We start from the raw sequence: 115343 nt of genomic DNA, 5'->3' as shown, positions 1-115343 counted from the left end.
CCATCGTTTCCGCACAGTTTGCCATTATCGCCGTTGGCGCATGTTTGCTAATGATCGCTGGCGAGTTTGACTTGTCTGTCGGGTCGATGATTGGTTTTGCAGGCATGTTGATCGCCATTATGTCGATAACGCTGCAATTGCCGGTGTGGATCGCCATATTGGTCACATTTATTGTCTGTGTCGCTATTGGCGCGCTCAGTGGTTACATTGTTGTGCGAACGGGCTTGCCCAGTTTTATTGTTACATTGGCGTTTTTGTTTATTTTGCGCGGGTTCACGATTTTTCTGCCGCAATTGATTGAACGTAAAACAATTATTGGTGGTATCCGCGATGCAGCTGAAGGCGACTGGTTAGCCTCTGTCTTTGGCGGGAAAATATTCCAAGGGCTGTTTACTTGGCTTGGTGAAAACGGGCTGATCTCAACGTTCGAGCGCGGAACTAAAGCCGGGCAGCCTGTGGTTGATGGTATTCCCATGTTGATTGTTTGGGCGTTGGTCTTGATCGTTTTTGGCCACATCCTTTTGACCAAAACACGCTTTGGTAACTGGATTTTTGCCGCAGGCGGCGATGCGCAAGCTGCTAGCTATGTAGGTGTTCCGGTCAATCGCGTGAAAATTTTGATGTTCATGTTCACCGCGTTTTGCGCGACCGTATTTGCAACCTGTCAGGTGATGGAGTTTGGATCTGCTGGTGCCGATCGTGGTTTGCTGAAAGAATTTGAGGCGATTATTGCGGTGGTTATTGGCGGCGCACTTCTTACAGGCGGGTATGGCTCTATCATCGGTGCAGCTTTGGGCGCATTGATTTTCGGTGTCGTTCAGCAAGGCTTGTTCTTCGCTGGTGTTGAAAGTTCATTGTTCCGCGTGTTCTTGGGTCTCATATTGCTCTTTGCGGTGATCCTAAACACTTATATTCGTCGCATGATCACAGGAGAACGATGAGATGAGTACTCCACTTATTGAATTACGCGGTATTGAAAAACACTTTGGTTCCGTTATCGCACTTGCAGGCGTTTCCCTATCTGTGATGCCTGGAGAATGTCATTGTCTTCTTGGCGACAATGGTGCGGGAAAATCGACTTTCATCAAAACCATGTCGGGTGTTCATCAACCGACAAAAGGTGAGATCTTGGTTGATGGACAAAAGGTTGAGTTTGGGAACGCCCGCTCGGCCATCGAAGCCGGAATTGCGACTGTTTACCAAGACCTGGCAATGATCCCGCTTATGTCCGTTACGCGAAATTTCTGGATGGGGCGTGAGCCCCAAAAGAAAGTTGGCCCGTTCAATTTTATCGATTTTGAACACGCCAATGAAGTTGCAATGACCGAAATGGCCAAGATGGGCATTCGTTTGCGTGAGCCGACCCAAGCCGTTGGTACATTGTCTGGCGGAGAGCGCCAAACTGTTGCTATTGCTCGTGCTGTTCACTTTGGCGCCAAGGTGCTGATTTTGGATGAGCCGACCTCGGCGCTTGGCGTTCGCCAAACGTCCAATGTGCTGGCAACCATCGATAAGGTGCGCAAAAAGGGCATCGGTGTTGTGTTTATTTCGCACAATGTTCGCCATGCTATGGCTGTGGGCGATCGCTTTACTGTTCTTAACCGTGGTAAAACGTTGGGAACAGCGATGCGCGATGAAATTTCGCCAGAAGAATTGCAAGACATGATGGCCGGTGGTCAGGAACTGGCTAAACTTGAAGGTTCTTTGGGCGGTACAGTCTAAAGCGTCTGGACGTTTTTGAATACTAATGTCGCGATGGCTAAAACCGTTGCGGCATTTTTTTGTTCATCTTGGGGATTGGAATTGGGCTGCCGTATTTCTCCCGAGAAAGACGCGTCATCGGTTGGCTGAACTTGGGCGAGGGGCAGGGGCATTGTCATTGTGGTAAACTATGACGTCTTCAAGACAGTATTAAATCTTGCTGAGTTGATTAGAGTTAGGTCTTAAAACACAGTTGATACCAACCATGAAAACGGCTTGTACATGTCTAGGTTTTGAATATATGGGGGAAGTTTTGGCACCGCGCGACGTCAATTTTGAATTGAGGGGGTGCTGCGTTTTGTAGGTTCGTCTTATAAAAGACCAAGGCCGCCCTACGAATAGGGCGACCCTGATAAATAATTAGTCTGCCAACTGAAGATTAGTAGCAGAAACTTTGCCGTCACGACCGCTTTCAAGTTCATAAGAAACTTTTTGGCCGTCGGCTAGACCTGAAAGGCCAGCTCTTTCAACTGCAGAAATGTGCACGAATGCATCTTTGCCGCCATCGTCAGGAGTAATAAAGCCGAAGCCTTTAGTAGAGTTGAAGAATTTTACTGTGCCGTTTGTCATGGCTGATACCTTATAAATATGCCCGAAGCCGTAGGCCGTAAGAGCGATTTTTCCGCGTGCAACATGCACACGGTTTGGAACGTTCGCTAAATCAGGGGAAGCCAAGCAAACCGGCAAGCCGGCAGATCAGTTAGCCAATGATGGCTGTAACGTATTTCGACTGTATGAATGTTTCTGGCGAAAAAATCAAGTGTAATGCGAAAAAACGCGCACAATTTTTCATTGTTCGGCATTCACAAGGATCGGCGTCTTACTTTTCATGTTGTTCTCTGGGCTTTCCTGGGGCTTTTCAATCGAAAGCGCATGATCACCCCGCCCCCACAAACACTGGTCAATTGTGCCGCAATTGGTTTAAACTCGTTTTGGCGCAGCGTTTTTATTTGGGCTAGCGTTCATTTTAATAAATCGAGCGGGCAATGAGTGACAAAATAATTATTGCTGATGATCATCCTTTGTTTCGAGAAGGGCTTAGACGCATCGTGCAGCGGGTGATGGTTGGCGTCGTGGTCGAAGTGTCTGACACAAAAAGTCTGATTCTTGAGGCGCAAAGGCAGCCGGAACCCATTTTGATGTTGCTCGACTTGGTGTTTCCCGGCTTTAATGGTGCGGCTTCAATTCGTGAACTGCGCAAGGCTTATCCGCAAACAGCGCTTGTTGTTGTATCCATGACAGATGATGCTCAAGTGGCTGAACAAATGATGGCTGCTGGCGCGAACGGATTTATTTCAAAATCAATCCCTCCCGATCAAATGGTGCAAGCCATTAGCCAAATTGTTGAGGGCGAAGTTGTTGTCTGTTTAGACAGTGCATCTGATGAAGCAATTGATGCGCTTAATCCTATGGATGGGCTTCCTCAACGCCATATTGACGTGCTGATACGGTTGGGACAGGGCAAAACCAATAAAGAGATCGCGCGCGAATTAGCAATTTCGCCATTCACCGTTAGGGCGCATATTTCAGCGCTGTTCAAATCCCTTGGGGTGAATACACGCTCTGCTGCGTCAGCATTGGCGGCATTGCATGGGCTAATCTAAGTAAAATCGTCCGTTCGAGTGACGGTTTCAGCGCTTTTGGTTGTCATTGCCAACAACATCGATCTCAATTGAAGTGCTGAAACAGGTTTGTGAAGTGTCAAAAAGCCAGCATCTTTGGCACTTTGCTCAATTTCATCGTTTATGGTGCCGCTGATAATTGCTGTTGGTATAGGCGTGGAATGCTTTTGGGCAATATCTTTGGCCAACTGGATGCCATTTATTGGGCCATTTAGATGGAAATCCATCAGGATAACGTCTGGCACAGTTTTAATTTCTTGATCGGGTGAGCACGCGCTTACGACGTATCCCCATTTTTTCAATAGGGCTGCCATGCCGAACAACACTTCTGGATTGTCGTCCACAATAAGAATGCGCGCCCCAATGGATGGAAGCGGATCTGCGTTGGGAATTGCTGAGGCGAGTTGATGTTTATCATATGCGCGGGTCAATCCCATTATGCACACATGGGTGCCGATGTTTTCTTTGGAGCTGAATTTTACATCAAGGTTTAGCAATTTGGCGGTGCGCGCGACGATTGAAAGTCCTAGCCCTAAACCGTCAGTACGTCCGGGGCCGTGTGGATTACCACGCACAAATTCTTCAAAAATCTTGGACGTCAGATGATCTGGAACGCCAGACCCTTGATCCAAAACATGAACTGCGATTTTGTTTCCACTTACACGCGCACCGACCAATATTTTGGCATTGGGTGCGTATTTCACCGCGTTGAAGACCAAATTTTGAAGTATTGAAGTAAGCAAAGCCTTATCTGTTTTAACCCAATAAGATGTGGGAACAATTCTAAGTTCGCATCCGCGTTCATCCGCTTCCGGTTGTGCCTGGCGCACAGTTTGCCGCAAAACTTCATCAAGTGAAAAACTGGACATTTCAGGATGAAGACCACCTGCGTCGAGGGACGTGATGTTTAGCAAGGACTTGAACAGCTTTGATAAATTGTCGACGGACGTGTCGATTGTGTTGAGTATTTCAGTGCCTTCTTTATCCAAGGGTTGGTCTCTTAGGCATTCGCTCAGGAGGGCGATGGCGTGGATTGGCTGACGTAGATCGTGGTTTGCTTGTGCCAAAAATTGGGTTTTTGCCGAATTGGCGCGATCGGCATCAGTTGCAGCGGCACGATATTTTTCAGCAAGGTCAAGGTTTTCTAACTTGGTGGCTAAATAGTCAGACAATTCTTCGCTCGTATCGTTGGCTAAACCACACATCATGATCATAAAAATGACGACCAGCACGCCCAATAGAATGAAATCGCCGCCCATAAAAAAAATTCTGATCGCCAATAGTCCAGTAAACGGTATTTCGTAGAAGAAAAATGAAAACTTAAAGATACCTAGTGAGCGAGCCGCTGCGGCGGAGGCGCCCGCGACGATAGCCATTTGCATGGAGAAATGCGCGGGGTTCTGAACGTCCAAACCAAAGAATGTGAAGGTGCCCCAACTTAGTCCAACCAGGGCAAAAAGGGCATGTAGCCGATTTTGCCACAGATTGTGATTGAGATTGGTCTCCTCAGCGTTTTCAGCTTGTTTGCCCAGAACATAAAGCAAAGTCGGGGTGAGCAAAATCTCATGTGCAGCCCAGAGCAAAATCCAGTGTAGGGCCAAAACGTCCCAGGCCAAATAGATCAACACACAAGCCGATGCGATGTGGCCAAAGAAGATTTTGGCAGGCGCACGGGCGAACAGCCGGGCGCGGTCAGCTTGAAAATCAACAGTTGTGGAAAATGCAGATTTCATTTTTAGGGCCCCAGCACAAAGCAGAAGCCTAGCGGCAAAAACAACCGCTTGCACTAGTACATCTGTCCTAATTGACGGTGTTTGGTTTCAAGTATCTACTTTTGGGATCAGATTAGAAAATTGGATTGGAACTGAAAATGGCTTTGAAACAACGAGTTGTGGGTATTGTAGCTTTGCTCGCCGGTGCCACTTTATTCGTGGCCCCCAGCACTAGTTTCGCTGGCACGAGTGCGCCGTTTTATTTTGTCGATCAAAATGGAAATGAACAAGCACTCTATACTGACGAGGCTTGTAACGGTGTGATGGGCAGTTGTGTTGGCTTCGGCCATTATTGTGGCACTGGGTTTTATTCTTCTTCCTATACGCTTGAGCAAGGAAGAAAAGATTGGGACTACCGCGGCTATATTGGAATACGACAAAACTCAGGAAATTATGGGGTTGTCTGCAAATTAGAGAAGTAGAATTGTGACACATTGTTCCACAACTTTGAACTTTGCTACGTTCAATCTAGGAAAGACATTGACGTGATCAGTGTATCTCTTTTGAAGTTTTATCAACCTAATCAAATAGGGCAAATAATGTCTCAAGTCATCAAGCTACGCTTTTTGTCGGCCATAGCCACAATGATTATTTCAGCATGGTCAGCGCCCTCATATGCGTCGACGGACTATTATTACTGCTTGTTTGAAACGGGGACTGATTTTGGCGAGAATATTGAATTCGGCTATGATCTGAGCAGAAACATTATCCTGCTTCAGCAACATCAAAATGGCGTCTATCAAACCAATTTCACGTTCGCTGGGGCAACTCAAGAAGGTGGGATGCTGCAATTTGTCCTGGAGCATTGGATCGACGGGTCTGTTGCCATGCGTGAAAGCCATAGTTTGAACTTTGAGAACATGATCTTAGATTCAAGTCAGGACTTTTATGATGAGGATGGTGGCTTGGCCGGGCATGGCCAAACGGCGATTGCTAGCTGTCTGGCTGTGAGCAGCAAAGACGAAGCCGGAGCCGCTGAAAACCCCAAGCCTCTTGCTGAAACGAAGCGTCCTGCTGAAGCCTTAGGTACGTCTGAGAAGGCGGCCGAGGTGACTTGTCATACCCAGCAATTTGGAGCTGAGGGCGCGAAGTCGGGGACTTGGTGTGTGGTGAGTATGCTACCGGGGCAAAAAGAATATTCTTACGGACCCGAGAACCTAATTGGTGAGGGTGCTTGGTGTGAAGGCGAAATAGGTTATGGCGTTGGAGTAGGCGTTGAAGTTTCATTTCAGCCTTTTTCCGAAGGTGGAACACCCCCAGTATTCGATCGTCTGATGATCGCGAATGGCTATGACAAGACAACCAAAACCTTCATCGAAAATTCGCGGGTCAAACAAATTGAAATCAAGACTGACACCGGACAAACTTGGGTGCGCACGCTGAGGGATGAGACGGGAACACAAGAAGTGCTCTTGGGTGAAAAGATCAGTCCCAACGGCATATTGATCACCATTTTGGATGTCTATAAGGGCCAAAAATATGACGATACATGTCTAAGCTTTGTGATGGCTGACTTTGGGTTTTAGTATTTTGATGTGCAAATTGGTTTTGGGAAGAGCTGGAATATGAAATATCTCACTCAGTTGGCAATAATCTTTGCAGTTCTAACCGGTGGTTCGAACATCGCACAGGCGGAGGAATGGCGCGTTTCTTCAGGTAAGAATCCGGCGGGGCAGAATTATGTTGCCATGAGGACGAAGATGCATGAATTCGCGCTGGAATTTCAGTGTGACGAGCATGATTGGCAAGACAATCGGCTTGGCGTGAAATTTATTGGCCCCGCATTGCCTCGACTTTATGGCGAAGACGATGAGACGGCCAAACTCTCCCTATTGTTCACCATGCGCGGTGGGGTGCTTTACCGGGAAAGCTGGGATGCCTATTACTTTGACGGCGGCTTAGGGGATCAAGCATGGCTTGGTTCGATTAACGCAGGCAAGTCGGAATTGGATGCTTTGGCGCGTGCAACAAAGTTAGAAATTCTAAATCCAGACAGCGAAGTTGTTTATCGTTTTGGCACCAAGGGTACTTCGGCTGGCGTGGCCAAAATCCGCGAAGTTTGTAAGCTAGGTTTAGAGTGACCCAAACAGTTCGACTTCGATTGTCCACCAAACCAATATGTTGAATTCGCCGTTTCTAAGCAAAATATTCGGCTACTGATTTAACCAAATGATCCATATCGCTTTGGCTGTTATATGCGGCGACCGACAATCTAACAATCGTACGCCCTTGCCAATCAAATACGGGCATTTCAATGTTGCATTCGTTCAGCAGATAGTCCTTCAACGCTCGGTAATCCGTTTTAGGCATTGGCATGGCGATCATCTGCGGCGCGCAAAATTCAGGTGAACTTAGGGGGGCCAGTCCTGTGATTTTTGAAATGCGCTGGGCGGTTTCTTGTGCGAGCAAATTGCAAGCTCTGCTGACTTGATCCCAATTATGTGTTTTTCGAAACTCAATCGCTGCCGGGACTGTCAGCCATGCTGAAGGGTCTTGAGTACCTTGAATTTCGAAACTGTCCAAAAAGGATGTTCGGTCTTTTTTGCGTTCTTTGACGCCCCACCCATGGCTGATGACCAACGGCTCTAGCTTTTGTTGCCAACTAGGATGCGCCCATAAAAACCCAGCGCCCTTAGGTGCTAGCAACCATTTATGACAGTTCCCGACATAAAAATCTGCTCCAAGAGCATCAAGATCAAGTTTAATAAGGCCGGGGGCATGCGCGCCGTCTATTACGGTAATGATGCCGCGTTTTCGCGCTTCATCGATCACCTGTTTGATCGGAAAATGAAGTGCTGTGGGTGACGTGATATGGCTGAGCAGCAGGATTTTAGTGCGCTCATTCATGTGGGATACGAGGTCGTCGAAAAACTGTTCTTTGGACACAAGTGGTAATGTAACTTGAGCCCGTACAATTTTTGCACCAGCTTTGCGCACCAAAAATTCCCAAGTGTTTTCAACTGCAGCATATTCGTGGTCTGTGGTCAGAATTTCGTCGCCGTCTGCCAATGGGATGGAGCGCGCAATGGCGTTCAACCCTGTTGTCGCATTGGTCACGCGCACCAGGTTTTGAGGTGACGTCTTAAACAACTCGCCAAGCGCTTGGCGTGGCTTGGACAGATTGTCGATTAGATCACGGTGCTGATCTAAGAAGGCGACAGGTTGTTCTTCTAAACGCAGTTGCCAATTCTGGTAGGTTTGAAAAACTGGCTTTGGACAAGAACCAAATGACCCATGGTTGAGGAACGTTAGGCCCTTTTTGAGTAAGAAATATTCGGCAAAATTCGTCGTCATTTATCGACCCTTGATCGTTGGATCGATAGCGTTGCGTCGCTCATCGCCAAACATTTTTTACAACCAAAACTATTATCTTCAATGAGCAAATGGGAACAAGGCTAAATACCGACGCCCAAGAAGTTCAAAAATGCTTCTAGCATCATTGCGAAAGGAATAGCCAAGACAAAACTAGCAAATTTTGAAGAGATTGAGTTGGTAACAACATGCCGCGTCAAGCTGAACCAATCGCAACCACCAAGTGATCGGAGCAGCGCGGACGAACTTCTTGCCTTGGAAGGCCTGTCATTGCACATTTGCGACGCTGTGGGGCTCGCTTTTGTGATACTTGCTATTTACGCCGAAGTCGTATTTTCATATTTAAAAGAGTAATTGTAATTTTTGGTGGTTATCTTGGACAACTCAGAAAAGTATAAAGCCCCCGCGCTCGATAAGGGGCTAGATATTGTTGAAATACTTGCAACAGAGGGAACAAGTTTAACCCAAGGCGAGATCGCGAAGCGCTTAGATCGCTCGGTCAGTGAGATATTTAGGATGCTTGTCGTTTTGCGGCGACGGGGGCTAATTGCGCTGGATGAGCAAAGTGATCGGTATTATTTGACTACCCAACTTTTTGAGTTGGCCCACCGTATTCCGGTTGTGAAACGGTTGACTGTGACTGCGGCCCCAGTGATGCGGCAATTGGCGAAGGATTGCAATCAATCTTGTCATCTTGCTGTTCGGTCTGAGGATAGTGTTGTGATTGTCGGGCAGGTTGATAATCCGGGAAACAATGTTTTGAGCGTCCGCATGGGCGCGCGGATTGAACTTTGGCGCACGTCGTCGGGGCGGGTCATTTTAGCCAATAGTGAACCATCTGAAATTGACGGTACCTTCGTCAACGTTCCACACCCTGATGGTGTCACAACTCAACAGTTGCGCAAGGAATTGACAGAAATTGCGGCCAAAGGGCATGAGCAAATGGAGAGTTTTGTCGTTAAGGGCGTTGAGAATATCAGCGCTCCAATTCTTGGGTTTGATGGATTTGCCGCAGCGGCGCTGACCATCCCCTATATGGGACGTTTTCGCGGCGGGGTCCCAATTGAGGATTGCCTCATGTTTTTGTTGGATGCAGCAGACGCAATTTCGGTACAACTAGGTGGCCCCTCGCGAGCGGCCAGCTAGTTTATGGCTTATACGGTGGGTAGTTTATGTGATGGGAGATCACTTGCTTCAAAGCAAGCTTCCACCAACGCCATTGTGTCGATGCAGTCTTCAACTGAGGTGACGAGCTTTTGATCTTCACCAATGTGAAAACGCTGCATGTTGCTCATCACCCCAACAAATGCATCAACGAACCAAGAGCCGTCTAGTGCGATTTGTTGCCAATCTTGATCGTTGGTCGCCAACCATAACTCGTCTGGTTCGCCTTCGGGGTAGTTTAAGTTCACCCCGATTTGTGTCATTAACGCACCTTTGGTGCCCTCAAAACGGAACTTGCAGTCCTGAAACTTACTGCCGAAATTATGGTTATGATTGATCGATAAAACGCACCGCAACTCATCCCCATAGTCTAACATCGCTGTAGTGCGTGTTTGCGCCATATCCGGGGATCGCGGGTCGCCCATTGTCCGCGCAAAAACGCCTTTGGGTTTTCCGACCAAAGACCGGATTAGGTCGAGATAATGTATGGAGTGGACAGCAATTTCCACGCGATCCATTGCTTTGAGAAACGGAAACAGCTCCCAGGGTGTGTTAACGTTTAGATGAACTTCAATTTCCAATAAGTCACCGAGCGTGCCTTGTTCAATTGCGTCGCGAACGGCGAGCATTTGAGGGCTAAAGCGCAGTTGGAAATTGATCGCGGCATTCAAGTTGCGCGCCCGACTGACGGCCAATATTTCTTTCGCTTGCTCGAAATTCTCGCCCATCGGTTTTTGGATTAACACCGTTGCGCCCACTGGGATGTGGTTCAAAACGCTTGCGATGGCAGAGGGTGGCAGCGCCAAATCATAAATGACATCAGTTCCATAGACCATTGCATCATCCAAGGTTTTGAATGCCTCGCCAATGTTCCATTCCTCTGCGACTTCTTGGGCGCGCGATTGGTCAAGGTCAAATATGCCTTTGACGGGAAACCCGGCTTGGCGATATGCGGGCAGATGTGCATCCGATACAATTCCACCTGCGCCAATAATGATGATTGGTGTTGCTTTGCTGGGCGCAGCCCAGATCTGTTTCAAATCCATCATTCATTTCCTTGTTTTTGAACCAACAGAATATGTTCGCAAAACAAAACTGTCTCGTCTTTTTGGTTTTTAACCCAACAACTTTCGACGACTTGGCCAAACTTTGGGCGCTTGGGGTCATCCGACATACGTGTGATTTCAATCTCGGTGTGAATAGTATCCCCAATAAAGACAGGCGTCGGAAAACGTAATCTCTCATAGCCATACGTGAAGGCCTTAGAGTTTATTGCTGTGGCGGTCAGGCCAATCCCGATGGCAAAAGTCATGGTGCCATGGGCAATGCGCTGTCCAAAAGCTTCACCTTTGCTGAACTCTTCATCCATGTGGTGCGGGAAAAAGTCGCCGGTATGGCCCGCATGAACGACGATGTCTGTCTCGGTAATGGTGCGGCCGATCGTGCTGCGTTTTTCACCCAATTCATATTCTTCAAGATATCTGTCTTCGTACATGATCTGGTTCCTGTGTTGTACTTTTGTATATGAAATTAGATTTGACATATAAAATAGTCAAGCATAAGATGAAGGCAATTAGGGAGCGAACGATCAATGGCGATTGAAATTGGAACGCATAAGCGGCCGCCTGAAGACATGCCCGAGGCGCATGGTGAAATTCCTGTTTGGAATGCGGAGAATTGGTTCTACGAAGATTTCACCGTGGGTGACAAAATTCGTAGTTTGCGCCGGACCATTTCTGAAGGCGAGGCGATGCAGTTCAACATGATGGTGATGGATTTGCACCCTTACGTTGCAGACGAGCATTTTGCAAAGAACGAGGGCGTATTTGGTCGTCGTCTTGTCGCCGGAGCCCAGGTCTTTTCTTATGGGCTTGGCCTTGCCGCCACCAATTGCTTGAATTCGTTTTCTTATGGATATGATCGACTTCGGTTCATCAAGCCGGTCTTTATTGGCGACACGATTTACACCATTAGAGAGAACCTTTCCAAGGAACCTAAGTATGACGATATGGGTCTCGTTCGGGTGAGCTACAGCGTTTTCAAAGAGGACGGTGTGCTGGCGCTTTATTGCGAGCATCTGATGACGGTGAAGTATCAAGACCCTAGTGCACAACAAAGCAGCGCAAACAGGCAGGCAGGATCTAGCGAAAAATGATTGAGCCGCTCGTTACGATTAAAGGTATGACCTGGGACCATGTGCGTGGCTTTGACCCAATGGTGGTCACATCTGAGATGTTTTGCGATGCCCGCCATCCCCATGTTCAAATTGTATGGGAAAAGCGCTCATTGCAGGCTTTTGCAGATCGCCCGATCCAGGAGATGGCTGACGAATATGATCTTATGGTCATCGACCATCCACATGTTGGCGATATTGCTTCATCAGGCATTTTGGCTGCATTTGATGGGCGGGGCCGAGATGATGAATTGAACGTTTTAGCGAACCAATCAGTTGGCGTGTCACATCAATCCTACAATTTTGAAGGGCGGCAATGGGGATTGGCAATCGATGCTGCATCACCAATATCTGCACGGCGTCCTGACTTACTTAAAGATACACCGAAGACTTGGGATGATGTTGTTGAGCTAGCTAAAGACAATCAAGTTGTTTGGCCACTCATCCCTATTAATGCCTTGATGAGTTTTTACAACGTCCTATCGAACATAGGTCATGATTTCGGGCGTTCCGAGATCGGCATCGATCCAGACATTGGCGTTTTTGCACTTGAGCAAATGAAGCGGGTCAGCGAGCACCTCGATGCAGCGAGCTTTTCAATGGACCCGATTGCTGCTTTTGAGTGGTTGTCTTGTCGGAATTCGCACAGCTATTGTCCATATCTTTATGGTTATTCCAATTATTCTCGTCGCGGGTTTCGGCCTCATTTAATCGAGGTTGGGAACGTCCCAAGTCATGCCGACAATGGACCGATCGGATCACCAATTGGTGGGACCGGAATTGCCATTTCGTCACGGACAAAATATTTGGATATTGCACTTGAATATTCATTCTGGATTGCTTCGGCTGAATGTCAAAAAGGAGCGTTCTTCGATGCAGGTGGGCAGCCGGCCAATATGGAAGCTTGGACGGATGCGAGGTGCAATGAGCACAGTGCCAACTTCTTTACCAACACGCTAGAGACACTTGAGCAATCCTACCTGCGTCCTCGGCACCACGGTTATATGTCATTCCAAGATAATGCTGGCGATATCGTGCGGGATTGCCTCTTGGGCAAGCGATCAAACCCTGATGCGGTGGAAGCCATCAATGCTCTTTATCAGGAGAGTGTCCGATGAAAACCAGTTTAAACGACGATGCACTTCTAGATGGTTTGCTGGTTGTAGATTTTTCCCAGTTTTTGGCGGGCCCATTGGCGGGATTGAAGCTTGCGGATTTTGGCGCGCGGGTCGTCAAAATTGAACGGCCCGTAGTCGGTGACTTATGTCGCTATCTTTATTTGTCAGAAGTTGAAGTCCATGGGGCGAATACGCTGTTTCATGCCATCAATCGAAATAAGGAAAGCTATTCCGCAAATCTTAAAGACAAAATAGATCTGGAAAAAGTGCGCAAACTCTGCGCGAAGGCCGATGTGATCATCCAAAACTTTCGACCGGGTGTGATGGAAAAACTCGGTCTAGGTTACGAGCAGGTCAAAAAGCTGAATGCCGGTGTCGTTTACGCATCCGTTTCTGGATATGGGGAGGAAGGCGACTGGAAGGAACTTCCAGGTCAAGACCTTCTTGCTCAAGCCCGCTCCGGTCTGTTGTGGCTTTCTGGCGATGACGGACAGGCACCCACAGCAATGGGGTTGGCCGTAGCTGATCAGTTAGCGGGCAACATTGCTGTTCAAGGAATTCTGGCTGCACTCATTAGGCGCGGTATGTCAGGGCGAGGCGCCCATGTGCAAACAAGTTTGCTGGAAGCGCTGGTTGATTTTCAATTTGAGGTGTTGACCACTCATTTGAATGATCAGCAAAACCGCTTGCCAAAGCGCAGTTCCTTTAACAACGCGCACGCATATCTGTCCGCCCCTTATGGGGTTTACCCCACCAAAGACGGTTATGTCGCGATTGCCATGACCCCGGTGGACAAACTTGGCGGCATTATTGGCTGTGACGCGCTCACAAAATTCGACGATGAAAAGCTGTGGTTTGAACAGCGCGATGAAATCAAGCTTGTGTTGGCTGATCACTTGAAAGCGCAAACCACAGACCATTGGATGGGGCTGTTTGTATCTCATGATATTTGGGCGTCAGAAGTTCTTCAATGGCCAGACCTATTCAAGTCATCGAGCTTTGAAGCTCTTGATTTTTTCCAAGATTTGAACTTGGGCAATGGCCACTCAATGAAAGCAATTCGCTCACCGGTGCGCGTGGATGGGGCAACACTTAAGAGCCCAAAACCTGCGCCATCGATCGGCGAGCACAACGCGCTAATTGAGCGTGAATTCGATCTAACGGACTGAATAATTTTTTATCACTAGGGAGGAAATAATGAAATTCTTGAACAAACTATCGACCGTGATGCTGGCAGGTGCCACAGCGGTCACCATGTTCGCTGGTGCTGCAAGCGCCGGCGATTTTGACGGATACACATTACGCGTAAAGCTTATTGGTGGCGCACAGTATGAGCCGCTATATACGCGCATTCCTGAGTGGGAAGCTGCAACTGGCGCGAAAGTGGAAATTCTTTCGCGTAAAAACCACTTTGAACTCGATCGTGAGATCAAACAAGATATCGCATCTGGTTCTATTAACTGGTGTGTTGGTTCAAACCACACAAGCTTTGCGCCCCAGTATGGTTCACTCTATGTCGACTTGAACGCCATTTTGGCGGAAGATGTTGTGGGTGCTATTTCTCAGAACGTTTTGAATGCCAGCATGGTTGATGGCCGGTTGGTTCAATTGGCACGTCACTCTGATGTTTCAAATCTATACTACATCAAGTCTTTGTTCACAGACGAGAAAAACCAAGCCGACTTTAAAGCTGAATATGGCTACGACTTGATGCCGCCTGAGACCTGGGCACAAGTTAAAGATCAAGCGATGTTCTTTGCTGATCCACCAAACTTCTACGGCACTCAATATGTGGGCAAAGATGAAGGTATTTCTGGTCGTTTCTATGAGATGTTGGTTGCTGAGGGTGGAAGCTTCTTTGGCAAAGATGGCAAAGTGGCATTCAACTCGCCAGAAGGTGTTCGTGCGCTAGATTGGTTTGTGGACCTATATGAAGCCAAAGCGGTTCCGGTTGGTGTGCCAAACTATCTTTGGGATGAAACTGGTCTAGGCTTTGCATCAGGTACTGTTGCTTTAAGCCTTGATTGGGGCGGTTGGGCATCGTTCTTTAATAGCGATGACAGCAAAATTAAAGGTGATGTTGGTCTGATCCGTGCGCCGAAAGGCTCTAGCGGCAAACGCACTGGTTGGTCTGGTTCTCACTCGTTCTCCATCACTGAGGCATGTGACAACAAAGCAGCAGCGGCTTCCTTTGTGTCGTTCCTAACTGATTTTGATAGTCAAATGACAGAAGCACGCACTGGCTTGTTGCCAACACGTCCTGATGCAATTGAAGCAATTATTGCAGAATCAAAAGCGAGCGGAAACGACTGGTTGGTTGAGGTGTTTGAAACATTCGGCGCTTCCATGGCTGAAGATGCATTCGCAGTTCCATCCACACCATTATGGATCCCGATTTCGAATGAGTTGTTCCCTGAACTTCAAGCTGCAATTGTTGGAGAGAAAACTCCACAGCAAGCTTTGGACGACGCGGCTTCTGCGGCAAATCAACTGATCGAAGACGAAGGTTAAACTTCAAAGTCGAATAGTAAAAAACAGAGTGGGGTCACGACCCCACTCACTTGTCTCTAAATGACAAGCATCCGTTGGAGAAAACATGTCAGTTTTGACAAAACTCAAAAGAAAAATGTTCTCAGAACAGGCGACACCTTACGTGTTGTTGATGCCAGCGATTATCATGATTTTGATTGTTGTTTTGGTGCCCATTCTGTTCTCGCTATGGACCAGTTTTACACCTTATAAATTGACCCGGCCGGATACACTTTTTAAATTTGTGGGCCTGAGAAATTACCAGCGCATATTTTCTGACTGGGACTTTTGGGCCGCGTTTTTCCGAACTGTCGGATTTCTGGCCGTCGTGATCAACCTAGAGTTCTTGTTCGGTCTGGGCATTGCCTTGCTGATCAACAAGATCACCTGGGGCCAGCGCACAATGCGCACGATCATGATGTTCCCTATGATGTTTTCACCCATATTGGTTGGGTTTCAGTTCAAGTTCATTTTCAACGACAATGTTGGTATTTTGAACAACGCGTTGCAAGGATTGGGCATCACCGATCAAGCCATACCTTGGCTGGTTGACGGTTGGCTTGCCATGGGCGCGATCGCCTTTGCAGAAATTTGGATGAGCACAAGTATTTTTGCCATCCTGTTACTCGCGGGTTTGTTCGCCATGCCAAAGGATCCGCTGGAGGCCGCTCAAGTTGATGGCTGTAATGCCTGGCAAACCTTTAGACACATTACATTGCCGTTTTTAATGCCGTTCGCTTATATCGCGATGACCATTCGATCTCTGGATGTGGCGCGTGCCTATGACGTGGTGGACACAATGACCGGTGGTGGTCCGGCTGGACGCACCGAGTTGCTTTGGACATTAATTGCGCGCACCGGGTATGACAGCGCAAACATGGGCATGGCCAATGCGATGGCCTATGTCTCCATCCTGCTTTCCATTGTCTTTACGTACTATTTCTTTTCAAAACTCGTCGCAGCTCGGCGCTATATGGGGGGCGCACAATAATGAGTACGCAAACAAAAGCCACAATCAGCTGGATCGTTACGTTCATTGTGATGTTGATCATCACGATGCCAGGGCTCTGGGTGGTTTTGTCCGGTTTCAGACCGTTGCAAGAAATATTGGCGAAGCCTGCCATTTGGATTCCCAAACGGCTTACACTTGACAATTTTTATGCAATTTTTGGTATTGGTGAAACTCAAATTGCCATTCCGGTGCTTGCCTATTTCAGAAACTCTCTCGTCATTGCGCTGACCAGCACGGCCATTGCGATCATTGTGGGTATTTCGGGCGGTTACGCATTTGCGCGCTACAGGTTCAAGTTTAAAGACACATTGTTTTTGGGCTTGATGCTGTCGCGGACAGTGCCGGGCATTGCGCTAAGTCTGCCGGTCTTCATTATCTGGGCACGGCTTGGATGGATAGACACGCAGTTTGGGCTAATTTTGGTGTATGTGGCGCTCAATGTTCCCTTTACGATTTGGCTGATCGATGGGTTCTTCCGTCAAATACCCAAAGAATTGGCTGAAGCCGCTGAAGTAGATGGATGTACGAGGTGGCAAGCGTTTTGGAAGATTGAGTTTCCATTGGCAAAGTCCGGCATTGCGTCTGCAGGCATATTCGCCTTTTTGACAAGCTGGAATGAATTTGCCCTGGCCAGCAATCTTACGCGCTCGACCAATAGTAAGACGCTACCTGTTGGCCTTACAGACTTTATCGCGCAGTTCACAACGGACTGGGCCGGGATGTGCGCAATGGCGTTCATCATTATTGTCCCAGCGTTAATTCTAACATTCCTTGTCCAAAAACACCTCATTGCTGGCCTGACATTTGGCGGCGTAAAGGGATAGATATGACCGAAGTTTCACTTCAAAAAATCACGAAAAACTATGGCCAACTTGAGGTCGTACATGGAATTGACCTCGAAATTAGCCACTCGGAATTTGTTGTTCTTGTGGGTCCGTCTGGTTGCGGTAAATCAACGACATTGCGCATGATTGCGGGGCTGGAAGAGATATCTGGGGGCACAATTAAAATTGGCGATAAGGTCGTCAATAACTTGCCGCCAAGGGATCGAAACATCTCGATGGTGTTCCAGAATTACGCCCTATATCCACACATGTCAGTGCGGGACAATTTGGGGTTTGGCCTAAAGATTGCGAAGCACCCTGAGGCCGAAATTGTCAAACGTGTTGAAAACGCGGCGGAGATTTTGGGCCTTGGCATGTTGATGGATCGTTTGCCTGCAGCGCTTTCGGGGGGGCAACGCCAACGTGTTGCAATGGGCCGGGCAATTGTTCGTAACCCCGATGTTTTCTTGTTTGATGAACCACTTTCCAATTTGGACGCGAAGCTGCGGGTCCAAATGCGGACTGAAATCAAAAAACTCCATAAGCGGGTCAACAACACCATTGTTTACGTTACTCACGATCAAGTGGAAGCGATGACGCTAGCTGACCGCATCGTGATTATGCGCGACGGCCATATCGAACAAGTTGGCACGCCTCTGCACGTATTCGAAAACCCCGTAAATACGTTTGTTGGCTCCTTTATCGGTAGTCCGCCGATGAACCAGCTTGATGGTAAGGTTTTGAGCGACGGCAAATCGGGCCTGCAAATTGCACTTGCAGATAACATTGTGATACCTGTACCGACCCGCGCGCGTAATCATGTTAGCGAAGGTCAAGATATCATTGTCGGTATTCGACCAGACGATATGACGCCTATAGGTCATGGCATGCGGGATGATGGTGAGACGGTTAGTTTTGACCTAATGGTTTCGATATCGGAGCCGTTGGGCACAGAGACAATATTGTTCTCAACGATTGGCGCGAAAGATGTGCAGGGTAAAATGTTAAACCCGCGGCCCATAGTTGGTGATGAGCGTTTGACATTCAACCTATCACTGGACCGCATTCACCTGTTTGACGCTGGCACCGGCAACAACGTGCTTGGTGGCCTAGATGACTGAGATTGAACGTGTCGAGATTTTGATGGTTGATTTGCCGCCAAAAGTTAAGCGTACTGACGCCATTCAGAGTTTTGAAAGCCAAGAAACGCCAATCGTTAAAATCACCGATAGTGATGGTGCGATTGGTATTGGTTATTCCTACACAATTGGTACTGGTGGTCGATCTATCATGTCACTTTTGGAACATACTCTTGTTCCTTGCTTGATCGGCCGCGACCCTATGCAGATCGAGCAAATTTGGCGCGATTTGCTGTTCAAAACCCACGCCACAAGTGTGGGGGCGATTACGTCATTATCATTGGCGGCAATCGACATCGCGTTGTGGGATCTCAAGTGCAAGAAGCTCAATCAGCCCTTGTGGAAAATGGCTGGTGGCGCGAAGGATAGGATCCCTCTTTACTCGACTGAGGGAGGGTGGTTGCATCTTTCCCCAGAAGAATTGGTGGAAGATGCGACGGCCAGACAAGCCGAGGGCTTCAAAGGCGCTAAAATCAAAATCGGGCACGAGATTGCTGCTGATGATGAAGCAAGATTGCGTGGGGTGCGCGAGGCCGTCGGTGAACAGTTTGAAATTATGACTGACGGGAACCAAAGCTTTTCATTGTCGGAGGCGCGGCGACGTGCTCAGCTTTTGGAAGCTTACAATATTGCTTGGTTTGAAGAGCCCTTACGTGCTGACGATGTGGGTAGTCATGAGAATTTGGCACGCTCGACCTCTGTCCCCATTGCGGTGGGTGAAAGCATGTATTCGCTTTCTCAGTTCAATGAGTATCTTCGCCGAGATGCGGCATCAATTGTGCAAGTTGATGTTGCCCGCATCGGTGGTATTACGCCATGGCTAAAAGTTGCCCATATGGCAGAAGCGTTTAACGTATCGGTATGTCCGCACTTTCTCATGGAGCTACATGTTTCGCTTTGTTGTGCTGTTCCAAATTCGAGATGGCTGGAATACATCCCGCAACTTGACCGGCTCACGAACACTTCGATGAAAATTGCTGATGGTTTTGGCATGCCTTCGAACGAGGCTGGTTTGGGCATAGATTGGGACTTTAGCGCGGTTGAAAAACTGAGTGTTGAAGGTTCTCACAAGGTTCTAACCTGAGGAGTTTATGATGGAACGCATGGGCATGGTTATCGGTATTCGACCAGAATTCATTCAGAAGTATAAAGAGCTCCACGCTGATGTCTGGCCTGAAATTTTGCAAAGCTTGAGCGATTGCAACGTCACCAAATATTCGATCTTTTTGCGTGAACCTGAGAACTTACTTTTTGGTTATTGGGAATATGTTGGCGACGATTTTGAGGCTGATATGAAGCGCATGGCCGATCTGTCGGTTACCAAAGAATGGTGGGACGTTTGTATTCCATGTCAAAAAGCACTTGAAACCCGCGCAGACGGCGAGTGGTGGGCGATGATGGAAGAAGTGTTTTATCATGCCTGATTTTGAAGTTCTTACGGCAGAACTGGGCAAATGCTATACGGGTGTTGTGCACGACGTCATGCGCAAAATGGGATTGCGCAACTTCACCTTGCCGCATCAGTTGACGCCACTATTGCCGGATGATGTTTTGTGTGGACCCGTTTTTACCATTGAAGGTCGGGTGGATGAAACCGCCGATGGGCATCAAACGCTTTTGGAATGGACAGGTTTACTTTCAAAGGCAAAGTCCGGACATATTTGGGTTTCACAGCCCCATGACCGTACGATCGCCCACATGGGAGAGCTCTCTTCGGAGACCTTGAAAAGCAAGGGTGTACTTGGTTGTGTTATCGACGGCGGCATTCGCGATACGCATTTTTTGAAAGCGCAAGGCTTTCAGGCGTGGCGTCGGTTCCACACGCCCCGGGATGTTGTGGGACATTGGCTGCCAACAGGATTTGATGTTGATATTATCATTGGCGACGTGTTGATCCAGCCTGGCGATTTTTTGCTTGGTGACCTAGATGGTCTCGTGCGCGTGCCCAGGGCACAAGTAGAGCACGTCACAACAGCCTCGATTGAGGCAATGCAAACAGAAAACAAGGTCCGTACCGCCATTTTGGCGGGCACTGACCCTCAAGAGGCTTATCTAAAGTATGGGAAATTCTGATGCAGTTTGATGCGGTGTTTCTTCGTCGCAGTCACCCAATTGAGAAGGTGTAGTTTTATGAACGATGGTGCAGATCAAGGCCAGAAGAATGCACTGGATAAGCGACTATTGCTGTTGGATGCTGCAGACAATGTTCTTGGCGTTGCGCGCCCAATTCGGGCAGGTGATGCCGTTTTGATCGAGGGTGTTGAGGCGACGCTAGACCGCAATGCGGGGATTGGATTTAAGCTGGCTCGCCGCTCGATCCACAAAGGTGAGCATGTTGTTAAATATGGTGCGGTTATCGGCTTGGCGAGTGCTGACATAGAAGTCGGGCAACTTGTCCATGTCCATAATACACAGAGCCAATATATGGCGAATACCGTTACGACCGGCGCGCCAAGAGAGACCCAATCATGAATGGTTATTTGAGATCTGATGGCCGCAAAGGCATCAGAAACATCACTTTGGTCGTCTATCTTGTGGAGTGTGCTCACCATGTGGCGCGCAATGTTGCACAACAGTTTGCGCCGCAAAAAGTGCAGGTTGTCGGCTTTCCCGGATGTTACCCAAATGAATATGCGCAATCGATGATGGAGCGTTTATGTACCCATCCAAATGTCGGGGCAGTTTTGCTGGTTTCACTGGGCTGTGAAGGGTTTAACAAGCTGCGCCTACAAGACGTTGTGGCACAAAGCGGACGTGACGTCAGCGTTTTAACGATCCAGGGTGAAGGTGGCACGCGGTCCACAATAGAAAAGGGCGTGAGCTGGATCAAAGATATCGGCGAAAAACTTGATCATATGCCCACTGTGCCGATGGACATGTCCGAGCTTGTTGTTGGAACGATCTGCGGTGGATCTGATGGCACCAGCGGCTTAACAGCAAATCCGGGGATTGGTCGCGCGTTTGATCAGTTGGTTGAAAAGGGTGCCGCTTGCATCTTTGAGGAAACAGGCGAGCTTATCGGTTGTGAACACCATATGGCTGAACGGGCGGTGACACCTGAATTGGCTACTGAACTGATCAACTCGGTGAACAAAGCGGCAAACTATTATGAAGTTCTGGGCTACCCAAGTTTCGCGCCGGGAAATGCTGATGGCGGTCTTTCAACCATCGAAGAAAAATCCATGGGCGCATATGCCAAAAGCGGGCGTTCCCAGATTTCTGGCCTGATCAAACCCGGTGATATACCGCCGGCAGGTGGGCTCTACCTGTTGGATGTTGTGCCGGATGGCGAAGTGCGTTTTGGGTTTCCCAACATCGTCGACAACGCGGAAATTGTTGAGCTGATTGCCTGCGGTGCGCATGTGATTTTGTTTGCGACCGGGCGGGGGTCGGTTGTAGGCTCCGCCATTTCGCCAGTAATTAAAGTTTGCGCCAATCCGCTAACATATTCGTGTCTGTCCGAAGATATGGATGTTAATGCTGGGCGAATTTTGGATGGCGAGGCCTCACTTGAAGAGGTCGGAAACGAGATTTTTCAGCTCGTAAGAAATGTCGGGCAGGGCGATATGACCTGCTCGGAGGCACTTGGCCACACGGAATTTATCCTCACTTATAAAAGTTTTGAACCCATTGGTCCGGCATGTTTGCCGGGCGCTTGAGATAAAGAGAATATGATGAAAACATTAGAAGGAAAACTTTGCCTTGTTACGGCTGCCGCGCAAGGTATTGGTCGGGCGAGCGTCGTCCATTTGGTCAAAGAAGGTGCCAATGTTATTGCCACCGACATAGATGAAGCCGGGCTGCAATCTTTGGCCGACGAGGTCGGATGCACAATCAAAACGCTCAATGTTTTGGACCATGATGCGGTTGAGCAAATGGCCAATGAAGTTGGCACGCTTGATGTGTTGTTCAACTGCGCTGGGTTTGTTGCAAACGGTTCATTGCTTGAATGTGCTGAAAAGGACTGGGATTTCTCTTTCGCTTTGAACGTCACCGCGATGTACAAAATGATCAAAGCGTTTTTGCCTAAAATGCTTGAAAATGGCGGCGGATCGATCATCAATATGGCGTCAGTCGCTTCATCAGTTACGGGGGTGCCAAACCGATTTGCTTATGGTGCGTCAAAGGCTGCTGTTATTGGTCTTACTAAGTCTGTTGCTGCCGATTACGTTACCCAAGGCATTCGCTGCAATGCGATTTGCCCGGGCACCGTACACTCGCCGTCTTTGGAAGACCGGCTTTCAGCAGGGGGCAACTACGAAGAAGCTAAGGCTCAATTCATTGCGCGCCAGCCAATGGGGCGCATTGGCCAACCTGAAGAAATTGCCGCGCTTGTCGCCTATCTGGCGAGTGATTTGGCAGCATATACAACTGGACAAACCCACGTCATCGACGGCGGTTGGACCATTTAAAGGAATATCGGAATGAAACTTTTACGTGTTGGTCCTGTGGGGCACGAAAAACCAGCAATCCTTGGGCCGAACGGATCATACCGTGATTTATCTGCCCACATCGATGACATCAATGGTGCGAACATTGATGATGAAACTCTGCAGCGCTTGCGTGGATTAGATATCGCCACATTGCCGGAGCTGCCCAAGGACCAAAGAATTGGCGCATGTGTTTCGGGCGTTGGCAAGTTTATCTGCATTGGTTTGAACTATGCAGATCACGCGGCCGAATCTGGACTTGATGTGCCGTCAGAACCCGTAATGTTCATGAAGGCAACGTCGGCAATTGTCGGTCCAGATGATGATGTAGAGATCCCGCGTGGATCGCAAAAATCAGATTGGGAAGTCGAGCTTGGTGTGGTCATTGGCCGTGATGCAAAATATGTCGATGAAAAAGACGCTTTGGACTATGTGGCTGGTTATTGCGTTATCAATGACCTTTCAGAGCGCGAATTCCAACTTGAGCGCGAAGGCCAGTGGGTCAAAGGAAAGTCTGCTGACACGTTTGGCCCGATTGGCCCATATCTTGTCACCCGCGACGAAATTGAAGATCCACAAAACTTGGCCATGCATTTAGATGTAAACGGCAAGCGCATGCAAACCGGGAACAGCAAAACCATGGTCTATGGGGTTGCGCATTTGGTCTCGTACGTTTCTCAATTCATGAGTTTGCAGTCGGGCGACATTATCTCGACCGGCACACCTCCGGGTGTTGGATTGGGCATGAAACCACCGACCTATTTAAAGCCGGGCGATGTGATGGAGCTTGAAATCGAAGGGCTTGGTCAACAACGTCAGAACGTAATCCAAGGATAGGAGTGACCCCATGATACCGCTTATAGATACACACCAACATCTCATGTATCCGACACGATTTTCTTATGAGTGGGCGGGCGGTATCCCGGTTCTGAATAACACGGCATATGATGTGCCTGCTTACCAAAATTTGGTGCCGCGCGACAATGTTGCGGGTACCATATTTATGGAAACAGCTGTTGATCCGCAATATTATCGTGCTGAAACCGAATTCGCGTTGGCGTTTGCAGCTGACCCAAGCAGCAGGATGCTTGGTGTTATTGCGGCCGCCTATCCCGAGGACAGTGCGGATTTTGATGAATGGCTGGAAGCGACATCTGATAACCCGCTTGTGGTTGGCTATCGCCGGATTTTGCATGTCGTAGATGATGAAATGTCTCGACAGCCCTTATTTCGTGAGAATGTCAGAAAAATCGGTGCTGCAGGTAAGACCTTTGATATGTGCTTTTTGGAAAGCCAGTTGGATGTTGCCATCGAGTTGGCTAGGGCCTGTGACAATACTCAGTTTATCCTCAACCATTGTGGCGTGCCAAATGTAGCAGGTGGTGACCTAACCGTTTGGCGTGAGAAAATGACCGCGCTTGCCAAATTGGAAAATGTTGCCTGTAAGATTTCCGGCGTTGTTGCTTATTGCGGACCTGATCAGGATCACACCGCGGCGGTGCGACCCTACATTGAACATGTCGTAGAACAGTTTGGTGCTGACAGGTGTGTTTGGGGGGGTGATTGGCCCGTTGTTAAACTGGCCATGGACCTGCCAAGCTGGATCACCATCACCCGCGATATATTGTCGAGCGAAACTGATCAAAATCAGACAAAGATTTTTAATCAGAACACGCAACGCATTTATGGTGTCAAACTCTAGCTTTAGAGGTCAACTTCAACCGTTCCGCCAGGCTTTGCTGCGCGGGATTGGCATAAGATTATCGCGTCTTTTTGCTGCTTTTTTGACAGCACAAAGTCGCGGTGCTCGACATCTCCTTCAACTAGCCCGCATTTGCACACGCCGCAAATGCCGTCAGAGCATTTGACGTCAATATGGATGCCGTTTTCGGTCAAAACGTCCGTCGCTGACTTGTCAGCAGGAATGTCGAACTCGCGACCACTCTGAGCAAGCTTTAGTTTAAACGGATGGTTCTCATATTCAGGCAGTTCAGGCACATTGAAATATTCAATATGTCGTTCGTCGTCGTCAAAACCTTGTCGTTCTGCCGCTTCCATCACAGATTGCATGTATGGTTCTGGGCCGCAGGTATAAACGTGCGCGCCAGTTTGGTAACTGGCCAACACTTCATCCAAATCCGCACGTGTTCCTTCGTCGGAGAAGTGAAGGTGAATTTTGTCACGCCATGGCATTTTCTCGAGGTCATTTAAGAACCCGGCATTGGCGCGTAAAGAACAGGAGTAATGCATCACAAAATCAGCGTTGATCGCATGGAGCCGGTGCGCCATCGCGATCATCGGGGTAATACCGATGCCGCCGCCCATCAGATATGTCTTCTTTGCCGCTTCTTCCAAGGGGAAGTGATTGATCGGCTTAGAGATGAAGATTTTGCGCCCTTCGGTAAATATTCGATGCAACAATTGCGAGCCGCCTCGACCCTTGTCCTCACGCAGCACGCCGATTTGGTATTTGGTTCGGTCAGCTGGGTCACCCGACATGGAATATTGGCGCAAGAATTCTGGTGCAACAACGATATCTAGGTGCGCTCCAGCTTGCCATTCTGGGAACAATGAGCCGTCCAAAGTCGAGAACTCATATTTCGTCACGCCGCTGGTCATTTCTTCGGCTTTTGTGACTTCAACCCGAATTACAGGCGCGTCGCCTTCAATCCGATATTCATGGGCGAGGTCTTTTGTATCGCCCTTTGCTAGGCGAGCTTTATATTGCTTGGCCGTGATCATCGCTTGATAGGCTTCTATGCCTTTTTCTCGATCCATCGGGAACGGGAACGGCCATGGGTGCGGGGCAAGACTGGCGGGATAAACAGCTAAGGTTTGATCCTCATACTTCAGGTTCAGATCCTTTTGCAGATCGCGGGCATGAGGTTTAGTTTTGGTCGGGCGATAGGCACCGTCATCTTGGATTTCGAGATCCCACCACCATTTTTTGACAAGGTTTCTTTCGCCGTTGCCAACCACGTCGTCCAATTTCGCCAGCAAGGGTGCGGCTTTGGGCACATTCATTGCGACCCAGCGAAATGGCGCTTCAGCAAAAATGCCTTCAAGGTTCCACGGGCATGTTTTCATGCACCTGCCGCACATCGCGCCACCTTCGTTGGTGATGCGGTATGTGGTGCATTTTTGGCTGTCGGATTTCCAAATTTCATAGCCATTGAACATTAGCTTTGGTCCGGCGGTAATTGCGCCAGATGGACATTCGCGTGCGCATTTATTGCAGCTCTCACAAAAGTCCTGCAAACCGAAAGAAATTGGTTTGTCATGGGCCATAGGCATGTCGGTGGTCACGACACCAGATTTTAGCCGTGGACCCAAGAATGGATTTAGGATGACTTCGCCAATCCGACTGACCTCGCCAAGGCCTGAAAGCAGAAGGAGTGGGGGCTGCAATACCTCGCCGTCCATAACGGTATGGGCTTTTGCTTTGTAGCCAAGACGACGAATTTGCTTGGCGACAATGCTACCCAAAATGGAAAATCGAAGATAGGCGCGCATGGATTGGGATACAGCAATCCAATCATCGCCGGATGCGCCTTCCATGGTTTCGTAGCCCTGATCGATGACCATTGAAATGGCTTGATTATGGGGCGGCACAATTGGTTCGCCAGTTGCATCGTGTGAGTACCAAGTCCATTCGGGGCAACGCGAAATGCCAGTGGCATCTGCACCTAAAAAGTAAGACATCGCCTTGAGGTTGTCCGCGTTGCGCTCAGTGTCGCTTGCCTCTGCGGAAATGGACGAATTGTGTTCGCCATCTTGGAGTAAAACAAATGCGCCCAATGCCCGTCGTTGGGCCATTGATGGCGCGGATTTTCTGACATATTGGCCATTGCGTGATGCTTGTTGGTTGCGTTTTCCCATATCGCCGAACAAAGAACGGGCAAACATATCCGTACGTTTTGGCACGCGGGGCACGCGATCTTCGTCAATATATGTTGTGGGGCTATCAACCCTCTTAAGCGTTTCGAATGGATGCGCACCATCAACGAAACGACGTTTCGCGTAGGGGTCAAGATTTTGTGCGCTTTTTGCTGTGCCCACGCCCAATTGCCATGCAATGCCATGGGTTTTGGATTTGGGTTGATCCTTTAGGGGAACAAGTGGCAGATCGTGGCTGAAGTCCAGTTCGGTCGTTACGGCGGCGATGGAGAAGCCTTTGCCCAAATATGGATTGACCAGCTCGCCATCTTCAATTGTCGCCAAGCCAGATGCTGTAGCGAGGTGAAAAAGATCAACGTCTGAAGTTGTGTGGCTATGGGCGCGCGCGTCGTAACCGAGCAGTCGAATATATTGCGCTAGCACTGCAGAAGCTTCCATGGCGCGTAAAGCTGATCTCGCCGGACCCGCGCCTTTCAGCCAAGTGTTACCCGGTTCATCATCACGCACCTCGCGCGGATGTTCTACGACAAATATCAGCGCGTGTTTGTGGCTATCCATGTCTTTTGGCGGCGCGTTCATCGCATCGCGCAAGTCGGCCATGATCACATCCACACCGGAGGCCAGAGACTTGGTTTGATCGGTGCGTAGTTTTTGCGCCAGTTGGTCAATGTCGGGATTTCGAAATGGCTCATCAAGCATCATTTCTGGTGTGAATGCGCAAGTGGCGGCCATGGCCACGTCGGAAAAATAGCCAAATGCCTTGAGATGATTTTGGCGTTCCGTCAAATCGTGAGGCACACTTGCTTGCGCTTTGTTGATCAATCCGTCGCGGATTGCGTCGAGCATGGCTTGCGCTTCAATCATAGAATTGACGATGTTTTGAGGGTTTTCTTTATCCTCAAAGTGCATCTGAGTGAACTTTGGCAGCCTGTCTAAATTGGCGATTTTGTCCGTGCGTGAAAGACGTTCAAGCGGGTAAGGGCCAAGATGCACTGGGCGGTTTTTGTCGGAAAAATACTTCAACTCTAATTTCCTTAGACTGGCAAAGCTGTTTTGGATGATTTTTTTAGGATGTCAACGATGATGTCAGCGGCTTTGGTACATGCGTCACGATCAACATCCAAATGGGTGACAATGCGAATAGTGTTTGAGCCGAGTGCATTGATGAGAACATTTGAGCGTTTGGCTGCTTGGACAAGATCGTGCGCACTAATATGTTCGGCGTGGATTTCAAATACAACGATGTTTGTTTCAATGGTTTCAGGATCAATAGTTACCATTTGAGACGCAGCGAGAACCTGGGCAAATTGCTTTGCATTCGCATGGTCATCAACAAGTCGGTCCATGTTGTGTTTTATGGCGTACCGTCCGGCTGCCGCATAATACCCGGTTTGGCGCATAGCGCCGCCAAACATGCGGCGGTAGCGCGTTGCGGATTCAATGAACTCTTTGCTTCCTGCTAAGATCGAACCGCCGGGTGCGCCAAGGCCTTTGGAAAGGGAAACCATAACGGCGTCAAACGGTGCGGCTAAAGTAGCGGGTTTTTCGTCAAGTACATGGGATGCATTCCACAGCCGCGCGCCATCTAGATGAGAGAAAATGCCAGCCTGTTTTGCGTAGGCGCAGATTTGGTCCATCTGTTTTTTGGCCATTACACGTCCACCGCAGCGATTGTGGGTGTTTTCGATTTGAACCATGGTTGTTGGTGGATAGATGTGGTGATTGCGAGGTTTAACAGCGGCCAAAAATTGGTCAGCAGAAAAATGACCATTTTCGCCGATATCCGTTAGCTGAACACCAGAGTTGGCGGCGCTTCCGCCTGTTTCGTGCCACACTGCATGGCATTGGGTAGAAACAATGACGTCGTCGCCCGGTCGTGTTGCGACGCGCAACGCAACTTGATTTGCCATTGTGCCAGAGGGAAGCCATAGGGCGTTTTGTTTCCCTAAAAGCTGGGCAACTTCATCCTGCAATAAATTGGTTTCACGATCGTCTTGATATTGATCATCACCAATTTCAGCCTTTATCATGGCTGAAAGCATGGCGTCACATGGTTTGGTGACGGTATCAGACCGCAGATCAATCGGCTTTTCTGTTGCGCTCAAGTTTCCCCCAAACCTCATCCGCTTAAAGACGCATCAGTTTTACATCTTCGTCTTCGGTCATTTTATCAATTGCATCCATCAGGATGTCATATGTTTTTGTGTCCAGCTTACTTGCAAAACGCTCGTTCAATTCCCGCACTAATACGTGGCAAACTTTCATTTTTTCTTCGCCAAGCTCGGTCAGCACTACTTCTGTAAATCGCTTGTCATTGTAGATGCCACTGCGCTCAACATAACCTCGATTTTCCATCGCCTTCAGCAAACGCGATATGGCTGGCCGTGCGATGCAAATGTACTCGGCGAGGCCAGAAGGGGTGTTCACATCTTCCATGCCAACACCGCGCAACACACACCACATCAGACGGGTTACACCATGTTCGGAAAGTTGTTTTTCAAGTCCCGCTTCCATAATTCTTGCCAGCCGAGTGACCTTAAAGCCAACCCGGTTGTGCAGCGTAAATTCTTCAGCCAATGCAGTCTCCGACAAATCAGTTGACTTGCAGTATAGCATACTCTTTTATGTAGTTAACATGGATAACTATCACTGTTAAGTAAAATATATCAATCCTGGAGGGGGAAAAATATGAGGCAGGAAACTGGATATTTGCGACGTTTTGCGGTCGCAGCCATTTCAACAGCGAGTATTATTGTAGGCACCACATTGGCAGGCGCTGCAGAGCTAAAAATTGCTCACTTTATGCCATCTACACATCCAATGGATAAAGGCGTGATGACGCCTTTGGCCGAACAATTATCTGCGGCAACCAATGGCGAGTTGACCATTCGGATTTATCCGGCTGGTGAGTTGGGCAAGGGCCCGGTTCAACAATATAAGCGGGTCGTAACTGGCGTTGCTGACATTGTTTTTGGCATTCCTGAATATACACCGAAACAGTTCAGCAAAACCGCCATGGTTCATTTGCCCGGCCTGTTCCCAGGTGGGGAAGCTGCAACTAACGCTCTATGGGACAATATCGGACTTATTGAGGACGAATACTCGCAAACCAAATTATTGGGCCTGTGGGCCAACAACCCGTCAGTGCTTATCACGCGAGATAAAGCGGTTCGCAGCGTTGCGGATATGCAGGGCATGAAAATTCGTACGCCAAATCCGGTGATGGCCGAGTTGGTCAAAGCATGGGGCGGTATTCCTGTGTCGATGCCAACAACGGATACCTATAACGCGATGAACACTGGTGTTATTGATGCGGTGATGATTGGGCCATCAGGCATTCGTTCTTATAAACTCAATGAAACCGCAAAATATGTCACCACCAACATTCCCTCAGCGCTCGATAGTTTTTATCTATTGATGAATAAATCCAGCTGGGAGAATTTAAGCGACGAGCACAAGGCCGCACTTGATGGGCTTGTTGGTCGCCACTTGAGTTTGCGCGGCGCACAAGCGTTTTATGAAGCGGGTAAATCTGGCCTTGATCTCGCCAAAGAAACGGGTGTTGAGCTGATCGAAATCGACGCTGATGCCGATAGTGAATTTAGGTCACAAATGCGGGGCGCGTTGAACGCTTTTATCGACAAAATCGGTAAAGAAAAGAACATTGATGCCCACGCGTTGGTCGATGCATTGGCTGGCAACTAATTCAATGTCACATGAAAAAATAAGCGCAACCGGACATACATTGTCCGGTTGGCGCAGTTGGGTTGAAGTGCCGCTGGTCATCAGCGGTGCTTTGATCGTTTTCGCGTTGATGGGACTATCGGTCAGTGATGCGTTGCTTCGTTCATTCCTCAACAAGCCGATTTTTGGTGCCAACGACTATTCGCAAATCCTTTTGTCGTTTTTGGTTTCAATCAGTTTGCCATTGTGTGTTTTGGCGGGTCGATTAATCGCGATCGACACGTTGTTGCTGATGCTACCCGCCGGTGTCCAGAAGGTGTTGGGGTGGGCAATTAGCATTTGCGGTTTTGTCATGCTCAGCTATTTGGCTTGGCGCGCATTCTCAAATGCGCTGGAGGCTGAGTTGTTTGGCGAAGCAACGCTGTTGATGCAGTTGCCGTTTGGTCCTTCTTATTATGCTGTTGCGGTTGGCTGTGCCATTGCCGCCTTGATGCTTTTGCTGGAAAGGGTATTGCCATGAGCCCCGAAATGTATGGTGTTCTGGGGTTTGCCGCCTTGTTTGGGTTTTTGGCCTCGGGCATGCCCGTTGCTGTTGCCTTGCTCATCGTTGGCTTTGTGGGCACGATCCTGTTGTCAGGTTTTCAAGCTGCGGCTTTTACCCTTAGCGGGCAGGCCTTCGCCACCGTCACCGTTTATGAACTCACCATTATCCCGCTGTTTATCTTGATGGGAAATCTAGCTTCTACAGCAGGTCTCAGCCGGGATTTGTTTGAGGCTGCCCATAAAATTGTCGGTCATTTACGCGGTGGATTGGCGGCAGCGACCATTGTTGGTTGTGCCGGATTTGCAGCATTATCTGGATCATCAATTGCCTCGGCAATCACGATGGGCAAAGTGGCATATCCGGAAATGCGTCGGTACAATTATGGTGCGCGACTTGCCACCGGTTCAATCGCAGCGGGGGGAACGCTTGGTATTCTCATTCCGCCATCAACGGGCTTCGTCATCTACGCTGTGCTCACCGAGGAATCAATTGGTCGATTGTTTATGGCGGGGGTTTTGCCCGGTATCTTGCTGACCACAATGTTCTTGATTGCCATAGCAATTGTAACATTTTTTTGGCCGGAAGAGGGACCACGGGGCCCCAAGTTCACAACAAAAGAAAAGCTTACCAGTCTGTTGCGTGCGACAGGTATCGGCACGATCATCTTGATCACAATTGGTGGTATTTATACAGGGTTCTTTACCCCAGTAGAGGCGGCCGGTGTGGGTGCATTTTTTGCCCTCATTATGCTGATCGTTCGCGGGCAATGCACAATCAAGAACCTTTATGATGTAAGCGCTGAAACGCTTAAAACGACGGGGATGGCGTTTTTCATTTTGATAGGGGCGAATGTTTTCGCGCCATTTGTTGCGCTTTCTCATCTACCGACGACAATTGCGGGTGCTGTTACCGGATTGGCCTTGGGGACATATGGCACATTGGCAATAATTCTTTTTGGCTATGTGATTTTGGGCATGTTCATCGAGGGCTTATCGCTTTTGGTCATCACGTTACCCATCGTTTTTCCGTTGGTTGTTGGCATGGGATTTGACCCGATATGGCTGGGTGTTGTGATGGTAATTGTTTTGGAAATGGGCCTTATTTCACCGCCGGTGGGGGTGAATGTGTTCATTGTGAAAAGTGTCGTGGCGGACGTGAAAATCGAAACCATATTTGCGGGTATTATGCCGTTTTGGTTGGCGATGATTGTTACGTTGGCGTTGATCGTAATCTTCCCCCAGATCGCACTTTTATTGCCAAACGCGATGTTTAACTAGCTTGGCTTAGCGGAATTGGTGCAGCCATTTGGCTGCGCCAATTCCCGCGGCTCTACCCGTGGCAAAACATGCGCTGAGCAGATAGCCACCAGTCGGCGCTTCCCAATCTATCATCTCGCCTGCAACGAATGTGCCGGGCTGCTTTTTGAGCATGTAGTTTTCGTTGAGTTCTGACCATTCAATGCCACCAGCCGTGGAGATCGCTTCTTCAATTGGCCGTGGCGCGACCACAGCTAAGTTGAGTGCTTTGATCTTTATTGCAAGTTGTTCTGGGTTCGCTTTGGCGGCTTCAGGAAACAACTCCCGCACGAGCGCGGCTTTTGCGCCCGTTAGTCGTGCGCCTTTGCGTAAACGATTGGAAAGGCTTTGTTTTGGGTTTTGCCTCTCAAGCGCGAGTTGGAGTTTTTCCACCACTCTATTTGGTGCAAGATCGATTGTTAGTGATGCTTCACCTTTGGTCTCTAGTTGGTCACGTAAGGGCGCTGCATGGGTGTAAATCAAACTACCTTCAATGCCAGATTTTCTTATGACAAATTCACCCTCAATCGCCGCTGCGTTCGTTAAAACCGTCACGTTTTTGACGGGGGTACCGGCAAATTTTTCTTGAAAATGGGTGCTCCAATTTACGTCAAACCCGCAGTTTGACGGGCGGAAAGTCGCAATCTTAATGTCGCGCCTTTCTAGCCATTGGACCCATTTGGCGTTCGACCCCAATTTTGGATAGGATGCGCCCCCCAATGCGAGAATGGTCACGTCAGCAGCAACACTCAACTCGCCGGATGGCGTTTCAAATCTGAGTTGCTCACCATCATATCCAAGCCATTTGTGCTTTGTTTTAAGCACCACACCTGCTTGATCCAGTCGTTTCAGCCAATTGCGCAAAAGCGGTGAGGCCTTCATCGCTTTGGGGAATACTCTACCGGATGACCCAACGAATGTTTCAGCGCCCAGCTCATCCGCCCACGTCTGAAGATCTGTTGGTGTGAAGGCGGTTAGGGCTGGCAGTAGATTTATAGATGCATTGCCAAACCTGTTTTTGAATTTTTCAAATGGCTCGGCATGGGTCAAATTAAGGCCCGACTTTCCAGCCCAAAGAAGCTTTCGAGCAGGGGAAGGCATCGCATCATAAATTGTGACCACGCAATCGCAGTCGATCAGCGCTTCTGCCGCCGCTAATCCAGCGGGGCCCGCTCCAATAATGGCGACATGTTTCTTGTTCGTCATAATGTTCATTTCGCTAAGGAGCGTGAGGAGTTTTCTGAAGTCGACTGATCAGGTGAATTTTCTGAAGAACCGCGTTTTGTCAAACATCACTTCGAGTTCTTCCATGCGGGCGCGGGTTTCGGGCCATGTGCGTTGTTGAACGTCAGCGATAATTGTTTCCATCAGCAACAATGTCGTCACCGAACTATCCCATGCGGATGGAACAACGATTTTGAGGCTAAATGTATGGTCAGCCAGTTTTGCGATGGGTGAAAGCCATTGGTCTGTAAACAGGACGATTTTTGCACCAGCTTCGGCAGCCATTTCAGCGAGCTTTAATGTAGAGGTTTCGTAACGACGAACATCGAATATCACCACCACATCATCTTTTTTTATGTCGAGCAAATAATGCGGCCACGCATTTGAAATGGCTTGGATATGGGTTACGTCTTTGCGCAAAACTTGCATGTGGAGAAAAAAATAGTCGGCAAGGGATCTGGTAATTCGACCGCCCACGATGAATAGCGGCTTGTCGGTATCGGCCAGCAGTTCGCAGGCGCTTTCGAACGTCTCAATATCCAGTTGGCCCAATGAGTGGCGCACATTTTCAAGCACGGCATCTGCAAATTTATTGACGATATGCTCGCCTGGTGCTTGATCTACCCAAGTGTCGTGCTTGGCAATCGGGTCGGAAATTGTTGCTTCAACTTCTTTGCGCAAAGCGGCTTGAAAACTGGGAAACCCTTTAAAACCAAGTTTTTGCACCAGCCGTGCAACCGTGGGGGTGGAAACACCCGCGTCTTTTGCAACCGCCGTGATGGAGCCTAGACCGGAGACAGGATAGTTTTCCATGAGAGAATGTGAGAGTTGACGCTCGGCTCTTGTCAAATGATCAAACTTACTCTGCAGCAGTTCTGCGACGGTGCTGGTACTTTCGGTCACTGTTAAATCTCCATTTCTCCCCGTTTATCAACAATTTGCTCAAATATGAAGAGAAGATTTCAGAATTGATATTGACAACTTAGATAGTTTTGAAGAAAAATATACAAACAGGGAGTGATTGTGAATTTTTCTACAGAATGGGCTGGTATGCGAGAAGAAACGTTCGATGCAGTTGAGTTGGTCAATGTGGCCGGACGTTCGTCTGTTCTTTTGATCTGTGAACACGCCGCCAACAATTTCCCTCGCCAATTTGCTGATCTTGGGCTTTCTGAAGAACTCAAAAAGTCTCATATCGCATGGGATCCGGGTGCCCGTGAGGTTAGCGTATACATGGGGGAACTGCTCGATGCACAAGTCATTCTAGGTAAAGTGTCCCGACTGATTTATGATTGCAATCGACCTCCAGAAGCGGTCGATGCGGTGCCAACGCATAGCGAGATTTTTGATGTGCCGGGAAATTTTGATCTATCCAGTGCAGACTATCAAGACCGTGTTGAGCGATGTTTTGTGCCGTTTTCTGACTTGGTGGCTAAGACCATCCGTTGGCATAAAGGCGACGCCGTCATTGTTACCATTCATAGTTTTACCCCTGTCTATAAAGGGGAAAACCGTGGCACTGAAATCGGTATCCTTTGTGACAGCGATGATCGGTTGGCCCGGAAAATGATGGAACTCTCATCGCAATACGCCGATTTCAAGTTTGCGTTAAATGAACCTTATGGACCAAAAGACGGTGTGACCTTTACGCTGAAAAAACACGGGGTCGAGAACGGTTTGCACAACGTGATGATAGAAGTGCGCAATGACTTGATTTCAACTGCTGACCAGCAACGCAGAATGGCAACAATACTCGCTGATCTTGTTACACGTTCATTGGCGCGACTTGATGCTGATGACGAAGTGGAGGGAAGTTGATGCTTTCATTCATGCGCAAATACATCAAGGTTGTTGATGCGGTGAATTATCGAATGGGCCGCATCATGATGTATTTCATATTCGTCATGGTCGCTATTCTGTTGTGGTCCTCTATTTCAAAGACGTTTTTTTTACCCTCTTTGTGGACGCTGGAAGTGGCGCAGTTTGCAATGGTTGCCTATTACGTTTTGGGCGGGCCTTACTCCATGCAGCAAGGTTCACATGTGCGTATGGACCTATTTTACGGTGCGTGGTCGGATAAAAAGAAAGCACAGATCGACGCGATCACGGTGCTGTTCCTAATCTTCTATCTCGGCGTGATGCTTTATGGCGCTTACGACAGCACCAGCTATTCATTTCAATACGGCGAGCGCAGTCCAACGGCCTGGCGTCCCTACATGTGGCCAGTCAAAGTCATCATGTGTTTCGGCATCTTTATGATGCTCTTGCAATCGATCTCTGAGTTGTTCAAGGACATTGCTACACTCAAAGGGGTGGAACTCTAATGTCCTATGAAATGATAGCGATATTCATGTTCGCATCGATGATGCTGATGATGTTCACCGGGCAACGTGTCTTTGCCGCAATCGGTGCGGTTGCTGCGATCGCTGCCATCTTCCTTTGGGGAACAGGCGGTTCGGATATTCCATTTTCGTCCGCGATGAAATTGATGAAATGGTATCCGCTTCTGACTTTGCCGATGTTCATTTTCATGGGCTACATCCTATCCGAAAGCAAGATCGCTGACGATTTGTACAAGATGTTCCATGTGTGGATGGGGCCTGTTCACGGTGGACTAGCAATCGGCACAATCGGCTTGATGGTACTGGTTTCTGCCATGAACGGTTTGTCGGTGGCTGGTATGGCCATTGGTGCCACGATCGCGCTGCCAGAATTGCTGCGCCGTGGCTACGATAAACGCATGGTCACGGGGGTTGTTCAGGCAGGTTCTTCACTTGGAATCTTAGTTCCGCCTTCGGTAGTGTTGGTGCTTTATGCAATGATTGCGCGCCAACCTGTGGGGCAACTGTGGCTTGCTGGTGTGTTCCCCGGATTACTAATGGCCGCGCTTTTCATTTTGTACATCTATATCCGGTGCAGAATTCAACCTGAGCTTGGCCCCGTTTTGCCAAAAGAAGAACGAGATGTTTCGACGGGCGAAAAATTCCGGCTGCTTGGTGCAGGACTTTTGCCGATTACAATCTTTGCAGCGATGATGGTGCCGTTCATCAATGGTTGGACGAGCCTTGTGGAAAGTTCTGCTATTGGCGCGATGACTGCCTTTCTAGCGGCAATCCTAAAAGGACGAATGAACCGCAAGGTGTTTGAAGTCTCGGTTCGCCAGACACTTTTGATCTCGTGCATGTTCATGTGGATTATTCTCGCTGCACTTGGATTTGGCGCTGTGTTCGACGGCCTTGGTGCTGTGCGTGCCATCGACAATTTGTTTACCGAGCAATTAGGCCTTAACCCTTGGGTCATTTTGATTTTGATGCAACTTTCATTTTTGATCATGGGTACGTTCCTTGATGACACCGCGATGCTGGTGATTGTGGCGCCGCTATACGTGCCTCTTGTGAAGGTGCTTGGTTTTGATCTTATTTGGTATGGCGTTTTGTATACGATCACGACGCAAATCGCCTACATGACGCCGCCATTTGGCTACAATCTGTTTTTGATGCGCGCGATGGCACCGCCGGAGATTACCCTTAAGGATATTTACGGCTCGATACTGCCGTTCGTATTGGTGATGCTTTTCGCGCTCACACTCATAATTCTATTCCCCCAGATCGCGCTCTGGTTACCCAATGCGGTCTACGGAAAATAACGACATAAAAGACCCAAGCAAATTGGGCTGGAAATGCAAAAACGAGGAGAATGAGATGACAACTAGACGTAAGTTTTTAACCGGCGCCGCACTTGCAGCCCCGGCCGCCGCTTTGGCCACTCCGGCGATAGCGCAATCTAAAATCCGATGGCGGATGCAAACATATGCTGGCTCAGCTTTGGGCGAACATGTGGTTAAACCTGCCATTGATGCATTCAATAAAGTTGCTGGCGATGAGATGGAAATCGAATTGTTCTACGCAGATCAGCTGGTGCCAACGGGCGAATTGTTCCGGGCCATGCAAAAGGGCACAATCGACGCTGTGCAGTCAGACGACGATTCAATGGCGTCGCCGACAGAAGTTACAGTATTTGGCGGCTATTTTCCGTTTGCTAGTCGCTATTCGCTCGATGTACCTGTGCTGTTCAACCAATATGGTTTGAACGAGATTTGGGACGAAGAATATTCAAAAGTTGGTGTGAAACATTTGTCAGCTGGTGCATGGGACCCATGTCACTTTGCAACTAAAGACCCAATCCGTAGTCTCGCCGATCTAAGAGGTAAGCGCGTGTTTACGTTCCCAACAGCTGGTCGTTTCTTGAGCCAGTTTGGGGTGGTTCCTGTAACACTGCCTTGGGAAGATATCGAGGTTGCTGTACAAACCGGCGAGCTCGACGGTATTGCTTGGTCTGGCATCACAGAGGATTACACTGTCGGCTGGGCAGATGTGACGAATTACTTCCTCACCAACAATATTTCTGGCGCATGGGCCGGTTCGTTCTTTGCGAATATGGATCGCTACAACGAATTGCCTGATCACTTGAAGCAGTTGCTGCAACTGGCAATGGACAGTTCTCACTACTATCGTCAATGGTGGTATTGGGGTGGTGAAGCATCGCTTCGGGTTAATGGTCCTAAGATGGAATTGACTTCAATTCCAGATGAAGAATGGGCAACCGTTGAAAGTGCTGCACTTAAGTTCTGGGATGAGATTGCTGCAGAGTCTCCTACCAAAGCTAAAGTTGTTGAAATTTTCAAAAAATACAATGCGGATATGACCAAAGCTGGCCGTCCGTATCGTTACAGCTAATTCTACCGTCTCGGGGCTGCATCGTTGTGGTTCCGGGACATTTTCCTTTACAGTTCATTCCGAAATGAACTCGATCTAATTGGACGTGAGTATGCCGGGAAATCTATCTTTTGAAAAACTAAAGAGCCAAGTTGCGAGCGGTGAAATTGACACTGTGATTGTTGCTTTTCCCGACATGCAGGGCCGGTTGATGGGCAAGCGTTTTCATGCCGCTCATTTTGTTGATAGCGCGTGGGAAGAAACCCATTGCTGCAACTATTTGCTGGCGACGGATTTGGAAATGTTTACCGTTGAGGGCTATGCGGCTACCAGCTGGCAGTCAGGCTATGGCGATTATGTGATGAAGCCAGATTTGTCCACATTGCGGCCTGTGCCTTGGCTTGATGGAACGGCGATGGTTTTGTGTGATGTGCTTGATCATCATACCCATGAAGAGATTTCCCATTCGCCACGGGCGATGCTGAAGAAACAAATTGCCCGATTGGAAGCGTTGGGCCTATCCGCGATGATGGCGACGGAGCTTGAGTTCTTTTTGTTCGAAAACAGCTTTGACGACGTACGCAAATCCGGTTTTCGAGATTTGAAGCCGATCAGTGGTTACAACGAAGATTATCATATTTTACAAACGACCAAGGAAGAGGTGGTGATGCGTCCATTGCGCAACCATCTTTATGCGGCGGGTATCCCCATTGAGAACTCCAAGGGCGAAGCAGAAGCGGGCCAGGAAGAACTCAACATTCGCTACGGTGCGGCGTTAGATTGTGCGGATCATCACACAATAGCTAAACATGCGACCAAGGAAATTGCTTGGCAGCAGGGGCACGCGGCGACGTTTTTACCCAAATGGCATCGTGACCGGGTGGGCAGTTCTTCCCACGTTCATCAATCACTTTGGAAGGACGGGGCCAATGTGTTCTTCGATCCGGATGCTGAGTTGGGTATGTCTGAATTGATGCGTCACTATATGGCGGGTTTGATCAGATACGCGCCTGAATATACCTATTTCTTGGCGCCCTATATCAACAGCTATAAACGGTTCCAAAAAGGCACTTTTGCGCCGACCAAAACAGTGTGGTCGGTTGATAATCGCACGGCTGGTTTCCGACTATGTGGCGATGGTACAAAAGCGGTGCGTGTGGAATGCCGGATCGGTGGATCTGACCTGAACCCTTATCTGGCGTTGGCCGTACAATTGGCTGCGGGACTTAAGGGGATTGAAGAAAAACTCGAACTCGCACCACCATCAACGGGCGACATTTATGCGGACAAAGACGCTGGAGAAATTCCACAAACATTGCGCGATGCAGCCGTCACCCTAAAGGGGTCAAAGATGCTGCGTGATGCGTTTGGTGATGAGGTTGTTGCCCATTATGTGCGGGCAGCTGAGTGGGAACAGGAAGAATTTGACCAGGTGGTGACGGATTATGAAATCGCCCGGGGATTTGAAAGAGCCTAAAATGACGAACAGAGTTAAATGTATTTCTCCCATTGATGGGTCGGTTTATGCTGAGCGTACCTTGCTGAGTGAGAGCGAAGCGAGCGCTGCGGTTCATGCCGCCTCGGCTGCACAAAAGGCTTGGGCTGCGCGTCCACTGGATGAACGAATTGCACTTGTCCAAGCTGGCGTAAAAAAAGTCGGCGAGATGAACGACCAAGTTGTTGAAGAACTTGCATGGCAAATGGGACGTCCTGTGCGTTATGGAGGTGAATTTGGCGGCTTTAACGAGCGTGCTTCTCACATGGCAAAAATCGCGCCTGACGCTTTAGCCCCGATTGAAGTTGAAGATAGTGACAGTTTCAACCGCTATATTGAGCGTGTGCCCCATGGTGTGGTGCTGGTTGTGGCCCCCTGGAACTATCCCTATATGACCGCCATCAATTCGGTGGCGCCGGCCTTGATCTCAGGGAACGCGGTGATGCTTAAGCATGCGTCGCAAACATTGTTGGTGGGCGAACGAATGGCACAAGCTTTTCATGCTGTTGGCATCCCCAAAGATGTCTTCCAGAACGTATTTTTAAGCCACGACACAACATCCTCGTTGATCGCAGCGAAGTCATTTGGCTTTGTGAACTTTACGGGCTCTGTTGGTGGCGGACAGGCGATGGAACGTGCTGCTGCAGGCACCTTCACGGGTGTCGGTACAGAACTTGGCGGCAAAGACCCCGGCTATGTGATGGACGATGCGGACCTAGATGCAGCGGTTGAGACGCTGATTGATGGCGCAATGTTCAACTCTGGGCAATGTTGCTGCGGCATTGAACGCATCTATGTGGTTGAGAGTTTGTTCGATGAGTTTGTCGCCAAGGCCGTGAAGATTGTTTCTGGTTATAAGTTGGGCAATCCGCTTGATCAGGAAACAACCCTTGGTCCGATGGCCCATGTGCGATTTGCCAACGAGGTCAGGGCGCAAACAAATGAGGCTATTGCTGCAGGCGCAAAGCCTTTGATCGATCCAGCATTGTTCCCAGAAGATGATGGTGGCGCTTATCTGATGCCCCAAATTCTGGTGGATGTGGATCATTCGATGCGGGTCATGCGGGACGAAAGCTTTGGCCCAGTTGTTGGCATTATGAAAGTCAAAGATGACGCAGAGGCGATCCAATTGATGAACGACAGTGAGTTTGGGCTTACCGCTTCATTGTGGACCAGAGATGTTGAACGCGCTCGACAGGTCGGGTCCGAAATCGAAACCGGCACAGTGTTTATGAACCGTGCTGACTATCTTGATCCGGCCCTTTGTTGGACCGGTTGCAAAAACACCGGACGCGGCGGGGGTCTCTCAGTGATCGGGTATCACAATCTAACGCGTCCAAAATCATACCATCTAAAGAAGGCGTAACGCGTAATGTTGTTGCAAGGAAACTGGAATTACCCAACCCCCATCCGTTTTGGTGCGGGCCGCATCTCAGAAATTGCTGACGCGTGCGCCGCCGTTGGCATCAAGAAACCTTTGCTGGTGAGTGACAAAGGATTGGCTAACTTGCCGATTACCACCAACACGCTGGACTTGTTGGAAGCGGCTGGCCTTGGCCGGGCCATGTTCTCTAAAGTTGATCCGAACCCCAACGAATTGAACGCCGAAGCAGGGCTCAAGCAATATCGTGAGGGTGGCCACGACGGGGTGATTGCGTTCGGCGGTGGTTCAGCTTTGGACTTGGGCAAAGTCATTGCCTTTATGTCCGGTCAAACGCGCCCGCTTTGGGATTTCGAAGATGTTGGCGATTGGTGGACACGCGCCGATGTTGATGGCATTGCGCCAATCGTTGCGGTGCCAACAACGGCAGGCACGGGTTCTGAGGTCGGTCGCGCGTCGATCATCACCAATTCGGAGACGCATGAAAAAAAGATCATCTTCCACCCGAAAATTCTGCCCTCAGTGGTGATCTGCGATCCAGAACTTTCTATTGGCATGCCAGGCTTCATAACGGCAGGCACAGGCATGGACGCGTTTGCGCACTGTTTGGAGGCGTTCTGTTCTCCCCACTATCACCCGATGAGCCAAGGTATTGCGCTTGAGGGTATGCGGTTGGTGAAAGAGTATTTACCTCGTGCTTATGCAAACGGGTCTGACATTGAAGCGCGGGCGCACATGATGTCTGCTGCAGCGATGGGCTCAACCGCCTTCCAAAAAGGCCTTGGGGCCATTCATGCGCTATCTCACCCGATCGGCGCAGTACACAACACCCACCATGGCACGACCAACGCTGTTGTGATGCAGCCCGTGCTAACGTTCAACCGCTCTGCGGTCGAAGGCCGACTTACAACTGCGGCGAACTATCTTGGCATTAATGGCGGGTATGAGGGCTTTTATGCCTATGTCGGTGAGCTGAATGACAGCCTTGGTATTCCCAAGAACCTCACAGAACTTGGTGTTATTAATCCAGACCTAGAAAAACTCACAAAATCCGCCCTGCAAGACCCGAGCACCGGCGGAAATCCTGTTGAAATGAACGACGACAACACGCTTGAACTATTGAAAGCCTGTTTCTAATCCCTAGGGCTAGACCCAAGCCGTTTCTTATGCGGTTTAACTTGAGCTGGCCCCTTGGGGTCAGCTTTTTTTGTGCCGAAACCTTTTCAATTTGATTTGTAGATTGCCTGGCTTTGCCGAAATGCTGCCAGCGTGCCAATATCCTTGGGAACATTTTGGGAGGATAATATGGAAAAGCAATATTCAGAACATCAAATTGATCACTTCTTATATCTCGTTAATGAAGTTGAAAACGCCCATGAACTGGTATGCCACTTGGCTTTGGATCAGCCAAAAGGCGAGTTGGAAATAGCTGAAAAGCTGATTGCGGTGCGAGATCAAACAGGCGCTATTTGGTCCATGGAGCAGATTGAAACACTGCTTTCAGAAAGTCCAATATTTTATAATGCGGCAATACGTGAGGCGCGGCATCCATTTTTGATTTCTGCCCCGTCCGCCATTTCACTCATGACCAGTTTGCCTGTCGTTTTTACAACCGGCGTCTTCTTCAAAATTGATTGGGGTGCATGGCCCAAAGGGTGGGGTGATGTTAAGTCGCATTTTGCGATTGAAGTTTTCTTTAAACAACGTGAACTGCAAGATCGCCTCGATCGGGCGGAACGTCAGGTGAAACTGGCGCAAGCTCACCTAGATAAGGCTATGAAAGATCATCCCAACGATCCAGAGCACCGAGATGTGTGGGATGCCAAAGTTGCCATTGACGGAGCAAAAAAACGCAAAAAAGAGCTCAAACGAGAAATTGAACAGCTTAAAAATGCAATGGGCAAAGGCGATCACAAGAAAGCTTGGAAGATTGTGAAAGCCAATATTACAGACAAGCTTGTTAAATTGCGGCGTGAACTAAAAGGCATAACTGGAGATACGGATAAAGACAAAGCTGAGCGGGCAAAGCTCAACAAAGACATTGCGCGGCATGAGGGTGAAATTTACGACGCGGAAACCGAAGTTGAAAAATTGAAGTAGAGCTCAAATAGGGCCGGCCAAGTTGGTCAGCCCCGTTTTTGGAACAGTAACGACGCCAGTCCAATCAGGGCTGAGACCACAATCAACAATAGCGAAACCGCGTTGAGCACTGGAGTGGAACCCTGCTTCAACCGGTCAAACATGGTGATGGTCAATGGCGCATCTGAGCCGACCAACATCAATGTCGTATTGAAGTTTTCAAAGCTCATCAGCACGGCAACAACTCCAGCACCGGCAATAGCTGGCATCAAAAAGGGCAGGGTGATCTGGCGCACTGCGCCCCATTTACTCGCACCCAAATTCAACGCTGCTTCTTCAAGTGATCGATCAAATTTTTCAAGGCGTGCTGAGATTACCAATGTTGCGAAAGTCGCAATGAAACTGAATTGACCAAGGATCACCATTGGCAAGCCTGGCCGTAATCCGTCGAACCATAAGCCCGTAGCACTTTCCAAATTGTTTGCGACGGTATTTGAAAACACCAAAATCGAAATGCCCAAAATAATGCCCGGAATGATGAGCGGCAACAGCATCAAGATATAGAGGAGTTCTTTGAACTTGAAGCTATAGCGAACGAACAGAAACGCGTTTGTGGTGCCCACTGCAATTGACATCAACGACACCCAGAAGGCGACGAACAATGACGTGCCGATGGAGCGGATAATCGGACGTTCGTTAAAGACGCCAATATAGGGTGCTTCATTGCCAAAAAACCATGCCCAAGTGAACCCATCCCATGGAAGGGATGGGAACACGCTGTCGTTGAAAGCAAACGCGCACACCACCGTTAGTGGCAATGCCAGATAGATGAAAAACAAAATGATGTAAGCGCGGTATGTCCACGCAAATGCTTTTGATTGTGGGATTGTTGCGATCATCTTATTGCCCCACAGTGTCGGTTAGAGATTGGCGAGAGAGCTTAAGCCCAACCCAAACAATCGTTGATGACAAAGCCAACAATAGGAACCCGAATGCGGAACCTAACTCCCAATTGAAGCGGGTGATGAATTGACTATAGATCAGTCCGGTGAACCACAGGCTGTCTTTGCCGCCCAAAAGAATTGGCGTGAGGTAATTGCCCAGCGAAAGCATGAACACCACAATGCAGCCCGAAACGATGCCGGGCATGGCGTGGGGGATGATGATCTCGCGTAAAATGGAAATGCCATTTCCACCCAAATCATATCCAGCTTCGATCAAGCTGTCATCCAAACTATCAAGCGTTGTGACGAGCGGTACGACCATGAACAACATGGACGTGTAGACCAACCCGATCATAATCGCTGCATCATTGTACAAGAACTCAACCGGCCCAGATACGATGCCTAAATATTGTAGGAGACTGGAAAATATACCTGTTTCGCGCAGCAAAATCATCCAGCCAAATGTGCGCACCAACTCGGAAACCCAAAAGGGAATGAGGCACATCAAAAATAGAGTTGTCTTTGTCCGGCCGCGGGTCAATTTTGCAATGTAATAGGCAACGGGGAACCCAATGATGAGGGTTAGGAACGTCGCAGATATCGACATAAAGGCCGTGCGCGCGAAAGTGTTCCAATAAAGCGGCTCGGTGAAAAACACCATATAGTTGCCAAGGCCCGTGACATATTGCCGGACACCGGTTTTTACGCTGATCGACACCAAAAACATGCCGATATGGGGAATGATGATGAGCATCAGCAGCCACAACATCAATGGTGCCATCAAAAGGTATAGACCAAGTTTGGATTGCGTGTTTGTCATATCACGCACCCACTGCGTAACATCTGGTTTGCGATGCTTCCCAGCCAATGTGAACCTTGTCACCCTTATTGAGGTCGCGGAACTCGCCAGTTTGTGGAATGGCGACGTTCATCTCGCCACCGGATTTTTCTTCACGCAAAATGATGTGGCTGTTCGCGCCATTGAATAAGATGTTTTCAACAATGCCAGTGTTCAGGTTTTCAATGCCACCAAATTTGCCTGCATCCACTGAAAGCCGCACTGCTTCTGGTCGCACAAACACTTCCGCTTTGTCGCCTTTGGAAAGCGATGATGTCGGGCTGATGCCTTTAAGCTCCATCCCGTCTGCTGTCACCAACGTTACCGCGTCACCAAATGCTGCGTCGACGGTGGCGCTATATTTATTGGCCTCACCAACAAATCCAGCCACAAAGGCGGTATTGGGTTTGTGATAGAGTTCACGAGCGGTGCCGACCTGTTCAAACTCGCCTTGGTTCATCACCGCAATTTGGTCGCTCATCACAAGCGCCTCAGATTGGTCGTGGGTGATATAGACAAATGTTGTGCCGAATTCGGATTGAAGCGTTTTAAGCTCGATTTTCATGTGCTCGCGCAGCTTTAAATCAAGCGCTCCAAGCGGTTCGTCCAGCAACAGAACATCGGGTTCGAGCACCATGCAGCGGGCGATAGCGACGCGTTGTTTTTGCCCGCCAGAAAGTTGATTGATTTGCCGTGTGCCGACGCCGGGCAATCCGACGCGCTCCAATACGGTTGCAACACGTTTGGCGATGTCTTCGCGGGGCACGCCGCGCTGCCGTAGTCCAAAGCCGACATTTGCTTCAATGTTCATCATTGGGAACAGAGCAAGATGTTGAAAAACCATGGAAACCGGGCGCTTGTTCGGTGCAACCCCGATCATTGATTTGCCCTTGATCAGCAAGTCGCCGCTTGTGGCTTCTTGGAAGCCGGCTATCATGCGCAAGAGGGTTGTTTTGCCACAGCCCGAAGGGCCAAGAATTGAAAAGAAGGTGCCAGTTGGAACGTTGAAGCTGACATCCTTTACTGCTCGAAAATCATCAAAGCTTTTGTTGATTTCTTTGCACTCAAGGTCGAATTGCGAATTGGCTTCAAACTGGTTCATATATGCTCCGGCGATAGAAGAAGAGGCGCGAATTCGCGCCTCTTCAAACATTTAGACTTATTGGGCAGATTACTTAGCCGCGTTTACGCGATCAAGAACTGCACCTTCAAGTGTTTCAAGGTTAGCAGGAACCGTTGGGTACCACTTGATGTTGTCGATTTCTTCTTGGTGATAGCTTGCCTGATAGCGCGCTTTCAAAGCATCATCAACACCAGCATCGCCACCTTGAGACGCTGTAAAGTTGCCAGCTGCAGTTGTGATCATCGCTGCAACCTCTGGGCGCATAACGAAGTTGATCCACGCATAGGCGGCCTCATCAGCACGACCACGTTTTGGCATTGCGAATGTATCGATCCAGCCTAGTGCGCCAGATGTTGGTGCAACAAAGGTGATGTCTGGATTGTCAGCATTCAAAGACCAACCGCCTGTATCCCAAGCCATTGCCGCAACAACTTCGCCTGAACGAAGGAGGTTTTTGATCTCGTCGCCGCCACCCCAGTAGGTTTTTACGTTTGACTTACATTCGATCAATTTGGCTTCAACTTGAGCCAATATGTCTTTGTATGCTGCTTCGTCATTATAAGCTGCGAATGGATCAAGACCCATTGAGAATGCGAAACCAATTAGTGTTGGGCGTTTTAGGCGGTAAGAAACTTTGCCTGCAACTGAAGGATCACATAGGTCAGTGTAATCTTTAACCTGACCAGCCATTGCAGTATTTACGACAAGACCTGATGTGCCCCAAACGTGCGGTAGACCGTAAACATCACCATCGATCATGGTGTTGCCTTTGGTGGCTGCCAACATTGATGGAATGAATTGGCTTGTGTCGATTTTTGATAGATCGATTGGCTTGTAGATTTCAAATTCTGCCTGCGCACCTGCGATCCGGTCTTGGCTTGGCTGTGCCAAATCAAAGCCACCGCCATTTGTGGCGCGCAATTTGGCAACCATTTCTTCGTTGTTTGATTTGGTCACTTCAACGGTGTGGCCGGTTTCTTTTTCAAACATTTCGACGACATTTTCCGGTGCATAGCCGCCCCATGTCAACAAACGTAGGGTTTCAGCTTGTGCTGCAGACATCGAAATTGCACCCGCTGCGAGCAGCGCGATGCCTGATGATAGAATCTTGTTCATGATTTCTCTCCACTTGAAGAAGCCGTTAGATACCAGCATTGTTGCGGTCTTGGCCTTTATTATCGTTGCGTCAACAAAATAACGCCGCGCAGAGACATAATCTGCCTGCATAGCACTTTTGTGACGGTCTGAAGATGTTCCTTCATGTGGCATGCCGCTGTCAAGATTTTGTCATAGAATAATTTTCAGCTCGATCCTTTCTGAACGGTTTTGTTCAGTTCGGGTGGACGCCAATGTTGGCGGGACAATTTAGTCAGATGTTATGATTGCAAGTAGAATTGAAGAATTATCCCCGTGCTTGACGGGGATAAACATGTGAAACTGTTCTGATTAGTCTGGTTTTATTCCGGTTTAGTTCCGCAACAGTACGATACCGATCCAGGCGAACCAGCCAATAAATCCAAGACCAAAAACGGCCCCTGTTATTGGTGCGAGTGTGGGTATTAGCGTGCTTAGCCCTGAAATGCCGATGAGAATGCCGAAGTAATTGAGTGGTTTGGAAAATAGGTTTGCGCGCAGTGCGCCCCAACTCAATATGAGAACCCAAAGGCCGCCAGCAAGCTCGTTTCCACCGCCTAAGCCTTCTTCCACCAATGATAAGCTGCGTAGCAATGTGCCAGCTTGGTCTGGTTGGGTTAGATACAGTTGCGAAACTGCGCCCAGCGAGATGTTTGCAAGCATGCCGCTGGCCAGTATTAGGCCTGCCCAAATCAAAGCAAATGAAGTTGCGACTTGACTAAATGCCGGCGATTTTTCCTTTAGTTTGTCGTGTGTGGCGAGTGCGAGCACCACAAGAACAATGGCGTTCAATATCCAAATTACCAAGTTCCAAACGTACATCGTCAATTGGTTTTCAGCCATAAACTTGGCTTGGGTAACAATGTCGCCAGTGCCATATCCTGCTGGTTCTAGCACCGATAGTAAAAGCACAAAGCCAAATAGATATGTTCCAGCGGCAATCAGCCCTGCAATGCCGCCAAATTTGTGAAAGTCCGTCATAAATAGCTCCTATCTTGTTGGCTATGAGCTAAAATCTGTGTGTAATTCTGTAAATGGCTGCAGGGATCATTGTATTGACCTGAGGTGACAGGTTTGGTTTTTGGATGGTAGGGCAAATGAAGAATTTTACCGTTTCGGCTGGTTACGCAAAAGGTGTGCTGGACTATGCCGCGCTGCGCGGTGCGAACAAACAGGCGCTGTTGGCGTTGGCTCAAATTGATGAAAACCTGTTTGATGACGCAGACAACCGCATTCCGATGGAGCGCTATCGAGCGTTGATTTTGGGCGCGAAAGAACAGTGTGCTGCGCCAGCGTTTGCCCTAGAGTTTTGTGACCACATGAAATTTGAAGACTTGTCTGTGGTCGGGCTAATTTGCCAATCCGCACCCACCATGGGTGAAGTGCTTGAGCAGCTAAGTCGATATAGTAAATTGGTGGCTGAGGTGGACCTTGGTCTGGATGGGGACCGGTTTAGCGTTGAACCCAATGAGGCTGGTTTGTGGATTGTTGATAATAGGATCGGGCCTGCGGATTTTCCTGAACTTGCTGAAATGACATTTGCGAGCTTTATTTGTGAGTTTCGACGCCATTTTGGTAACACGCCGTTTGCTCTTCGATTGCAGGTTTGTCATGCAGCACCCAGCTATGCGGCGGACTATCAACGTATATTGAATGTTCCAGTGGAATTCGGCGCGGTGCGCAATGCAATGCAAATCGACCCCAATTGGCTAAGCGTGAAAGTTGAGCCAGCAAATCCATATCTGTTTAGTGTGCTGGTTGAGCGTGGCGAGGCTCTTTTGAGCGAATTGGACAATAGCAACAAACTGACGACAAAGATCGAAAAGTTGATTTTGCCGATTTTACATACGGGTGAAATCAACATGGAGCATGTTGCCAAACAAATGGGCCAAAGCCGGCAGACGCTTTATCGTAAACTTAAAGTTGAAGGAACAACCTTTGAAGCGTTGCTTGATCATATACGACACAAAATGGCCTTACATTATTTGGACGGTAAGAAGGTCTCGGTAAACGAGGTCGCGTTTCTAGTCGGGTTTTCCGATCCTAGTTCTTTTTCACGCGCATTCAAGCGGTGGACCGGCGACAGTCCGGGGCGTGTGCGGGCGTTAGAGTTTCGTGAGACAATAAAGCCCAACACTACTTAGCTCCCTATCACGCATAGTTTTTAGCTCCGCATCATACGACCTTCACCAATTTGTGCCAGTTCGGCAGTGCTGGCAGCAGTTGTTTTTCGGATTTGGTCTGCAAAATTTGAGAAGTCTTTAGCTCGCTCAAAATCAGCATCTATTTTTGTTTTTGCATTTGGTACAGAAGACAGTAAAAGTTTTGAATATGCATGTTTGGGATCGCGGACAATTTTGTCTGATGGACCATACTCAACAATTCGCCCGCCAAACATCACCGCTGTATTTTCAGTTAGATAGTGTGCCGTAGCGAGATCGTGGGTGATGTATAAAAAGGTTATGCCACGCTCGGTTTTTAGGCGCTTCATTAAGTTCAAAATTGAGCGACGGATAGAAACGTCAAGCATTGAAGTTGGTTCATCTGCGATGATAAGTTCTGCACCCACTGCGAGCGCACGTGCAAGGTTGATACGCTGGCGCTGCCCTCCGGATAGCTCGTGAGGAAATTTATCGAGTGTTGCAGCTGGGTCCAATTCTACGTCGCTTAGTGTGCGATGTAGCTCGTCTTCAAGTGATTTACCCGCTGGCACTCTGTTGTGAAGTTTTAAAGGACGTTCGAGGTGATGACGAACGGTGTGTGTTGGGTTCAGCGAAGCAAATGGATCTTGAAAGACCATTTGAACTTTACGGGCAGTATCACGTTTTTCTTTTGATGTGTGTGCTGTGCGAATTGCTTTGCCGTCAACTTTGATTTCACCGCTATCAATTTGAAACATTCCGGCGATTGCTCGTCCGCATGTGGATTTACCAGATCCACTTTCTCCCACCAGAGCCAGCGCTTCACCTTTGCGGAGTGAAAACGAAATGTCTTGCAACGCGTTCACCGTTTTTGTGGGACCAAACATGGTTTTGATGGTGTAAATTTTATGGACCTTATCCAAAGTCAAAAATGTTGAGTTTTGTGTCGACATTTAATTCACTCCCGAATCGTTTTGTGAACTACCCGCATCGTCAAAGCTTGGCATCGCATTCCATAGTTTTTTGGTGTAGTCGTGTTGAGGGTTTTCAACAATTTGGTGAGTGGCATCCACTTCTACGATTTCGCCTTCCAACATGATTGCAATACGGTCTGCGAATTGTGCCATCAGAGCTAGATCGTGGGTGATGAACAGAATCGAAAACCCAAATTTCTCCTGCAACCCTGCAATTTCTTGCAGAATTTCGCGTTGAACAACAACGTCGAGCGCCGTTGTAGGTTCATCCATTATGATCAATTGTGGCTCAAGAATAAGAGCATTTGCCAAAACCACCCGTTGGCGCATTCCGCCAGATAATTGATGTGGATAGTCGTCCAAGCGTATGGGATCGATACCGACCAATGCCATCAATTCCTCTGCCCGTTGGCGTGCCTCAGCCTTCGATTTTCCGGTGTGCCGATGATAGACATCGCGGAATTGCTCAAAAATAGTAAGGACAGGGTTTAAGGCATTCATGGCACTTTGAAATACCAGTGAGACTTTGCTCCAACGCCATTTGGATAATGTCTCTTCGTCAAATGCCAACACATCTTCGCCATCTACATGTATCGACCCGCCAGAGATAAAGGCCGGAGGACGATGTAAACGCATAAGGGCATAAGCAATGGTTGACTTGCCGCAACCGCTCTCACCGGCAAGTCCGAGCACTTCGCCACGGTTAATGTGCAGGTCTACAGTTTTGACTGCACGAAACGGCCCATCAATTGTCATGTAGTCGACTTCTAGCCCTTTGACATCTAGGAAGCGATCTTGGTTCATGATGAAGCTCCCTTCGCGCCTTTGTAGTTTTGGTCGAACTTCTTTTGCGCCTTAACAGCCTTGTTGATAGCACCTAAAGTGCGAAGGCGTGGGTTCGACATTTCATCAATGCCAAAATTCAACAAAGATAATCCAATGCCAATAATGACAATGGCCATGCATGGGGCGAAAACTTCCCACCATGCACCAACGGCTATGGCTGATGAGGTCTGCGCGTTATAGAGCATGGTGCCCCACGAAACGGCAAGCGGATCGCCTAACCCCAAAAATTCCAAAGTTGCTTCGGTGATGATGGTGTATACAACCGAGCCAATGAAGTTGAAGCCGATGATGGATAAAAGGTTGGGCATAAGTTCGACACATATGATACGCCAGCTGGGTTCGCCAATTTGCTCCGATGCCTCAATGAAATCACGCCGCCTCAACGTAAGAGTTTGCGCGCGCGTTACCCGCGCTCCCCATGCCCAGGACGTTAAGCCGATTATTAAAGCGATCATAAAGGGATCTGACTGGCCGATGAATGCGGCCAACACTAACAGAAGCGGCAATTGGGGTATGACTAACGCAATGTTGGTGATGAAATTCAAAGTTTCATCAATCCAGCCGCCGAAGTACCCGGCGGTGACTCCGATAAGGGTGCCGATAACGGTGACGATCAACCCGGCGGAAAAGCCTACGATTAGAGAGGTTCGTGTGCCCCAGATGAACTGGGTGTATACGTCTCGCCCCATGCGTGTTGAACCCATAGAGTGTTCTATGCTGGGCTCTTGGTGTGGACGCGTTACACGCTTGAGTGGATCATGGCTTGTTATTAAGGGCGCCGCGAGTGCAATGCCAATATAGGTTAGCACAATCAACATGCCAGCAGCGGCCTTTTTGTTGCGCAATATTATTGTTAGAAATTTGAACATAATGGTTACGCCTTCCGCAGCCGAGGATCGAGGAAGATATAGGCAAAATCTATCGCTAGATTTGCGGTCAACATCGCCAATGTCATAATGATCAACTGGCCCTGAATGAGCGGATAATCGCGGGCGATGATGCCTTGAAAAAGGATATTGCCAAGCCCGGGATAGTTGAAAACGATCTCGATGATTAATGACCCACCCATGACGGAGCCAAGGCTTAGTGCGAAGGCTGTCATTGAGGGTAGAAGCGCATTTCGGGCAGCATAATTATATCGAACACGGGCGTCTGAAAGACCTTTAGCGTGCCCCATTACAACATGCTCTTCGCCTAGTTGGCTTATCATATTGTTGCGCATAGTAATTAGATATCCGCCGATAGATACAAAGGCGAGCGTGGAGACTGGCATCAGTGCGTGATGCCCGACTGAGGAGAGATACTCCCAATTCCAGCCTGGATCCAAAGAAGGATTATAGGCATAACTGGTCGGCAACCATTCCAGCATTATTCCAAAAATATAAAGAGTTGTGATGCCGATAACCAAGGGTGGAACGGACTGCACTGCAAGTGCTGACGGCGAAATGAAGCTGTCAAACATGCTGCCACGTCTCCATGCGGCATAGATACCCAAAATAGAACCGATGCAGAATGAGATTATAACTGATGTGCCAGCCAGGAAAAGTGTCCAAGGAAGTGCTTGCATCAGCACTTCAAGCACCGTTTGGGGGTATTTTTTAATGGAGACACCAAAGTCCCATGAAAAAACGGATTTTAAATAGATGAAATATTCTTCGTGTAGCGGGCGGTCTACCAGTCCAAATGTTTCTGCAAGCGCCTTTTTTGCTTCAGGGGGTAAGCTGTTGCTGGCGTTAGCAAACATGATGTCTATGGGATTTCCCGGCATCAGGCGAGGCAGTAAAAAATTGATAGTAGCTGCAACCAAAAAGGCGACGATATAAAATAGAATTCTTCTGAAGATGAAGGACATGATGGGTATCCGCTGGGTTTGGGCGAAGGGCGATACAAAACGTACCGCCCTTCAACTCATACTTTCAATCGGGGAGCGATTAGCTTTTTGGTTTGATTGAAAGCAGATGCAGAATGCGCTCGGGATTGCCGTCATGCACAGTTGGCACAGCTTGGTCATTATCAGCTGAGAAGAAGCCTTCAAAGCGAGCTGTGTTGTACTGGTACCAGTATGGATTGTTGAATACTGGTATGTGCGGCATATCTTTAGACAAAATCATCTGAACTTTGTCCATGATTTCGCGCTGCTCGGCTTCGTTGCTGGTTTTAAAGAAACCATCCAACAAGCCATCCAATTCGCCATTGGTATAGCCCGTTGCAGAAAAACGACTTGCGCCAGCTTTTGAAGAGTGGAACGTATCGAATGCCATGTGCGGGGTTACACCAACAACAAGTGCGTTGATTGCAGCTTGGTATGAGCCGTCAAGCAATTGTTGGGTCCAAGAGGCCGCTTCTGGGGTTGAAACACGTGCGTTTATACCTGCCTCGTGTAGACCCTCAACTGCTAGTTGAACTGTATTCACCCAGTCAGTCCAGCCATTGGGCACAATTAGATCAAACGCCACTGGTTTACCGGAAGGTGTTTCAACAAAGCCGTCGCCATCCGTGTCCTTGTAGCCCTCTTCTGCAAGAAGCGCTGCTGCACCTTTGACGTTATATTCAGTGAACTTGCCAAATTGTGCGTCTGCCTCAGGGTTGTTCCAAGCGTGATATCCACGGCCCAAGCCAGACGGATACTGATTGATAGTCGGGTATCCATAACCGGCAATATCAACCATGGCTTGTCGGTCCATCGCCATTGAGAATGCGCGACGGAAATTGACATCGCTAAACGCTTCTTTGTTGCCTTCCTCTGAAGAATTGATGTTCAGATTGAAAATAACAAGTGATCCGCCTGGGAACCAATACTTGTGGTTCTCCGGATCTTTTGCAACGTAGGTTTTTTCGATATCGGGTAAGAATGAACCGAACCAATCCAACTCGCCTTTGGCGGCAGCAGTCAAGGTTTGATCATTGTTTGCGATTTGTGGGAAACGCATGCAGTCGATGGCTAGATCGTCCGCTTGGAAATAGTGCGGATTGCGACACTGGATATATTCTTGTGGTGTAAATCGACGAATTTCTGTCAAAGGACCAGAACCGACAGGATTAAGGTTGGTGAAGCTTACAGGGTCTTCAACCGACGACCAGATGTGTTCTGGAACAGTGTGTATGCGCGCCACATCATAGATGAGACCCGTGCTTGGTTCTTTATAGGTCACTTTTACATGATGGTCGTCTAACATTTCAACACCGGCTATTTTCTCCCAAATCGCCCGGGTATCAAGTGCTGGATGTTCTTTGATTAGATTGAAGGTAAAAACGACATCGTTTGCGTCAAGCGTTTCGCCGTCAGACCATTTTACGCCATCGCGGATTTTGAAAGTCACAGAAGTCAAATCATCGGAATACTCAAAGCTTTCAGCCAATCGATATTCTGCTTTTCCGCCTTGGATACGATTAAATACAACCAATTGCTCGAACATAAAGTCGCGCACTGAGCGTACATCGCCTGTTTGGTTGAATGGGTTGTAGATTTCGGCGAATGCTGTTGTTTGGTGCGGCACGGCCGTTAAAATTACTTCTGCTTTCGCACCTGCTGCTGTCATTAAAAATGCTGACGCGAGCGCAGGCAAAATCAAGCTAGAACGCATGGGAATTCCTCCTAAATATAAACCTCCAATTCGCATGCAAAGTTTGTTGCTTGCGAATCCCTCGTTCCGTAAACGACGAAATGGAACTTGACCTAACCTCGTTTACCGGAAATCTTATTGGAAACCAATTCAATACCAAGAGTCACTTGGCTGGCCCTGCAAAATCCGCTGTAAAATCGTAAAAACTGTAAATTGACGTGTTGTTTGAGTTCTTGGCATTGCAATAATTTGATAGAAGCCGAACAGAGATAGGGGCCATCGTGATATTAGGTGGCGGGAGGAAAAACGTGAAATTTCTGCGCTCAATTTCGTTTGCGCCAAAAGGATTACATGCACGCCTATTGCTAGCGTTTGCAGGTATTTCCCTCATCCCATTGCTGATTGTCAGTGCGACTTTTTTCTATGTGCTTATCCGAAATGTAGAAGGGGAAAATTTTGCAAAATTAGAGTTTGTGAATGAAGCCAAAAGAAGTGAGATTTTGCAATATTTGCAATTTGCAACGCGGCAGGCTGATACGCTGAGCCAGACCAATATTGTAAGATATTCCATCGGCGAATTTTACGGATTTAGCTACGCATTTCGAGAAATCTCTAGCGAACCTGAGTCGGCGGCGCGTATTCTGCGTGCTGCTTTTGGTGTCGGGGCAGGTGGCGCCGAAGCCGACCGCAACGATCTGATTAGCTCTGCGCTGATCTATGATAATATGCACAGCCAATTTCATTCTGAATATGAGACGTTTCTAGCTTCATCAGAATATGACAATCTGTATCTAATAAATAATCGTGGGCGTATTGTTTATTCTGTTCTGAAGGACAACTATCTCGCTGCCGAAATTGACGGCGCAGTTGCCCGATCGCCTGTTGCTGATGTAGCGCGTGCCCTACTTTCGTCACCGCCCGAACAAAATATTGCATTTGGCGATTTTGACCAAGATCCGGTAACCGGTGAGTTCGCCGCCTATGTAGGGGTTAAAATTGACTTTTATTCCCGTCCGAGTGGAATGCTGGTACTAAGACTTCCCACAGACGGAATTGAAAATATTGTTCAATCTGAAACAAATGGTGCAGGGAAGATATACTTACTTTCCTCGCGTCAACAAGTCCTCAGCCAACCAGCTGACGGCAACTATGTGATTGGGGAAAGACCTCCCGGTTCTCAAGGCTTGGCGTCAATTTCTGGCACCGCCATTGTCGATCAAGGGCTTTCAAATCGTGCCGCATTAGCTGCATTTGGTGATTTGCAGGTATTCGATAAATATTGGAAAGTTATTAGTGAAGTGCCTGCATCGGAAGCCTATTCGTCTGCAGATACTTTGATTAAGACAGTTGTTACTTTGGCGCTTCTTGCCATTCCTATTTTGTTCTGGGTTGCAGCTCAATTGGCACGCAGCGCAACTAGTCCCATTCTGCGGATCACCAGCACGGCGGAGGCCATTGCTGCGGGGGACTTAAACCGTTCCATGCCAACGATTGATAAACCAATCGAACTTAAGCGACTGACTGACAGCTTTGGGCGTATGCGCGACGCGGTGCGTGAGCAGCTTTCACAGATCAACGTCAATGTCGCCGCAATCAAAGAAAAAAATGCACAATTGGAAGAAGCAGATAGGATAAAAGATACTTTCTTGGCCAATACGTCTCATGAGTTGCGTACACCATTAAATGGTATTGTCGGTATTTCAGAAACCCTATCCGCTGGGGCGGCAGGTGATCTAAGTGAGCGACAGCGCTCGCAGTTGCAATTGATAACTTTTAGCGCCCGAAAACTATCGCGTCTTGTTGATGATCTGTTAGACCTGTATCGCATTCGACAAGGGCGGATGCGGCTTGATATGCATCCAGTGGATGTGGCGACCAGTGTTCGAAATGTTTTGCAGCTTTCTGAACCATTATTGCGTGGTGAGCCGGTAACGCTGCGTGTGGACATCGCAAACGATACACCGCTTGTTATGGCTGATCCTGTGCGAATGGAGCAAATACTGCATAATCTAGTCGGTAATGCGATCAAATATACAGAAGCTGGCTCCATCCGTATTTATGCTGAAGCAAATTTGGATTGGGTTAGTATTTCAATCCTTGATACTGGAGTTGGCATTTCGGCGGAAGACTTAGGTCGGATGTTTCAACCGCTGGAACAGGCTGATGGTGTAGACACCGCACGGAAAACGGGCGGTACTGGACTTGGACTAACGATTGCGCGGCAATTAGCGACCTTGCTAGGCGGTGAGTTGGTGGCTTCAAGTGCAATTGGTGAGGGGTCAAGTTTCACTTTGAAGCTGCGACCAGCAACGCCAGCAGACTTTGAGCTTGAAGGTTTGCCAGCCATAGCTGGAATTGCCGATGGCTATCATGAGACACTTAACAGTTCAGACAATTTGGAACTCGCTTATGAAGCTCCAAAACGACATGGCGCACCAGACATTCTCGTGGTGGATGATGAGCCTATCAATTTGCAAGTGCTTCGTAATGTTTTGCTTCCGCAGGGGTTTGGAGTCCGCACAGCCGATAATGGTATGAGTGCGCTGAAAATGGTTGAGGATGCGAAGCCCAACTTGATCATTTTGGATGTTATGATGCCAGATTTGAGCGGGCTAGAGGTCGCAAGGCGTCTTCGTGAGAGATATGATCGACTTGATTTACCCATCATTATGGTCACTGCGCGCAGTAGAACGCGGGACATAATTGCAGGATTGGAAGCGGGCGCGAACGATTATGTAGTTAAGCCGTTTGTAAAAGATGAATTGCTCGCTCGAATTAGCACCATGCTTGAAGCGCAAAAGGCGCGTGAAGCTACGCACGAAAATGCCTTGTTGCATCAAGAAATGCACCGACGCATCCAAGTTGAAGATGCATTGCGGCTTTCGCAAAGCCGTATGGCCAGCCTTTTGGATACATTGAATATTGGTTTGGTTTGCGCGGACGAATTGGGGCGGGTGACTTATGCGAACCAATATGCGCGGGGCTGGCTCAATTTGGAGGACGAGCAAGCGAACGTGGGCCAATTGTTGCCTGAGGGTGTTTTCCAGCAGCTTTACGTCAAATGTACCGAAAACGGTGCTTCGGATAAAATTTTTAGCACTTGGAAAAATGTTAAAGGTGAATTTGAAATTTCTGCTTTTGAGATGGTTCAGGAAGCAGGCGGTGGGATTAGTATGATTTTACTGCCGCACAAAAATACGCGCTCGGTTGGGGAGTTACCAAATATTGGGGTGGTGCAAAAAGCCCTCGAAGCTATTGATATGCCCAAAAGCAATGCATTGGTCACAGACGAAAGTACTCCTAGCGCACCCAAATCAAAATTTGAACATGATGATTATCGGCACACAACGGTGGCATTGATGAACGCATCATTTGCGCTTTGGCAGGAAATTCGAAAGAGCAACAAGTTTGAGTTGGCAGAAGAAAGTGGGGTTTGGCGCGTACATTTAGACCGTTCATCGTTGCAAACACGAACGCTCGACAAGTACTTTAATATCGAAACTTTACCGAAAAATCCGCGTTGGCGGGATGTGATGCGCACCGCTGACTTTGTTTTGGATGCCTGCGCAAATTCGGAGAAAAAGTCAGAGTTGAATGACTTGATGGAGTTGCGGGATACGTTTGTCCAACTTGTTCGTGACGGTGCTGCGAAATGGAATGAGAAGACTTAAGCTTTTGACTTGGGATTAGGTAATTATGTCGAACATTGAGCATCGCCCCCTTGACCTTCCATTCACTGTAATCTTTATATAGAGTATCAAATTCAACATTTGATGGTGGAAGTTCGGTGAGTGACGCGGTGACAGACAAAAAAATGGCAGAAAAACCATGTGGTTGTGGGCATGATCATGGCCATGCTGGCTCAACGGTGGATAGCGCGGTTGATCCTGTATGTGGGATGAATGTGAAGCTTGGGGTTGGTAAGCCGCAACTTGTGCATGATGGTCAGGACTACCATTTTTGCAATCCAAAGTGCCATGACAAGTTTGAGGCTGATCCGTATTTTTATCTGTCTGGTGCCAATAAACGCAAGGCAAAAGCTGCGCCAAAGAATGCTATGTATACTTGTCCCATGGACCCTGAAATCGTCCAAGAGGGACCGGGAACTTGTCCGGTTTGTGGTATGGCGCTTGAGCCGATGGATGGTGTGCCGGAAGGCGAAAACCATGAGCTGATTGATTTTACCCGCCGACTTTGGGTGAGCATTGGGGCGGCCATTCCATTATTGATTTTGACAATGGGGCCAATGGTTGGCCTGCCTATTCGCGCGTGGATTGGCGAAAATACTGCTGTTTGGCTAGAGCTGTTGCTCGCCACCCCCGTTGTTTTATGGGCTGCGTTTCCGTTTTTCGAACGCGGCTGGATGTCGATCAAAACTGGCAATTACAATATGTGGACGCTGATTATGCTTGGCGTCACTGCGGCCTATGGTTTCAGTTTGTTGGCTACAATTGTGCCGCAAATATTCCCGCCCGAGATTTTGGTGGGCGGACACGCGCCGGTTTATTTTGAAGCGGCGGTGGTGATTATTGCTTTGGTATTTGTTGGTCAAGTGCTCGAATTGCGCGCGAGGGAGCGCACGGGTGACGCTATTCGCGCATTGCTTGACCTTGCGCCGAAAAAAGCACGCCGGATCAATGAAGACGGCACCGAATATGATGCGCCGTTGGAAAACATACTAGGCGGAGACAAGCTACGTGTTCGGCCTGGCGAAAGCGTGCCGGTTGATGGCGTTGTTGTTGAGGGCAAGACCAATATTGATGAAAGCTTGATCACAGGGGAACCTGTGCCGGTGGAAAAAACGGTGGGTGCCAATGTTACGGGGGGGACCTTAAACAAGAACGGCTCCATCGTGATCGAGGCCCAAAAAGTTGGCGATGAAACCATGTTGTCCAAGATTGTGGCGATGGTTGCATCCGCGCAGCGTTCGCGTGCGCCGATCCAGAGTTTGGCAGACAAAGTCGCTGGCTACTTTGTGCCCACGGTTGTTGCTGCTGCAATTATTGCCTTTGTGGTTTGGTTGCTTGTGGGGCCTGAACCATCGATTGTGTTCGCAACCGTCGCCGGTGTATCGGTTTTGATTATCGCTTGCCCATGTGCGCTTGGCTTGGCGACACCAATGTCCGTGATGACGGCAACCGGACGTGGAGCCCAAGTTGGTGTTTTGGTGCGTGAGGCGGAAGCGTTAGAACGTATGGCGGAAGTGGACGTGGTTATTGTTGATAAGACCGGCACGCTGACCCAAGGACGTCCGCAGCTTACTGACGTATTGCCTGAAGAGGGAATTGAGGTTGGTGAACTGACTTCGCTCGTCGGTTCGCTGGAGAGCCATTCAGAGCACCCACTGGGCGAAGCAATTTATGAAGCAGCAAAGGCGCAAGGCGCAAGAATGCGTCCAGTTGAAGACTTTGAAGCGATCACCGGCAAGGGTATTGGCGGAAAAATTGAGGACAAGCACGTCTTGCTTGGCAATCGTGCTTTGATGAATGACGCCAAAATTGACCTGCCTGCATCGGTTGTCGTTGCGGACAAAATGCAGTCTGAGGGCAAAACGGTGATGTTTGTTGCCGTTGAGGGCGCATATGCAGGGATGATTGCTGTTGCGGACCCGATTAAGCCAACAACAAAAGAAGCGATTGATGAATTGCATCGCCGCGGACTTAAAGTGGTTATGGCAACGGGCGACAACGCGATCACTGCAAAAGCGGTTGGTGACCAGTTGGGCATTGATGAAGTGCATGCAGAAGTTTTGCCACAAGATAAAAAATCATTGGTGCAGGCGTTTCAGGCTAAAGGGCTAAAGGTTGCGGTTGCTGGCGATGGCGTCAATGATGCACCGGCGCTTGCTGCTGCTGATGTGGGCTTGGCCATGGGCACTGGGGCCGATGTGGCTGTCGAGAGCGCTGGCATAACCTTGTTGAAAGGCGACTTGGTTGGCATTGTGCGAGCACACAAATTGTCCAAATCGACGATTAGCAATATCAAGCAAAACCTGTTTTTCGCGTTTGCTTATAACTCGCTTGGAGTGCCGATTGCTGCTGGCATTCTTTATCCACTCACGGGCGCATTGTTGTCGCCAATGTTGGCAGCAGCGGCCATGAGCTTGTCGTCCGTATCTGTTATTTCTAACGCTTTAAGACTACGTGGGTTGAAATTGTAGCCCTTGTGCAAATTGAAAGGAAACAAGATGTGTCCTGTTGAACAAAAAGAGTTCGATCGTATGATCAAGTTGGCCGAAAAAATTGGTTTCAACGAAGAAGAACTTGCCGAGCTTATGGTGACCTATGGTTGCCGGGACCGGGCTGGGCGATGAACATTGGAGCCGCAGCAACGCGTTCTGGGTTGCCGGCCAAAACGATAAGGTATTACGAGGAAATCGAACTCGTAAAACCTGCCCGCTCGGATAATGGCTATCGTGACTACTGCGACGAAGATATTCATCGGCTTTGTTTTTTGCAGCGTTCGCGCAGTCTGGGTTTTACCATAGACGAATGCCGAACATTGCTGTCACTTTACAATGATGAAGATCGCGCCAGCTCTGACGTAAAACACATTGCGAAGAAGAAAATTGCGCTGATTGAGCAAAAGGTGAAAGAGCTGAATTCGCTAAAATCCACCTTGTCTGTTCTGATCAAAAATTGCCATGGGGATGATCGACCCGATTGCCCGATTTTGGATGACTTAGCCGGACGGCATGTCGCCGAAGGGTAAATTTAGCGTCCGACCATTTTGCGTCCAATGGCAAATGCACCATGGGTAAGGGTTGCTCCAGCTTCATAATAAAGGCTGGATAGGCTTGTCATTTGTTCACGATATTGCTTCAACGGCGCGACGGGCAAATGCGATTTGTCGCCTGTGCTAATGGATCGCGCCAATGCGGTGCCAAAAACAGTGCCGGGGCCAATGCCGCGACCTGAATATCCAAAAACACTGTACGCATTTGGTCCAAATTCGACAATCTTTGGCAAGTGATCCTTGGTCATGGCGATGCGGCCGTGCCACGCATAATCTAGCTTTTTACCGGCGAGCTGTGGGTAAAGAGCCGCCAATTTCTTTTGCGCCCAAAACTTGTGGGCACTAGATGCTGCATGGTTCAGTGACCCGACCGAGCCGAGCAAAAACCGACCGTCTCGATCAAACCGGAACGAAGACATGACCATGGCTGTGTCCCAGCATCCCTCAAGCGCGGGCAATATGTTTTGCCGTTCTGTTTGAGTGAGCGGTTCGGTTGCGAGTTGGAAATAGTGAACCAGTGAGAATTGCGGTTGCTGTTCGGGAACCTCACCGTTCGTGTACGCGTTCGTGGCGACAATGATGTTGGGTGCTGTTGCTGTGCCACGTTCTGTTTTGACCAACCATTTTTGGTTTTCACGAACAATTTGGGTCACTGGGCTTTTTTCGAAAAGCTGCGCGGTTTTTCCTATTGCGGCTGTTGCAAGTCCGAGGCAGTAACTAAGCGGTTGAATGGTGCCTGCACGTGGATCGAAAAGCGCGCCGTGAAAGGCGTTGCTTCCAGTGCGCAATTTGGTATCTGATTGGCTCAGGAGATCAACCGGCGCATTGCGTTCTGTTTGTTGGTCAAACCGAGATTGAAGATCAACCAGACCGGATTTAGAGTGGGCGCAATGTAAAGTGCCGTTGCGGGTTGCGTCGCAATCAATCTGGTATTTGTCGATTAGTGAGAAAACCAGATCAGGAGCTGCGGCGAGTGTCGTGTTGAGTTTTTCCCCTGCGTCTTTTCCCAGAACATCTTCGACTTCGTTTGGCGGCGTCCAAAGGCCGGCGTTGACCAGCCCAACATTGCGGCCTGAGCCACCAAATCCGATGGTTTCCGCTTCCAACAAAACGACACTAAGGCCGTTTTTTGATGCTTCCAACGCGGCAGAGCAGCCGGTAAAACCGCCGCCGACGATGATCAAATCAGCTTTTATATCTCCTTCCAATGGAGGGAGAGGATTTACTGGATTTGCGGTTTTCGCCCAAAGATTGTTGTTAAATTTCGTTTTGATCATCGATGGCCCCAAATTAGGAGCCGTAATAGCTTTTGAACCCGTCAACAATGCGGGTAATGCCATCATCATTAATGTCCAAATGGATGGCGATCCGGATATATTCACCGCCTGCCAAGTTGATGCCGCGTTTGCCCAAATGCTGGCGCAACGGTTCTATGTCTTTTTGGGCAGGTTCGATGAAGACCATGTTGGTTTGATTGTCTTGGTAGGTTACTTTTAGCGTGTCGAGCGCGATCAGTTCATTTGCCAATGTGGCTGTGCGGTCATGATCGTCTTTAAGACGCGCAATATGATTGTCTAAAGCGTAAATGCCTGCCGCCGCCAAAATGCCGGCTTGTCGCATACCGCCACCCAACATTTTGCGCCAACGCAATGCAGCTGCAATTGTCGATTTTGCACCCACCAGCACGGCACCAACGGGCGCACCAAGTCCTTTGGAAAGGCAAATATTGACGCTGTCAAAACGTGCCGCCAATTCAACTGGGGTGATGCCAAGTTTGGTGGTGGCGTTAAACAAACGCGCGCCATCTAAGTGTTTGCTCAGTCCATGTTTGTCCGCAACATCAAGTGCTGCATGGATGCGTTCAAGCGAAATTGCCTGACCCGAATGGGTGTTTTCTAAGCTCAATATGCTTGAAACGGGAAAGTGCGGGTCGTCTGGTTTTATCGCGGCTTCAATGTCGGCAGGTTTAAGACCGCCATCAGCGGCTATCTCCAACGGGTAGGGGAATGTGCCCCCAACAACCGAAGTGCCTCCGGCCTCATATTTAAAGATATGGTAGGGGCGACCAACGATAATTTCTTCGCCGCGTTTTGTGTGCGCCAGCATCGCGGCAAGGTTAGACATGGTGCTTGAAGGCAAAAACAATCCCGCCTCTTTGCCCAGCGTCTTGGCTGCTTTTTCTTCCAACGCGTTGATGGTCGGGTCTTCGCCGTAAACATCGTCACCGGTTTTTGCGTCCATCATAATGGCACGCATTTCAGCGGTGGGTTGTGTCACCGTATCTGAACGTAAATCCAGAACAGACAAGTCGGTTTGCGCAACCAGGTTGCTCATATTTTGGTACATGATGAAATACGCCTTGGAGAGCAGAAGGGAAGTTAGCTTTTGGCCGAGATTGGCATAATCCCCCAATGTCGCCAAGCACTAAGTTGTTCGAAATTTCGCTCTTTCATCTTGCGATGATGGCCAAGGCTGCGTATTATTTTGATGCTTTCCCCGTTGAGTCTCTTTTTTTAGAGATTTGCCTATCGTCCCACAAATGTTCGGCACAAGCGGGTAATCGGTTCGAACAAATATGTGGTGATAATTATGACAGATTTCGCATTGTGGCGAAAAACAATCCTCTCGCTGTTTATTGGCAGTGTTGGTGCTGTTTTGGCATTTGCCATTCAACTACCTGCACCCGCGCTTACGGGTCCATCTATCGCGGTTACGTTGGCTGGCCTTTTGGGGGTCAAGCTGGCGTTCGAGCCTCGCGTGCGAGACATTTCCTTTTTGGTGATTGGTCTATCGATGGGGACCAGCGTTACCCCTGAGGTCTATCAAAGCGCAAAACAATGGCCGTTTAGTCTTGCGACCATCGTTATAACAGTAACGGCCGCGTTTTTTCTCAGCCAATGGGTGTTGAAGAAATATTGGAAATATGACGCAAAAACCGCAGTGTTGGGCGCTTCGCCGGGGCATTTGAGTTTTGTCATCGGGCTGGGCATGGACACGGGGGCCGATATCCGTTTGGTGTCCATCGTACAAAGCATCCGTGTTTTGGCACTGACTTTGGTGGTGCCCATGGTTGTCGTTTGGTCTGGGTTGGCGGCGAATGGCTTTTCTCGTCCCACAAGCTTTATGGCCCTTTCTTGGGTTGCGGCCAGTTTGGCCGTTGCCGCGTTGTTAGGACTTGGTTTTAAAAAGTTTAAAGTCCCTGCAGCCTTCGTTCTATCGGGCATGTTTATTTCGCTCACTAGTCACCTAACAGGTATCGTTTCAGGGCATATGCCTGAATGGTTGACCCTGCCAGCCCTTACAATTTTGGGCAGCATGATCGGCACGCGGTTTTCCGGCGTGAGCTATGTTGAACTGAAAAAGGCCTTTTCAGCAGGCATGGCGATTACGTTTGTGGGTATGTTTGCAGCTGTTCTATTTGCATTTTTATTGTCGCTCTTTGTTGACTTACCAATCGCCCAACTGGTGGTAGCGTTCGCGCCCGGTGGGGTGGAAGTTATGGCAGCGATGGCGTTTGCCCTAGATCTTGATCCAACATTTGTCGCTACTCACCATATAGCGCGGTTGTTCTATCTGAGTTTCTTTGTGCCCCTGGCGTTGATGTGGTGGGGTAAAGACTGACCGTTTGCAATTAAATGGGTCAACTGATTTGGTAGGACTGGCAAGTCGTTATGTGCCGTTCGAACTTTGAGGTGTTTTATGCATATTTTTATTTCGGTCGATATTGAAGGTGTAGCTGGGGTGTCAGACGGTATTCAAGGCCAAACTGGCAATCCTGAATATGAAGTTGCTCGTCGTCTGATGACACAAGAAGCAAATGCTGCAATTCGAGGTGCATTTGCGGGCGGCGCAACTGAAGTCACTGTGGCAGATTCACACGGCAAAATGCGCAACATGATTGCCGAAGATCTAGACCCGCGCGCAAGGGTGGTGGCGGGCATTATGCGGCCGCTCTCGATGATTGAGGGCATAGAACCACATCATGCGGGTGTCATTCTGATTGGTTATCATGCAGCAGCTTCTAACTTTGGAGTATTGGCGCACACGATCAGCGGGTTGGCGTTTCAACGCATTGAAATAAACGGCCAAATGGTTGGGGAACCAACCCTGTTTGGTGGGTATGCCGCCCAAATTGGTGTGCCCTTGCTCGCGGTAAGCGGCGATCAACATCTTGCGGCCGAAATTGCCAACCAATTCCCGAACGCAAAATCTATCGTTGTGAAAAACACGATTGGCGCTGCATCAACCAATTCGCTTTCGCCGCAAAAAGCGCGGGAACTTATCGAAGCAGATGTCACAAAAGTTGTACGCAACGCATCTGGCGCAAAAGTTGATCAGTTAATTGTGCCGCCGCTCAACGTTGAAATCGCCTTCACCAAGCAAGCCTTTGCGGACGGTGCCGTTTTACTGCCATTTGTGCAACGAAAAGATGCGCTCCGGGTCACGTTTGTTGCTGACAATTATCAAGACGTCATTGGCTCAATCATGGCGATGGCGCTCATCTCGAGTGGAATGCTTTAAAGCCTTTAAGTTGGAGTGAGTTTTGCGCGATCCCGAATTTGAAAACCTGACAAGTGGTTGGTGGCGTTTGCCGACGGGACCAACAAACATGATCAGCGATGTTGCTGGCGTGCGCGTCGGCCATTGCACGAAAAATGATGGTTCGGCTCGTACCGGCGTGACTGCGGTTTTGCCGCATTCTGGCAATATGTTTTCTCAAAAATTGGAAGCAGGTGTAGCGGTGCTTAATGGCTTTGGTAAAAGCGTTGGGCTGGTGCAGGTGAAGGAATTGGGGCAAATTGAAACACCAATTTTATTGAGCAATACGTTTGCCATGCCGACCTGTTCAACCGTTCTGACCAAACGCGCAATAGCGCAAAATCCCGAAATTGGTCGCAAACTGCCAACCGTCAATCCTCTTGCGTTTGAGTGTAACGATGGACTGCTTAACGATATTCAAGCGCTGCATGTCAGTGAAGATATGGCCCAAGCAGCGCTGGATAGCGCAGCAGCTGAATTTGAGCTGGGGTCTGTCGGTGCGGGCACCGGCATGAAGAGCTTTGGTTTTGCTGGTGGGGTCGGCAGTGCATCACGTTTGGTGCAAATTGGCGATGACCTTCAATATACGATTGGCGCGCTGGTACTTTCGAACTTTGGCAAACAAAGCGAGTTTCGGTTTTGTGGTAAGCGACTTTTAGAAACGAACGGCGAAAATGAGACACCAGATCGGGGGTCAATCATCATCCTTTTGGCCACCAATGCGCCCCTATGTTCTCGGCAACTAAAACGCGTCGCGAGCCGTTCGAGTGCAGCGCTGGGGCGAATGGGTAGTTTTCTGGGTCATGGCAGCGGCGATATCGCATTGGCGTTTTCAACTGCCAATCAGGCTCAAACCAACGTTGGAAAAGCCACAGTTCAGTTTGAGCGTTTGAATGAATCGCTGCTGGATCAGATGTTCCTGGGAGCTGTTGAGGCGGTCGAGGAGGCCGTTTTAACGGCCATGTGGCACGGAAAAAGCCGTGAAGGATATGATGGAATAGCATTTCCTGAACTGCGTAATTCCATGTTAAACGATAAAGAGTAAAACGATGAAGCTTTATGGATTGAAAAATTGCGACACCTGCCGCAAGGCAAAAAAGATGTTGGAAGCGAAGGGCCATGAGGTGACGTTTGTCGATGTGCGCCAGTCTCCTTTAGAAGAGAAACAGCTTTCTCAATTCCTGAAAGCGTTCGGCGAAGATAAACTGATCAACAAAAAATCCACAACGTGGCGACAACTCAGTGAAGCTGATCGCACCAAACCTGCCCTTGAACTGCTGGTTGAAAACCCCTCGTTGATGAAACGCCCCGTCATTGAGCTTAAGGATACATTGCATCTTGGTTGGACTAAGGATGTGCAAGAAGCTCTGTCGATGTGAGTGGCGGTGCTATTTTCGTTTTATCGCTTCAACTTGTGAATTTCTGACCAGCTAGAAAACCGCGTCGATTTCGAGGTTTGCCGATAGAACGAGGATGCCTACCCCTCTGCCGAAGTCCATGCCACTTAGAGCAATAACCAAAAGCCCTCAGATTGCAGTGGCTTTGTCTGAGCACCCACAAGCTGTAGTTGTCTTGATTGCTGGAAATTTTGACAAACGAAGTGAGATGACAACTGGCGCAATGATTGAAGTGTCTTCTGAAATGATGGCGGTCGCCAATGAAGATAAAATTGGAACTGCCGCAGCCTATCAAATCGGTCCGGTCAACATCGTGAACACTCTTGTTACAGAACGAGGAACAGATCAATCCCACCTCAAAGCGATTTCCAATAGCGGTATTTCCATTGAACTGGTTTGAAGACAACTAGCAGATCAATAGGCTGTTTGATGGGCAAAGGATATTTGTATCTCAATTGCCGAAAATGTTTAATAAATTTCAATTTGCGGTAATCCACTCGACGTTTCCATGCGTAACGCTTATAGATTTGGGAGACTGCAACATGCGATTGGCATTAAAACTTGTGAGTGATATAGACCATAAGTCGGCAACCGAATTGGCGAGCGAACACCGCAGGCTCATTGCTATGGTGGGTGAACGCCAAGACCGGCAAGCATTTCAGACTCTCTTCGAATATTTTGCGCCCCGAATTAAAGCTATGATGCTTAAAGGCGGGACCAATATTATGCAGGCTGAGGATTTAATGCAGGATGTAATGATGACTGTTTGGCGAAAGTCATCGCAATTTTCGCCAGACCGAGGCACGGTAAGTTCGTGGATATTTACGATTGCGCGTAATGCGCGGATAGATTTGTTCCGTAAGGCTTCATCTCGTCCTTATGAGGACGTTTATGAAATGGAAATTGCAACCGACGATAAAGCTAGTGACGAACAGGTTTTGCAATTTGAACGTGAAACCTGTGTCAGTGCGGCTTTAGATGAACTGCCGAGCGATCAACGGGATGTAATTCGATTGGCATTCATTGCCGATCTTAGCCAAAGCGAAATTGCCAAAAAGCTTTCACTGCCCATTGGAACGGTGAAATCTAGAATGCGGCTGGCATATGGTAAATTAAAAAACAAATTGGAGGCGGTGCGATGAAAACGATCCATCACCTAGATGACGCTACCCTAATTCGTTACGCAAGTGGCGACCTTGATGGTGCTTTTTCAGTCATAGTGGCTTCGCATATTGCTATGTGTGATACCTGCCGTCTTGCAGCACGCGATGCAGAGCAATTAGGCGGAACATTGCTTGAACGCGAAGTTGGGGATGCAGTTGATCAAGATGCGTTTTTGAAATTGATGGCAGCAATCGACACGCAAGATGAAGAGCATGTTGATGGCGAGCTGGCCACTAATATCCACCAGTTCCCCAAAGCTCGCGTGAAGTTAACGGGCGATGTGCCATTGCCGTTGCAGCGCTTTATCGGTTCGCAAACATCTGACATTAAATGGAAGAAAGTTGCGCCTGGAATTTCCAAGCACGATATTGATTTGGGAAAAGATGTTCCATCTTCGCTCTATCTGCTCAACATTGAGTCTGGACAGGCTGTGCCTGAACATGGGCATGGCGGTGTGGAAATGACGCTCATTCTTTCTGGTGCCTATACAGATCGCTTTGGTCGCTTTGGACCAGGGGACATCGCAGACTTGGATGAGCATGTTGATCATCAGCCAATTGTAGAAGCTGGTGCTAGCTGCATATGCTTGGTGGCGACAGAGAAGCCTACCCAGTTCAAGGGCTTTGTTGAACGTTTACTGCAACCAATTTTTAAGATTTGACAATGGACAATCAAAATAAAAATCGTCGTCATGTTTGGATTACTGGAGCGAGTTCAGGCATTGGTTATGCCCTTGCTGAGCGCATGGCGAAATCAGGCGATAAGGTTGCCATTTCTGCCCGATCTAAAGATAAGTTGGCTGAATTGGTCAATAAAGCCTCAAATATTGATGCCTTTCCACTTGATGTGACCCGCCAAGAAGATGTCGGCGAAACAATTGGTGCAATTGAACAAAGTGGCCCCATCGATTTGGCGGTGCTCAATGCTGGCGCTTGGTCTTTGATGGACGCCGTCGACATGGATGTTAAGAAAGTTCGTCAGGGTGTGGAAGTGAACTATATGGGCGTGATTTATGCGCTCAGAAAACTTCTGCCATTGATGAAAGCTCGAGGACAGGGGCATATTGCTATTGTCGCGTCAGTCGCTGGGTATCGCGGCCTACCGCGCTCTGTTGCCTACGGCCCAACCAAAGCGGCTCTCATAAATTTGGCCGAGACGTTGAAGCCTGAACTCGAGCAATACGGGATTACAGTTTCAGTGATCAATCCTGGGTTTGTGGATACCGACATGACGCGCGATAATCCCTTTCCGATGCCAGATCTGATTACGCCAGACAAAGCAGCAATTGAGATTGAAAAAGGCCTGAATGCAGGGAGGTTTGAAATCAGGTTCCCTTGGCGCTTCACAACAATGATGAAGTTGATGCGGATTTTGCCTAACGGGGTTTTCTTCTGGGCAATGAAGCGTATTATGGCTTAATAATCGTGTTGACTATTCCGCGGGATTTGTTTTCTTCTTTACGATTTCGATTGAACGCTTTGGTGCCTCTGGGCGTGGTTTGATTTTCATGCCTTTGAACCACAATTTGAGCGCCTCAATATGAATTCCTGCCATCACCTTAACCGTCATCCATCCTGTGCCGATTATTGCCTTAATCAATTGGCCATCTGAAAAGGGTTGACGGTGGCCGGCAAAAAAGGCGTTTAGAATTGGCCCATCGTTATCGCGAAGAGCAACTCCCACCGTGAGTTTTTCGGCAATTGGTGTGACATGGAAAGTGTAATTGCCGCTCACATCGTTAAATGGGGAAACATAAAACTGTTTTTCGCAATTTTGCCAGATCATGCCATCTGGGCGTTGTTCAGCAGGAATTACATAAGTATGTCGTTGGCCGAATGTGTTGTTGACCTCATAGACCATCAGCCGGATTTTGCCGTCATCATCCAATCCAAAATATACGGTTAGTGGATTGAAGGCGTAACCAAAAACTCTGGGGTAGGCTAGCATCTTAAATGAGGCGATCGACGTTTCTGGAACCGCGCTTTTCGCTAACTCCCGCAAGTAAGCGCCGAGCTGTTTGCTGTCGCCATGGTCTTTATCGTAAATGCTGACCAAATTCGGTTTATTATGCGAGAAGAACTTTAGTTTTCCGGCCAGATCGTCAATTTCATCGCAATCCAATAATAAGTTAAACACACCATAGCTTAGCCCGTGTTTAACCGGGCGTAGACGCTTGTGGGTAACCGTTCCTTTATAAATTGCGTTGGGCGTATTGGTCATTCAGCGGCTACTTTTTCGCTTGGCGAATGAACGTGTATGCGCCCAGACTCATTCTCAACGTTCCATGGTCGTCTTACATTGCCCAATGTTTCAGCTACAGCTAGCCCAGACTGAATTCCATCCTCGTGAAAGCCGTAACCGAAATATGCGCCGCAGAACCAAGTGCGGTTTTGCCCCTGTAATTCCCAAAGGGATTTTTGTGCTTGAATCGCTGTTGCGTTAAATACGGGGTGTTGATAGTCAAACTCTGAATAGATTAGGTCTTCATCGATCTGCCCCGTTGGGTTCAGTGTGACAAAAAGATCCTGATCTGTGTGCAACTCCTGCAATTCGTTCATCCAATAGGTGACGCACAATTGATCTTCATCGCTGGCGCTATCTTTTAAATAGTTCCAACACGACCAAAGCCTTTTGCGTTTTGGCATCCAACTGGTATCGCTGTGTAGCACCGCCTTATTCAACTGATAAGGGAATTGGCCTAAAAGGTTTGATTCAGACGCATCAGGTTGATTTAACAATGCCAAAGTTGTATCCGCGTGCGTCGCCATGACAACATGATCGAATTTTTCGATTTTCCCGCTTTCACTGACTATTTCAACGCAGTCGGTGTGTCGGATAACAGACTTAACCGGATTATTTAGAACGGTTTTAAAGTTACCGTCTTCCAACAAACGGTTAATATACCTGCGGCCACCCCCGATCACGGAACGCCAATCTGGTTTTTGCTTAATTTTCAACAATGCATGGTTGGCATAAAAATCGATAAATGTTTTTGCTGGATATGACATCATTCGGGCCACGTCGGTCGACCAAATAGCTGCGCCCATGGGAATTACGTGGTTGTTGATGAAAAACGGGGAGAATTTTTCGGCCAGAAGATATTCTCCAAGACTAATATTGTCGTTGTAGGCTGCAATCCGCGTCGGCGCTGTTTTGAAAAACCTCATCATGTCATTAAGTTGTTGCCAATGATCAATATTGACGAAGTTCCTGCGTTGGCCGAAAAAACCATTGGCGCCGGAACCTGAATATTCGTACCGTCCTCGGTCCACCGAAAAGGCAAAACTCATATCTGTGTGATGGGTCGCAATATCCAAGTAGTTAAATAACGCCGTGAGGTTTGGATAATTTGGCTCGTTGTAAACAATAAAACCGGTGTCTACCGGGATGGTGCCATTTTTTGTTTCGACATCAACAGTGTTGGTGTGGCCGCCCAAGTAGCTACCAGCTTCAAAAATCGTAACATTGTGGGATTTGGATAAAAGCCAAGCTGAACTTAACCCTGAGATTCCTGAACCAATAATCGCGATGTTCAACTTTTGCATCGAATGCCCCACACTTTAAAAACTATTATAGTTCAAACGGTTCATGGTGCTAGATGGATCACAAAATAAATGAGTGAACCAAATTCAGTTCTCGTTCGTTTAGATAGGCAACAAGGGGATTTGAAAATGACTCAGTATTTCGTCGCATATATAGCAACTTTGATTGTTTTTCTGGGTATAGATTTTGTTTGGCTCAGCTTTGTTGCACGTAAATTCTATTTCGACCGCTTGGGCCCATTGTTGCTTGAGCAACCAAACTTGCTTGCTGCATCTATTTTTTACCTATTCTATGTAATGGGTATTGTGCACCTAGCGATAATTCCAGCGCTTAAGGATGGATCAACTTCAACCGCCATTGTAAACGCAGCGGTGTTTGGTCTGTTGGCGTATGCGACCTATGATATTACCAATGTGGCAACGCTCAAAGGCTGGTCTTGGGACGTCGTGGTAGTGGATATTGTTTGGGGTGGTGTTTTATCTGCCGTTTCTGCATATGCGGGCTATACAATCACCAAAGCTGTACTTGGATGAAACTAATTTTGGGCGATCTAACATCGCCCAAAATTTAATCTGATTTATTTCCAAGGATTGATGCCGTACAATCGTCTTATAGTTGTTTGATACCCAAGGGGATCAGCAATTGGGCGCTTGTTTGGAACAGATATTGGCTGAAAATCTATCACCATCCGAAACTTCGCCAGAGGCGTTGGCAAAGCTTGCGGCCAATGGTGATCGGCAGGCGTTTGCTGACCTTATTGACCTCCAATATGATTTCATTTTTCGTGTGGCTTATAAATGGCTTGGCGATCAGGGCGACGCTGAGGATATCACGCAAACTGTCGTGATTAAGTTGGCCAAAGCTGTCCGTCAATTTGATGGTAGATCGAAGTTTTCAAGCTGGCTTTACCGTGTGACCCTTAATGTCGTGCGCGATCACCAGCGCCAGTCGATGCGGCGTGGGCGCAATGTTGAGGCGTTGAGCTTGGTCGGTGTTTCGCATACCCCCTCAACGCAAGAAGACCAAACCGCAGCAAATGAAATTTGGACAGCGGTGCGACAGCTCCCTGAAAAACAGCGTGATGCCATGTTGATGATTTATGCTGAAGAAATGAGCCATGCCGAATGTGCGGCGATCATGGGCTGCAAAGAGAAAACTGTATCTTGGTATGTGCATGAAGCGAAGAAAACATTGAAGGGGCTTTTGTAATCCGATGACTGAAATTGATAAAAAACTTGAGCACCTGAAATCAGTTGAAACACCGCCTTCTTCGTCTGACGCGAAGCGCCGTGCGATGGCGCTTGCTATGGAAGCGTTTGATGAAACTGAAAATAATTCAGAAAGTTTCCAAGGAACCTCGTGGCCGACGCGTCTTATGTCCATCTTTAGCCCATTAAGAAGGATTAATTTGATGGATATGCGAATTCCTGTAACCGCTGCAATTACGGCTTTGTTAGTGGTGCCCCTAAGCTGGCAGTTGATGAACAACACCTCATTTACACCGCCGCGTTTGGACAACAATATTACTTTGCCATCCAGCGAAACCAAATCCGCTGCTGACAAGTCTAACGTTGACAAATCTGATGTTGAATTGAGTAAGGGTGCAGATGGTCTGCCGTCGGTTTTAACGGCAACGAAGGACGAAACGGCTCAACTAAGCGACGAGACCAACATGCCGTTGCCTGAGCCAACTGTTCTGGCTGAAGTTGAGCAAGAAATGGCGATGGAAGAAACGGCTCCGGTGGTTTCCGGTCAGGTACGCGCGCCCCAAGCCGTGAGCAAATTGGCAACTCAGGGCGCTAGCGCTCCACCAGCCTTGAACAATCAACCCGTTGATGCACGTGGCGGCGATCAGTTCGAGGCGTTTGAGGACAGGTCGATTAAGCTGACCATCGACCAGCCTGTATCGACATTTTCAATCGACGTGGACACGGCGTCTTATGCTTATGTTCGCAATTCTATCGAAAGCGGATATTTACCGCAAAAAGATGCAGTGCGTACTGAAGAACTGATCAATTACTTCACTTATGATTATGCGGCCCCTGCAAGTGCCGAAAAACCATTTGCGCCAAAAATCACGGTGTTCCCCGCGCCCTGGAATGTCGAACACAAGCTTATGCATGTGGCGATTAGGGGCTATATGCCGCAAAACGTTTTGGAACAGCCAACCAATTTGGTGTTCTTGATCGATACGTCTGGTTCTATGCAGGATGCGGATAAACTGCCTTTGCTTAAGCGTGCGTTTAAACTGCTTGTTGATCAAATGGACGATGAGGACACTGTGTCCATCGTGACATATGCTGGGGCAGCGGGTGTCGTGCTTGAGCCAACAAAGGGTTCTCAAAAGCGCAAAATTGTTGAGGCGCTGGATCGGTTGCAACCCGGCGGTTCCACTGCTGGTGCGGCAGGCATTGAGGCGGCCTATCGGTTGGCAGATGAAGCGAAAAATAATGATGGTGTGAACCGGGTCATTCTGGCGACAGACGGTGATTTCAACGTTGGTATTTCAGACCCTGACGCGCTCAAGAACTTCATCAAACAAAGAAGCGACAAAGGGATCTCCCTTTCGGTGCTTGGGTTTGGCAAGGGCAACTATAATGATGCTTTGATGCAGGCGCTTGCGCAAAATGGTGATGGCAATGCCAGCTATATTGATAGTTTTACCGAAGCGCGCAAAGTGCTGGTGAACGAAGTCGGATCTACCCTGCAAACGATTGCGCGGGATGTAAAGATACAGATGGAGTTCAATCCTGCAAAAATTTCGGCTTATCGTTTGATTGGTTATGAAACCCGCGCATTGAACCGCGAAGATTTCAACAATGATAAGATTGATGCCGGGGACGTTGGTGCTAGCCATTCTGTGACGGCAATTTATGAGCTTACACCTGCTGATGGTGCTCAACCTGTGGACCCATTGCGTTATGGTCAAGACGCGTCGTCGTCCACGTCATCTGATGCCAATGCAAATTCCGACGAATATGGCTATTTCAAAATGCGCTATAAATTGCCAAACGCGGACCAGAGCACATTGATTGAATTGCCTGTCAATCAATCCAATGTTGCTGAAAACTTATCTGACGATATTCAGTTCGGCACCGCAGTGGCTGCATTTGGGCAAAAGCTGCGCGATAATGGCTATATTGAAGGTTTCAGTTTTGATGAGATCGCTGCGTTGGCTCAATCAAGCCGTGGTGCTGATCGCTTTGGTTACCGAGCTGAATTTATCCGAATTGTTGAAGCGGCTAAGTCTCTTAATCAGAATTAACAACGTTTCATGCGGCGGTGGTTGTGCCGCCGCCGCATGTCTTTATGGTATCGGCATAATCCAGCCGCGAGTCGCCCCATGACAAATTATGTTTTCCTTGATCAGTCCCAATTGGATCTTTTGTTGGAAGATCAAAAACCGCTCATTGAAGTGGAAATTGACGGTTTGGAGTTTGATCCGGATCAACTCGAAGAATTGGTGGCCCAGCGGGTGAAGTTTAAAAACTGTCGTTGGATTGATTGCGATTTAAGCGGAGCGCGTTTTTCTGATTGTCAGTTTTCTGGATGCTCATTTTCACGGTCTAAGTTAGGTGATGCGGCGTTTGATCATTGTGGATTTTTTGACTCGCAACGGGGTGAGGGAACTGATTTCTCCTATGCCGAAATGCGCGAAGCCCAGTTTTCAAATTGTAACCTGTCTTCAGCCCGTTTTGTTGGCGCAGATTTGTTCGACATTTCGATTAAAGATAGCAAAGCAAACGGCGCAGATTTTGGCGAGGCAACGTTCACCCGCACTTATGGACGCGCTCAGCGCGTTACGAGGGCCAATTTAATTGCCACCATTTTTGACGATGCCAATATGCCCAGTATTGATTTTGGCGATTGCAATTTAAGCAGGTCAAGTTTTTGCCATGCTGATTTAAGCTCTTGCATATTTTTGAACGCGGATATGAGTGGGTGTGATCTTACTAGCGCACAACTACGCCGTTCCAATTTTGACCGAGCTGACTTGCGCGGTGCGCGGCTGGAAGGGTTTATGTTGGGCGAGCTTTCCGGCTATGATGGCATTAAAATCAGCGAAGACCAGCAGGCAACAGTTTTGGCCCATTTGGGCGTGCAAGTGTTCCCTTAGTCGTCCAATTGGATTTGTGTTGCTTCTGGTGTGCTCGTGCTGGTAATCGGCACAATATCTCGACCGCTAACGATTTTCTTATCGCTCAGCATAATCCGTTGGATACCTGTGATCGCTAAAATACTGGCGACAACAATATACATCATGAACATGCCATCCGCGCCGATATTATCCAGCGCAAGGGAGCCCACAATTGGCCCCAAAACCATGCCAGCGGCAAACACCAACACTAATGTGCTAGATGCCGCAACCATTTGGCTTTGTTTGATGTGGTCATTCATGTGCGCCATACATATGGAGTAAATGGGCAGCGTGAACCCACCGAGCAGTAAGAACCCGCCGAACAGCGTATACGTATTCGACTGGGCGTTGGGTGCTACGAGCATAAACACGCACACAAAAAACGTGATGAACGCTGAGCCCGTAATGACCATACGTCTATCAATTTTGTCAGAAAGAGTGCCCAGTGGGAATTGCATGAGCAATCCACCAAAGGTCGAAATGGCGAGCAGGTAACCCGTCGCGCTAACGCTCAAACCAACATTTCTGGCGTAAAGTGCTGTCACAAAAACCAACCCACCATTGGCGATGCCGGTCGCGAAGCCACCAATCATTGCCATAGGTGACAGTTTGAATAGCTCGCTTATGGTGACCCGTTGTGGATCTTCGATGGATGGTTGTGTTGTTGCGGTGACAAGGATCGGCACCAGCGCGAACGATAGGATTACCGACGTGAAGATGAGCAAGCTGATGTCGCCGGGTTGCGATAGGCCAAGCATGAGCTGACCGATCATATAGCCAGCGGTTTGAATGACGAAATAGGCGGACAGCAGCGAGCCCCGGTTCTTGTTGTCAGAAACGGAATTGAGCCAACTTTCGGCAACGATGTAAATGCCAGAAAAGCAAAACCCCGAGAGAACCCGCATCGCGCCCCAGCTATAGGGATCATAGGTAATCAGGTGAATTAGCGCGGACGTGCTGGCGATGGAAACCAGCGCAGCGAACACCCTTACATGCCCAGCGCTTGAGATGAGGCGTGGGGTGATGAAGCAGGAAAAGATGAACCCGATGGGATAGCCAGATTGCACAAAGCCGATCACGGATTCGGAAAAGCCGATTTCTTGTCCACGAATAGTCAAAATTGTCGAAAGAAGGCCATTGCTGACCATCAGCAAAATCATGCCGATAAACAGTGGCCAAGCTGAGCGGATAGCGATCCACATCTGGTTTCTCCCAACAACGCGAATTGCGCAAACTAAGTCATTTGGTTGGACCCTTACAGAGTGGACCGAACAAAATCAACCAGCATTAATACCGACTTCAACGCGCGGTGAATCTTGACAATTTAAATGCAGACAAATCGAGGTCAGAATGGTTGTTTAACATCTGTTGGGCCACCGCTTCACCAATTGCAGCGGAGTGCTTAAATCCGTGTCCTGAGCAGGCGGAAATGATCATCATATTGTCGTGGTCAGGGTGGGTGTCGATAACGAAAACGCTGTCCGGCGTTACTGTGTAAATGCAGGTAACAGATTTTTCCGCTTTAGCTTCAATGCCTGCCAGTCGACCCTTTACATGCGTTTCAAACATTTCGTCCTGTTCTTCGCGCGTGACATTCCTGTCAATTGCATCTGGGTCTGCTGCATCGCCATATGACGCAGCTGCAACCTTGATCAAGTTCGGATCGGCGAGGGAAGGCAGGCCATAATAGCCGTCGCCTTCACCATGCAACCAAATGAACACGGGGTGGTCGGTCCAAGCCTCTTTAGCACTGTTACCAATTGGGTACCAATGCAGCACCTGGCGGGAAGGGGTGAGAATGTCCGAATAGGGCGCACCAAGTAGCTTATTGACCCAAGGGCCAGCGCTGACCACTAGCTTTTTTGCGCTAATGGTTTCGCCATCGGTTTCAATCTCAAACTGATCGCCATCGGAATTGATGTTGAGAACCTTTGTGTCGAACACGGTTTTGGCGCCAAGTTCGATCGCCCGATCAAGTTGGGCTTGCACGCACTCTTCAACCTTAAGGTAGCCAGCACCTGGTTCAAAATAAGCTTGGTCGTCGGCGCCTGCGTCAAAGCCGGGGAAGCGCGTGCGAATTTGTTGCCCGGTCAGTAGTTCATGTTCAATGTTGAATTTTTTGGCCGCAGCAATTGTGGTGTCCAAAAAGTTGGCGCTGCCATGCACACTGCCGTGGCTATTGCCGGTCGAGATCATCAGGCCACCAACTTCAAACAGCAATTGCTCACCCGTTTCGCTAGCAAGTTCTTTCCAGATTTCATGCGAGCGTAGCGCAAGGGGGGTGTACTGGATACCTTCCCCAATCGCGCAGCGGGTGACACGGGTTTCGCCATGGGTCGAGCCATGGGTATGGGGCGGTGTGAATTGGTCGATGCCAATGACGTTGGTATTTTGTTTGGCGAGTTGATAAAGCGTCGCGCTGCCCATGGCCCCTAAGCCAATCACGGCGACGTCATGTATTTTACGATTGGGCATTGGGCACCTTTGAAACAATTATTGGCGTTAAAACTCAGATGGTTTGGTCATCAATGAGTTTGCTTGGTTTTGCAAATTTGGACAATTCATCAATATCGGTAATGTTGATTTTATGCCCTGTTACTTTTACGCCATAAGGTTTGAGCGTGTTAAAGGCGCGCGAAAGATTTTCGGGGGTCATGCCCAAATTTGAAGCCAGTATTTTCTTGTCGTACGGCAGAGTGATTATATCGCTGTCCTGTTTTTGCCTGTAGCGCAGCAAGCGGTTTGCTAAGCGTTCTACGGACGTTCTCAGTTTTAGGTTCTTGTGGTCTTTCACAACGGCGCGATAGCAATTTGAAAGCTCTATAACCATTGCTTTGGAAAAAGCAGGGTCACGGTCGAAAACGCCCCGAACGTTGACCGCAGGCATCATCAGAATACGTGATTTTTTGCTGGTGCGCGCAGACATCAGATAGACAGCGTCTTTCAAAATGGCAGCAAGAATGAATGAGCTCACCGGATAAACCATGGACATGGTGCTTTCACGTCCATTTAAATTGGCAAACAATTCCACACATCCTTCAACGACGATATGCAAAAAGTCCGAAGGCTCACCTTCGGCTATTAATTCCATATTGGCCGGGAACGTTTGTAAATAGGAAGCGCGCATTAGCTCGTCAAAACTCTCTTGGGAAATCCCCTTGAAGATGTTGAGTTCGCGAATCTGTTCTTGTTCTATTTGGCGCATAGCAAATTCTTATTATTGACAATTATCAAGATATGATTTGATCATTTTTGTGTCGTGCTTGCAACCATAAAGTTGTCGACCCAACAAATGCTCTAGGTAAACCGCACCTTTGCGGTCACTGTTCTTGTTTTGCCGCCAATTCTTAACATTTTGATCTGGATCAACAATTTGGCCCCCCATTAGCGAGCTTATGCCCAAACAGAACTCGTGGACGACGAATTAAAGCGAGTTCAGCTTTATCGGTTGTACATTAAGGGGGACATACCCACATGGAGCTGCAAAATAGGGCAACAAGCCTTTGGGGTAATTTTTTTAAGATCTCAATGGTGCAAATCAGAACTTTCCACATGACGTGGTTTTCGTTCTTTCTTTGTTTTTTCGCGTGGTTTGGTATCGCGCCTTTGATGCTGATTGTTCGTGATGAACTCAGCCTGACAAAAGACCAAATCGGCTGGACCATTATCGCGTCCGTTTCAGTAACAATCTTTGCGCGTTTGCTCATTGGTTGGCTCTGTGATCGGATCGGGCCAAGATTGACATATACTGGGCTTCTTACGCTCGGCGCATTCCCAGTAATGGGCATTGGTTTGGCGCAGGACTTCGAGTCGTTCTTGATGTTCCGTCTAGCCATTGGTGCCATTGGTGCGGCGTTTGTTATTACTCAATATCACACCACAGTAATGTTCGCGCCAAACGTTGTTGGTCAAGCCAACGCAACGTCTGCTGGATGGGGTAATCTTGGTGGTGGTGTCACGCAGTTTGTGATGCCAATGATCTTCTCTGTTTTTGTGATTGGCTTTGGTTTCTCTGAGGCCGCAGGCTGGCGTCTTTCAATGGTGGTGGTTGGTTTAGCAATTTTTGCGACCGGCATCGCTTACTATTTCTGGACAAAAGATGCGCCCGACGGAAACTATGCTGAGCTTCGTGCCAAAGGCATGATGCCGCAGAAAAAGACCGTAACCGCCAATTATTTCGAAGCTCTAAAAGACAGTCGCGTTTGGGTGTTGTTCCTTATTTATGGCGCCTGTTTTGGCATCGAGTTGACCGTGAACAACGTGGCCGCACTTTACTTTGCCGACTATTTTGACCTTGGTTTGGTGGCCGCTGGCTTGGTTGCTGCATCTTTTGGTTTGATGAATATTTTTGCCCGCACATTGGGTGGCATATTCGGCGATAACTATGGCGCACTGTGGGGTCTTAAAGGCCGCGCGTTCTGGCTGTTCATCTGCTTGTTCTGTGAGGGCTTGGCTTTGATGCTATTCTCACAAATGCAGGTCTTGTTCCTTGCCATTCCAACATTGATCCTGTTCTCGCTGTTCACTCAAATGGCTGAAGGCGCAACGTACTCGGTTGTTCCGTTCATCAACAAAAAATCACTCGGCGCGGTTGCCGGTGTTGTTGGCGCTGGTGGTAACGCTGGTGCGGTGGCTGCAGGCTTCTTGTTCAAGGGCACTTTGGACTGGTCACAAGCGTTTTTGATCATCGGTATCGTTGTGACAATCGCATCGTTCCTCGCATTCTTTGTTCGCTTTTCAACGCGGCAAGAAGATGAAGAGCGGGCCAACTTTGCTGCGGCGAACATTCAAACAATAAAAGCGAAAGCTGACAAAGCGAATGCTGAACTGGAAGCCGCCATCAATGCGGTGGCTGCCAAACGGGCAGAAGCTGAAGGCGAACCCGCAAAGTAATTCAACAATGCGGACTGGCCATTTAGCCGGTCCGCTCAAGAAACACTCTTGGGGGGTGTTTTCAACTTAAGGAGAAATATCGTGGGTAAAGACCTTCGCGATTGGAACCCGGACGATGAAGCCCAGTGGCAATCCACTGGTAAGGCCATCGCTACGCGTAACTTATGGATATCAATCCCGTCTCTACTATGTGGGTTTGCTGTCTGGTTGTATTGGGGCATCATCACTGTTCAGATGGTAAACCTAGATTTCGGATTTGCTAGTTCTGAATTGTTCACGTTGGGCGCGATTGCTGGTCTAACCGGTGCAACGCTTCGTATTCCCTCAACCTTCTTTATCCGTATTGCGGGTGGACGAAACACCATCGTGTTTACAACTGCTCTGTTGATGATCCCGGCGATTGGCGCTGGATTTGCGCTTCAGGATCCAGGCACACCGCTTTGGTACTTCCAAATGCTCGCGTTCTTGTCCGGCATCGGTGGCGGTAACTTTTCGTCTTCCATGTCCAACATCTCTTTCTTCTATCCGAAGAAAATTCAGGGCTATGCGCTGGGGATGAACGCTGGATTGGGCAACTTTGGTGTGACCACCATGCAAATCCTTATTCCGTTGGCCATGACAATGGGATTGTTCGGTGGCGCGAGCCGTACGTTGGTGAACACATCGGGTACACTGATCGGCAAGATCCCTGCAGGGACTGAAACATACATTCAGAATGCCGGTCTAATCTGGCTGGTCTTCTTGGTGCCGCTCGCAGTGCTTGGTTGGTTCTTCATGAACAACATTCGTGATGAGCATGTTTCGCCAAAGATCCCGAACTTCTTTGGTTCGGCAGGCATCATTCTTGGCATGTTAGCGATCGGTCTTTTGACATCAGCACTTGGTGTTTGGTTGCTGTTGCCGTCTGTTGAAGGTGGGATGCCAACATCGGGCATTGGCCTATCCAAATGGATCGTACTCCCTATCGTCATCGTGTTGACCGTCTTGGGGCTCAAATTGATCCCTGGCGCAGTGGGGCAAAACTTGAACCGTCAATACAAGATCTTTGGCAACAAGCACACCTGGGCCATGACCGTGATCTATACCATGACATTTGGTTCGTTTATCGGCTTCTCAGCTGCCTTACCGTTGACCATCAAGGTCGTGTTCGGCTTCAGCCATGTTGAAGTTGATGGTGTTATGACCCACGATTTGGCCAACCCAAATGGTCCTTCTGCTCTAATGTTTGCATGGATGGGCGCATTTATTGGCGCGCTTATCCGTCCGATTGGCGGCATGTGGGCTGATAAAATGGGCGGTGCGAAAGTAACGCAAATCATCTCAGTTGTGATGGTTGCGAGTGCGCTGGGCGTGGCTTACTTCATTCAGCAAGCATACTCATCTGCTACTCCAGAAATCTACTTCTGGCCATTCCTTGGACTATTCTTGATCTTGTTTGCCGCTACCGGTATTGGCAACGGCTCGACCTTCCGTACCATCGCGATGGTGTTTGATAAGGAACAAACCGGCCCAGCATTGGGTTGGACTGCTGCTGTCGCCGCGTACGGCGCTTTCATTATCCCGAAAGTGTTCGGCGAGCAGTTGGGTGCAGGACATCCTGAATACGCCCTTTATGGCTTCGCGATCTTTTACGCGGTCTGCATCGTGATCAACTACTGGTTCTACCTTCGCCCGAACGCATACGTTCAAAATCCTTGAAGATTGAGCGCGATCATTGTCGGGGTGCCGTTAGGGCACCCCGATCAATCCTAATATTAGGGGAATTAATATGAGCAATTTACTGGATCGTCTCAACTTCTTGGCGCCAAAGGAAACCTTTTCGAACGGCCATGGGGTTACGACCAATGAGAGCCGCGGTTGGGAGGATGCCTACCGCAAACGCTGGCAGCACGACAAAATTGTGCGCTCAACACACGGGGTGAACTGCACGGGTTCATGCTCTTGGAAAATTTATGTGAAGGGTGGCATTGTCACTTGGGAAACCCAGCAAACGGATTACCCACGCACACGGCCCGACCTTCCAAACCACGAACCGCGCGGTTGCGCGCGGGGCGCGAGCTATAGCTGGTACATGTACTCAGCAAACCGCGTTAAGCACCCGCTTATTCGTTCACGCTTGGTGAAACTGTGGCGCGAAGCCCGCGTAATGCGCGAGCCAGTCGCGGCCTGGGAACATATCCAGCAGGACGAAGAGGCACGACGCTCTTATCAAGAAGTACGCGGTCATGGCGGTATGGTGCGTTCAACTTGGGACGAAGTGAACGAAATCATCGCAGCGGCAAATGCTTATACGGCAAAAACGTATGGTCCTGATCGGATTATTGGCTTTTCGCCAATTCCCGCCATGTCCATGGTTTCCTATGCTGCTGGATCACGATATTTGAGCCTGATGGGCGGCACATGCATGTCGTTCTATGATTGGTATTGCGATTTGCCACCTGCATCGCCAATGACATGGGGCGAGCAAACTGACGTGCCAGAAAGTGCTGACTGGTACAATTCTGGGTTCTTGATGCTTTGGGGTTCAAACGTGCCGCAGACACGTACACCCGATGCTCACTTCTATACAGAAGCGCGGTATAAAGGCGCGAAGTCTGTTGTGGTTTGCCCTGATTATTCGGAAGCCTCAAAATTTGCTGACCTTTGGTTGCACCCCAAACAAGGGACCGATGCGGCGCTCGCCATGGCAATGGGGCACGTTATTTTGCGTGAGTTCCACCTTGACCGTCAGGCTGAGTATTTTGAAGATTATTGTCGTCGTTATACCGACATGCCAAACCTTGTTCGGTTGGTTCAAAAAGACGGCAATCTGATCCCTGAACGTTTGCTGCGCGCATCCGACTTTAAAGACAGTCTTGGCGAGGATAAAAACGCTGAATGGAAAACTGTCGCGGTTGACGGCAAAACCAAAAAGATTGTTGTACCGCAGGGTTCTGCCGGCTTCCGTTGGGACGATAGCAAACAATGGAATTTGGAAAGCAAAGACGCCGGTGGTGCTGACGTCGAGCTGGACATGAGCTTTGTGCTAGATGGAGAGCATGACCAAGTTGCAGATGTGGCCTTCCCATACTTTGGCAACAAGGAACATGATCACTTCCAAGGCACGGATCATGAAAGCATTCTGGTTCGCTCCGTTCCTGCGAAAAAGGTCCAACTTGCCGACGGCGAAGCGCTCGTCGCTACAGTATTTGATCTGTTCGTCGCGAACTACGGACTTGACCGTGGTTTGGGCGGCGAGAACGTTGCCAGCAGTTATGATGATGAAACGCCTTATACACCAGCATGGGCTGAAAAAATTACCGGTGTTCCCAAGGAACACATCATCACCGTTGCGCGTGAATTTGCGGACAATGCAGAAAAAACCAATGGCCGTTCAATGGTTATTTTGGGCGCTGGTCTGAACCATTGGTACCATATGGACATGAACTATCGCGGCATCATCAACATGTTGGTGATGTGCGGTTGTATTGGTCAATCTGGTGGTGGCTGGAGCCACTATGTGGGGCAAGAAAAATTGCGTCCGCAAACTGGTTGGCAGCCATTGGCCTTCGGTCTGGATTGGAGCCGTCCACCACGGCACATGAACTCCACCAGTTTCTTTTATGCGCACACAGACCAGTGGCGTTATGAAACGGTGAAGGTTGATGAGATCCTGTCACCAACGGCACCTGATGGCCCTTGGGATGGCACAATGATCGACTATAACATCCGTGCAGAACGGATGGGTTGGCTGCCTTCTGCGCCACAGCTTAAAACAAATCCACTCACTATTGCCGCAGCGGCAAAAGAAGAGGGCAAAGACCCTAAAGACTATGTGGTTGAAAAGCTCAAGTCTGGCGAGTTGGAAATGTCATGCGACGATCCTGACGATCCAGCAAACTGGCCGCGCAACATGTTTGTTTGGCGTTCCAACTTGCTTGGCTCATCCGGTAAGGGGCATGAATATTTCCTCAAACATCTTCTAGGTACCTCACACGGTGTGATGGGCAAAGATTTGGGTGAGGAAGGTCGTGCGCGATCAACCGAAGCGAAATGGCATGATAAAGCGCCTGAGGGTAAACTTGACCTGCTGGTAACGATCGATTTCCGGATGTCTACAACATGCGTTTATTCAGACATCGTTTTGCCGACCGCTACTTGGTACGAGAAAGACGATCTGAATACGTCTGACATGCACCCCTTTATCCATCCGCTTTCAACGGCGGCGGACCCTGCTTGGGAAGCAAGATCTGATTGGGCAATCTTTAAAGGCTTGGCCAAGAAGTTTTCTGAAATCGCACCTGAGGTTTTGGGCGTAGAAACAGACATCGTTACGTTGCCAATTTTGCACGACACGCCTGGTGAAATGGGCCAAGCACTTGACGTTCAAGACTGGAAGAAGGGCGAAATCGACGCCATTCCAAACAAAACGATGCCAAACATCATTGCGGTAGAGCGTGACTATCCGAACTTGTACAAGAAGTTCTCTTCGCTCGGCCCGCTCATGGACAAAGCTGGCAATGGCGGTAAAGGCATCGCTTGGGATACCAAGCACGAAGTGCAACTGCTCAAAGAACTTAACGGCGTTGTTTTGGAAGAGGGCGTTTCAAAAGGCCTTGCCAAAATTGATAGTGCAATTGACGCTTGTGAAGTGATTTTGAGCCTTGCGCCTGAAACCAACGGTGAAGTCGCGGTAAAAGCTTGGAAAGCGTTAGAAGAAAAAACCGGGCGTGAGCACGCGCACCTTGCGCTGCCAAAAGAGGATGAAAAGATCAGGTTCCGCGATGTTGTTGCGCAACCGCGTAAGATCATTTCGTCGCCCACATGGTCCGGTATTGAAAGCGAGAAGGTTTGCTACAATGCGGGTTGGACCAACGTACATGAGTTGATCCCGTGGCGAACATTGTCTGGTCGCCAACAGCTTTATCAAGATCATTTGTGGATGCGTGCGTTTGGCGAGGGGTTCTGCGTCTACCGCCCTCCAATCGACACCAAAACCATTACGCCTGAGTTGGACAAACGTTCAAACGGTAACAAGCAAGTTGTACTCAACTTCATCACACCGCACCAGAAATGGGGAATTCACTCCACCTATTCTGACAATTTGATGATGCTCACATTGAACCGTGGTGGCCCAGTTGTTTGGTTATCTGAAACGGACGCGCAAAAAGCTGACCTTGAGGACAATGATTGGGTGGAAGTTTACAATACCAACGGCGCACTTACTGCTCGTGTGGTGGTCTCTCAGCGGATGAAAGAAGGCACGATCTTCATGTATCACGCGCAGGAGAAAATTGTGAACACGCCGGGTGCGGAAACAACCGGCCTTCGTGGCGGCATCCATAACTCAGTGACCCGTGTGATCACCAAGCCAACGCACATGATTGGCGGCTACGTCCAGCAATCATATGGCTTCAACTATTACGGCACTGTCGGTGCCAACCGCGATGAGTTTGTGGTTGTGCGGAAAATGGACAAAGTCGAATGGCTCGAAGGGCCATACAAAGGCAAGCGGGAGGCGAAATAATGCGTATTCGTGCACAAGTCGGCATGGTGCTAAATCTTGATAAATGTATCGGGTGCCACACATGTTCTGTCACCTGCAAAAACGTTTGGACGAACCGCGAAGGCGTTGAATATGCCTGGTTTAACAACGTGGAAACCAAGCCCGGTATTGGCTACCCGAAAGACTGGGAAAACCAAAAGAAATGGAACGGCGGGTGGACCCGAAATTCCAGAGGGAAAATTACCCCTAAAATGGGTGCGAAGTGGCGGATTTTGGCGAAGATTTTCGCTAATCCCGACCTGCCTGAAATTGACGATTATTATGAGCCGTTTGATTTTGATTATGGCCATTTGCAAACCGCAAAAGAGGTCGAGACGACGCCAACAGCGCGTCCACGTTCTTTGATTTCTGGCGAGCGGATGGAAAAGATCAATTGGGGTCCGAACTGGGAAGAAATTCTTGGCGGGGAGTTTTCCAAGCGTGGCAAAGACTATAATTTTGAAGGCATCGAAAAAGAAATTTACGGTGAGTTTGAAAACACCTTCATGATGTATCTGCCCCGGTTGTGTGAGCATTGTCTCAACCCAACCTGTGTTGCCGCATGTCCATCAGGCGCGATTTATAAGCGTGAAGATGATGGCATTGTGTTGATTGATCAGGACAAGTGTCGCGGTTGGCGCATGTGTGTTTCTGGCTGTCCATACAAGAAGATCTATTACAACTGGTCTTCTGGTAAATCAGAAAAATGCACATTCTGTTACCCTCGTATTGAAGCGGGTCTGCCAACCGTTTGTTCTGAAACTTGCGTTGGTCGTATCCGTTATCTGGGCGTCATGCTTTATGATGCGGATAAAATTGAAGAAGTTGCATCAACGCCTGACACCAAGGATTTGTACGAGAAACAACTTAATGTGTTCCTTGATCCAAATGATCCCAAAGTGATTGCTGAAGCGCGTGCGCAAGGCATTCCTGAGGAATGGTTAGAAAGCGCCAAAAACTCACCTGTTTACAAAATGGCGATGGATTGGAAAGTGGCGTTCCCACTTCACCCAGAATACCGGACGCTTCCAATGGTTTGGTACATCCCACCATTGTCTCCGCTACAAAATGCGGCGGCAGCGGGCAAAATTGGTGTTGATAAAAACAGCATGCCAGATGTGGATAGCTTGCGCATTCCGGTGCGCTATCTCGCCAATCTTTTGACCGCAGGCAAGGATGAGCCGATCAAAGTTGCGCTTAAACGGATGCTGGCGATGCGCGGGTATATGCGCACCAAAACCATTGACGGTGTGATCGACGACAAGTTTGCAACCGATGTAGGGCTAACTCCTGAATTGATTGAAGACATGTACAAAATCATGGCGATTGCGAACTACGAAGACCGTTTCGTGATCCCCACCTCGCACCGTGAAGAAGCTGAAGATGCATATGATCTACGTGGCTCATGCGGGTTTAGCTTTGGCAATGGTTGTTCTGGGGGCAATTCAGAATTGGATCTGTTTGGTTCCAAAAAAACCAAAACAGTCACCACCCCAACAGACGTATTTTGATCGGAGAGAATAATGGCTAATGCATTGAAAATAATATCAACGCTGCTTTCATATCCGTCAAAGGAATTGCAAGCCGCTAGGTTGGAACTGAAAGCCGCTGTGCTGGAGGATGGACTAACCGGGGCGCCTGAAAAGGCTCTCCTTAATGAGTTGATCGACGACATCACCACGCGTGATGTTTACGAGGCGCAGGAACGTTATGTCGAGTTGTTTGACCGCACGCGAACATTGTCGCTGCATTTGTTCGAGCATGTGCATGGTGAAAGCCGTGACCGTGGTCAGGCAATGGTTGACCTTAAGCAGATGTATGAAGATCAAGGTTTTGAATTGGCGGTCACTGACCTGCCGGATTTCTTACCCATGTTCATCGAATTCGCGTCAATTCAAATCGAGAATGAACGCGAAGAATTGCTGGGGCAAACCGTGCATATTCTGTCTGCCCTTCGTCAACGGCTGAAAAAGAAAAAGAGCATTTACGCAAATGCCTTCCAAGCGCTTGAAGCGATCATTTCAACCCAGGCTGACCCAAAAGTTGTCGAAGAGATTTTGAGCGTACCGGACGATGATCCGAACGATCTTGAAGCGCTCGACGCGGTTTGGGAAGAGGAAGTCGTTACCTTTGGCGGCGGCCAAGGTGAAGATACGTGCGGTCCTGATCGGCTTGGCCGTCAGATCCGCGCAGCCAAGCGGCCTGCGCCGCGACCAACGGTTCAATAGGGAGAAGAGAGATGACGGAATTTCTCAATTATGCGGTGTTTGGGGTCTATCCCTATATCGCACTAGCGACCTTGGTTATCGGCACGGTTTTGCGTTACGACAAAGATCCTTACACATGGAAGGCTGGCTCCAGCCAACTTCTGAGGCGAAAGCAATTGATGTGGGGGTCAGTGTTGTTCCATGTTGGTGTTTTGACGATTTTCGCAGGGCATCTTGTTGGACTTTTGACGCCAATATGGATATTCGACGCACTGGGCATTAGTCACTCCGCCAAACAGATACTGGCGATTGTGGCTGGTGGTATTGCAGGCGTTGCCGGAATTATCGGGGCGACATTGCTCATTCACCGTCGCTTCTTTGATGCACGGGTTCGGGCGTCATCCAGCTTTTCTGACAACCTAACAATCTTGATTTTATGGGTTCAGTTGGCGCTGGGTCTTGGCACAATTCCAGTGTCGCTGCAGCATCTTGATGGACATGAAATGGTGAATTTCATGAACTATTGTCAGGGCATTTTCACATTCAACTTCCAAGCGTCAAGCTACATCATCGATGCGAGCCTGATCTTTAAGGCACATATGTTCTTGGGGCTAACAATCCTGTTTTTGTTCCCGTTCTCGCGCCTTGTTCACATGTTGAGTGCGCCGGTTCGCTATTTATGGCGTCCGGGTTACCAGGTTGTGCGGACCAAAAAGAAACGCGCTTAGACGTGCAATTGGTGGGGCAAAATCTTGCCCCACTTTTCGACCAATTGATGGGGAATTGAAATGACAACTCTAATCGATAATTCAATGCCAAAAATGGCGAATGGCGAAACTGTAAAAGTTGATCCAAAACCGAAATCACCCGAAATTTATGTGAACGGTGTCGAGATCACTTTGGAAGCTATTCAGCAAGAAGTGCAAAACCACGAAGCTGAAAACCCGAAAGACGCATATTTGGATGCGGCCCGGGCTTTGGTGATCCGGGAATTGTTGTTGCAAAAGGCTAATGCTTTAGCCGTCGAGGCTGAGCCGTTAAATGATGATCAAGGACGTCGAGAAACCGATGACGACGCGAAAGTGCGTCAGCTTTTGGACCAGGAAGTCGACGTGCCTCGCGCAGGTGAAGAAGAATGCCAGCGCTATTTTGATCAGCATCAAGAAAAGTTTTCGTCTGAAACTATTTATGAAACGCGCCACATATTGTTGGCCGGTGCGTTGGAGGACCCAGTAGCGCGTCGCAAAGGCATGGTCAAAGCGCAGCAGATTATTGACGCCGTTCAAAAAGACCCCAAACGCTTTGGTGAATTTGCGCGCGAATTTTCGCAGTGTCCTTCCGCGAAAGAGGGCGGAAATCTGGGGCAATTGACCAAAGGCCAAACCGTGCCAGAATTTGAAACGGTGTTGTTTGAACTGGAAGAAGGTCAGATGAGCCCGACACCTGTACCAACGCCGTTTGGCTATCATGTGATCCAGCTTGATCGCAAAATTGAAGGCCGTCAGTTGCCGTTTGATCATGTGAAAACAAAGATTGCAGCGTTCTTGGAAGCTTCGAGTTGGAGCCGTGCTGTTGCTCAATATATCGGCATTTTGGCTGGTGAAGCTGAAATCAAGGGCATTCAAATTGATGGTGCCGATAGTCCTTTGGTGCAGTAGATATTATGCAAAACCACACTACGCCAGATCTCATTGACCAGTATGGACGGCAGGCGAGTTATCTTCGCTTGTCGATCACTGACAGGTGTGATTTGCGCTGCACCTATTGCATGTCAGAACAGATGACGTTTTTGCCGCGCAAAGAGGTGTTGTCGCTCGAAGAACTGGAACGTTTGGTTGGTGCGTTTGTCGATAATGGCGTACGCAAAGTTCGCCTGACCGGCGGTGAGCCATTGGTGCGCAAAAATGTGATGAGCCTTTTCGAGGGCTTGTCACGTCACCTAAAAAGCGGTGCGCTTGATGAGCTTACGCTTACAACAAACGGCACGCTGTTGGGAAAATACGCCAAGCAGTTGGTCGATTTTGGCGTTAAACGTGTCAATGTTTCGCTCGATACGCTTTGCCCTGAAAAGTACGCTGAAATCACCCGTTGGGGGCGTCTGGAGCGGGTGCTCGGCAGCATTGAAGAAGCGCTTGCTGCTGGCTTGCGTATCAAAATCAATACCGTGGCCGTTAAAGGCAAAATCGAAGAAGAGATCGACGACCTCATCAAGTTCACCCATGGTCGCGGCATGGACCTGACTTTGATCGAGACAATGCCGTTAGGTGATGTTGGATTTGATCGAAACGAGCAATATTTGTCTCTGACAGACTTCCGTCAAGATTTGGATCAGCGCTGGTCGCTTACGGATATTGGCGACACAACTGGTGGCCCGTCGCGCTATGTGCGGGTTGGAGAAACAGGCGGACGCCTTGGTTTCATCACACCGATGTCGAACAATTTCTGTTCAACCTGCAATCGGGTGCGCGTTTCATGTACCGGTACGCTTTTTACCTGCATGGGGGCCGAAGGGGCAGTTGACTTGCGTGACGCACTTCGGTCGTCGGAAAGCAATGCCGCCGTTGAAGGTTTGATCCGCGAAACTGTATTCGCTAAACCCGAATGCCATAATTTCTCCATTGATGAGAATTCTACATCTGGTATCAAACGGCATATGTCGTTTTTGGGTGGGTAATTCATGACTGTAAAAATTGGGATCGTAACCATTTCTGACCGTGCCAGTCGCGGCGAATATGAGGATAAAAGCGGTCCGGCGATTGAAGCATGGCTCAATGAAGTTGTTTATTCAGATTGGGTGCCCGAAAAGCGCGTCATCGAAGATGGCATTGCTTCGGTTGAAGCGTGTTTAAAAGACCTTTGCGACAATGTTGGGGTTGATCTTATTTTAACGACAGGCGGCACTGGCCCATCGCCGCGCGACTTAACCCCGGAAGCCATGGCACTGGTGATGGAAAAAGAACTGCTCGGCTTTGGCGAATTGATGCGCAAGGTCAGTCTAGAACAAGTACCGACCGCCATTCTCTCACGCCAGACCGCTGGCATTCGCGGCAAAACTTTGATCATCAATGTGCCGGGTAAACCATCCGCAATTGATGTGTGCTTGTCCGCCGTGTTTCCAGCTGTTCCCTATTGCCTTGATCTGATCGGTGCGGGACGCATTGAAACGGAAAACGGCAAAATAGATAGTTTTCGACCCCCAAAATAGGGTGGAGAAATAGGTTCAATTGCAACAGATGATGTAAAAAAACCTGCGTTGTACTTGCGGCATTGCGATGATTTCGCCTAGATGAGGTGAATTGTTGGGTGAGGAATAAGACGATGATCGTTTGTTGTGGTGAAGCGTTGATTGATATGTTGCCGCGTGAAATTGGCAATGAGGGCAGTGGATATCTTCCTGTTTCAGGCGGGGCGGTTTTTAATACCGCGATTACGCTGGGGCGATTGGGCGAAAGTGCTGGTTTTTTCACCGGACTTTCCACGGACCTATTTGGTCAGCAGATTGATGAAAGCCTCAAGCAGTCAAAAGTTGATGCCTCATTTTGCAAACGTCATGATTTGCCGACAACACTCGCTTTTGTGAAACTCACCGACGGCCACGCTGAATATGCGTTTTATGACGAGAACAGCGCGGGCCGCATGATTGCCGAAGCTGACCTGCCAACATTTGGCACCGATATCCAAGCTTTGCACTTTGGCGCGATCAGTTTGATCCCTGATCCGTGTGGCGCCACATATGAAGCGCTGATGGCGCGTGAGGCCAAATCTCGAGTTATCTCGTTCGACCCCAACATTCGCCCCGGTTTTGTTAAAGACGAAGCAACCTACCGTGCGCGTATGGAACGTATGTTAAAACATGCTGACATCATAAAAGTTTCAGATGAAGACCTAAACTGGTTGATGCCAGATGTTGGGTTTGAAACGGCTGCTCAGCAAATGATTGCTGATGGTGCTTCGATTGTTTTGATGACCAAGGGCAGCGAAGGCGTTGACGCCATAACACGTACAGGCAAAGTGTCTGTTCCTGCACAAAAGGCTGTGGTTGTTGATACGGTTGGTGCGGGCGATAGTTTCAACGGTGGACTATTGGCTGGCCTGCGACGTAGCGGTGTTTTGAATAAACAAGATCTTCAAACGATTGACGACACCATATTGGTAAAAGCGCTGGATCTGGCCGTTAACGTTGCCGCGATTACAGTGTCGCGTGCCGGTGCGAACCCGCCTTGGCAAAGCGAACTCTAACTCAATTGCAGATTTGGTGAAACTGGTCACAATTGGGCCATAAAAACATTGTTCTTGGCGCGACTTGGAGCTGACAGATCAGCTTCAATTTCTTCTATGACCAACAAGAGCGACGTTGGCGGTTTTGGCCGCCCCTTAATCTATGCACAAAATCTTCATAACACTTATTTGCGCAACCGCTATTGCGGTGGGTAGCGCTGGTTTTACGTCTCCTGCAAATGCCAAAAATCTCATAAAATTGATGGAAAAAGACTTGGGCGGCCGCCGCCCAAAAGGTTGCCCGAGTAAATGGTGTGCCTGCTATATGGAAAAAATCTTGGCGCAAGCTGGCTTTGCGACGCAAGGCTCATATCGGGCTCGTGATTTTGCCAAATATGGCAAAAAGGCTAAGCCCATTCAGGTGGGTTCGATCATGGTTATGCGCAACCATATTGGTGTTGTCATGGGAAAATGCGCCGATGGACGGGTGAAAATCATCTCGGGCAATTACAGCAGAAAAGTTGCTGTGGGGTGTTACAGTCCCAGCAAAGCCATCGCATGGCGCGCGCCCGTTAAGACGCGCTAACCAGTTTGCTCATTGAGCCGCGATGGCAATTTCGCCAGCAACTTTTGCATTGTTGATCAACAATGCGATGTTTGCTTTAAGCGAGCGCCCACCGCTCAGTTCAACAACTTTACCCAGCATAAATGGCGTAACAGCAGCGCCATGGACACCTTTGGCATCCGCCTCAGCAATTGCCGCCTCGATGATTTTTTCCATCTCATCATTGGTCAATGCTGCGTTTTCGGGCACTGGCACGGTGAACAACATGCCATTTTCACTTGAAAGTTTGCGCCATGCATTCAAGATATTCGCAGCATCGCTCGCGTCGCTAACATGGTGTGGAACTGCAATGCCGCTATCCCGCGTGTAAAAAGCGGGCAGGTTTTTGCAGCCAAATCCGATAACAGGCACGCCTTGGGTTTCCAACACTTCCATGGTTAGGGGGAGGTCGAGGATTGACTTTGCGCCTGCGCAAACAACCGTTACTGGGGTCTTGCCCAATTCAAGCAAGTCTGCGGATACATCAAATGGGTGGCCGCGATGAACGCCGCCGATGCCGCCCGTGGCGAACACATCAATTGCAGCAGCTTTTGCCAATATCATGGTGCCGGCGACGGTGAGGGAGCCAGATTTCCCCATGCCCATCAGTGCCGGGAAATCGCGTCTGCTGCATTTGGCGATGGAGCCGCGTGGTGATTTTGCAAAATCACGCAATTGGGTTTCGCTCATGCCGATGACAGGTTGCCCGTCAACGATACCCAAGCTTGCTGGACATGCACCCGCATCGCGAACAGCCTGTTCCATGGCCAATGCGGTGTCGATATTGTGCGGGTAATCCATGCCATGGGTCACCACTGTTGTTTCCAAGGCTACAATTGGTTGGCCAGACATTTTTGCTTTGGTGATATGCTCGCCGAAATGCAGGTTGAATTTCATTTTAGGTCCTTTGAATTTTAACTTTTGGCGCTTGTTCAGCGATGATCTGGGCGCTGAGGTCTGGGCTGTTGCGCAATTCACTTCGAACGGTAAGCCCAGCTGAAACAACACCGCTTTGCGTTGCCTCAATCGCTGATTTGCCGTCGAGAATGGAGTGTAGAAAGCCAGCGACAAAGGCGTCGCCTGCGCCGGAAACATCTACAATTTTTGTTGTTGGGATTTCCACATGTGTAAGTTTGTTAGCGTTGAAACAGGTCACGGGATTTGTGCCATCTGTGATGATAATGTTTTGCACGCCGCGCTTGTTCAATGCGTTAGCTGCTTCAGCGGCAGTTGTTGCGCCGATAACCGCACGGGCCTCATCCATGTTGCAGAACAGATATTCTATGCCAGTCAGATTTTTAGGCAGCCGTCTGAATTTTGGAATTGAAACAGCATCGATGGCCAATGGAATATCGCTGTTGTGACAACGGGTAATAAGTTGGGATAGCAATTCAGTTGAGCAGTTGGTGTCTGCAAATATGAGACGAGAAGCAGCTATTTTTTGCCAATGACGTTCAATGAATTGGGCATCTAGCTGGCCAAAAATACCCATGTCAGCGGCACCCAAATAAAGGTCGCCCGATGGTTCCATGATCGCGGTATAAGTACCCGTGGTCGCGCCTGTTGCGCGTACCACCAAGGCTGTATCAACTCCGGCGGCTTCGGATGCATCTAGAATTGATTTTCCAGCGGCATCATTGCCGACGATGGAAAATAGCTTAACTTGCTCACTTAATCGCGCGAGATTTTCTGCGACGTTTCTAGCAACGCCACCCCGCGTTTCGCGCGATGTGGCAGGTTGAGATGTTTGTGGAATGCCGGGCTGTTCCAATCGCAATACGCGGTCAAGCACCGCGCCGCCAATGCATGAAATGGTTGATGCGTCTGCAAATATATATGCCCGACCCAAGACCAAACCTTTGGCCTGCAAGCGCTCAACATAATTGGCAACACTGGCGCGGGAAATGCCCAACGCTTCGCCCAACTCTTGTTGGGTGGCGAATGGTTGCGCTTTTAGTTGCGCCAGCAATCTTGCTTCTAGGTCAGTTAAGGTCATGTGTTGCAAATGCCATTTTGTTTAACATTTGCAATATTTTGAATTTACTGGTTGGTCAAGTTTTTTCTATCGGCGTGTCCGATAAACTGCCCCATTCGGCCCATGACCCGTCATAAAGCCGAGCGTCCGTTTTGCCGATCAATTCCAATGCGAGTAAGATGATTGATGCCGTAACGCCTGAACCACAGGTGGTGGTGATAGGTTTTCCCAGATCAATGTGCTTGTCGGCAAACATGGTCTTCAATTCGTCGCTGGATTTGAACGTGCCGTCTTCGTTGAGCAAACTAGAGAAGGGAACGTTGGTTGCGCCTGGCATATGACCGGCCCGCATACCTTCGCGCGGTTCCGGGTCAGTACCGGCAAATCGGCCAGCGCCTCGCGCATCAAGTACTTGTGCGGAACCAGCATCAACGGTTTTGCGCATTTCGTCGACAAGCACGACGGATGAAGCATCAAATTCTGGGATGAACTGGGCCGGGTCAGCGGCACGTTTTTTGTCTGTTACGGCAAAGCCAGCGCTTTTCCAAGCTGGCAACCCGCCATTAAGGACACGGACATTTTGTGCGCCAAACAGCTTGAACATCAACCAAACGCGGGCCGCAGAAAACATGCCAGTGGCATCATAGACAACGATATTACTGTTGTTGGAAATGCCCATTGCGCCGACCGCTAATGCGAATGTTTCTGGCGATGGCATGGTGTGCGGCAGGCCCGAATTTTGGTCGGCAATTGTGTCGATGTTAAAAAACTGTGCGCCTGAGATATGGCCGCTTTCATATTCCGCCCTGGCATCCCGATTTGCATTGGGTAGGTGCCATGACCCGTCAACAATCACGAGGTCGTTGCTGCCCATTTCGCGGTGTAATTGATCTGCGCTGATTAACAGTTGCTGATTTAGCATCGGCTTGCACCATCATTTGGTTTGATCTTTGGTACACTAATGTTAAAGCCAAGCGCACAGCTAATCTAGTTCAAAGATGTTTATCATGGCCGCAGCGCTTTTAAGCCTAAAAGATGTTCAATTGACCTTTGGGGGGACACCCCTGTTGGAAGGTGCCGAATTGTTTGTGGCGCCGGGCGAACGGATCGCGTTGGTGGGACGCAATGGGTCGGGGAAATCGACCTTACTCAAAATTGCCTCCGGGGATGTGGAGGCCGATAAGGTTGAACGGTTCGTCCAACCCGGCGTGACGGTGCGCTATTTGCCCCAAGAACCGGACCTATCTGCCTATTCGAGCGTTCTTGAATATGTTGAGGCAGGACTGACAGCGGGGGATGATGAATATCGTGCCGCCTATTTGCTGGATCAATTGGGTATGCAGCCTGATGCTGATCCGAAGTCTTTGTCCGGCGGGGAAACGCGCCGCGCTGCGCTGGCACGAACATTAGCGCCCAACCCCGATATTTTGCTGTTAGACGAGCCGACCAACCACTTGGATTTGCCGGTGATCGAATGGCTGCAAGCTGAATTGTCTTCTATGAAATCGGCCATGCTGATTATTTCGCACGATAGACGTTTTCTTTCTGATCTAACACGTTCAACAATTTGGCTTGATCGTGGCGTTACGCGTCAAACCGACAAAGGTTTTGCCCATTTTGAAGAATGGCGCGATGAGATATTGGCGCAAGAAGAATTGGAACAGCATAAGCTTGATCGTCAAATTGTTCGCGAAGAACATTGGGTGCGCTATGGCGTGACCGCACGGCGCAAACGCAATGTGCGGCGGATGTCAGAATTGGCAGACTTGCGGCAAAAGCGCGACGATCATCGTGGGCCTCCTGGCAGCGTGAAGTTGAGCGTTTCGGACGGCAAGAAATCGGGCACAATCGTTGCTGATATCGAAGAAATATCAAAAGCCTTTGGCGACAAACAGATTGTGAAGGATTTCTCCACCCGCATCATGCGCGGCGACCGTATTGGTATTGTTGGGCCAAACGGGGCGGGGAAAACCACTTTGATCAAAATGATCATTGGTGAACTGGCCCCGGATAGCGGCAAGGTCAAATTGGGCACAAAGCTTGATGTTGCAACGCTGGATCAAAAACGTGCGCAGTTGGACCCTACTACGACGTTGAAAGACGCCTTAACGGGTGGTGGTGGCGACAATGTTGTCATCAATGGTCAAGCGCGTCATGTGGTTGGCTATATGAAGGACTTTTTGTTTTTGCCCGAACAGGCCAATACGGGTGTTGGTAAGCTGTCGGGTGGGGAGAGGGCACGTGTTATGATTGCGCGTGCTTTGTCACTTCCATCAAATTTTCTAATTCTGGACGAACCGACAAACGACCTGGATTTGGAAACGCTTGATCTGTTGCAAGAAATGATCGCCGATTATGACGGAACCGTTTTGGTTGTTAGCCACGACCGGGAATTCTTGGACCGCGTGGTGACCTCAACGATTATTGCAGATGGGGATGGGGTTTGGACAGAATATCCGGGTGGATATTCGGATATGGTGCAAATGCGCGGTTATGGGGTGACCAAGCCGCAGGTGCTTGCAAAACCAAAGCGGACGAAGGCAGAAAAGTCTGCAGCCGCGCTAAAATCTGGCACCAAAAAGCTGTCGTTTAAGCATAAACATGCGCTTGAAACATTACCCGGCGAAATGGAAAAACTGTCAGCAAAAATTGCAAAATTGCAATCAGATCTGGCTGATCCCAACTTGTATGCGCAGGACGCAGAGAAGTTTCAAACGCTCAGCGACCAGATGACCAAAGCGCAGTCGAAGTTGGAAAGCAAAGAAGAGCATTGGCTTGAGATTGAAATGATGCGCGAAGAAATTGAGAACAGTTGAGCGCTGTTCTAGGGGCTCAATAAAGCTTGTGCTTGCCACATTGTTCCATTTTGCATTAGCGTGATGTTTCTTGCGCGCCGACGTTCTTTTGGCGCGAAATCAACATGGTGTGAAAATGAAGAGTTTGGGGACTGTCGAAGCCTTGCTTCTGGCTGTTGGCGGCATCGCATTGTTGGCCTTGATGGACTCGCTGGTTAAAAGCCTGTCGGGTGGATTGCCAACCATTGAAATTCTATTTTTCCGCCAAGTCGGCGCGGCCATTTTGCTGGGCGCATTGGTTTTCGCCACCAAAGAAAAACTGCCCCGAATGAGCAAGATGAAAACCCATGTCATTCGCTCCGCGATGATTGGGGTGACGGCGTTCTCGTTCTTTTATGCTTTGGGCGAGTTGCCTTTGGGGTTGGTTACAGCGATTTCTCTAACAGCACCTATTATGGTGGCTGTGATGGGTGTGCTGATCTTAAAGGAAGAGATGAGCAAAACGCTGGTCATTGCATCTTTGATGGCTTTTGGTGGCGCGATGATTGTGACCTTTGGCGGTAGTGAAACGCCGATGTCTGGCTCTGGCAGCGTGCTTGGTTGGGTCGCTGCAATTATTGCTCCCGTTACTTATTCTATCAGCATTATTATCCTCAAGGGCCAAACGCACCAATCTAGCGCCCGGGTGATTACGTTCGTACAAGCCGGGCTGATCGCATTGTTTTGCCTGCCGTTTGTTGGGATCGATTTTGTGGTGCCGCAAGGGGATCAAATTTGGCGTGTAATCGCTTTGGGGGTGCTTGGGGCGGCAGGCTTCATGATGTTTGTAACGTCACTAAAACACATTCCCGCTTCAATGTTTGCGATGGTCGATAATACAGCGCTGATTTGGGCAGGCCTATATGGCTATATCTTCTTTCAAGAAGTGCCGCATATTTCCTTGTGGATTGGGGCAACACTCATCGTTAGTGCCTGTGTCGCCGTTGCCCAACGCCAGATGCGTAAAAGCCCACGGCGATGAGCAAGCAGACAAACCTTTCCTGGCCATTGATCCTTGCTTTTGCTGCAATGCTTGGGTTTGCTGTTACGGACGCGATGATTAAATTCATCGGCCAATCTTTGCCAATCCCACAAGTCGCCTCTTTGCGTACCATTGGTGGGGCGATTTTATTGTTGATTGCACTGCTGAGCACACAGCCATTCCCGTTGCCCAAAATTGACTGGAAACAGCATATTGGTCGCGGATTTCTGATCGCGTTGGTAACGCTGTGTTTTTATTTCTCGCTGGCGCATTTTGATTTTGTGACTGTTGCTGCGGTTGCACTCTTCGGGCAAGCGGTGAGTTCGGCTATCGGGGTTGTCTTTTTCAACGAAAAATTCTCACTCAGACTTGGCTTTGCGTTGGGATTGGGCGTTGCCGGTGCATTATGCTTTTTGATCGACCTCAATCTGTTCGGTCAGCAAATTGAAATGTTTGATATTTGGATTTTACCGCTGGCTGCCATCCCTTTTTTGGAAGCATTCATTTTGGCGCTGGTGAAGGTACAAACCCGCAAAGAGCCAGTTTTAATTACAAGCACCATCCAAGCATTATTGGTTGCGCTCATATTGGCACCCGGCCTGGCGCTGGGCTATCAGGCACCGACTACGATGGAATGGTCAATTATTGCTGCCATGTGCGTTGTTGGCGCGGCCACCAGCTATATTAGCATTGTGGCGCTAAAGGATTTGCCAGTTTCTGTTTTTGCGATCACCGACAATACCAGCCTGTTGTGGGCTGGCATTATCGGGTTTTTGGTGTTCGCTGAAAGCCCTAGTGCCGTTCAAGTTCTTGGCGGCATTTTGATCGTGAGCTGTTGCTTTATGTTGGCGAAGGAGGTCAGCGCGGACTAGACGCCGTCCACCTCAAGTTCAAAACTGACGACCTTGTCCGTCGCTGCGTAACGGCCTTCGCCGGTGATCTCAGCAAACCCATCGGTTCCGCTTCCGGCGATAATTGACCAATTTGTGTTGGCGGTGTTGTTGTCAAAAAGGCCAGTTTCTTGAACGAAGAAGCTGCCTTCTTTTTCGCCGTAAGAGCCAGTGAACTGCAATGCACCAATATACTGAGCCGTTTTATCATCCAGATAGATCATGATATATTTGCCGTTCAACATGCCGTCTAAATCGCCACTGACTTTGTATGAAATTTCAGCTTCGTGGGCTTTGAGCGGTTTGGGGACATCAAGAAAGCTCTTTTCTTCCCAATTGGCGATTTCAAATTGGCCTGTTAACTTACGCATCTGGTTCTCCTTTTTTGCGACACTTGCATAAATGGACGCCGGAGAATTGTAATTTTGCGACAGAAAGCGTTAGCGATATGGCAGGGGCTAAAGCCAATCAGCCAAAAGGGTTGATCGAACAGCATATCAGCATGCAGCACTTCGATTTAACAATGGTTATGCCAAGTACCTCGCTTGCTCGCGTCGTAGCCAATTATTGGCTGATTGAATGGGATCTGGATATTGGCAAGGCCTATAAACAAGTCAACTTGCCCCATGCGAGCCAGCATCTTGTGATTGACCCGCAAGCGCAATCGGGGGTTTTTGGCATAACAAGCGGTGCGTTTTCTTATGATTTGGAAGGCAAAGGGCGCATATTCGGGGTGAAATTCCACCCCGGGCAGTTTCGACGATTTACCCAACATCAAATGAACAGCCTTACCGACAATTCGGTCCCCATTTCCAGTTATTTTGATGTGGATGACACGGAGCTGCTAGAGACATTTTTAAGTGCGAAGAAGTGCGTGGATTTTGCGCCAACGGTGGAAACATTGTTATTGGCGCGTTCAATTGATAGGGATGCGAAAGCAGATCAGGCGCAGGATATTGTGGCATTCATCCAAGAAAACCGGGAAATTTACGATGTCGCGACAGTTGCCCAGCGGTTCCATCTGTCACCGCGCACAATTCAGCGGTTGTTTGCTGACTATATTGGTGTTTCGCCAAAGTGGGTTATTGAGCGTTTCCGGATGATCGAAGCCATTGAGACATTGAACAATTCAAGTTCCGTCTCTTTGACTGAATTGGCCCATGCGCTTGGCTATTTTGACCAAGCGCACTTTTCCCAAGCTTTCAAACGGCTAACGGGACGACGTCCCTCTGAAATTGACTTGCCAAAAATCTAGCGCAACGCTTCGCTCAAATCGCCGACCAAATCATCAATATGTTCAATACCAACAGACAATCGAATGAGGTTTTCCGGCACGCCTGTGGCATTTCCTTCAACCGAATGGCGATGTTCCACCAAGCTTTCAACGCCCCCTAGCGATGTAGCACGTTTGAATATTTCAAGTTTTGAGCAAACCTCTAGTGCTGTTTTTGCGTCGCCTTTCACAAGAAAACTAAGCAGTGAGCCATACCCGCCGTTCATTTGCTTGGTCGCCAGTTCATGTCCGGGATGAGAAGTGATGCCCGGATAAAGCACGGTTTCGACTTTTGAATGGTTATCTAAAAACGCAGCGACGCTCATGGCGTTGGCGCACATACGTTCCATGCGCAAGGGCAGGGTGCGCATGCCTCGTATCAAAAGCCACGCTTCAAAACTACCCAACACGGCGCCTGCATCATGCCGATCCATGCTGATGGACTGCCAAATATCGCTTTGCGCATCTGCTGTAGCTAAAAACCCGGCCAAGACATCTGAGTGCCCATTTATTGATTTTGTGGCGGAGTGCATAACAATGTCTGCGCCCAAAGTAAGAGGGTTGGAAAGCACTGGGCTCGCGGCCGTTGAATCAACGACCAACTTTGCGCCCGCCGCATGGGACATGCTGGCCGCACTCTCAATATCGGTAATGCGCAGCCACGGGTTTGATGGGGTTTCAATAAACACCAAATCCGGTTTTTCAGCTTCGATTGCCTTGCTCAACACATCAAGATCGCTGCAGTCGATTTCATGTAGTGCAATTTCGCGGCGAGCGCAAAAATAGCGTACCCATTTGGTGGTGCCCCAATAGATTTGCGATTGTACTATTATTGTGCCCCGATTGGGCACAGTGCGCATGATGGCGGCAATGGCGGCCATACCGGAAGGGAAAAGCAGACCAGCTTCTGCGTGTTCCGCTTTTGCGAGGATCTCTTCGCCCAATCGCAACAAATCACTATCATCGCGGGAATAAAGATGTTTGTCGCTGATCAGCGAATAGTCCGTATTTCGCGCAAATGTTGTTGCTGACTGGATGGGGGGAACCACCCCGCCGGTTTGCGGATCGATGACGCCATTGGCTTGCACCATCCGGGTCGAAATATGTTGGTTCGTGCGCTTTGTTTGGTCACTCATATTGGTTCAGTCGCTCCGGATTTGCGAATATTTAGAATCTTGAATTATCGCTACAATATTGGGGCGAACCCGCGCGTACAAGTGCTTGATGTAAAAATTGGTCCAACCAAAATGCTAAAAAATGCATGCCGGGTATTGACCTATGCGTTAGTTTTGGGATGGTATTGGTCTGCTTTTTGTGCTTAACAGCATCTTTAATCACCGCGTAGATTTACATATGCCTGCAAGAATGAATTCTTGTGGCACAATTGAGGCCCATGAAATGAAAAATCAATTTCTGCTCACCGCGCTTTCGCGTGTTGAGACGCAATCTGTTTTTTCTCCGTTAGGAGAAGAGATGCTGGTGGTTAGTCGGAAAGATTATGAGCGACTGGTCAATATTTTGGAAGGCGTCGAATTCTTAATCAAAGATGAACAAATCGCCAGCTAAGTAGTTGGAAATAAATCATTAACCATAATCGATGTAAAAAGACATAAGTTACATGATTATAGGTTTTGTGAATGTCTTGCGTACGGGTTGTGTTGGCGTTAATCTTTCTTTGTTCTGCGCTTGCGGGTTGTGCAAAGCCGCCTCAAAGAATTGATCAATCAGCAACCCTTTCTACCCAAGTCCTGCCAAAAACCACCCGCAATAGCCCCACCCGGTCGTCAGCGACTTTGACCGATGCGCCGAAAATTGACACGCGCATACGAACCGCTTCAATCGACAAATCCACATCACTTGACTTTGGATTAAGGCGCGGGCTGCGTGGACGAGAACTATCCGTTGAGCAGCAAAGTGATCTGCAATTGGCTTCTGGCGAAGTGATCATCACTTTTGATGACGGCCCACGCCCCGGTAAAACAGACCGCATTCTTGATATTTTGGACGATTATGGCGCGCAGGCAACTTTCCTGATGCTGGGAACGGCTGCCCAAAAACATCCCGGTTTGGTGCGCGAAGTTGCAAAGCGGGGCCATACGATTGGGTTGCATACGCACAATCATGGCGATTTGACTAAACTCAGCCTAATGGCAGCGTTGGCTGAAATTGAGCGTGGACGAAAGCCGCTTGTCGCGGCGTTGTCGCCAATAAATAAAGCCCCAGCGCCGTTCTTTCGATTTCCATATTTAGCACAAAACACCAAGTTGCGACGGGCTGTTAATAATGCCGGTTTGGTGATTATGGACGTTCAGATTGACAGCAAAGACTATTATAAAGCGAGCGCCAACGAGGTGCTAAAAAGAACATTGTCGCGGCTGGATAAGCAGGGCAAGGGCATCGTTCTTTTCCACGACATTCATCAGCGCACCGTGGAAATGCTACCCGACTTTTTGGCGGCATTGAAGACGCGCGGATACAAAGTCGTATCGCTTGTACCCGACCAACAGTTTCAACTGCGTGGCACAACATTGCTTGCACAACAAAACTAGTGCCGATATAAAGTCCGTCCTTCATATTTTTCGGATTTTCACATGCAGCGGATACTCATTTTGGGCTGTTCTGGCTCTGGTAAAACCACACTTGGAAAACGGCTAGGCGATGCACTTGGCTTGCCGCATATTCCTATGGATAGGTACTTTTTCAACCCCAATTGGGTCGTTAAGCCCCGCGATGAATGGGCGCAAATTATAACGCAACTGGTGAGTGAAGATGAATGGGTGATGGACGGGAATTATTCCAGTTCGCTCGATTTTCGCCTCGTGCGGGCTGACACGGCCATATTCTTGGACTTCCCCACTTGGTTTTGTCTATATCGTGTCATTAGACGGACATTGACTTTGTTTGGCAAAGTAAGGCCGGGTTCATCCCCGGGTTGTCCGGAGCGGTTTGATCGTGAGTTCTACTCTTATATATTGAACTATAATCGGAGACGGCGGCCGAAAATTCTCAAAATGCTCCACGCGTTCCCCGGTGAAACGATCGTCCTTAGTTCAGCGAAGGATATTGATAAATTTGTCACGCAGGTCGCAAAGAAATAGCACTGTCCAATATAAGGATTGTCAGCTCTAGAATTTGCTGTCTAATTCTACCGATATGATCAATCCTAATTTTTTTAAGCTCCTTATTGCCAGCGCTGCATCCAACCTTGGTGACGGGTTAGCGCTTATTGCGTTCCCGTGGCTCGCGTCTCTTTTAACGCGCGACCCGTTGTTGATTGCGTTGGTGTCGCTGTTTGGGCGAGCGCCTTGGCTGTTATTTTCTCTTCCTGCAGGCGTGATTATCGACCGGTTTGATCGACGTAAGTTGATTTTCCTGACAGACGTTGCGCGTACGGTTTTAACGGCAATTGTTTTTGTTGTTGTTTTATCCTCATCAAGTTTACTCGACCCGGCGGCCGTGGTCGGTGGAACGCAAGTTGAACCCGATGGTGTGTGGCTGATTTTGATTGTGATTTATGCAGCGGCGCTGTTGCTCGGCACGGCAGAAGTATTACGAGACAACGCGGCGCAAACCATTCTGCCGAGTATTGTTGCACCCCACCAATTGGAGAATGCGAACAGCAAATTGGCAACTGTTGAGTTGGTTATGAACAGTTTGGTTGGTCCGCCGCTCGCTGGTTTTCTCATCGCTGTATCTTTGGCTTTTGCGTTCGCGGCGAACGCTGGCGCGTTGTTCTTGGCCGCGCTAATGGTGTTTTTGATTGGCGGGAACTTTCTGGCAAGTCGCGAGCCATCTCAACAAGAAAATCATTGGATGCATGACCTCAAGGCAGGGCTAAATTGGCTTTGGCAACACATTCTGCTGCGTGATCTAGCTATCATTCTGGGGCTGGTAAATGCCGCTTATATGATGACATTGGCCACCCAGGTTTTATTTGCCCAAGAGGTTCTGTACCTTGATCCAACCGAATACGGATTATTGTTAACCGGAGCGGCGTTTGGCGGTGTTGCCGGTGGGTTTGCTGCACCGTATTTGGCAAAATATGTACGCTCAGGCACCTTGATGGCCATATCACTTTTGATGTTTATGGGTGAAACATTGGTGTTTGGCTTTACCAGCAACGCAGTTGTTGCTTGGCTCGCTCTGTTTGTCAGCTCGTTCGCCGCAGTCGTTTGGAACGTCATATCCGTGTCATTGCGCCAAAACATTATCCCAGATCAGTTGTTGGGCCGCGTGAATAGTGTTTATCGCTTTCTTAGCTGGGGTCTTATGCCGCTGGGCACGTTGATTGGCGGCGTTTTGGTTGGTGTTTTTGAACCGTCGCTTGGTCGCGAATTTGCTTTGCGCAGTCCGTTTTTTGTTGCGGGTGCAATCATGGCGCTGGTCTTGATTATTTCTTTATTCAGGCTGACCAATGCAAAGATTGAAGCCGCGCGCGCAAATGCGACTTAAAACGGAAGTGCCGCATTAAATGTCACCCGTTTGCCGCCAGTTGGGTGGTGGAGAGTCAGCGATTTTGCGTGCAGGCGTAATCGATCCGCTGCATCGAGCGCGTCGCCAGTGGCGTAAAACCGGTCACCCAAAATAGGATGGCCAAGTTCAAGCATATGCACCCGCAATTGATGCGTGCGACCGGTGATTGGGGTGAGTTCAACCCGCGTGTGATTTTCAAACCGTTCGAGCGCTTGCCAACCTGTCTGAGCGCTGCGCCCTTCTTCATGGTCCACCATTTGGCGGGGGCGGTTTGGCCAGTCGCAGCGCAGGGGCAGGTCAACAGTGCCCTGATCATCTTGCATGCATCCAAACACATCCGCGATATAGGTTTTTGCCGTATGCCGTCGCTCGAACTGTAATCCCAAATGGCGATGCGCGCTGCGGTGCATCGCCATGATGATAATGCCGGATGTATCCATATCCAGCCGATGGACAATTGTTGCTGAGGGGAATTTTTCTTGGGCGCGTTTTTCCAAACAATCACTATGTTCGGCCGCCTTGCCCGGCACCGTTAACAAGCCAGAAGGTTTATTGAGCACCAAAATGTCGTCGTCATTATGCACGACATCTAAGTAAGGATCGGTTGGTGGTGCGTAGACAAAGTTGCCAATCATGCGTTGGCAGTTTCAATCAAATGTCCAAAGCCAGATTTTTGCAGCAGCATTTCCGCTTCAATTTTACCTTCTCGCGCATGGTGGGGGTCGGCCTTGAACGCGTGGGCGCGCAGCATATCTTGATGATGTTCGGGCAGACCGTTTTCAACGGCGCCTGAAAGGCAAAGCGCCCAATACCAGTGATAGGGAAGCGGCGCTTGCGGGTTTGGCTCCACCATATAAGTTACGGTTTTCAGGACCTCGCCTGATGGGGTTGTAACCTCAAAGTCTGTCGCCCGTGTGTATTTCATCGGTCGGTCCCAATTGATACCTTCAAACCGGTCCAAAACGGGCGCATCTTCCAACGCCATTTCATAAACCACACCGTGTACAATATCAGCCCGGTTGCCTGTTTCAAAGATGGTCATTTTGCCAGAACCGCCATGATTGTCTTCGGCGACCATGCCGTAATTGACGCCAAACTTTTCAACACTTGCAATGGCAATTGGCTTTGCGGACGCACAGCGATTTTGCAATCGGGCATTCAAAAGATTGGAGCCGAAGGCAAAATAGTGGAAAGTGGTCATGAATGTCTCAATTTCAGCATTGAACAGGATCAGATGTGATCTGCACCAAATTCAGCAAGATTTGTCAATTCAGTATATGATTTATTCGCTTTGAAAGTTGGAGTGTTTACATGGTCGAAAGCCAATCAATTCGTCAATATCAGTCCCGGTTGGACCGTGTGGTGAACTATATATATGATCATTTGGACGATGATATCGATCTCAACCATCTGGCTGAAATCGCTTGTCTTTCCCCCTATCATTGGCACCGAACCTATCGCGGCCTCAAAGGGGAAACCATTACCGCTACGGTCAAAAGACTTCGCCTACATCGCGCTGCCAATCAGCTGGTGAATACCAATATGGCGATCGAAAAAATTGTAGCCCAATCGGGTTATGGCAGCATATCGGCTTTTTCGCGTGCTTTTGCGGCGAGCTATTTGATGCCACCGGCACGGTATCGCGAAACAGGCAAACTCCCCAGTTTTCAATCAAAAAACATTCAAAAGGAAATTGGGATGCATAAAGTCGAACTGCGTGACGTTGAGACACTTAACCTTGTCGGGCTGGCCCATCGAGGTCCCTATATGGAAATTGGTAGGGCGTTTGAAAAACTTGGCGTGTTTGGCCAAGAAAAAGGGCTTTTCGGTCCGGGGTCGAGAAGTTTAGCGGTATATTTTGATGATCCAGATACGGTGAAAACAAGCGAACTGCGGTCATTTGCGGGTATGTTGGAGATTAAACCAATTGAAGTCGAAGCGCCGTTCGAACGTTTGGTTATCGACGCAGGGCGATTTGCGGTGATGACCTATAAAGGACCATATTCTGAACTGCCCAAAGCCTATAATTGGCTCTATGGCACTTGGTTGCCAAACGCCGGTGTTGAGGTGAGGGATGCGGTTTGTTTTGAAGACTATTTGAACGACCCCCGGCACGTTGCGCCAAACGATTTGCTCACAGACATTTTTATGCCCATCAAATAGGTAGCATCATGGATAAGTTGGATTTTAAGAAATCGGATAAAGTGTTTTATTCGGGCAAAGTGGGGCGTTTCGATGTGCTGGACGTGCCTGCAATGCAATATTTGATGATTGATGGGGAAGGTGGCCCGGTAGGTGCATCCTACCCGCCCTCAATCGCTGCTTTGTACGGGCTCAGCTATGGCCTGAAATTTTATTCCAAACAGCAATTAGAAAAAGATTATGTTGTGTGCCCGATGCAGGCGCTATGGTGGGCAGATGATATGGACACGTTCATTACGCGAGAGAAGTCGGCTTGGAAATGGACAGTGATGATCCGTCAACCTGATTGGATTTCGCAAAATGATTTTGCGCAAATTCTTGAAACAACTATTGTGAAAACGGCAAAGAAAAAAGATGCGCCGACTGACGAGAGCTATTTGCGTGCGGTTCGATTGCAAACGATGACGGAAGGACAAGTGGTGCAGGTGCTTCACGTTGGCTCTTATGATGACGAGGGACCAATTTTGCAAAAAATGCATCATGAGTTTATCCCACAAAACGGATTTGAAATGGTGGGTAAGCATCATGAAATATATCTTGGCGATCCGCGTAAAGTTGTGCCAGAAAAACTAAAGACGATTTTGCGTCAACCTGTGCGCAAGACTTGATCCTTTTAAGGAACTGTGTGCGATGAAATTGCCTAACGACAAGAATTTACGTCGGATTTTGCGCGCGCAACTGCCCGCCGACTTCGCCGATTGGCTGGATTACGTCGCAATCATCTCCCTGTTTACTTATACATGGACCGTCGATCCGATTTATTTTGCGTTTTTTGCCCTTGCATTTGCTTTGCCCTATTTGGTGATTGGCCCGTTTGCGGGCGCGTTGGTGGATAAAAGCAGCTTAAAAACCATTATGGTCTGGTCGAACCTTGGGCGTGCCATAACAACGCTGGCGCTGGCTTTTGCCGGGCAACCTGAAATCGTTTTGGTGCTGGTGTTTTTGCGTGCGTCTATAGATAGCTTTTTTAGTCCTGCAAAACAGGCCGCAATACAGGCATTGTCGGAAAAGCGCGAATTGATGGCGACGAACAGCTTGAGCCAAATCATCAACCAAACCTCAAAAATTGCTGGACCAGCCGTTGGTGGTGCATTGCTTTTGATTGTGTCCAGTCAGGCAGTGTTCTTAATCAATGGCATGGTGTCGGTTGTTGCGTTGATGATTTTGTTGACCTTGCCCAAGAATTTGCGCCCAACAGAAGAACCCAGAAATGATGGCGATGCGAAAGACAAAAAGTCTGAAAGCATTTTTGCTGAAATCGCTCAAGGTTATGCGACTGTCGCTAAAATTCCAGCACTCTGGGTGACTATTGGTCTGGGATCATTTGGTTATTTCGCCATATTTTTGCACGATACGTTGCTGGGCCCAGTCACCAGAGAACTTGGATATGATCAAACTGTTTTTGGTTTATCGATCAGTATGGTTGGGGCAGGCGGGGTTTTGGGCGCTTGGGCATTGGGGAGCATAAAGCGACAGTTCCATCCCTACATGATGATCGGCCCTGGGATGATTATGGCTGCAGGTTTTACGTTGTTGCTGGGTTTTGCGACATATTTTATGTGGGCGTTGCCGCTTTGGATTTTTGTTCCCGCATTCTTTGTTGTTGGGTTTTTCAGTTCAGCGATTTTTGTGCCGCTTCGAACGGTTTTACAGCTTGAAACACTACCCGACAAAATGGGCCGCGTGACTGCGGTTAATGAAGCCATGAACGTGATCGCGATGTTGGGCGCGCCGTTTGTTGGGGCGCTGATGGCCTCTCAATTTGGGTTGAGTATTCCGTTCATGGTCGGGGGCGGGCTTTCACTCACTCTTGGCGTAGTGGCGCTATTTCTTATTCGCGTTATCAAGTTCAAAAAAGTTGATCAAGAAACCGCGCCACCAGATGAACATAACTCGGCTTAAGAGCTTATTCGCCCCAAGTGTCATTTAAAGCCCGCATCCAGTTCTCAAAGCAAATCTTGGTGATTGCTTCATCATCATACCCAGCTTCCGCTAAAGCTGACGTTAGTGCAGGTAGTTTGGCGGTAGTGTCGATTTCAAAAGGTGGGGGCGCGCCATCATAATCAGAACCCAAACCAACATGGTCGATGCCCATCATATCAACCATATAATTGACGTGTTCGATGCAAGTTGAAAGCGGTACATTTTGATCTTGGCGACCGTCTTTGCGCAAGAAGCCCACCGCGAAATTCAGGCCAACAATACCGTTGCTATCTTTTACTGATTTGAGTTGATCATCGGTTAGGTTTCGTGTGGTTTGGCACAAGGCATGAACGTTTGAATGGCTGGCGATGAGGGGTTTATCGCTATGACGCGCAACATCCCAAAAGCCTTTTTCATTCATGTGGGAAAGGTCAATCGCGATGCCCATCTGATTGCAGGCTTTGATCAATTCAATGCCATCATTTGTTAGCCCAGGGCCGGTATCTGGGGACGCGGGAAACTTAAACGGCACACCATGTGCAAATGCATTGGAACGGCTCCAGACGGGGCCGATTGAGCGCAACCCTTCGGCGTAAAATGCCTCAAGGTTAGAAAGGTCCGGCAAAATCGCCTCAGCCCCTTCAATGTGCAAAACAGGTGCCATCTTGCCATTCTCAACCGCATTGCGAATGTCCTGGACAGATCGGCAAATTTCCACTTGCCCGTCAGATGCAGCGGCGATGTCACGCAAAAGCGTGATCATGTTCATCGTATAGTCGCGCGCAAATTCTTGGCTGGGTGTTTTGCGAAATGATTTTCCGTCTTCTGGCGGAATAAACATGGCAAAAAGCCCACCGACAAAGCCGCCTTTTTGAGCGGACTGGAGATCAATGTGCTGACCTTCATGTGGCTCAAAAAACGATTGCACGGGGTTGTCTGCATACTCTTCTAAGAGCTTGAGAAGAATATCATTATGGCCATCGAAAATTGGGTGAATTGTTTTTTTTGTCATATTGTCCAGAACAGCACGAGGAGTGATTTGGTGGATTGTGGCATGGCTTTAACTTGTTTGCCAGTGCCCAAAGGTTTTGATTTCGATCAAGGTAGGAAATGCCCACATCAATATGGTGCCTCCATCAGATATGGGGATCATGATGGACCAACAAATAGTCGAAAAATACGCGGCACCTGTACCGCGTTATACAAGTTATCCAACTGCGCCACACTTTAGCGCTGAGGTTGATAATTCAGTCTACCAAACTTGGATCGAAGCGTTGGGCGAAGGTGATCGCTTGTCGCTTTACGTGCATATTCCGTTCTGTGATCGCCTGTGTTGGTTTTGCGGCTGCAACACCAAGCAAACGCTGAGATATGCGCCCGTGAAGGCCTATTTGGATCGAGTTTACAAAGAAATCGACATGGTCGCCGCAAAGGTCAAGCCCGGCGCGATTGTAACCGGCGTGCATTTGGGCGGCGGTTCGCCAACACTTTTGGAGCAAGAGGATTTTAGGGCACTGGGGCAAAAGCTTCGATCAGCATTTGTCTTTGATGCCGATGCCGAGATTTCCATCGAGATTGACCCAAGTGATGTTAGCCCGGAAAAAGTTCAGGGCATGATCGATTTCGGTATCACGCGCGCCAGTATTGGCGTGCAGGATTTTAGTGAAAAAGTGCAAGAAGCCATCAACCGTCCACAGAGTTTTGAACTGACACGCGATATCGTTCATGTGTTGCGCTTGGCAGGGGTGAAATCGGTTAATCTTGATGTGCTTTATGGCCTGCCGCACCAGACTTTTGATCGGTTGATGGATACGGTCGACAAGACAATATCGCTTAAGCCTGATCGGATTGCTTTATTTGGATATGCGCACGTACCTTGGATGAAGAGCCATCAAAAGCTGATTGACGAAGACGCATTGCCCGGCACCATTGAACGGTTTGAACATGCGATTGCAGCCGGGGATCGTTTGGCCGCAGCTGGGTATGATCGAATTGGATTTGATCATTTTGCTTTGCCGTCAGACAGTATGGCTGTGGCGGCTGCCAACGGCACGCTGCGTCGGAATTTTCAGGGATATACCGTTGATCACTCAGACGCGCTTATCGGGTTTGGTGGGTCTGCCATTGGGCAAACAAAAGCGGGCTATGTGCAAAACATTGTGGCGACAGGTCAGTATCAAGCGGCGATTGACCAAGGTGAGTTGGCAATTGCCAAAGGATTTGCCCTAACTGACATTGATCGCGCCCGCGGCTGGGTGATTGAAAAATTGATGTGCGATTTTGCGTTTAGCAAAGCTGAACTGATCGCAAAATTTGGTGAACTTGCTCACCCCATTTTGGATGAAGCAAATTTTGCGGCAGCGACTGACAAAGATGGGTTGATCAATAATGACCAAGACCAGTTTGGCCTGACAGATCCGGGCAAATTGTTCGTTCGGGCAATTGCCGCGAAATTCGACGCCTATTTTGGTCAAGGCACGGCTCGACATTCTAAAGCAGTTTAACGACCAAAAGCACAATATCGTGAAGGTGGCTGGCTTGCGCTTCTTTTCCCCCCAAGGCAACAATGGCTGACAATTCGACATTGATCTAAAGGGGAGTGAGATGGGAACCGTAGAATCTGACAAAATTGCTGTATCGTTTGATGGCAAAAAGTGCATTCATGCGCGTCGTTGTGTGTTGGGATTGCCCGAGGTTTTTAACCCTGGCGCAAAGGGGCAATGGATTTTTCCGGAAAATGCGCCCGCGCATGACATTGCTCGCTTGGTTCGCGACTGCCCTTCGGGCGCGCTTACCTATAATCTTAAAGACGGAACCGATAAGGAAATGACGCCACGGGTAAACACAGCGCGGTTATGGGAAAATGGTCCGGTAGAATATCGCGGTGAATTGCAAGTTGATGGGCAGGAACCTGCGGTTCGCGCGGTTCTATGTCGCTGTGGCAAGTCAAAAAACAAACCGTTTTGTGATAATTCTCACCTTGAGGACGATTTTGCGGCAACTAGTGATGTCGCGGCCAAAGAAGATGGGGTCGCGCTTGAAGCTCGTGATGGGGAACTGGCGATTAAGCCGATCAAAGATGGCCCGTTGATGGTTTCTGGCAACCTAGAAATTGTTGCTGGATCGGGCCGCAAAATCACCACTGGAAAACGGTTTGCGATGTGCCGGTGTGGTGCTTCTAAAAACAAGCCATTTTGTGATGGCAGCCATAAGGCAATTGGGTTCGAGGCGGACTAATGTCAGATTTTAACATTTCAAAAGAAGATGGCCCGACCCGTGGTCGATATGTTGTGATGGTGGATGGTGTGGAGGCCGAGTTGACCTACTCCCGCATGAGCCCGAAAAGCATCATCGCAGACCATACTGGCGTGCCTGAGGCGTTAAAAGGCCAAGGCGTTGGCAAAGCGCTTGTGCAGTTTCTCATTGAAGATGCGCGGTCAAGTGGCACAAAGATTGTGCCGCTTTGCCCATTTGTTAAAGCGCAGTATCAGCGTCATCCCGAGTGGGCCGATGTGATTGCTTAGTTTTTTAATTTTAGATGTTTTCAAGAATTAGGGGTGCCCATTTTCAGGACACCCCAAATTACGGCTTAGAGGTTGTGGGGACAGGTTCTAAGCCGATCTGTTTTGGCGATTTTCGATAAGCTGATCGACCACCGTCGGGTCCGCAAGCGTTGATATATCGCCCAAATTGGAAAATTCATCTTCTGCAATTTTGCGCAAGATTCGCCGCATGATTTTGCCGGACCGGGTTTTGGGTAAGTCAGGTGCGAACTGGATAAGATCGGGTGTTGCGATTGGCCCAATTTCTTTGCGCACCCACGCCCGTAGATCTTTGAGCAGTTCGTCGCTTGGCTCATTGCCGGCCATCAGTGTCACATAGACATAAATGCCTTGGCCCTTAATGTTATGGGGATAGCCGACAACTGCGGCTTCGGACACTTGGTCATGGGCAACGAGCGCACTTTCTACTTCTGCGGTGCCCATACGGTGGCCCGAAACGTTCAACACATCATCGACGCGTCCCGTAATCCAATAGGCTCCATCTTGATCGCGTTTGCAGCCATCAGAGGTGAAATATTTGCCCCTGTAGGTGGTGAAATATGTGTCCACGAACCGCTTGTGATCGCCATAGATGGTGCGGGCTTGGGCGGGCCAACTGTCCAGAATGCATAAATTGCCCTCGGCGGCGCCCTCCAGAACCTTGCCATCATTGTCAACAATTTGGGGTTTGATGCCGAAAAATGGGGCCGTTGCGGCACCCGGCTTTACATCATGCGCACCCGGCAAGGGCGTTAACATGCAGCCCCCGGTTTCAGTTTGCCACCACGTATCAACTATCGGGCAGTTTGATTTGCCAACCACATGATAATACCACTCCCAAGCTTCGGGGTTTATCGGTTCGCCCGCGGTGCCCAACAACTTGAGTGAAGAGCGATCTGTTTTGGTGACGAAATCGTCGCCAGCGCCCATCAAGGCGCGGATGGCTGTTGGTGCGGTATAGAACTGATTGACCTGATATTTATCGATGATCTGCCAAAATCGGGACGCGTCGGGATAGTTCGGCACGCCTTCAAACATTACCGATGTGGCCCCGTTTGAAAGCGGTGCATAAAGCGTGAAACTATGGCCAGTGACCCAGCCCAAATCCGCACCGCACCAGAACACATCGCCTTCTTCATAGTTAAACACCACCCGGTGCGCGAAGGTAATATAGGTGAGGTAACCGCCTGTTGTGTGTACCACCCCTTTTGGCTGTCCTGTTGATCCTGACGTATAAAGAATAAATAGCGGATCTTCGGCGTTCATCACTTCGCATTCGCAGAATTCGTCGACCCCGGCCGCTGCTTCGTGCCACCAAACGTCGCGCCCACCCTTCATGGTGATTTGTGTGCCCGTGTGTTCGACCACCAGCACCTTTTCCACCCCAAGAGCATGGGGTAGGGCGTCATCGACATTTTTCTTTAAGGGGACGGTTTTGCCGCCGCGACGGCCCTCATCTGCGGTGATGATAATTGAGCTGTGGCAATCATTGATGCGTCCGGCAAGCGCTTCAGGTGAGAACCCTGCAAAAACAACTGAGTGCGCCGCGCCAAT

At 48.9% G+C, this 115343-nt stretch carries 111 protein-coding genes and 2 pseudogenes (2 of these 113 running past the window's edge); 77 read left to right on the top strand and 36 right to left on the bottom strand.

The genetic code is table 11. The features are described 5' to 3' along the window. Positions 1–941, top strand: the 3' portion of a protein-coding gene (locus ACSHWX_RS01855) for an ABC transporter permease (protein ID WP_435666469.1). The gene continues 181 nt to the left of window position 1, outside the view; 941 of the gene's 1122 nt are visible here — the last part of the coding sequence; its start codon lies beyond the left edge, outside the window; its stop codon occupies positions 939–941. Between the two features lies 1 nt (position 942). Continuing rightward, on the top strand, positions 943–1722 hold the full coding sequence (locus ACSHWX_RS01850; RefSeq protein ID WP_435666468.1) for an ATP-binding cassette domain-containing protein: 780 nt from the start codon (positions 943–945) through the stop codon (positions 1720–1722). Positions 1723–2121: 399 nt separating this feature from the next. Here ACSHWX_RS01850 and ACSHWX_RS01845 read toward each other — a convergent pair whose 3' ends face one another. Further along, positions 2122–2331 carry a cold-shock protein gene (locus ACSHWX_RS01845; protein WP_435666492.1) on the bottom strand — a complete coding sequence of 70 codons (210 nt, stop codon included), beginning with the start codon at positions 2329–2331 and terminating at the stop codon, positions 2122–2124. Between the two features lie 416 nt (positions 2332–2747). Between ACSHWX_RS01845 and ACSHWX_RS01840 the strand changes: the two genes are divergently transcribed. After that, a complete protein-coding gene (locus tag ACSHWX_RS01840) occupies positions 2748–3365 on the top strand; it encodes a response regulator (RefSeq protein ID WP_435666467.1) in 618 nt (205 codons plus the stop codon). Here the strand turns inward: ACSHWX_RS01840 and ACSHWX_RS01835 are convergent. Beyond that, complete coding sequence (locus ACSHWX_RS01835; protein WP_435666466.1) at positions 3362–5116, bottom strand: ATP-binding response regulator; 1755 nt, start codon at positions 5114–5116, stop codon at positions 3362–3364. The two genes, ACSHWX_RS01840 and ACSHWX_RS01835, sit on opposite strands and share 4 nt — an antisense overlap. Positions 5117–5253: 137 nt before the next feature. Between ACSHWX_RS01835 and ACSHWX_RS01830 the strand changes: the two genes are divergently transcribed. The 3 genes from ACSHWX_RS01830 to ACSHWX_RS01820 all read left to right on the top strand — a co-directional run bounded on the left by ACSHWX_RS01830 (position 5254) and on the right by ACSHWX_RS01820 (position 7236). Next, the gene (locus ACSHWX_RS01830) at positions 5254–5577 is read left to right on the top strand and encodes a hypothetical protein (RefSeq protein WP_435666465.1); all 324 of its coding nucleotides are present in this window, start codon (positions 5254–5256) and stop codon (positions 5575–5577) included. Between the two features lie 117 nt (positions 5578–5694). Next, positions 5695–6681: an NADase-type glycan-binding domain-containing protein gene (locus ACSHWX_RS01825; RefSeq protein WP_435666464.1), complete on the top strand. Its 987-nt coding sequence runs from the start codon at positions 5695–5697 to the stop codon at positions 6679–6681. Between the two features lie 39 nt (positions 6682–6720). After that, a complete protein-coding gene (locus ACSHWX_RS01820; RefSeq protein ID WP_435666463.1) occupies positions 6721–7236 on the top strand; it encodes a hypothetical protein in 516 nt (171 codons plus the stop codon). Between the two features lie 55 nt (positions 7237–7291). On the opposite strand, the gene ACSHWX_RS01815 is transcribed toward ACSHWX_RS01820, so the two are convergent. Continuing rightward, positions 7292–8449 carry an aminotransferase class V-fold PLP-dependent enzyme gene (locus tag ACSHWX_RS01815; protein WP_435666462.1) on the bottom strand — a complete coding sequence of 386 codons (1158 nt, stop codon included), beginning with the start codon at positions 8447–8449 and terminating at the stop codon, positions 7292–7294. Between the two features lie 393 nt (positions 8450–8842). On the opposite strand from ACSHWX_RS01815, the gene ACSHWX_RS01810 reads away from it, so the two are divergent. After that, positions 8843–9613 carry an IclR family transcriptional regulator gene (locus tag ACSHWX_RS01810; RefSeq protein WP_435666461.1) on the top strand — a complete coding sequence of 257 codons (771 nt, stop codon included), beginning with the start codon at positions 8843–8845 and terminating at the stop codon, positions 9611–9613. An 8-nt stretch (positions 9614–9621) separates the two neighbouring features. Here ACSHWX_RS01810 and ACSHWX_RS01805 read toward each other — a convergent pair whose 3' ends face one another. Both ACSHWX_RS01805 and ACSHWX_RS01800 read right to left on the bottom strand, forming a co-directional pair. Continuing rightward, entirely contained in the window at positions 9622–10677 is a 1056-nt protein-coding gene (locus ACSHWX_RS01805) for a Gfo/Idh/MocA family protein (RefSeq protein WP_435666460.1), read from the bottom strand. After that, positions 10677–11126 (bottom strand): MaoC family dehydratase, encoded by a 450-nt coding sequence (locus tag ACSHWX_RS01800; RefSeq protein ID WP_435666459.1) that lies wholly within the window; start codon positions 11124–11126, stop codon positions 10677–10679. Before ACSHWX_RS01800 ends, ACSHWX_RS01805 begins: the two co-directional genes overlap by 1 nt. Positions 11127–11222: 96 nt before the next feature. Here ACSHWX_RS01800 and ACSHWX_RS01795 point away from each other — a divergent pair, with 96 nt between their 5' ends. The 15 genes from ACSHWX_RS01795 to ACSHWX_RS01725 all read left to right on the top strand — a co-directional run bounded on the left by ACSHWX_RS01795 (position 11223) and on the right by ACSHWX_RS01725 (position 24558). Then, positions 11223–11786 carry a MaoC family dehydratase gene (locus ACSHWX_RS01795; RefSeq protein ID WP_435666458.1) on the top strand — a complete coding sequence of 188 codons (564 nt, stop codon included), beginning with the start codon at positions 11223–11225 and terminating at the stop codon, positions 11784–11786. Then, positions 11783–12922: an ABC transporter substrate-binding protein gene (locus ACSHWX_RS01790; protein WP_435666457.1), complete on the top strand. Its 1140-nt coding sequence runs from the start codon at positions 11783–11785 to the stop codon at positions 12920–12922. The genes ACSHWX_RS01795 and ACSHWX_RS01790 overlap by 4 nt, the downstream gene beginning before the upstream one ends. Beyond that, positions 12919–14091, top strand: a complete 1173-nt coding sequence (locus tag ACSHWX_RS01785) for a CaiB/BaiF CoA transferase family protein (RefSeq protein WP_435666456.1) — start codon at positions 12919–12921, stop codon at positions 14089–14091. Before ACSHWX_RS01790 ends, ACSHWX_RS01785 begins: the two co-directional genes overlap by 4 nt. 37 nt (positions 14092–14128) lie before the next feature. Next, a complete protein-coding gene (locus tag ACSHWX_RS01780; RefSeq protein WP_435666491.1) occupies positions 14129–15433 on the top strand; it encodes an extracellular solute-binding protein in 1305 nt (434 codons plus the stop codon). A gap of 115 nt (positions 15434–15548) precedes the next feature. After that, positions 15549–16442 carry a carbohydrate ABC transporter permease gene (locus ACSHWX_RS01775; protein WP_435666490.1) on the top strand — a complete coding sequence of 298 codons (894 nt, stop codon included), beginning with the start codon at positions 15549–15551 and terminating at the stop codon, positions 16440–16442. Further along, a complete protein-coding gene (locus ACSHWX_RS01770) occupies positions 16442–17287 on the top strand; it encodes a carbohydrate ABC transporter permease (protein WP_435666455.1) in 846 nt (281 codons plus the stop codon). The genes ACSHWX_RS01775 and ACSHWX_RS01770 overlap by 1 nt, the downstream gene beginning before the upstream one ends. 2 nt (positions 17288–17289) lie before the next feature. Continuing rightward, the gene (locus tag ACSHWX_RS01765; RefSeq protein ID WP_435666454.1) at positions 17290–18408 is read left to right on the top strand and encodes an ABC transporter ATP-binding protein; all 1119 of its coding nucleotides are present in this window, start codon (positions 17290–17292) and stop codon (positions 18406–18408) included. After that, positions 18401–19510: a mandelate racemase/muconate lactonizing enzyme family protein gene (locus tag ACSHWX_RS01760; protein ID WP_435666453.1), complete on the top strand. Its 1110-nt coding sequence runs from the start codon at positions 18401–18403 to the stop codon at positions 19508–19510. Before ACSHWX_RS01765 ends, ACSHWX_RS01760 begins: the two co-directional genes overlap by 8 nt. 10 nt (positions 19511–19520) lie before the next feature. Then, positions 19521–19850, top strand: a complete 330-nt coding sequence (locus tag ACSHWX_RS01755) for an L-rhamnose mutarotase (protein WP_435666489.1) — start codon at positions 19521–19523, stop codon at positions 19848–19850. After that, the gene (locus tag ACSHWX_RS01750; RefSeq protein ID WP_435666452.1) at positions 19843–20499 is read left to right on the top strand and encodes an RraA family protein; all 657 of its coding nucleotides are present in this window, start codon (positions 19843–19845) and stop codon (positions 20497–20499) included. Before ACSHWX_RS01755 ends, ACSHWX_RS01750 begins: the two co-directional genes overlap by 8 nt. Before the next feature lie 57 nt (positions 20500–20556). Then, a complete protein-coding gene (locus tag ACSHWX_RS01745; protein WP_435666451.1) occupies positions 20557–20898 on the top strand; it encodes a UxaA family hydrolase in 342 nt (113 codons plus the stop codon). Then, positions 20895–22085 carry a UxaA family hydrolase gene (locus tag ACSHWX_RS01740; protein ID WP_435666450.1) on the top strand — a complete coding sequence of 397 codons (1191 nt, stop codon included), beginning with the start codon at positions 20895–20897 and terminating at the stop codon, positions 22083–22085. The genes ACSHWX_RS01745 and ACSHWX_RS01740 overlap by 4 nt, the downstream gene beginning before the upstream one ends. 12 nt (positions 22086–22097) lie before the next feature. Then, entirely contained in the window at positions 22098–22838 is a 741-nt protein-coding gene (locus ACSHWX_RS01735) for an SDR family oxidoreductase (RefSeq protein WP_435666449.1), read from the top strand. A 12-nt stretch (positions 22839–22850) separates the two neighbouring features. Then, the gene (locus tag ACSHWX_RS01730) at positions 22851–23693 is read left to right on the top strand and encodes a fumarylacetoacetate hydrolase family protein (protein ID WP_435666448.1); all 843 of its coding nucleotides are present in this window, start codon (positions 22851–22853) and stop codon (positions 23691–23693) included. Positions 23694–23703: 10 nt separating this feature from the next. Continuing rightward, on the top strand, positions 23704–24558 hold the full coding sequence (locus ACSHWX_RS01725) for an amidohydrolase family protein (RefSeq protein WP_435666447.1): 855 nt from the start codon (positions 23704–23706) through the stop codon (positions 24556–24558). Between the two features lie 2 nt (positions 24559–24560). Here the strand turns inward: ACSHWX_RS01725 and ACSHWX_RS01720 are convergent, their stop codons facing one another. The 3 genes from ACSHWX_RS01720 to ACSHWX_RS01710 are packed head-to-tail and all read right to left on the bottom strand — an operon-like array spanning position 24561 to position 29330. Beyond that, the gene (locus tag ACSHWX_RS01720; RefSeq protein WP_435666446.1) at positions 24561–27776 is read right to left on the bottom strand and encodes a reductive dehalogenase; all 3216 of its coding nucleotides are present in this window, start codon (positions 27774–27776) and stop codon (positions 24561–24563) included. A gap of 11 nt (positions 27777–27787) precedes the next feature. Next, positions 27788–28858 (bottom strand): threonine aldolase family protein, encoded by a 1071-nt coding sequence (locus ACSHWX_RS01715; RefSeq protein ID WP_435666445.1) that lies wholly within the window; start codon positions 28856–28858, stop codon positions 27788–27790. Between the two features lie 22 nt (positions 28859–28880). After that, entirely contained in the window at positions 28881–29330 is a 450-nt protein-coding gene (locus tag ACSHWX_RS01710) for a MarR family winged helix-turn-helix transcriptional regulator (RefSeq protein WP_435666444.1), read from the bottom strand. A 111-nt stretch (positions 29331–29441) separates the two neighbouring features. On the opposite strand from ACSHWX_RS01710, the gene ACSHWX_RS01705 reads away from it, so the two are divergent. The 3 genes from ACSHWX_RS01705 to ACSHWX_RS01695 are packed head-to-tail and all read left to right on the top strand — an operon-like array spanning position 29442 to position 32258. Further along, on the top strand, positions 29442–30458 hold the full coding sequence (locus ACSHWX_RS01705; protein WP_435666443.1) for a TRAP transporter substrate-binding protein: 1017 nt from the start codon (positions 29442–29444) through the stop codon (positions 30456–30458). 4 nt (positions 30459–30462) lie between these two features. Continuing rightward, complete coding sequence (locus ACSHWX_RS01700; protein ID WP_435666442.1) at positions 30463–30957, top strand: TRAP transporter small permease; 495 nt, start codon at positions 30463–30465, stop codon at positions 30955–30957. Then, on the top strand, positions 30954–32258 hold the full coding sequence (locus ACSHWX_RS01695) for a TRAP transporter large permease (protein ID WP_435666441.1): 1305 nt from the start codon (positions 30954–30956) through the stop codon (positions 32256–32258). Before ACSHWX_RS01700 ends, ACSHWX_RS01695 begins: the two co-directional genes overlap by 4 nt. Positions 32259–32264: 6 nt before the next feature. On the opposite strand, the gene ACSHWX_RS01690 is transcribed toward ACSHWX_RS01695, so the two are convergent. Both ACSHWX_RS01690 and ACSHWX_RS01685 read right to left on the bottom strand, forming a co-directional pair. Further along, positions 32265–33482: a TIGR03862 family flavoprotein gene (locus ACSHWX_RS01690; RefSeq protein ID WP_435666440.1), complete on the bottom strand. Its 1218-nt coding sequence runs from the start codon at positions 33480–33482 to the stop codon at positions 32265–32267. A gap of 48 nt (positions 33483–33530) precedes the next feature. After that, positions 33531–34403, bottom strand: a complete 873-nt coding sequence (locus ACSHWX_RS01685; RefSeq protein WP_435666439.1) for a MurR/RpiR family transcriptional regulator — start codon at positions 34401–34403, stop codon at positions 33531–33533. Positions 34404–34550: 147 nt separating this feature from the next. Between ACSHWX_RS01685 and ACSHWX_RS01680 the strand changes: the two genes are divergently transcribed. The 8 genes from ACSHWX_RS01680 (at position 34551) to ACSHWX_RS01645 (ending at position 43191) form a co-directional block, all read left to right on the top strand. Further along, positions 34551–35318, top strand: coding sequence for an N-formylglutamate amidohydrolase (locus ACSHWX_RS01680; protein ID WP_435666488.1), 768 nt, complete (start codon positions 34551–34553; stop codon positions 35316–35318). Beyond that, positions 35318–35824, top strand: coding sequence for a TRAP transporter small permease subunit (locus ACSHWX_RS01675; RefSeq protein WP_435666438.1), 507 nt, complete (start codon positions 35318–35320; stop codon positions 35822–35824). The genes ACSHWX_RS01680 and ACSHWX_RS01675 overlap by 1 nt, the downstream gene beginning before the upstream one ends. Beyond that, entirely contained in the window at positions 35824–37146 is a 1323-nt protein-coding gene (locus ACSHWX_RS01670; protein WP_435666437.1) for a TRAP transporter large permease, read from the top strand. Before ACSHWX_RS01675 ends, ACSHWX_RS01670 begins: the two co-directional genes overlap by 1 nt. A 55-nt stretch (positions 37147–37201) precedes the next feature. Further along, positions 37202–38236 carry a TRAP transporter substrate-binding protein gene (locus ACSHWX_RS01665; protein ID WP_435666436.1) on the top strand — a complete coding sequence of 345 codons (1035 nt, stop codon included), beginning with the start codon at positions 37202–37204 and terminating at the stop codon, positions 38234–38236. A 91-nt stretch (positions 38237–38327) separates the two neighbouring features. After that, positions 38328–39692, top strand: coding sequence for a glutamine synthetase family protein (locus tag ACSHWX_RS01660; protein ID WP_435666435.1), 1365 nt, complete (start codon positions 38328–38330; stop codon positions 39690–39692). Between the two features lies 1 nt (position 39693). Continuing rightward, positions 39694–41076 (top strand): aldehyde dehydrogenase family protein, encoded by a 1383-nt coding sequence (locus ACSHWX_RS01655; RefSeq protein ID WP_435666434.1) that lies wholly within the window; start codon positions 39694–39696, stop codon positions 41074–41076. A 6-nt stretch (positions 41077–41082) separates the two neighbouring features. Then, complete coding sequence (locus ACSHWX_RS01650) at positions 41083–42228, top strand: iron-containing alcohol dehydrogenase (RefSeq protein ID WP_435666433.1); 1146 nt, start codon at positions 41083–41085, stop codon at positions 42226–42228. 168 nt (positions 42229–42396) lie between these two features. Continuing rightward, a complete protein-coding gene (locus ACSHWX_RS01645) occupies positions 42397–43191 on the top strand; it encodes a hypothetical protein (RefSeq protein WP_435666432.1) in 795 nt (264 codons plus the stop codon). A 26-nt stretch (positions 43192–43217) separates the two neighbouring features. On the opposite strand, the gene ACSHWX_RS01640 is transcribed toward ACSHWX_RS01645, so the two are convergent. The 5 genes from ACSHWX_RS01640 to ACSHWX_RS01620 form a co-directional block, all read right to left on the bottom strand. After that, positions 43218–44069: an ABC transporter permease gene (locus ACSHWX_RS01640; protein ID WP_435666431.1), complete on the bottom strand. Its 852-nt coding sequence runs from the start codon at positions 44067–44069 to the stop codon at positions 43218–43220. Position 44070: 1 nt separating this feature from the next. Beyond that, positions 44071–44934, bottom strand: coding sequence for an ABC transporter permease (locus ACSHWX_RS01635; RefSeq protein ID WP_435666430.1), 864 nt, complete (start codon positions 44932–44934; stop codon positions 44071–44073). Between the two features lies 1 nt (position 44935). Beyond that, entirely contained in the window at positions 44936–46054 is a 1119-nt protein-coding gene (locus tag ACSHWX_RS01630) for an ABC transporter ATP-binding protein (RefSeq protein WP_435666429.1), read from the bottom strand. A gap of 69 nt (positions 46055–46123) precedes the next feature. Continuing rightward, positions 46124–47191, bottom strand: a complete 1068-nt coding sequence (locus ACSHWX_RS01625; RefSeq protein WP_435666428.1) for an extracellular solute-binding protein — start codon at positions 47189–47191, stop codon at positions 46124–46126. A 351-nt stretch (positions 47192–47542) separates the two neighbouring features. Continuing rightward, positions 47543–48190 (bottom strand): DUF4386 family protein, encoded by a 648-nt coding sequence (locus ACSHWX_RS01620; RefSeq protein WP_435666427.1) that lies wholly within the window; start codon positions 48188–48190, stop codon positions 47543–47545. A gap of 116 nt (positions 48191–48306) precedes the next feature. Here ACSHWX_RS01620 and ACSHWX_RS01615 point away from each other — a divergent pair, with 116 nt between their 5' ends. After that, positions 48307–49353, top strand: a complete 1047-nt coding sequence (locus tag ACSHWX_RS01615) for an AraC family transcriptional regulator (RefSeq protein WP_435666426.1) — start codon at positions 48307–48309, stop codon at positions 49351–49353. Positions 49354–49373: 20 nt separating this feature from the next. Here ACSHWX_RS01615 and ACSHWX_RS01610 read toward each other — a convergent pair whose 3' ends face one another. The 5 genes from ACSHWX_RS01610 to ACSHWX_RS01590 form a co-directional block, all read right to left on the bottom strand. Continuing rightward, entirely contained in the window at positions 49374–50303 is a 930-nt protein-coding gene (locus tag ACSHWX_RS01610; protein WP_435666425.1) for an ABC transporter ATP-binding protein, read from the bottom strand. Beyond that, complete coding sequence (locus ACSHWX_RS01605) at positions 50304–51128, bottom strand: ABC transporter ATP-binding protein (protein WP_435666424.1); 825 nt, start codon at positions 51126–51128, stop codon at positions 50304–50306. Then, positions 51125–52039, bottom strand: coding sequence for an ABC transporter permease (locus tag ACSHWX_RS01600; protein WP_435666423.1), 915 nt, complete (start codon positions 52037–52039; stop codon positions 51125–51127). Before ACSHWX_RS01600 ends, ACSHWX_RS01605 begins: the two co-directional genes overlap by 4 nt. A 5-nt stretch (positions 52040–52044) precedes the next feature. After that, a complete protein-coding gene (locus ACSHWX_RS01595; protein WP_435666422.1) occupies positions 52045–53022 on the bottom strand; it encodes an ABC transporter permease in 978 nt (325 codons plus the stop codon). A gap of 79 nt (positions 53023–53101) precedes the next feature. Further along, positions 53102–54754, bottom strand: a complete 1653-nt coding sequence (locus tag ACSHWX_RS01590) for an ABC transporter substrate-binding protein (protein ID WP_435666421.1) — start codon at positions 54752–54754, stop codon at positions 53102–53104. 287 nt (positions 54755–55041) lie between these two features. On the opposite strand from ACSHWX_RS01590, the gene ACSHWX_RS01585 reads away from it, so the two are divergent. The 4 genes from ACSHWX_RS01585 (at position 55042) to cueR (ending at position 61444) form a co-directional block, all read left to right on the top strand. After that, entirely contained in the window at positions 55042–58404 is a 3363-nt protein-coding gene (locus ACSHWX_RS01585) for a response regulator (protein ID WP_435666420.1), read from the top strand. Positions 58405–58547: 143 nt separating this feature from the next. Beyond that, positions 58548–60893, top strand: coding sequence for a heavy metal translocating P-type ATPase (locus ACSHWX_RS01580; RefSeq protein WP_435666487.1), 2346 nt, complete (start codon positions 58548–58550; stop codon positions 60891–60893). Between the two features lie 27 nt (positions 60894–60920). Beyond that, entirely contained in the window at positions 60921–61046 is a 126-nt protein-coding gene (locus tag ACSHWX_RS01575) for a hypothetical protein (RefSeq protein WP_435666419.1), read from the top strand. Next, entirely contained in the window at positions 61043–61444 is a 402-nt protein-coding gene (gene cueR / locus ACSHWX_RS01570; RefSeq protein ID WP_435666418.1) for a Cu(I)-responsive transcriptional regulator, read from the top strand. The genes ACSHWX_RS01575 and cueR overlap by 4 nt, the downstream gene beginning before the upstream one ends. Before the next feature lie 2 nt (positions 61445–61446). Here cueR and ACSHWX_RS01565 read toward each other — a convergent pair whose 3' ends face one another. Next, entirely contained in the window at positions 61447–62745 is a 1299-nt protein-coding gene (locus ACSHWX_RS01565) for an NAD(P)/FAD-dependent oxidoreductase (RefSeq protein WP_435666417.1), read from the bottom strand. A 13-nt stretch (positions 62746–62758) separates the two neighbouring features. Beyond that, complete coding sequence (gene ltaE / locus ACSHWX_RS01560) at positions 62759–63802, bottom strand: low-specificity L-threonine aldolase (protein WP_435666416.1); 1044 nt, start codon at positions 63800–63802, stop codon at positions 62759–62761. 255 nt (positions 63803–64057) lie between these two features. Between ltaE and ACSHWX_RS01555 the strand changes: the two genes are divergently transcribed. From ACSHWX_RS01555 to ACSHWX_RS01520, 8 genes are all read left to right on the top strand, one after another. Beyond that, positions 64058–65089, top strand: coding sequence for an AbrB family transcriptional regulator (locus tag ACSHWX_RS01555; RefSeq protein ID WP_435666415.1), 1032 nt, complete (start codon positions 64058–64060; stop codon positions 65087–65089). Positions 65090–65167: 78 nt separating this feature from the next. Then, entirely contained in the window at positions 65168–65989 is an 822-nt protein-coding gene (locus ACSHWX_RS01550; protein WP_435666414.1) for a M55 family metallopeptidase, read from the top strand. A 22-nt stretch (positions 65990–66011) separates the two neighbouring features. Further along, on the top strand, positions 66012–67052 hold the full coding sequence (locus ACSHWX_RS01545) for a P1 family peptidase (RefSeq protein ID WP_435666413.1): 1041 nt from the start codon (positions 66012–66014) through the stop codon (positions 67050–67052). A 4-nt stretch (positions 67053–67056) separates the two neighbouring features. After that, a complete protein-coding gene (locus tag ACSHWX_RS01540) occupies positions 67057–67386 on the top strand; it encodes a Spx/MgsR family RNA polymerase-binding regulatory protein (protein WP_435666412.1) in 330 nt (109 codons plus the stop codon). A gap of 226 nt (positions 67387–67612) precedes the next feature. Continuing rightward, on the top strand, positions 67613–67804 hold the full coding sequence (locus tag ACSHWX_RS01535) for a hypothetical protein (RefSeq protein ID WP_435666411.1): 192 nt from the start codon (positions 67613–67615) through the stop codon (positions 67802–67804). Positions 67805–67946: 142 nt separating this feature from the next. Then, positions 67947–68546, top strand: coding sequence for a sigma-70 family RNA polymerase sigma factor (locus tag ACSHWX_RS01530; RefSeq protein ID WP_435666410.1), 600 nt, complete (start codon positions 67947–67949; stop codon positions 68544–68546). Next, entirely contained in the window at positions 68543–69229 is a 687-nt protein-coding gene (locus ACSHWX_RS01525; RefSeq protein ID WP_435666409.1) for a ChrR family anti-sigma-E factor, read from the top strand. Before ACSHWX_RS01530 ends, ACSHWX_RS01525 begins: the two co-directional genes overlap by 4 nt. Before the next feature lie 2 nt (positions 69230–69231). Next, positions 69232–69987: an SDR family NAD(P)-dependent oxidoreductase gene (locus ACSHWX_RS01520; protein WP_435666408.1), complete on the top strand. Its 756-nt coding sequence runs from the start codon at positions 69232–69234 to the stop codon at positions 69985–69987. Between the two features lie 12 nt (positions 69988–69999). Here ACSHWX_RS01520 and ACSHWX_RS01515 read toward each other — a convergent pair whose 3' ends face one another. Continuing rightward, positions 70000–70788 (bottom strand): DUF1365 domain-containing protein, encoded by a 789-nt coding sequence (locus tag ACSHWX_RS01515; protein ID WP_435666407.1) that lies wholly within the window; start codon positions 70786–70788, stop codon positions 70000–70002. Further along, a complete protein-coding gene (locus tag ACSHWX_RS01510; protein ID WP_435666406.1) occupies positions 70785–72113 on the bottom strand; it encodes an NAD(P)/FAD-dependent oxidoreductase in 1329 nt (442 codons plus the stop codon). The genes ACSHWX_RS01515 and ACSHWX_RS01510 overlap by 4 nt, the downstream gene beginning before the upstream one ends. 126 nt (positions 72114–72239) lie before the next feature. On the opposite strand from ACSHWX_RS01510, the gene ACSHWX_RS01505 reads away from it, so the two are divergent. The 4 genes from ACSHWX_RS01505 to ACSHWX_RS01490 all read left to right on the top strand — a co-directional run bounded on the left by ACSHWX_RS01505 (position 72240) and on the right by ACSHWX_RS01490 (position 76228). Continuing rightward, positions 72240–72644 (top strand): DUF2177 family protein, encoded by a 405-nt coding sequence (locus ACSHWX_RS01505; protein WP_435666405.1) that lies wholly within the window; start codon positions 72240–72242, stop codon positions 72642–72644. 133 nt (positions 72645–72777) lie between these two features. Beyond that, positions 72778–73320, top strand: a complete 543-nt coding sequence (locus ACSHWX_RS01500; protein ID WP_435666404.1) for an RNA polymerase sigma factor — start codon at positions 72778–72780, stop codon at positions 73318–73320. 4 nt (positions 73321–73324) lie between these two features. Continuing rightward, positions 73325–75376, top strand: a complete 2052-nt coding sequence (locus tag ACSHWX_RS01495; RefSeq protein WP_435666403.1) for a vWA domain-containing protein — start codon at positions 73325–73327, stop codon at positions 75374–75376. A gap of 78 nt (positions 75377–75454) precedes the next feature. Then, on the top strand, positions 75455–76228 hold the full coding sequence (locus ACSHWX_RS01490) for a pentapeptide repeat-containing protein (protein ID WP_435666402.1): 774 nt from the start codon (positions 75455–75457) through the stop codon (positions 76226–76228). On the opposite strand, the gene ACSHWX_RS01485 is transcribed toward ACSHWX_RS01490, so the two are convergent. The 3 genes from ACSHWX_RS01485 to ACSHWX_RS01475 all read right to left on the bottom strand — a co-directional run bounded on the left by ACSHWX_RS01485 (position 76225) and on the right by ACSHWX_RS01475 (position 79454). Beyond that, the gene (locus ACSHWX_RS01485; protein WP_435666401.1) at positions 76225–77451 is read right to left on the bottom strand and encodes an MFS transporter; all 1227 of its coding nucleotides are present in this window, start codon (positions 77449–77451) and stop codon (positions 76225–76227) included. The genes ACSHWX_RS01490 and ACSHWX_RS01485 overlap by 4 nt on opposite strands. A 97-nt stretch (positions 77452–77548) precedes the next feature. Then, positions 77549–78724 carry an N-methyl-L-tryptophan oxidase gene (gene solA, locus ACSHWX_RS01480; RefSeq protein ID WP_435666400.1) on the bottom strand — a complete coding sequence of 392 codons (1176 nt, stop codon included), beginning with the start codon at positions 78722–78724 and terminating at the stop codon, positions 77549–77551. A 34-nt stretch (positions 78725–78758) separates the two neighbouring features. Then, on the bottom strand, positions 78759–79454 hold the full coding sequence (locus ACSHWX_RS01475) for a helix-turn-helix domain-containing protein (protein ID WP_435666399.1): 696 nt from the start codon (positions 79452–79454) through the stop codon (positions 78759–78761). Between the two features lie 347 nt (positions 79455–79801). Between ACSHWX_RS01475 and ACSHWX_RS01470 the strand changes: the two genes are divergently transcribed. The 11 genes from ACSHWX_RS01470 (at position 79802) to ACSHWX_RS01420 (ending at position 93677) form a co-directional block, all read left to right on the top strand. Beyond that, positions 79802–81142, top strand: a complete 1341-nt coding sequence (locus ACSHWX_RS01470; RefSeq protein WP_435666398.1) for an MFS transporter — start codon at positions 79802–79804, stop codon at positions 81140–81142. Positions 81143–81223: 81 nt separating this feature from the next. Next, positions 81224–82840 (top strand): MFS transporter, encoded by a 1617-nt coding sequence (locus ACSHWX_RS01465; protein ID WP_435666397.1) that lies wholly within the window; start codon positions 81224–81226, stop codon positions 82838–82840. A 70-nt stretch (positions 82841–82910) separates the two neighbouring features. Next, complete coding sequence (locus ACSHWX_RS01460; protein ID WP_435666396.1) at positions 82911–86648, top strand: nitrate reductase subunit alpha; 3738 nt, start codon at positions 82911–82913, stop codon at positions 86646–86648. After that, complete coding sequence (narH, locus tag ACSHWX_RS01455) at positions 86648–88177, top strand: nitrate reductase subunit beta (protein ID WP_435666395.1); 1530 nt, start codon at positions 86648–86650, stop codon at positions 88175–88177. Before ACSHWX_RS01460 ends, narH begins: the two co-directional genes overlap by 1 nt. A 12-nt stretch (positions 88178–88189) precedes the next feature. Then, positions 88190–88894 (top strand): nitrate reductase molybdenum cofactor assembly chaperone, encoded by a 705-nt coding sequence (narJ, locus tag ACSHWX_RS01450; protein WP_435666394.1) that lies wholly within the window; start codon positions 88190–88192, stop codon positions 88892–88894. Between the two features lie 11 nt (positions 88895–88905). Then, positions 88906–89601 (top strand): respiratory nitrate reductase subunit gamma, encoded by a 696-nt coding sequence (gene narI, locus ACSHWX_RS01445; RefSeq protein WP_435666393.1) that lies wholly within the window; start codon positions 88906–88908, stop codon positions 89599–89601. A gap of 60 nt (positions 89602–89661) precedes the next feature. After that, positions 89662–90531: a peptidylprolyl isomerase gene (locus ACSHWX_RS01440; RefSeq protein WP_435666392.1), complete on the top strand. Its 870-nt coding sequence runs from the start codon at positions 89662–89664 to the stop codon at positions 90529–90531. A gap of 5 nt (positions 90532–90536) precedes the next feature. Then, entirely contained in the window at positions 90537–91547 is a 1011-nt protein-coding gene (gene moaA / locus ACSHWX_RS01435; protein ID WP_435666391.1) for a GTP 3',8-cyclase MoaA, read from the top strand. 3 nt (positions 91548–91550) lie between these two features. Then, entirely contained in the window at positions 91551–92078 is a 528-nt protein-coding gene (gene mog, locus ACSHWX_RS01430) for a molybdopterin adenylyltransferase (RefSeq protein WP_435666390.1), read from the top strand. A 113-nt stretch (positions 92079–92191) separates the two neighbouring features. Next, positions 92192–93112 (top strand): carbohydrate kinase family protein, encoded by a 921-nt coding sequence (locus ACSHWX_RS01425; protein ID WP_435666389.1) that lies wholly within the window; start codon positions 92192–92194, stop codon positions 93110–93112. A gap of 304 nt (positions 93113–93416) precedes the next feature. After that, positions 93417–93677, top strand: coding sequence for a hypothetical protein (locus ACSHWX_RS01420; RefSeq protein WP_435666388.1), 261 nt, complete (start codon positions 93417–93419; stop codon positions 93675–93677). Between the two features lie 9 nt (positions 93678–93686). On the opposite strand, the gene ACSHWX_RS01415 is transcribed toward ACSHWX_RS01420, so the two are convergent. The 3 genes from ACSHWX_RS01415 to sseA are packed head-to-tail and all read right to left on the bottom strand — an operon-like array spanning position 93687 to position 96592. Then, positions 93687–94592 carry a pseudouridine-5'-phosphate glycosidase gene (locus ACSHWX_RS01415; RefSeq protein ID WP_435666387.1) on the bottom strand — a complete coding sequence of 302 codons (906 nt, stop codon included), beginning with the start codon at positions 94590–94592 and terminating at the stop codon, positions 93687–93689. A 1-nt stretch (position 94593) separates the two neighbouring features. Continuing rightward, positions 94594–95691, bottom strand: a complete 1098-nt coding sequence (locus ACSHWX_RS01410; protein WP_435666386.1) for a PfkB family carbohydrate kinase — start codon at positions 95689–95691, stop codon at positions 94594–94596. 55 nt (positions 95692–95746) lie between these two features. After that, entirely contained in the window at positions 95747–96592 is an 846-nt protein-coding gene (gene sseA, locus ACSHWX_RS01405) for a 3-mercaptopyruvate sulfurtransferase (protein ID WP_435666385.1), read from the bottom strand. Positions 96593–96668: 76 nt separating this feature from the next. Here sseA and ACSHWX_RS01400 point away from each other — a divergent pair. The 5 genes and pseudogenes from ACSHWX_RS01400 to ACSHWX_RS01380 form a co-directional block, all read left to right on the top strand. Next, positions 96669–97109 (top strand): annotated as a pseudogene (locus ACSHWX_RS01400) (ATP-binding cassette domain-containing protein); the annotation flags it as partial. A 60-nt stretch (positions 97110–97169) separates the two neighbouring features. Beyond that, a pseudogene (locus ACSHWX_RS01395) lies at positions 97170–97964 on the top strand (ATP-binding cassette domain-containing protein); the annotation flags it as partial. Positions 97965–98012: 48 nt separating this feature from the next. Continuing rightward, on the top strand, positions 98013–98486 hold the full coding sequence (locus tag ACSHWX_RS01390) for a hypothetical protein (protein WP_435666486.1): 474 nt from the start codon (positions 98013–98015) through the stop codon (positions 98484–98486). 115 nt (positions 98487–98601) lie between these two features. Next, positions 98602–99486: a DMT family transporter gene (locus ACSHWX_RS01385; RefSeq protein ID WP_435666384.1), complete on the top strand. Its 885-nt coding sequence runs from the start codon at positions 98602–98604 to the stop codon at positions 99484–99486. Further along, positions 99483–100358, top strand: coding sequence for a DMT family transporter (locus ACSHWX_RS01380; RefSeq protein ID WP_435666383.1), 876 nt, complete (start codon positions 99483–99485; stop codon positions 100356–100358). The genes ACSHWX_RS01385 and ACSHWX_RS01380 overlap by 4 nt, the downstream gene beginning before the upstream one ends. On the opposite strand, the gene ACSHWX_RS01375 is transcribed toward ACSHWX_RS01380, so the two are convergent. Further along, on the bottom strand, positions 100355–100747 hold the full coding sequence (locus ACSHWX_RS01375) for a DUF3224 domain-containing protein (RefSeq protein ID WP_435666382.1): 393 nt from the start codon (positions 100745–100747) through the stop codon (positions 100355–100357). The two genes, ACSHWX_RS01380 and ACSHWX_RS01375, sit on opposite strands and share 4 nt — an antisense overlap. Positions 100748–100824: 77 nt before the next feature. Between ACSHWX_RS01375 and ACSHWX_RS01370 the strand changes: the two genes are divergently transcribed. Next, positions 100825–101631 (top strand): AraC family transcriptional regulator, encoded by an 807-nt coding sequence (locus ACSHWX_RS01370; RefSeq protein WP_435666381.1) that lies wholly within the window; start codon positions 100825–100827, stop codon positions 101629–101631. Here the strand turns inward: ACSHWX_RS01370 and ACSHWX_RS01365 are convergent. Then, on the bottom strand, positions 101628–102785 hold the full coding sequence (locus tag ACSHWX_RS01365; protein ID WP_435666380.1) for a trans-sulfuration enzyme family protein: 1158 nt from the start codon (positions 102783–102785) through the stop codon (positions 101628–101630). The two genes, ACSHWX_RS01370 and ACSHWX_RS01365, sit on opposite strands and share 4 nt — an antisense overlap. A gap of 262 nt (positions 102786–103047) precedes the next feature. Here ACSHWX_RS01365 and ACSHWX_RS01360 point away from each other — a divergent pair, with 262 nt between their 5' ends. From ACSHWX_RS01360 to ACSHWX_RS01345, 4 genes are all read left to right on the top strand, one after another. Further along, complete coding sequence (locus ACSHWX_RS01360) at positions 103048–103215, top strand: hypothetical protein (protein ID WP_435666379.1); 168 nt, start codon at positions 103048–103050, stop codon at positions 103213–103215. Between the two features lie 71 nt (positions 103216–103286). Next, positions 103287–104198, top strand: a complete 912-nt coding sequence (locus ACSHWX_RS01355; protein ID WP_435666378.1) for a polysaccharide deacetylase family protein — start codon at positions 103287–103289, stop codon at positions 104196–104198. A 42-nt stretch (positions 104199–104240) separates the two neighbouring features. Further along, positions 104241–104747 (top strand): hypothetical protein, encoded by a 507-nt coding sequence (locus ACSHWX_RS01350; protein ID WP_435666377.1) that lies wholly within the window; start codon positions 104241–104243, stop codon positions 104745–104747. 55 nt (positions 104748–104802) lie between these two features. Continuing rightward, positions 104803–106101 carry an MFS transporter gene (locus ACSHWX_RS01345; protein ID WP_435666376.1) on the top strand — a complete coding sequence of 433 codons (1299 nt, stop codon included), beginning with the start codon at positions 104803–104805 and terminating at the stop codon, positions 106099–106101. Here ACSHWX_RS01345 and ACSHWX_RS01340 read toward each other — a convergent pair. Together ACSHWX_RS01340 and ACSHWX_RS01335 are read right to left on the bottom strand one after the other, a co-directional pair. Further along, on the bottom strand, positions 106098–106757 hold the full coding sequence (locus tag ACSHWX_RS01340) for an RluA family pseudouridine synthase (RefSeq protein ID WP_435666375.1): 660 nt from the start codon (positions 106755–106757) through the stop codon (positions 106098–106100). The genes ACSHWX_RS01345 and ACSHWX_RS01340 overlap by 4 nt on opposite strands. Beyond that, positions 106754–107323: a gamma-glutamylcyclotransferase family protein gene (locus ACSHWX_RS01335; RefSeq protein ID WP_435666374.1), complete on the bottom strand. Its 570-nt coding sequence runs from the start codon at positions 107321–107323 to the stop codon at positions 106754–106756. Before ACSHWX_RS01335 ends, ACSHWX_RS01340 begins: the two co-directional genes overlap by 4 nt. Positions 107324–107433: 110 nt before the next feature. Here ACSHWX_RS01335 and ACSHWX_RS01330 point away from each other — a divergent pair, with 110 nt between their 5' ends. Genes ACSHWX_RS01330 through ACSHWX_RS01320 form a run of 3 tightly spaced genes read left to right on the top strand, consistent with a single transcriptional unit; the run spans position 107434 to position 110226 of the window. Further along, on the top strand, positions 107434–108285 hold the full coding sequence (locus ACSHWX_RS01330; protein WP_435666373.1) for an AraC family transcriptional regulator: 852 nt from the start codon (positions 107434–107436) through the stop codon (positions 108283–108285). 8 nt (positions 108286–108293) lie between these two features. Beyond that, positions 108294–108932 carry a GyrI-like domain-containing protein gene (locus ACSHWX_RS01325; RefSeq protein ID WP_435666372.1) on the top strand — a complete coding sequence of 213 codons (639 nt, stop codon included), beginning with the start codon at positions 108294–108296 and terminating at the stop codon, positions 108930–108932. 22 nt (positions 108933–108954) lie between these two features. Then, a complete protein-coding gene (locus tag ACSHWX_RS01320; protein WP_435666371.1) occupies positions 108955–110226 on the top strand; it encodes an MFS transporter in 1272 nt (423 codons plus the stop codon). 4 nt (positions 110227–110230) lie between these two features. Here ACSHWX_RS01320 and ACSHWX_RS01315 read toward each other — a convergent pair whose 3' ends face one another. Continuing rightward, positions 110231–111259, bottom strand: coding sequence for a dipeptidase (locus tag ACSHWX_RS01315; protein WP_435666370.1), 1029 nt, complete (start codon positions 111257–111259; stop codon positions 110231–110233). Between the two features lie 142 nt (positions 111260–111401). On the opposite strand from ACSHWX_RS01315, the gene hemN reads away from it, so the two are divergent. From hemN to ACSHWX_RS01300, 3 genes are all read left to right on the top strand, one after another. Beyond that, positions 111402–112751 (top strand): oxygen-independent coproporphyrinogen III oxidase, encoded by a 1350-nt coding sequence (gene hemN / locus ACSHWX_RS01310; protein ID WP_435666369.1) that lies wholly within the window; start codon positions 111402–111404, stop codon positions 112749–112751. A 100-nt stretch (positions 112752–112851) separates the two neighbouring features. Then, on the top strand, positions 112852–113484 hold the full coding sequence (locus ACSHWX_RS01305) for a CDGSH iron-sulfur domain-containing protein (protein ID WP_435666368.1): 633 nt from the start codon (positions 112852–112854) through the stop codon (positions 113482–113484). Next, positions 113484–113771 (top strand): GNAT family N-acetyltransferase, encoded by a 288-nt coding sequence (locus ACSHWX_RS01300; protein WP_435666367.1) that lies wholly within the window; start codon positions 113484–113486, stop codon positions 113769–113771. Before ACSHWX_RS01305 ends, ACSHWX_RS01300 begins: the two co-directional genes overlap by 1 nt. Before the next feature lie 87 nt (positions 113772–113858). Here ACSHWX_RS01300 and acs read toward each other — a convergent pair whose 3' ends face one another. Further along, on the bottom strand, positions 113859–115343 hold the 3' portion of the coding sequence (gene acs, locus ACSHWX_RS01295) for an acetate--CoA ligase (protein ID WP_435666366.1). It continues 456 nt past the right edge of the window; the window shows 1485 of its 1941 coding nt (coding positions 457–1941); its start codon lies beyond the right edge, outside the window; the stop codon is at positions 113859–113861.

The sequence above is a fragment of the Maritalea sp. genome (assembly GCF_051251695.1).
In the GTDB taxonomy this organism is placed as follows: Bacteria; Pseudomonadota; Alphaproteobacteria; order Rhizobiales; family Devosiaceae; genus Maritalea.
This window is presented reverse-complemented; position numbering and strand designations above follow the sequence as displayed.

Excerpts from the sequence above, each read along its gene's own strand:
- ACSHWX_RS01850 (WP_435666468.1), top strand. The coding sequence starts at position 943 with ATGAGTACTCCACTTATTGAATTACGCGGTATTGAAAAACACTTTGGT.
- ACSHWX_RS01845 (WP_435666492.1), bottom strand. The coding sequence starts at position 2,331 with ATGACAAACGGCACAGTAAAATTCTTCAACTCTACTAAAGGCTTCGGC.
- ACSHWX_RS01840 (WP_435666467.1), top strand. The coding sequence starts at position 2,748 with ATGAGTGACAAAATAATTATTGCTGATGATCATCCTTTGTTTCGAGAA.
- ACSHWX_RS01835 (WP_435666466.1), bottom strand. The coding sequence starts at position 5,116 with ATGAAATCTGCATTTTCCACAACTGTTGATTTTCAAGCTGACCGCGCC.
- ACSHWX_RS01830 (WP_435666465.1), top strand. The coding sequence starts at position 5,254 with ATGGCTTTGAAACAACGAGTTGTGGGTATTGTAGCTTTGCTCGCCGGT.
- ACSHWX_RS01825 (WP_435666464.1), top strand. The coding sequence starts at position 5,695 with ATGTCTCAAGTCATCAAGCTACGCTTTTTGTCGGCCATAGCCACAATG.
- ACSHWX_RS01820 (WP_435666463.1), top strand. The coding sequence starts at position 6,721 with ATGAAATATCTCACTCAGTTGGCAATAATCTTTGCAGTTCTAACCGGT.
- ACSHWX_RS01815 (WP_435666462.1), bottom strand. The coding sequence starts at position 8,449 with ATGACGACGAATTTTGCCGAATATTTCTTACTCAAAAAGGGCCTAACG.
- ACSHWX_RS01805 (WP_435666460.1), bottom strand. The coding sequence starts at position 10,677 with ATGGATTTGAAACAGATCTGGGCTGCGCCCAGCAAAGCAACACCAATC.
- ACSHWX_RS01800 (WP_435666459.1), bottom strand. The coding sequence starts at position 11,126 with ATGTACGAAGACAGATATCTTGAAGAATATGAATTGGGTGAAAAACGC.
- ACSHWX_RS01795 (WP_435666458.1), top strand. The coding sequence starts at position 11,223 with ATGGCGATTGAAATTGGAACGCATAAGCGGCCGCCTGAAGACATGCCC.
- ACSHWX_RS01790 (WP_435666457.1), top strand. The coding sequence starts at position 11,783 with ATGATTGAGCCGCTCGTTACGATTAAAGGTATGACCTGGGACCATGTG.
- ACSHWX_RS01785 (WP_435666456.1), top strand. The coding sequence starts at position 12,919 with ATGAAAACCAGTTTAAACGACGATGCACTTCTAGATGGTTTGCTGGTT.
- ACSHWX_RS01775 (WP_435666490.1), top strand. The coding sequence starts at position 15,549 with ATGTTCTCAGAACAGGCGACACCTTACGTGTTGTTGATGCCAGCGATT.
- ACSHWX_RS01770 (WP_435666455.1), top strand. The coding sequence starts at position 16,442 with ATGAGTACGCAAACAAAAGCCACAATCAGCTGGATCGTTACGTTCATT.
- ACSHWX_RS01765 (WP_435666454.1), top strand. The coding sequence starts at position 17,290 with ATGACCGAAGTTTCACTTCAAAAAATCACGAAAAACTATGGCCAACTT.
- ACSHWX_RS01760 (WP_435666453.1), top strand. The coding sequence starts at position 18,401 with ATGACTGAGATTGAACGTGTCGAGATTTTGATGGTTGATTTGCCGCCA.
- ACSHWX_RS01755 (WP_435666489.1), top strand. The coding sequence starts at position 19,521 with ATGGAACGCATGGGCATGGTTATCGGTATTCGACCAGAATTCATTCAG.
- ACSHWX_RS01750 (WP_435666452.1), top strand. The coding sequence starts at position 19,843 with ATGCCTGATTTTGAAGTTCTTACGGCAGAACTGGGCAAATGCTATACG.
- ACSHWX_RS01745 (WP_435666451.1), top strand. The coding sequence starts at position 20,557 with ATGAACGATGGTGCAGATCAAGGCCAGAAGAATGCACTGGATAAGCGA.
- ACSHWX_RS01740 (WP_435666450.1), top strand. The coding sequence starts at position 20,895 with ATGAATGGTTATTTGAGATCTGATGGCCGCAAAGGCATCAGAAACATC.
- ACSHWX_RS01735 (WP_435666449.1), top strand. The coding sequence starts at position 22,098 with ATGATGAAAACATTAGAAGGAAAACTTTGCCTTGTTACGGCTGCCGCG.
- ACSHWX_RS01730 (WP_435666448.1), top strand. The coding sequence starts at position 22,851 with ATGAAACTTTTACGTGTTGGTCCTGTGGGGCACGAAAAACCAGCAATC.
- ACSHWX_RS01725 (WP_435666447.1), top strand. The coding sequence starts at position 23,704 with ATGATACCGCTTATAGATACACACCAACATCTCATGTATCCGACACGA.
- ACSHWX_RS01705 (WP_435666443.1), top strand. The coding sequence starts at position 29,442 with ATGAGGCAGGAAACTGGATATTTGCGACGTTTTGCGGTCGCAGCCATT.
- ACSHWX_RS01700 (WP_435666442.1), top strand. The coding sequence starts at position 30,463 with ATGTCACATGAAAAAATAAGCGCAACCGGACATACATTGTCCGGTTGG.
- ACSHWX_RS01695 (WP_435666441.1), top strand. The coding sequence starts at position 30,954 with ATGAGCCCCGAAATGTATGGTGTTCTGGGGTTTGCCGCCTTGTTTGGG.
- ACSHWX_RS01690 (WP_435666440.1), bottom strand. The coding sequence starts at position 33,482 with ATGACGAACAAGAAACATGTCGCCATTATTGGAGCGGGCCCCGCTGGA.
- ACSHWX_RS01680 (WP_435666488.1), top strand. The coding sequence starts at position 34,551 with ATGCGAGAAGAAACGTTCGATGCAGTTGAGTTGGTCAATGTGGCCGGA.
- ACSHWX_RS01675 (WP_435666438.1), top strand. The coding sequence starts at position 35,318 with ATGCTTTCATTCATGCGCAAATACATCAAGGTTGTTGATGCGGTGAAT.
- ACSHWX_RS01670 (WP_435666437.1), top strand. The coding sequence starts at position 35,824 with ATGTCCTATGAAATGATAGCGATATTCATGTTCGCATCGATGATGCTG.
- ACSHWX_RS01665 (WP_435666436.1), top strand. The coding sequence starts at position 37,202 with ATGACAACTAGACGTAAGTTTTTAACCGGCGCCGCACTTGCAGCCCCG.
- ACSHWX_RS01660 (WP_435666435.1), top strand. The coding sequence starts at position 38,328 with ATGCCGGGAAATCTATCTTTTGAAAAACTAAAGAGCCAAGTTGCGAGC.
- ACSHWX_RS01655 (WP_435666434.1), top strand. The coding sequence starts at position 39,694 with ATGACGAACAGAGTTAAATGTATTTCTCCCATTGATGGGTCGGTTTAT.
- ACSHWX_RS01650 (WP_435666433.1), top strand. The coding sequence starts at position 41,083 with ATGTTGTTGCAAGGAAACTGGAATTACCCAACCCCCATCCGTTTTGGT.
- ACSHWX_RS01645 (WP_435666432.1), top strand. The coding sequence starts at position 42,397 with ATGGAAAAGCAATATTCAGAACATCAAATTGATCACTTCTTATATCTC.
- ACSHWX_RS01640 (WP_435666431.1), bottom strand. The coding sequence starts at position 44,069 with ATGATCGCAACAATCCCACAATCAAAAGCATTTGCGTGGACATACCGC.
- ACSHWX_RS01635 (WP_435666430.1), bottom strand. The coding sequence starts at position 44,934 with ATGACAAACACGCAATCCAAACTTGGTCTATACCTTTTGATGGCACCA.
- ACSHWX_RS01630 (WP_435666429.1), bottom strand. The coding sequence starts at position 46,054 with ATGAACCAGTTTGAAGCCAATTCGCAATTCGACCTTGAGTGCAAAGAA.
- ACSHWX_RS01625 (WP_435666428.1), bottom strand. The coding sequence starts at position 47,191 with ATGAACAAGATTCTATCATCAGGCATCGCGCTGCTCGCAGCGGGTGCA.
- ACSHWX_RS01620 (WP_435666427.1), bottom strand. The coding sequence starts at position 48,190 with ATGACGGACTTTCACAAATTTGGCGGCATTGCAGGGCTGATTGCCGCT.
- ACSHWX_RS01615 (WP_435666426.1), top strand. The coding sequence starts at position 48,307 with ATGAAGAATTTTACCGTTTCGGCTGGTTACGCAAAAGGTGTGCTGGAC.
- ACSHWX_RS01610 (WP_435666425.1), bottom strand. The coding sequence starts at position 50,303 with ATGTCGACACAAAACTCAACATTTTTGACTTTGGATAAGGTCCATAAA.
- ACSHWX_RS01605 (WP_435666424.1), bottom strand. The coding sequence starts at position 51,128 with ATGAACCAAGATCGCTTCCTAGATGTCAAAGGGCTAGAAGTCGACTAC.
- ACSHWX_RS01600 (WP_435666423.1), bottom strand. The coding sequence starts at position 52,039 with ATGTTCAAATTTCTAACAATAATATTGCGCAACAAAAAGGCCGCTGCT.
- ACSHWX_RS01595 (WP_435666422.1), bottom strand. The coding sequence starts at position 53,022 with ATGTCCTTCATCTTCAGAAGAATTCTATTTTATATCGTCGCCTTTTTG.
- ACSHWX_RS01590 (WP_435666421.1), bottom strand. The coding sequence starts at position 54,754 with ATGCGTTCTAGCTTGATTTTGCCTGCGCTCGCGTCAGCATTTTTAATG.
- ACSHWX_RS01580 (WP_435666487.1), top strand. The coding sequence starts at position 58,548 with ATGGCAGAAAAACCATGTGGTTGTGGGCATGATCATGGCCATGCTGGC.
- ACSHWX_RS01575 (WP_435666419.1), top strand. The coding sequence starts at position 60,921 with ATGTGTCCTGTTGAACAAAAAGAGTTCGATCGTATGATCAAGTTGGCC.
- cueR (WP_435666418.1), top strand. The coding sequence starts at position 61,043 with ATGAACATTGGAGCCGCAGCAACGCGTTCTGGGTTGCCGGCCAAAACG.
- ACSHWX_RS01565 (WP_435666417.1), bottom strand. The coding sequence starts at position 62,745 with ATGATCAAAACGAAATTTAACAACAATCTTTGGGCGAAAACCGCAAAT.
- ltaE (WP_435666416.1), bottom strand. The coding sequence starts at position 63,802 with ATGAGCAACCTGGTTGCGCAAACCGACTTGTCTGTTCTGGATTTACGT.
- ACSHWX_RS01555 (WP_435666415.1), top strand. The coding sequence starts at position 64,058 with ATGACAGATTTCGCATTGTGGCGAAAAACAATCCTCTCGCTGTTTATT.
- ACSHWX_RS01550 (WP_435666414.1), top strand. The coding sequence starts at position 65,168 with ATGCATATTTTTATTTCGGTCGATATTGAAGGTGTAGCTGGGGTGTCA.
- ACSHWX_RS01540 (WP_435666412.1), top strand. The coding sequence starts at position 67,057 with ATGAAGCTTTATGGATTGAAAAATTGCGACACCTGCCGCAAGGCAAAA.
- ACSHWX_RS01535 (WP_435666411.1), top strand. The coding sequence starts at position 67,613 with ATGACAACTGGCGCAATGATTGAAGTGTCTTCTGAAATGATGGCGGTC.
- ACSHWX_RS01530 (WP_435666410.1), top strand. The coding sequence starts at position 67,947 with ATGCGATTGGCATTAAAACTTGTGAGTGATATAGACCATAAGTCGGCA.
- ACSHWX_RS01525 (WP_435666409.1), top strand. The coding sequence starts at position 68,543 with ATGAAAACGATCCATCACCTAGATGACGCTACCCTAATTCGTTACGCA.
- ACSHWX_RS01520 (WP_435666408.1), top strand. The coding sequence starts at position 69,232 with ATGGACAATCAAAATAAAAATCGTCGTCATGTTTGGATTACTGGAGCG.
- ACSHWX_RS01515 (WP_435666407.1), bottom strand. The coding sequence starts at position 70,788 with ATGACCAATACGCCCAACGCAATTTATAAAGGAACGGTTACCCACAAG.
- ACSHWX_RS01510 (WP_435666406.1), bottom strand. The coding sequence starts at position 72,113 with ATGCAAAAGTTGAACATCGCGATTATTGGTTCAGGAATCTCAGGGTTA.
- ACSHWX_RS01505 (WP_435666405.1), top strand. The coding sequence starts at position 72,240 with ATGACTCAGTATTTCGTCGCATATATAGCAACTTTGATTGTTTTTCTG.
- ACSHWX_RS01495 (WP_435666403.1), top strand. The coding sequence starts at position 73,325 with ATGACTGAAATTGATAAAAAACTTGAGCACCTGAAATCAGTTGAAACA.
- ACSHWX_RS01490 (WP_435666402.1), top strand. The coding sequence starts at position 75,455 with ATGACAAATTATGTTTTCCTTGATCAGTCCCAATTGGATCTTTTGTTG.
- ACSHWX_RS01485 (WP_435666401.1), bottom strand. The coding sequence starts at position 77,451 with ATGTGGATCGCTATCCGCTCAGCTTGGCCACTGTTTATCGGCATGATT.
- solA (WP_435666400.1), bottom strand. The coding sequence starts at position 78,724 with ATGCCCAATCGTAAAATACATGACGTCGCCGTGATTGGCTTAGGGGCC.
- ACSHWX_RS01475 (WP_435666399.1), bottom strand. The coding sequence starts at position 79,454 with ATGCGCCAAATAGAACAAGAACAGATTCGCGAACTCAACATCTTCAAG.
- ACSHWX_RS01470 (WP_435666398.1), top strand. The coding sequence starts at position 79,802 with ATGACGTGGTTTTCGTTCTTTCTTTGTTTTTTCGCGTGGTTTGGTATC.
- ACSHWX_RS01460 (WP_435666396.1), top strand. The coding sequence starts at position 82,911 with ATGAGCAATTTACTGGATCGTCTCAACTTCTTGGCGCCAAAGGAAACC.
- narH (WP_435666395.1), top strand. The coding sequence starts at position 86,648 with ATGCGTATTCGTGCACAAGTCGGCATGGTGCTAAATCTTGATAAATGT.
- narJ (WP_435666394.1), top strand. The coding sequence starts at position 88,190 with ATGGCTAATGCATTGAAAATAATATCAACGCTGCTTTCATATCCGTCA.
- narI (WP_435666393.1), top strand. The coding sequence starts at position 88,906 with ATGACGGAATTTCTCAATTATGCGGTGTTTGGGGTCTATCCCTATATC.
- ACSHWX_RS01440 (WP_435666392.1), top strand. The coding sequence starts at position 89,662 with ATGACAACTCTAATCGATAATTCAATGCCAAAAATGGCGAATGGCGAA.
- moaA (WP_435666391.1), top strand. The coding sequence starts at position 90,537 with ATGCAAAACCACACTACGCCAGATCTCATTGACCAGTATGGACGGCAG.
- mog (WP_435666390.1), top strand. The coding sequence starts at position 91,551 with ATGACTGTAAAAATTGGGATCGTAACCATTTCTGACCGTGCCAGTCGC.
- ACSHWX_RS01425 (WP_435666389.1), top strand. The coding sequence starts at position 92,192 with ATGATCGTTTGTTGTGGTGAAGCGTTGATTGATATGTTGCCGCGTGAA.
- ACSHWX_RS01420 (WP_435666388.1), top strand. The coding sequence starts at position 93,417 with ATGGAAAAAATCTTGGCGCAAGCTGGCTTTGCGACGCAAGGCTCATAT.
- ACSHWX_RS01415 (WP_435666387.1), bottom strand. The coding sequence starts at position 94,592 with ATGAAATTCAACCTGCATTTCGGCGAGCATATCACCAAAGCAAAAATG.
- ACSHWX_RS01410 (WP_435666386.1), bottom strand. The coding sequence starts at position 95,691 with ATGACCTTAACTGACCTAGAAGCAAGATTGCTGGCGCAACTAAAAGCG.
- sseA (WP_435666385.1), bottom strand. The coding sequence starts at position 96,592 with ATGCTAAATCAGCAACTGTTAATCAGCGCAGATCAATTACACCGCGAA.
- ACSHWX_RS01390 (WP_435666486.1), top strand. The coding sequence starts at position 98,013 with ATGATCGCCGATTATGACGGAACCGTTTTGGTTGTTAGCCACGACCGG.
- ACSHWX_RS01385 (WP_435666384.1), top strand. The coding sequence starts at position 98,602 with ATGAAGAGTTTGGGGACTGTCGAAGCCTTGCTTCTGGCTGTTGGCGGC.
- ACSHWX_RS01380 (WP_435666383.1), top strand. The coding sequence starts at position 99,483 with ATGAGCAAGCAGACAAACCTTTCCTGGCCATTGATCCTTGCTTTTGCT.
- ACSHWX_RS01375 (WP_435666382.1), bottom strand. The coding sequence starts at position 100,747 with ATGCGTAAGTTAACAGGCCAATTTGAAATCGCCAATTGGGAAGAAAAG.
- ACSHWX_RS01370 (WP_435666381.1), top strand. The coding sequence starts at position 100,825 with ATGGCAGGGGCTAAAGCCAATCAGCCAAAAGGGTTGATCGAACAGCAT.
- ACSHWX_RS01365 (WP_435666380.1), bottom strand. The coding sequence starts at position 102,785 with ATGAGTGACCAAACAAAGCGCACGAACCAACATATTTCGACCCGGATG.
- ACSHWX_RS01360 (WP_435666379.1), top strand. The coding sequence starts at position 103,048 with ATGAAAAATCAATTTCTGCTCACCGCGCTTTCGCGTGTTGAGACGCAA.
- ACSHWX_RS01355 (WP_435666378.1), top strand. The coding sequence starts at position 103,287 with ATGTCTTGCGTACGGGTTGTGTTGGCGTTAATCTTTCTTTGTTCTGCG.
- ACSHWX_RS01350 (WP_435666377.1), top strand. The coding sequence starts at position 104,241 with ATGCAGCGGATACTCATTTTGGGCTGTTCTGGCTCTGGTAAAACCACA.
- ACSHWX_RS01345 (WP_435666376.1), top strand. The coding sequence starts at position 104,803 with ATGATCAATCCTAATTTTTTTAAGCTCCTTATTGCCAGCGCTGCATCC.
- ACSHWX_RS01340 (WP_435666375.1), bottom strand. The coding sequence starts at position 106,757 with ATGATTGGCAACTTTGTCTACGCACCACCAACCGATCCTTACTTAGAT.
- ACSHWX_RS01335 (WP_435666374.1), bottom strand. The coding sequence starts at position 107,323 with ATGACCACTTTCCACTATTTTGCCTTCGGCTCCAATCTTTTGAATGCC.
- ACSHWX_RS01330 (WP_435666373.1), top strand. The coding sequence starts at position 107,434 with ATGGTCGAAAGCCAATCAATTCGTCAATATCAGTCCCGGTTGGACCGT.
- ACSHWX_RS01325 (WP_435666372.1), top strand. The coding sequence starts at position 108,294 with ATGGATAAGTTGGATTTTAAGAAATCGGATAAAGTGTTTTATTCGGGC.
- ACSHWX_RS01320 (WP_435666371.1), top strand. The coding sequence starts at position 108,955 with ATGAAATTGCCTAACGACAAGAATTTACGTCGGATTTTGCGCGCGCAA.
- ACSHWX_RS01315 (WP_435666370.1), bottom strand. The coding sequence starts at position 111,259 with ATGACAAAAAAAACAATTCACCCAATTTTCGATGGCCATAATGATATT.
- hemN (WP_435666369.1), top strand. The coding sequence starts at position 111,402 with ATGGACCAACAAATAGTCGAAAAATACGCGGCACCTGTACCGCGTTAT.
- ACSHWX_RS01305 (WP_435666368.1), top strand. The coding sequence starts at position 112,852 with ATGGGAACCGTAGAATCTGACAAAATTGCTGTATCGTTTGATGGCAAA.
- ACSHWX_RS01300 (WP_435666367.1), top strand. The coding sequence starts at position 113,484 with ATGTCAGATTTTAACATTTCAAAAGAAGATGGCCCGACCCGTGGTCGA.